Annotated in this window: 88 protein-coding genes, 2 tRNA genes and 28 pseudogenes (1 of these 118 cut by a window edge); 48 read left to right on the forward strand and 70 right to left on the reverse strand. The window is 65.8% G+C overall.

What is annotated here, in order from left to right:
* From AC0IX7_RS09290 to AC0IX7_RS09310, 5 genes and pseudogenes are all read right to left on the reverse strand, one after another.
* Positions 1-892: pseudogene (locus AC0IX7_RS09290) on the reverse strand (GH92 family glycosyl hydrolase) (it extends 1,369 nt beyond the left edge of the window).
* 125 nt (positions 893-1,017) lie between these two features.
* A complete protein-coding gene (locus AC0IX7_RS09295; RefSeq protein ID WP_471811530.1) occupies positions 1,018-2,112 on the reverse strand; it encodes a glycoside hydrolase family 43 protein in 1,095 nt (364 codons plus the stop codon).
* Between the two features lie 82 nt (positions 2,113-2,194).
* Positions 2,195-3,997: a TonB-dependent receptor gene (locus tag AC0IX7_RS09300; RefSeq protein WP_471811532.1), complete on the reverse strand. Its 1,803-nt coding sequence runs from the start codon at positions 3,995-3,997 to the stop codon at positions 2,195-2,197.
* A 391-nt stretch (positions 3,998-4,388) separates the two neighbouring features.
* Positions 4,389-5,246 carry a TonB-dependent receptor plug domain-containing protein gene (locus AC0IX7_RS09305; protein WP_471811533.1) on the reverse strand — a complete coding sequence of 286 codons (858 nt, stop codon included), beginning with the start codon at positions 5,244-5,246 and terminating at the stop codon, positions 4,389-4,391.
* Between the two features lie 303 nt (positions 5,247-5,549).
* The gene (locus AC0IX7_RS09310) at positions 5,550-6,881 is read right to left on the reverse strand and encodes an ROK family transcriptional regulator (protein WP_471811534.1); all 1,332 of its coding nucleotides are present in this window, start codon (positions 6,879-6,881) and stop codon (positions 5,550-5,552) included.
* A 482-nt stretch (positions 6,882-7,363) separates the two neighbouring features.
* Here AC0IX7_RS09310 and AC0IX7_RS09315 point away from each other — a divergent pair.
* The 3 genes and pseudogenes from AC0IX7_RS09315 to AC0IX7_RS09325 all read left to right on the forward strand — a co-directional run bounded on the left by AC0IX7_RS09315 (position 7,364) and on the right by AC0IX7_RS09325 (position 10,769).
* Positions 7,364-9,767 (forward strand): annotated as a pseudogene (locus tag AC0IX7_RS09315) (GH92 family glycosyl hydrolase).
* Positions 9,768-9,879: 112 nt separating this feature from the next.
* Entirely contained in the window at positions 9,880-10,113 is a 234-nt protein-coding gene (locus AC0IX7_RS09320; protein WP_128454528.1) for a hypothetical protein, read from the forward strand.
* A 200-nt stretch (positions 10,114-10,313) separates the two neighbouring features.
* Positions 10,314-10,769 carry an HIRAN domain-containing protein gene (locus AC0IX7_RS09325; protein WP_471811536.1) on the forward strand — a complete coding sequence of 152 codons (456 nt, stop codon included), beginning with the start codon at positions 10,314-10,316 and terminating at the stop codon, positions 10,767-10,769.
* A gap of 100 nt (positions 10,770-10,869) precedes the next feature.
* Here the strand turns inward: AC0IX7_RS09325 and AC0IX7_RS09330 are convergent, their stop codons facing one another.
* The gene (locus AC0IX7_RS09330) at positions 10,870-11,628 is read right to left on the reverse strand and encodes a competence/damage-inducible protein A (RefSeq protein WP_471811537.1); all 759 of its coding nucleotides are present in this window, start codon (positions 11,626-11,628) and stop codon (positions 10,870-10,872) included.
* A gap of 51 nt (positions 11,629-11,679) precedes the next feature.
* On the opposite strand from AC0IX7_RS09330, the gene map reads away from it, so the two are divergent.
* Complete coding sequence (gene map, locus AC0IX7_RS09335; RefSeq protein ID WP_471811538.1) at positions 11,680-12,507, forward strand: type I methionyl aminopeptidase; 828 nt, start codon at positions 11,680-11,682, stop codon at positions 12,505-12,507.
* 236 nt (positions 12,508-12,743) lie between these two features.
* Here map and AC0IX7_RS09340 read toward each other — a convergent pair whose 3' ends face one another.
* Positions 12,744-13,100, reverse strand: coding sequence for a hypothetical protein (locus tag AC0IX7_RS09340; protein WP_471811540.1), 357 nt, complete (start codon positions 13,098-13,100; stop codon positions 12,744-12,746).
* A gap of 168 nt (positions 13,101-13,268) precedes the next feature.
* On the opposite strand from AC0IX7_RS09340, the pseudogene purL reads away from it, so the two are divergent.
* The 4 genes and pseudogenes from purL to bfr form a co-directional block, all read left to right on the forward strand.
* Positions 13,269-15,496 (forward strand): annotated as a pseudogene (purL, locus tag AC0IX7_RS09345) (phosphoribosylformylglycinamidine synthase subunit PurL).
* 938 nt (positions 15,497-16,434) lie between these two features.
* Positions 16,435-17,754, forward strand: coding sequence for a DUF418 domain-containing protein (locus AC0IX7_RS09350; RefSeq protein WP_471811541.1), 1,320 nt, complete (start codon positions 16,435-16,437; stop codon positions 17,752-17,754).
* Positions 17,755-17,767: 13 nt separating this feature from the next.
* Positions 17,768-17,938 (forward strand): (2Fe-2S)-binding protein, encoded by a 171-nt coding sequence (locus tag AC0IX7_RS09355; RefSeq protein ID WP_248523161.1) that lies wholly within the window; start codon positions 17,768-17,770, stop codon positions 17,936-17,938.
* A gap of 102 nt (positions 17,939-18,040) precedes the next feature.
* Positions 18,041-18,502 (forward strand): annotated as a pseudogene (gene bfr / locus AC0IX7_RS09360) (bacterioferritin); the annotation flags it as partial.
* A gap of 189 nt (positions 18,503-18,691) precedes the next feature.
* On the opposite strand, the gene AC0IX7_RS09365 reads toward bfr, so the two are convergent.
* The 10 genes and pseudogenes from AC0IX7_RS09365 to secG all read right to left on the reverse strand — a co-directional run bounded on the left by AC0IX7_RS09365 (position 18,692) and on the right by secG (position 29,699).
* Complete coding sequence (locus AC0IX7_RS09365; RefSeq protein WP_471811543.1) at positions 18,692-19,129, reverse strand: Hpt domain-containing protein; 438 nt, start codon at positions 19,127-19,129, stop codon at positions 18,692-18,694.
* 82 nt (positions 19,130-19,211) lie between these two features.
* Complete coding sequence (locus AC0IX7_RS09370; RefSeq protein WP_471811545.1) at positions 19,212-19,421, reverse strand: sulfurtransferase TusA family protein; 210 nt, start codon at positions 19,419-19,421, stop codon at positions 19,212-19,214.
* Positions 19,422-19,436: 15 nt separating this feature from the next.
* Positions 19,437-20,824, reverse strand: a pseudogene (gene der, locus AC0IX7_RS09375) (ribosome biogenesis GTPase Der).
* 205 nt (positions 20,825-21,029) lie between these two features.
* The gene (locus AC0IX7_RS09380; RefSeq protein ID WP_248523153.1) at positions 21,030-22,352 is read right to left on the reverse strand and encodes an outer membrane protein assembly factor BamB family protein; all 1,323 of its coding nucleotides are present in this window, start codon (positions 22,350-22,352) and stop codon (positions 21,030-21,032) included.
* Entirely contained in the window at positions 22,349-23,089 is a 741-nt protein-coding gene (locus tag AC0IX7_RS09385) for a tetratricopeptide repeat protein (RefSeq protein ID WP_471811546.1), read from the reverse strand. The genes AC0IX7_RS09380 and AC0IX7_RS09385 overlap by 4 nt, the downstream gene beginning before the upstream one ends.
* Before the next feature lie 70 nt (positions 23,090-23,159).
* Positions 23,160-24,020: a 3-methyl-2-oxobutanoate hydroxymethyltransferase gene (panB, locus tag AC0IX7_RS09390; protein WP_471811548.1), complete on the reverse strand. Its 861-nt coding sequence runs from the start codon at positions 24,018-24,020 to the stop codon at positions 23,160-23,162.
* 63 nt (positions 24,021-24,083) lie between these two features.
* A complete protein-coding gene (locus AC0IX7_RS09395; protein ID WP_471811550.1) occupies positions 24,084-24,518 on the reverse strand; it encodes a hypothetical protein in 435 nt (144 codons plus the stop codon).
* Positions 24,519-24,760: 242 nt separating this feature from the next.
* Positions 24,761-27,186: pseudogene (locus AC0IX7_RS09400) on the reverse strand (TonB-dependent receptor).
* A 398-nt stretch (positions 27,187-27,584) separates the two neighbouring features.
* Positions 27,585-29,219 (reverse strand): CTP synthase, encoded by a 1,635-nt coding sequence (locus tag AC0IX7_RS09405; protein WP_471811552.1) that lies wholly within the window; start codon positions 29,217-29,219, stop codon positions 27,585-27,587.
* A gap of 84 nt (positions 29,220-29,303) precedes the next feature.
* Positions 29,304-29,699: a preprotein translocase subunit SecG gene (gene secG, locus AC0IX7_RS09410; protein WP_332746268.1), complete on the reverse strand. Its 396-nt coding sequence runs from the start codon at positions 29,697-29,699 to the stop codon at positions 29,304-29,306.
* A 246-nt stretch (positions 29,700-29,945) separates the two neighbouring features.
* On the opposite strand from secG, the pseudogene AC0IX7_RS09415 reads away from it, so the two are divergent.
* From AC0IX7_RS09415 to eda, 7 genes and pseudogenes are all read left to right on the forward strand, one after another.
* A pseudogene (locus AC0IX7_RS09415) lies at positions 29,946-30,233 on the forward strand (MarR family transcriptional regulator); the annotation flags it as partial.
* Positions 30,234-30,643: 410 nt separating this feature from the next.
* Positions 30,644-31,567 carry an N-acetyl-gamma-glutamyl-phosphate reductase gene (gene argC, locus AC0IX7_RS09420; protein WP_471811554.1) on the forward strand — a complete coding sequence of 308 codons (924 nt, stop codon included), beginning with the start codon at positions 30,644-30,646 and terminating at the stop codon, positions 31,565-31,567.
* Positions 31,568-31,590: 23 nt separating this feature from the next.
* Positions 31,591-33,054, forward strand: coding sequence for a glucose-6-phosphate dehydrogenase (gene zwf / locus AC0IX7_RS09425; RefSeq protein ID WP_132739127.1), 1,464 nt, complete (start codon positions 31,591-31,593; stop codon positions 33,052-33,054).
* A 171-nt stretch (positions 33,055-33,225) separates the two neighbouring features.
* On the forward strand, positions 33,226-33,930 hold the full coding sequence (gene pgl / locus AC0IX7_RS09430) for a 6-phosphogluconolactonase (RefSeq protein ID WP_132739130.1): 705 nt from the start codon (positions 33,226-33,228) through the stop codon (positions 33,928-33,930).
* A gap of 2 nt (positions 33,931-33,932) precedes the next feature.
* A pseudogene (gene edd, locus AC0IX7_RS09435) lies at positions 33,933-35,742 on the forward strand (phosphogluconate dehydratase); the annotation flags it as partial.
* A gap of 117 nt (positions 35,743-35,859) precedes the next feature.
* Positions 35,860-36,827 (forward strand): annotated as a pseudogene (glk, locus tag AC0IX7_RS09440) (glucokinase).
* A pseudogene (gene eda / locus AC0IX7_RS09445) lies at positions 36,824-37,433 on the forward strand (bifunctional 4-hydroxy-2-oxoglutarate aldolase/2-dehydro-3-deoxy-phosphogluconate aldolase). The pseudogenes glk and eda overlap by 4 nt, the downstream one beginning before the upstream one ends.
* Positions 37,434-37,553: 120 nt before the next feature.
* Here eda and mltG read toward each other — a convergent pair.
* From mltG to fabD, 6 genes and pseudogenes are all read right to left on the reverse strand, one after another.
* On the reverse strand, positions 37,554-38,522 hold the full coding sequence (gene mltG / locus AC0IX7_RS09450; protein WP_471811556.1) for an endolytic transglycosylase MltG: 969 nt from the start codon (positions 38,520-38,522) through the stop codon (positions 37,554-37,556).
* Between the two features lie 95 nt (positions 38,523-38,617).
* Positions 38,618-39,879: pseudogene (gene fabF, locus AC0IX7_RS09455) on the reverse strand (beta-ketoacyl-ACP synthase II).
* A gap of 120 nt (positions 39,880-39,999) precedes the next feature.
* A complete protein-coding gene (locus AC0IX7_RS09460; protein WP_031393971.1) occupies positions 40,000-40,236 on the reverse strand; it encodes an acyl carrier protein in 237 nt (78 codons plus the stop codon).
* Between the two features lie 77 nt (positions 40,237-40,313).
* A complete protein-coding gene (gene fabG / locus AC0IX7_RS09465; protein ID WP_471811559.1) occupies positions 40,314-41,051 on the reverse strand; it encodes a 3-oxoacyl-[acyl-carrier-protein] reductase in 738 nt (245 codons plus the stop codon).
* An 11-nt stretch (positions 41,052-41,062) separates the two neighbouring features.
* Positions 41,063-41,482 (reverse strand): GxxExxY protein, encoded by a 420-nt coding sequence (locus AC0IX7_RS09470; protein ID WP_471811561.1) that lies wholly within the window; start codon positions 41,480-41,482, stop codon positions 41,063-41,065.
* Positions 41,483-41,515: 33 nt separating this feature from the next.
* Positions 41,516-42,473, reverse strand: a pseudogene (fabD, locus tag AC0IX7_RS09475) (ACP S-malonyltransferase).
* 209 nt (positions 42,474-42,682) lie between these two features.
* Here fabD and AC0IX7_RS09480 point away from each other — a divergent pair.
* The 4 genes from AC0IX7_RS09480 (at position 42,683) to rplI (ending at position 44,485) form a co-directional block, all read left to right on the forward strand.
* Positions 42,683-43,039 carry an RcnB family protein gene (locus AC0IX7_RS09480; protein ID WP_471811563.1) on the forward strand — a complete coding sequence of 119 codons (357 nt, stop codon included), beginning with the start codon at positions 42,683-42,685 and terminating at the stop codon, positions 43,037-43,039.
* A gap of 175 nt (positions 43,040-43,214) precedes the next feature.
* On the forward strand, positions 43,215-43,649 hold the full coding sequence (gene rpsF / locus AC0IX7_RS09485) for a 30S ribosomal protein S6 (protein WP_056050884.1): 435 nt from the start codon (positions 43,215-43,217) through the stop codon (positions 43,647-43,649).
* A gap of 2 nt (positions 43,650-43,651) precedes the next feature.
* Positions 43,652-43,876, forward strand: a complete 225-nt coding sequence (rpsR, locus tag AC0IX7_RS09490; RefSeq protein ID WP_031393978.1) for a 30S ribosomal protein S18 — start codon at positions 43,652-43,654, stop codon at positions 43,874-43,876.
* A gap of 12 nt (positions 43,877-43,888) precedes the next feature.
* Entirely contained in the window at positions 43,889-44,485 is a 597-nt protein-coding gene (gene rplI, locus AC0IX7_RS09495) for a 50S ribosomal protein L9 (protein ID WP_471811565.1), read from the forward strand.
* 501 nt (positions 44,486-44,986) lie between these two features.
* Here rplI and AC0IX7_RS09500 read toward each other — a convergent pair.
* From AC0IX7_RS09500 to recR, 3 genes and pseudogenes are all read right to left on the reverse strand, one after another.
* Positions 44,987-46,420 (reverse strand): annotated as a pseudogene (locus AC0IX7_RS09500) (DNA recombination protein RmuC); the annotation flags it as partial.
* 547 nt (positions 46,421-46,967) lie between these two features.
* Positions 46,968-47,492: a peptide deformylase gene (gene def / locus AC0IX7_RS09505; protein ID WP_471811567.1), complete on the reverse strand. Its 525-nt coding sequence runs from the start codon at positions 47,490-47,492 to the stop codon at positions 46,968-46,970.
* Positions 47,493-47,535: 43 nt separating this feature from the next.
* Positions 47,536-48,132 (reverse strand): recombination mediator RecR, encoded by a 597-nt coding sequence (gene recR / locus AC0IX7_RS09510; RefSeq protein ID WP_471813819.1) that lies wholly within the window; start codon positions 48,130-48,132, stop codon positions 47,536-47,538.
* Positions 48,133-48,184: 52 nt separating this feature from the next.
* Between recR and fmt the strand changes: the two are divergent.
* A pseudogene (gene fmt, locus AC0IX7_RS09515) lies at positions 48,185-49,109 on the forward strand (methionyl-tRNA formyltransferase).
* Positions 49,106-49,845, forward strand: a pseudogene (truA, locus tag AC0IX7_RS09520) (tRNA pseudouridine(38-40) synthase TruA). The pseudogenes fmt and truA overlap by 4 nt, the downstream one beginning before the upstream one ends.
* Before the next feature lie 153 nt (positions 49,846-49,998).
* On the opposite strand, the gene AC0IX7_RS09525 reads toward truA, so the two are convergent.
* The 11 genes and pseudogenes from AC0IX7_RS09525 to dapA all read right to left on the reverse strand — a co-directional run bounded on the left by AC0IX7_RS09525 (position 49,999) and on the right by dapA (position 64,936).
* Complete coding sequence (locus tag AC0IX7_RS09525; protein WP_471811569.1) at positions 49,999-51,195, reverse strand: class I SAM-dependent RNA methyltransferase; 1,197 nt, start codon at positions 51,193-51,195, stop codon at positions 49,999-50,001.
* A pseudogene (locus tag AC0IX7_RS09530) lies at positions 51,192-52,612 on the reverse strand (NAD(P)H-hydrate dehydratase). Before AC0IX7_RS09530 ends, AC0IX7_RS09525 begins: the two are co-directional and overlap by 4 nt.
* On the reverse strand, positions 52,609-52,839 hold the full coding sequence (locus AC0IX7_RS09535; RefSeq protein ID WP_471811571.1) for a hypothetical protein: 231 nt from the start codon (positions 52,837-52,839) through the stop codon (positions 52,609-52,611). Before AC0IX7_RS09535 ends, AC0IX7_RS09530 begins: the two are co-directional and overlap by 4 nt.
* A gap of 156 nt (positions 52,840-52,995) precedes the next feature.
* A pseudogene (gene ilvD / locus AC0IX7_RS09540) lies at positions 52,996-54,714 on the reverse strand (dihydroxy-acid dehydratase).
* Positions 54,715-54,853: 139 nt separating this feature from the next.
* Positions 54,854-55,399 (reverse strand): response regulator, encoded by a 546-nt coding sequence (locus AC0IX7_RS09545; RefSeq protein ID WP_471811573.1) that lies wholly within the window; start codon positions 55,397-55,399, stop codon positions 54,854-54,856.
* 65 nt (positions 55,400-55,464) lie between these two features.
* Positions 55,465-57,836: pseudogene (locus AC0IX7_RS09550) on the reverse strand (hybrid sensor histidine kinase/response regulator).
* Positions 57,837-58,385: 549 nt separating this feature from the next.
* Positions 58,386-60,434, reverse strand: a complete 2,049-nt coding sequence (locus AC0IX7_RS09555; protein WP_471811575.1) for a M13 family metallopeptidase — start codon at positions 60,432-60,434, stop codon at positions 58,386-58,388.
* 171 nt (positions 60,435-60,605) lie between these two features.
* Positions 60,606-62,671: pseudogene (locus tag AC0IX7_RS09560) on the reverse strand (M13 family metallopeptidase).
* Between the two features lie 92 nt (positions 62,672-62,763).
* Complete coding sequence (locus AC0IX7_RS09565) at positions 62,764-63,249, reverse strand: DUF2062 domain-containing protein (protein WP_187503981.1); 486 nt, start codon at positions 63,247-63,249, stop codon at positions 62,764-62,766.
* A 78-nt stretch (positions 63,250-63,327) separates the two neighbouring features.
* Entirely contained in the window at positions 63,328-63,810 is a 483-nt protein-coding gene (gene smpB / locus AC0IX7_RS09570) for an SsrA-binding protein SmpB (RefSeq protein ID WP_447791478.1), read from the reverse strand.
* 242 nt (positions 63,811-64,052) lie between these two features.
* Positions 64,053-64,936, reverse strand: a pseudogene (gene dapA, locus AC0IX7_RS09575) (4-hydroxy-tetrahydrodipicolinate synthase).
* A gap of 111 nt (positions 64,937-65,047) precedes the next feature.
* Between dapA and AC0IX7_RS09580 the strand changes: the two are divergent.
* From AC0IX7_RS09580 to AC0IX7_RS09600, 5 genes and pseudogenes are all read left to right on the forward strand, one after another.
* Positions 65,048-67,044, forward strand: a pseudogene (locus AC0IX7_RS09580) (lytic transglycosylase domain-containing protein).
* Positions 67,045-67,134: 90 nt separating this feature from the next.
* Complete coding sequence (gene greB / locus AC0IX7_RS09585; protein ID WP_471811577.1) at positions 67,135-67,611, forward strand: transcription elongation factor GreB; 477 nt, start codon at positions 67,135-67,137, stop codon at positions 67,609-67,611.
* 226 nt (positions 67,612-67,837) lie between these two features.
* On the forward strand, positions 67,838-67,960 hold the full coding sequence (locus AC0IX7_RS09590) for a hypothetical protein (protein WP_471811579.1): 123 nt from the start codon (positions 67,838-67,840) through the stop codon (positions 67,958-67,960).
* A complete protein-coding gene (locus tag AC0IX7_RS09595) occupies positions 67,957-68,217 on the forward strand; it encodes a DoxX family protein (RefSeq protein WP_471811581.1) in 261 nt (86 codons plus the stop codon). Before AC0IX7_RS09590 ends, AC0IX7_RS09595 begins: the two co-directional genes overlap by 4 nt.
* A gap of 10 nt (positions 68,218-68,227) precedes the next feature.
* Entirely contained in the window at positions 68,228-68,992 is a 765-nt protein-coding gene (locus AC0IX7_RS09600; RefSeq protein WP_332746293.1) for an NYN domain-containing protein, read from the forward strand.
* 125 nt (positions 68,993-69,117) lie between these two features.
* Here AC0IX7_RS09600 and AC0IX7_RS09605 read toward each other — a convergent pair whose 3' ends face one another.
* The 8 genes from AC0IX7_RS09605 to AC0IX7_RS09640 all read right to left on the reverse strand — a co-directional run bounded on the left by AC0IX7_RS09605 (position 69,118) and on the right by AC0IX7_RS09640 (position 79,642).
* A complete protein-coding gene (locus tag AC0IX7_RS09605) occupies positions 69,118-70,515 on the reverse strand; it encodes an MATE family efflux transporter (protein ID WP_471813821.1) in 1,398 nt (465 codons plus the stop codon).
* A gap of 484 nt (positions 70,516-70,999) precedes the next feature.
* A complete protein-coding gene (locus AC0IX7_RS09610; RefSeq protein ID WP_471811583.1) occupies positions 71,000-73,684 on the reverse strand; it encodes a valine--tRNA ligase in 2,685 nt (894 codons plus the stop codon).
* A 115-nt stretch (positions 73,685-73,799) separates the two neighbouring features.
* Positions 73,800-75,413, reverse strand: a complete 1,614-nt coding sequence (locus AC0IX7_RS09615) for a histidine kinase famiy protein (RefSeq protein ID WP_471811585.1) — start codon at positions 75,411-75,413, stop codon at positions 73,800-73,802.
* A 54-nt stretch (positions 75,414-75,467) separates the two neighbouring features.
* Positions 75,468-76,058: a DUF2497 domain-containing protein gene (locus AC0IX7_RS09620; protein WP_471811587.1), complete on the reverse strand. Its 591-nt coding sequence runs from the start codon at positions 76,056-76,058 to the stop codon at positions 75,468-75,470.
* 26 nt (positions 76,059-76,084) lie between these two features.
* A complete protein-coding gene (locus AC0IX7_RS09625) occupies positions 76,085-77,620 on the reverse strand; it encodes a TolC family outer membrane protein (RefSeq protein ID WP_187503965.1) in 1,536 nt (511 codons plus the stop codon).
* 8 nt (positions 77,621-77,628) lie between these two features.
* On the reverse strand, positions 77,629-78,288 hold the full coding sequence (locus tag AC0IX7_RS09630) for a protein-L-isoaspartate O-methyltransferase family protein (protein WP_471813822.1): 660 nt from the start codon (positions 78,286-78,288) through the stop codon (positions 77,629-77,631).
* A 380-nt stretch (positions 78,289-78,668) separates the two neighbouring features.
* The gene (locus tag AC0IX7_RS09635; protein ID WP_471811589.1) at positions 78,669-79,331 is read right to left on the reverse strand and encodes a hypothetical protein; all 663 of its coding nucleotides are present in this window, start codon (positions 79,329-79,331) and stop codon (positions 78,669-78,671) included.
* Positions 79,331-79,642 (reverse strand): hypothetical protein, encoded by a 312-nt coding sequence (locus AC0IX7_RS09640; protein WP_471811591.1) that lies wholly within the window; start codon positions 79,640-79,642, stop codon positions 79,331-79,333. Before AC0IX7_RS09640 ends, AC0IX7_RS09635 begins: the two co-directional genes overlap by 1 nt.
* Positions 79,643-79,912: 270 nt before the next feature.
* On the opposite strand from AC0IX7_RS09640, the gene AC0IX7_RS09645 reads away from it, so the two are divergent.
* Positions 79,913-79,986: transfer RNA gene (locus AC0IX7_RS09645), tRNA-Cys, on the forward strand.
* A 45-nt stretch (positions 79,987-80,031) separates the two neighbouring features.
* Here the strand turns inward: AC0IX7_RS09645 and AC0IX7_RS09650 are convergent.
* Positions 80,032-81,285, reverse strand: a complete 1,254-nt coding sequence (locus tag AC0IX7_RS09650) for an arsenic transporter (protein ID WP_471811593.1) — start codon at positions 81,283-81,285, stop codon at positions 80,032-80,034.
* A gap of 334 nt (positions 81,286-81,619) precedes the next feature.
* On the opposite strand from AC0IX7_RS09650, the gene AC0IX7_RS09655 reads away from it, so the two are divergent.
* From AC0IX7_RS09655 to AC0IX7_RS09685, 7 genes are all read left to right on the forward strand, one after another.
* Entirely contained in the window at positions 81,620-81,781 is a 162-nt protein-coding gene (locus AC0IX7_RS09655; protein WP_471811595.1) for a hypothetical protein, read from the forward strand.
* 17 nt (positions 81,782-81,798) lie between these two features.
* Complete coding sequence (locus AC0IX7_RS09660) at positions 81,799-81,945, forward strand: hypothetical protein (RefSeq protein WP_471811597.1); 147 nt, start codon at positions 81,799-81,801, stop codon at positions 81,943-81,945.
* A gap of 32 nt (positions 81,946-81,977) precedes the next feature.
* Positions 81,978-82,970 (forward strand): MFS transporter, encoded by a 993-nt coding sequence (locus AC0IX7_RS09665; protein WP_471811599.1) that lies wholly within the window; start codon positions 81,978-81,980, stop codon positions 82,968-82,970.
* 215 nt (positions 82,971-83,185) lie between these two features.
* Positions 83,186-83,551: a CsbD family protein gene (locus AC0IX7_RS09670; protein ID WP_254686965.1), complete on the forward strand. Its 366-nt coding sequence runs from the start codon at positions 83,186-83,188 to the stop codon at positions 83,549-83,551.
* A gap of 25 nt (positions 83,552-83,576) precedes the next feature.
* Complete coding sequence (locus AC0IX7_RS09675; RefSeq protein ID WP_471811601.1) at positions 83,577-85,106, forward strand: PAS domain S-box protein; 1,530 nt, start codon at positions 83,577-83,579, stop codon at positions 85,104-85,106.
* Positions 85,107-85,127: 21 nt separating this feature from the next.
* Positions 85,128-85,409, forward strand: coding sequence for a hypothetical protein (locus tag AC0IX7_RS09680; protein WP_471811603.1), 282 nt, complete (start codon positions 85,128-85,130; stop codon positions 85,407-85,409).
* Between the two features lie 37 nt (positions 85,410-85,446).
* Entirely contained in the window at positions 85,447-86,325 is an 879-nt protein-coding gene (locus AC0IX7_RS09685) for a hypothetical protein (RefSeq protein ID WP_471811605.1), read from the forward strand.
* 617 nt (positions 86,326-86,942) lie between these two features.
* Here AC0IX7_RS09685 and AC0IX7_RS09690 read toward each other — a convergent pair.
* On the reverse strand, positions 86,943-87,371 hold the full coding sequence (locus tag AC0IX7_RS09690; protein ID WP_187503957.1) for a (deoxy)nucleoside triphosphate pyrophosphohydrolase: 429 nt from the start codon (positions 87,369-87,371) through the stop codon (positions 86,943-86,945).
* Positions 87,372-87,402: 31 nt separating this feature from the next.
* Here AC0IX7_RS09690 and AC0IX7_RS09695 point away from each other — a divergent pair, with 31 nt between their 5' ends.
* On the forward strand, positions 87,403-87,606 hold the full coding sequence (locus AC0IX7_RS09695) for a Flp family type IVb pilin (protein WP_471811607.1): 204 nt from the start codon (positions 87,403-87,405) through the stop codon (positions 87,604-87,606).
* Positions 87,607-87,778: 172 nt separating this feature from the next.
* Positions 87,779-87,922, forward strand: a complete 144-nt coding sequence (locus tag AC0IX7_RS09700) for a Flp family type IVb pilin (RefSeq protein ID WP_471813823.1) — start codon at positions 87,779-87,781, stop codon at positions 87,920-87,922.
* Positions 87,923-87,973: 51 nt separating this feature from the next.
* Here AC0IX7_RS09700 and AC0IX7_RS09705 read toward each other — a convergent pair whose 3' ends face one another.
* From AC0IX7_RS09705 to AC0IX7_RS09720, 4 genes are all read right to left on the reverse strand, one after another.
* Entirely contained in the window at positions 87,974-88,927 is a 954-nt protein-coding gene (locus AC0IX7_RS09705) for an acetyl-CoA carboxylase carboxyltransferase subunit alpha (protein WP_471811608.1), read from the reverse strand.
* A gap of 31 nt (positions 88,928-88,958) precedes the next feature.
* Positions 88,959-89,891: a tyrosine-type recombinase/integrase gene (locus tag AC0IX7_RS09710; RefSeq protein ID WP_471811610.1), complete on the reverse strand. Its 933-nt coding sequence runs from the start codon at positions 89,889-89,891 to the stop codon at positions 88,959-88,961.
* 10 nt (positions 89,892-89,901) lie between these two features.
* On the reverse strand, positions 89,902-91,554 hold the full coding sequence (locus AC0IX7_RS09715; protein ID WP_471811612.1) for a hypothetical protein: 1,653 nt from the start codon (positions 91,552-91,554) through the stop codon (positions 89,902-89,904).
* 182 nt (positions 91,555-91,736) lie between these two features.
* Positions 91,737-91,871 (reverse strand): hypothetical protein, encoded by a 135-nt coding sequence (locus AC0IX7_RS09720; RefSeq protein WP_267904487.1) that lies wholly within the window; start codon positions 91,869-91,871, stop codon positions 91,737-91,739.
* Between the two features lie 98 nt (positions 91,872-91,969).
* Here AC0IX7_RS09720 and AC0IX7_RS09725 point away from each other — a divergent pair, with 98 nt between their 5' ends.
* From AC0IX7_RS09725 to AC0IX7_RS09735, 3 genes are read left to right on the forward strand one after another with little or no spacing between them, the layout of a single operon-like run.
* Complete coding sequence (locus AC0IX7_RS09725) at positions 91,970-92,533, forward strand: shikimate kinase (protein WP_471811614.1); 564 nt, start codon at positions 91,970-91,972, stop codon at positions 92,531-92,533.
* On the forward strand, positions 92,530-93,630 hold the full coding sequence (aroB, locus tag AC0IX7_RS09730; RefSeq protein ID WP_471811616.1) for a 3-dehydroquinate synthase: 1,101 nt from the start codon (positions 92,530-92,532) through the stop codon (positions 93,628-93,630). The genes AC0IX7_RS09725 and aroB overlap by 4 nt, the downstream gene beginning before the upstream one ends.
* Entirely contained in the window at positions 93,630-93,770 is a 141-nt protein-coding gene (locus AC0IX7_RS09735; protein WP_082444318.1) for a DUF2256 domain-containing protein, read from the forward strand. Before aroB ends, AC0IX7_RS09735 begins: the two co-directional genes overlap by 1 nt.
* Before the next feature lie 87 nt (positions 93,771-93,857).
* On the opposite strand, the gene AC0IX7_RS09740 is transcribed toward AC0IX7_RS09735, so the two are convergent.
* The 7 genes and pseudogenes from AC0IX7_RS09740 to radA all read right to left on the reverse strand — a co-directional run bounded on the left by AC0IX7_RS09740 (position 93,858) and on the right by radA (position 99,743).
* Positions 93,858-94,184: a DUF423 domain-containing protein gene (locus AC0IX7_RS09740; protein WP_471811618.1), complete on the reverse strand. Its 327-nt coding sequence runs from the start codon at positions 94,182-94,184 to the stop codon at positions 93,858-93,860.
* A pseudogene (locus tag AC0IX7_RS09745) lies at positions 94,181-95,939 on the reverse strand (cation:proton antiporter domain-containing protein). Before AC0IX7_RS09745 ends, AC0IX7_RS09740 begins: the two are co-directional and overlap by 4 nt.
* Positions 95,939-96,342 (reverse strand): annotated as a pseudogene (locus tag AC0IX7_RS09750) (iron-sulfur cluster assembly scaffold protein). The pseudogenes AC0IX7_RS09745 and AC0IX7_RS09750 overlap by 1 nt, the downstream one beginning before the upstream one ends.
* A 22-nt stretch (positions 96,343-96,364) precedes the next feature.
* Positions 96,365-96,946 carry a CvpA family protein gene (locus AC0IX7_RS09755; protein ID WP_254686951.1) on the reverse strand — a complete coding sequence of 194 codons (582 nt, stop codon included), beginning with the start codon at positions 96,944-96,946 and terminating at the stop codon, positions 96,365-96,367.
* Positions 96,947-97,006: 60 nt separating this feature from the next.
* A pseudogene (locus tag AC0IX7_RS09760) lies at positions 97,007-97,566 on the reverse strand (YkgJ family cysteine cluster protein).
* Positions 97,567-97,619: 53 nt separating this feature from the next.
* A pseudogene (locus tag AC0IX7_RS09765) lies at positions 97,620-97,949 on the reverse strand (hypothetical protein); the annotation flags it as partial.
* 424 nt (positions 97,950-98,373) lie between these two features.
* Positions 98,374-99,743 (reverse strand): annotated as a pseudogene (radA, locus tag AC0IX7_RS09770) (DNA repair protein RadA).
* Between the two features lie 103 nt (positions 99,744-99,846).
* Here radA and AC0IX7_RS09775 point away from each other — a divergent pair.
* Positions 99,847-100,987, forward strand: a pseudogene (locus AC0IX7_RS09775) (glycosyltransferase family 4 protein); the annotation flags it as partial.
* 158 nt (positions 100,988-101,145) lie between these two features.
* On the opposite strand, the gene AC0IX7_RS09780 reads toward AC0IX7_RS09775, so the two are convergent.
* Genes AC0IX7_RS09780 through AC0IX7_RS09790 form a run of 3 tightly spaced genes read right to left on the reverse strand, consistent with a single transcriptional unit; the run spans position 101,146 to position 102,022 of the window.
* Positions 101,146-101,436 carry a DUF2218 domain-containing protein gene (locus AC0IX7_RS09780; RefSeq protein WP_471813824.1) on the reverse strand — a complete coding sequence of 97 codons (291 nt, stop codon included), beginning with the start codon at positions 101,434-101,436 and terminating at the stop codon, positions 101,146-101,148.
* Positions 101,433-101,741 carry a hypothetical protein gene (locus AC0IX7_RS09785; RefSeq protein ID WP_471811620.1) on the reverse strand — a complete coding sequence of 103 codons (309 nt, stop codon included), beginning with the start codon at positions 101,739-101,741 and terminating at the stop codon, positions 101,433-101,435. The genes AC0IX7_RS09780 and AC0IX7_RS09785 overlap by 4 nt, the downstream gene beginning before the upstream one ends.
* Positions 101,720-102,022, reverse strand: coding sequence for a hypothetical protein (locus AC0IX7_RS09790; protein WP_471811621.1), 303 nt, complete (start codon positions 102,020-102,022; stop codon positions 101,720-101,722). Before AC0IX7_RS09790 ends, AC0IX7_RS09785 begins: the two co-directional genes overlap by 22 nt.
* A gap of 227 nt (positions 102,023-102,249) precedes the next feature.
* Between AC0IX7_RS09790 and AC0IX7_RS09795 the strand changes: the two are divergent.
* From AC0IX7_RS09795 to AC0IX7_RS09825, 7 genes and pseudogenes are all read left to right on the forward strand, one after another.
* A pseudogene (locus AC0IX7_RS09795) lies at positions 102,250-103,568 on the forward strand (replication-associated recombination protein A).
* Positions 103,561-104,433 carry a hypothetical protein gene (locus AC0IX7_RS09800; RefSeq protein WP_471811623.1) on the forward strand — a complete coding sequence of 291 codons (873 nt, stop codon included), beginning with the start codon at positions 103,561-103,563 and terminating at the stop codon, positions 104,431-104,433. Before AC0IX7_RS09795 ends, AC0IX7_RS09800 begins: the two are co-directional and overlap by 8 nt.
* Positions 104,434-104,474: 41 nt before the next feature.
* Positions 104,475-104,550 (forward strand) — tRNA-Thr (locus AC0IX7_RS09805).
* Positions 104,551-104,857: 307 nt separating this feature from the next.
* Positions 104,858-105,409 (forward strand): helix-turn-helix domain-containing protein, encoded by a 552-nt coding sequence (locus AC0IX7_RS09810; protein ID WP_471811625.1) that lies wholly within the window; start codon positions 104,858-104,860, stop codon positions 105,407-105,409.
* Positions 105,410-106,007: 598 nt separating this feature from the next.
* On the forward strand, positions 106,008-106,337 hold the full coding sequence (locus AC0IX7_RS09815) for a hypothetical protein (RefSeq protein ID WP_471811627.1): 330 nt from the start codon (positions 106,008-106,010) through the stop codon (positions 106,335-106,337).
* A 10-nt stretch (positions 106,338-106,347) separates the two neighbouring features.
* Positions 106,348-106,536: a DUF3037 domain-containing protein gene (locus AC0IX7_RS09820; RefSeq protein ID WP_471811629.1), complete on the forward strand. Its 189-nt coding sequence runs from the start codon at positions 106,348-106,350 to the stop codon at positions 106,534-106,536.
* On the forward strand, positions 106,533-107,159 hold the full coding sequence (locus AC0IX7_RS09825; RefSeq protein ID WP_471811631.1) for a DUF3037 domain-containing protein: 627 nt from the start codon (positions 106,533-106,535) through the stop codon (positions 107,157-107,159). The genes AC0IX7_RS09820 and AC0IX7_RS09825 overlap by 4 nt, the downstream gene beginning before the upstream one ends.
* 16 nt (positions 107,160-107,175) lie before the next feature.
* On the opposite strand, the gene AC0IX7_RS09830 is transcribed toward AC0IX7_RS09825, so the two are convergent.
* The 9 genes from AC0IX7_RS09830 to AC0IX7_RS09870 all read right to left on the reverse strand — a co-directional run bounded on the left by AC0IX7_RS09830 (position 107,176) and on the right by AC0IX7_RS09870 (position 110,874).
* Complete coding sequence (locus tag AC0IX7_RS09830) at positions 107,176-107,676, reverse strand: hypothetical protein (protein WP_471811633.1); 501 nt, start codon at positions 107,674-107,676, stop codon at positions 107,176-107,178.
* Between the two features lie 79 nt (positions 107,677-107,755).
* A complete protein-coding gene (locus AC0IX7_RS09835; RefSeq protein WP_471811635.1) occupies positions 107,756-107,917 on the reverse strand; it encodes a hypothetical protein in 162 nt (53 codons plus the stop codon).
* A gap of 113 nt (positions 107,918-108,030) precedes the next feature.
* Positions 108,031-108,267 (reverse strand): hypothetical protein, encoded by a 237-nt coding sequence (locus tag AC0IX7_RS09840; RefSeq protein WP_471811636.1) that lies wholly within the window; start codon positions 108,265-108,267, stop codon positions 108,031-108,033.
* Between the two features lies 1 nt (position 108,268).
* Positions 108,269-108,718, reverse strand: a complete 450-nt coding sequence (locus AC0IX7_RS09845) for a hypothetical protein (protein ID WP_471811637.1) — start codon at positions 108,716-108,718, stop codon at positions 108,269-108,271.
* A gap of 2 nt (positions 108,719-108,720) precedes the next feature.
* A complete protein-coding gene (locus AC0IX7_RS09850) occupies positions 108,721-109,413 on the reverse strand; it encodes a hypothetical protein (protein ID WP_471811638.1) in 693 nt (230 codons plus the stop codon).
* A 1-nt stretch (position 109,414) separates the two neighbouring features.
* Positions 109,415-109,609, reverse strand: coding sequence for a hypothetical protein (locus tag AC0IX7_RS09855; protein WP_471811639.1), 195 nt, complete (start codon positions 109,607-109,609; stop codon positions 109,415-109,417).
* Between the two features lie 2 nt (positions 109,610-109,611).
* The gene (locus AC0IX7_RS09860; protein ID WP_471811640.1) at positions 109,612-109,893 is read right to left on the reverse strand and encodes a hypothetical protein; all 282 of its coding nucleotides are present in this window, start codon (positions 109,891-109,893) and stop codon (positions 109,612-109,614) included.
* Positions 109,894-109,926: 33 nt separating this feature from the next.
* Positions 109,927-110,202, reverse strand: coding sequence for a hypothetical protein (locus AC0IX7_RS09865; protein ID WP_471811641.1), 276 nt, complete (start codon positions 110,200-110,202; stop codon positions 109,927-109,929).
* A gap of 405 nt (positions 110,203-110,607) precedes the next feature.
* Positions 110,608-110,874, reverse strand: coding sequence for an HNH endonuclease (locus tag AC0IX7_RS09870; RefSeq protein WP_471811642.1), 267 nt, complete (start codon positions 110,872-110,874; stop codon positions 110,608-110,610).
* Between the two features lie 1,706 nt (positions 110,875-112,580).
* Here AC0IX7_RS09870 and AC0IX7_RS09875 point away from each other — a divergent pair.
* Complete coding sequence (locus AC0IX7_RS09875) at positions 112,581-114,395, forward strand: tyrosine-type recombinase/integrase (protein WP_471813825.1); 1,815 nt, start codon at positions 112,581-112,583, stop codon at positions 114,393-114,395.
* Positions 114,396-115,343: the final 948 nt, after the last annotated feature.

Raw genomic sequence — 115,343 nt, forward strand, 5'->3', positions numbered from 1 at the left:
TGCAGCATGCGGTACAGCGCCGAATAGAAGATACGGCGGTTGTCGAGATTGGGATCGGTGACCTGGACGCGGTCGAACTCGCGCTGCCAGATCGCCTTGGCCTTCGTCTTGGTCTGCTCGAACCCGTCGCCACCGATCTCGCCGCGCAAGTTTCGCTCGGCCTGTTCGAGGCTGATGAACGAAGACGCCACCTTGACGCCGACCTGCTCGCCCTTGCGAGTCTTGAAGCTGACGACCGCGCCGACATGATCGCCCTGGCGCGTCGGCGTCGCGGTGACCTGCCCCTTGCCGTCCCAGGTCTGGCTGACGGTGAAGTCGTGGTCGAATTCGGCGACGAAGTAATTGTGGAAATTATCGGGCACGCCGCCGTGATTGTTGCGGACATAGCCGGTGATGCGGCGCTTGGCCTTGTCGATCGAGACCATCGAGCCGCCGGCATAGCCGTCGAGGATGATGTGCGCGTCGTTGCTCTGCGGGAAGGTGAAGCGGAACTGCGCGGCGCGGTTGGTCGGCGCGACCTCCGCCGTCACGTCGTAATCGGCGAGATAGACCTTGTAGCTGTACGGCCGGCTGTCCTCCGCCTTGTGGCTGTACCAGGACGCGCGTTCGTCCTCCTTCACCTTCAGCGCACCGGTCGTCGCCATCAGCGAGAACGCGGCATAATCGTTCATCCACGGACTGGGCTGGTGGGTCTGCTTGATGCCGTTGATCTTGTTCGCGTCGTAGTGTAGCCCCAGCCGCTGTTGGTCTTGCCGGTGACCGGCGTCCAGAAGTTCATGCCCCACGGCACCGCCACCGCGGGATAGGTGTTGCCATAGGATAAGGTGTAGTCGGAATCGGTCCCCATCAGCGGGTTGACCAGATCGACCGAAGGCTGGTCCTGCGGCTGCATCGCTCCGGTGGCTGAAGCGGCCGCCGCGCTGGCCTTGGTCTGGGCCAGTATCGGCGCGGGCGCGACGAGGGCGAGCGACGCGATCGTCGCTACCGTGCCGCGCAAATTGGCGATCACCCTGTTTCTCACATCGCTCTCCCTGAAGATTGTGTCGGCTTCTGCACGCCGATCGGTCGCGGCTTGACGCCCGCATTGGTCATCACCACCGGCTCGATCCGACCATCGGCGGCAAAGACCATCCTGTCGATCGCGATCTGCCGGTGTTCGCCGCGATCGGTGTCGAGCGGGCGGCGGTGATAGGCGATGTACCAGTCGTCGGTGCCGGGCACGTTGACGACCGAATGATGCCCGGCGCCGCGCGCGATGCGAAGGTCCTGCGACAGGATCTTGCCGCGCGGCGTGAACGGCCCGGTCGGTCCCGGCCCGGTCGCATAGGCGACGCTATAGTCCGGGCCGGTCCAGCCGCCCTCCGACCACATCAGATAATAGACGCCCTTGCGCTCGATCATGAACGAGCCCTCGACATAGCCGGGCGGCGTCACTTCCTTGTATTTCGATCCGTCCGCGAACGGCAGGATGCGTTTCAGGTCCGCGCTGAGGCGGACGACGTTGCAATGCTTCCAACCGCCGTAGAAGAGATAGACCTGGCCGTCCCGGTCGCGAAACGCGAACGGGTCGATCGGTTGCGCACCGTTGTGGAAGGCGCCGACCAGCGGCTTGCCGATCGCATCCTTGAACGGACCGCCGGGCCGATCGCTGACCGCGAGGCCGATCCCGCCAAGCTCCGCATCGCTCTGGATGTCGTTAGCGCTGAAGAACATATAATAGCGGCCATTCGCCTGGATCACCGACGGCGCCCAGATCGCATAGGCCGCCCAGGCCGCGTTCCGCACGTCGAACACGTGGTCGTGCTTGGTCCAGTGCACCAGATCGGGTGACGAGAACGCATTGAAGAAGGTCTGCATCCCGTAGGACGGACGCACCGTCTTGCGCTGGCGGGCGAGCTTTTGCGCGGCCGAGAAGCGGCTGGTGACGTCGGGCTTGCCGTAATGGTCCGAATAGGTCGGATAGATCCAGTAGCGCCCGGCGAACACGCGGATCTCGGGATCGGCATACCAGCCGGGAACGATCGGGTTCGACGCGCTGGCCAGACCGCACATCAGCAGCGCGGACGCGGTCAGCGCGATCCGAACCCCACGCCGCCCGCGTGTTTCACCCACGCCCTTCGACGTGGCGCCGCGAGAAAGGGAGGGCAGCGCCGCGAAGGCGCCACCCGAGAGAAAAGCCGGTTGTGCCAAGTCATCAGAAGTTGAACGAGACGCCCACATAGGCCCGGCGACCGAAGTAATTCCGGTAGGTGAAACGGTCCTTCGTGTCGTTGCCGAGATGGCGGCTTTCCTCGGCCTTGGTGAGGTTGATCACCGAGGCGGTGAGGTTCAGCCGGTCGGTCAGCGCATACGCCGCGTTGAGATCGACCTGCGCGTAGGGATCGGTGTATTCGTTCAGGCCCGACTGCAACCCGCCGACGACCTCGCCGCGCCGGTTGTACGATGCACGCAGCAACACCTTGCCATGTTCGTAGAAGACCGAGGCGTTGACCTGGGTCTTGGCGCTGCCGACCAACGCGGACGAGCCGACCTTCTGGCCGTCGAGCGTGACGTCCGCCACCGACGTGTCGTTATAGGTGAAGTTGACCTGCGCGCCGAGACCGAAGGGCAGCGTGTGCTGCGCGTACAGCTCGACGCCCTGCGACCGCGCGTTCGAACCGTTCGCGACCGTCGAGTAAGGCTGGATCAGCTGTTGCGTTCCATTGACGTCGCGGGTGACGTTCAACACCAGCGGGACGACGAAATCGGAGACGTCCTTACGGAAGAAGGTCGCGCCGAGCACCGAACCGCGACGGAAATACCATTCGATGCCGAGATCATATTGCCACGCCGAGAACGGATTCAGATCCGAATTGCCGCCGCTGCCCGACCAGCCGGCGAACTCGCCGAACTGGCCGCGATCGAACGCATAGGCGTCCGAGCGGAAGGTGAGCGAGCGCTGTGAGCCGAGATCCGCGAAGGACGGCCGGGCGATGACCTTGGCGACCGCACCGCGGACAAGGAGGTCGGGCGTGACCTCGTACGATACGTTGAAGCTCGGCAGCCAGTCCGTGTAGGTCTTCGACTGGTCGGCGCGCGTGTTGACGATCGTCTCGCGCACGCTGAGCGGCAGGACCTGGCAATTGCCGTCGGGGCCGAGCGGACGGTTGGGATCGGTCGGGCCGCCGGGTCCGTTGACGCAGTAATCGTTGAGATACTGCAGGCGATCGGAGGTATTGCCCGACTGTTTCGTGTTGGCCATGCGGAGACCAATGTTGCCGCGAAGACCGCCCGTGCCGAAATTCGCCTGGGCATAGCCGGCCCACACCCGCTCCCCCAACGAATAGACGAAGTCGGGTTCGTACACCCGCACCGCCTGGCCATAGGTCGAGTTCAGATAGCTCAGATATTGTTCGAAGTTGATGCCCGGGACGGTGTTCGCATTGAAGCCGCCGTTGATGTTGCCGATCGGCTCCGCATAGAAGAATTCGGGCCGCGCGACGGCGCCGGCGGCAGTATCCTGATAGCGGAGCAAGGTCGCGGGATCGGCATACCAGTCGTTGCGACCGGTCTCGCGGCCGATCTTCAGGTCACGCCATTTGGCGCCGATCTGCACCGATTTCAGGAACCCGTCGAAGCGTCGCGTCAGATCGAGCTGCGCATAACGCTGGCCGAGGTCGCTGTTGACGAAGCTCGACCCGGTCGAGCCGACGTCGATCTGCGCGATGCCGTTGCGGATGTTGTTCTGGATTTCGGGCGAGAACTCGAAATTGGCGATGCCGTCCGAGATGTCCCAGTTGCTGACCAGATTGCCGTTCTGCTCCTGCCCGGGGTGGTCAGGCGCGGCTTGGCGGCGACGTTGAAGCGGACCGAGGGACCGCCACTCGACTTGGTCTTGCCGAGTTTCAGGACAGCATCGAAACGATCCTGGCTGTATTTGACCTCGGTCTCGAACGTGTTCGAAACCTGTTTCTCGCGGCTGTACGTGCCGGCGATCTGCGGCGTTTCCATCGTGCACGGGGTCGCGCGGGCGAGGCAGCCCGTCCCCGGCGCCGGCACCGCGAAGTTCGCCGACTGGAAGATCGTCCCGCTCTTGTCGAGCGTCGCGCCGGTGAAGAAATCATTATAGCCCCATTCGGGGATCTTCAGCACGTTCGAGGTGAAGTCGCTGGAATAGCCGAACCGGAAATAGTTGGACGTGACGGTGACGTTGTCGAACGGGCGGAACTGCGCGGTAGCCTGTACGCCGTACCGCTCGCGCTCCTGGTCGAAGACTTCGGCATTGACCGACTGCGGCGCCCAATAGCCCGAATAATGCGTGCCATCGCGCGCGGTCGTGCCCTGCCCCGGCCAGTAGGAAATCGCGTCGTCGTTCTCGAAGGCCTTGCCGTTGACGTCGGTCGCGGGTGTCAGGACATTGCCCTGCGCGTCGCGGTCGCTCCACCACAGCCAGCTTTCCGACGAACTGCGCAGTTCGCGGTTGGTGCGCTTTGCCAGACGCCGCCGACCAGCAGGCCGAACGTCTCGTCCTTGTTCTTCCACGAAACCTGGCCGCCGAGCTGCGGCTCGTATTTCTCGGTAGTGTCCGAATAGGTGCCTTCGGCAGACACGAAGCCCGACCAGGCGGGCACGTCGAACGGCCGCCGCGTGTTGAGGATGATGGTGCCGCCGACGCCGCCTTCTTCGAGGCGCGCTTCGGGCGATTTATAGACTTCGGTGGAGGCGATGAAGGTCGACGGAAGCAGGACGTAGTTGAACGACCGCTGCGGCTCGCCACTGTCGGCACCGGCGAGGAAATTGCCGTTGAGCAAGGTGAGCGTCAGGCCCGACTGAAGGCCGCGGATGCTGACGCGGCTGCCTTCGCCGCCGTCGCGGGTGATGACGACGCCCGGAACGCGCTGCAAGGCGTCGGCGACGTTCTTGTCGGGGAACTTGCCGACGTCCTCGGCGGTGATGACGTCGACGAACGCGTTGGCCTCGCGCTTCTGGTTGAGGCTCTTCTCGATCGAACGACGATAGCCGGTGACGACGATGTCCTGCCCGGCTTCTTCCGGCTGGACGGTACCGTCGGCCTGCGGCGCGCCGTCGGGCTGGATGGTGCCGGCAGCCTGGCCGGATTCCGCGGTTGCGGTCGAGGCGGGCCCAGTTGTGGCGGGCGCAGTCGTGGCGGGCGCAGTCGTGGCGGGCGCAGTCGTGGCGGGCGCAGGCGTGGTCGGCTGGGGCGGAGTTGCGGGGTCGGCCTGGGGCGCGACGACCGTCGGCGGCACCGGCGGCGCGGCCTGTTGCGCGTGGGCGGTACTGGCCAGGGCCGCAGTAAGACTGACCGTCGCCAGCAGACATGGCCGACGGAAACGATCACGCACTATGCTTGAACGCGAGACTTTGCTTACGGTCATCAGACTTTCCTCTTCCTCGCGAGGACGCCTGCGCCCCCTCGCTTACCCCTGCGAATAGCGCGCCTGCCCACCGTTTTCGGTTGGGCCGTCCGGTTGAATCGGATCCTGTCGGCGTGCAGTCTCGACGCCGCTATTTGCCAATTGTAAAAGCAAATTGTCAAATAGATTGTTCGGCTAGTTTTGGACCGGCGTGGCCGTAACTCCACCATCGGCGGGTCGGCGCCGGGAAAGTCTGTGGGAAATCATCGCCGGGACTGGAACTGGCTGACGTATACGTCGGCGGGCTGGGTCAGTCCGCGGGCGCGGAATCCTTCCAGAGCGCGCCGGCCTTGGGCAGCAGGAAATGGCTGAACGGCAGGATCGCCGCGCCGACCGCGGGCGCGTCCTCCGACAAGGCGGCGCGGCGGACGGGGCGATCTGCGGCGCGTCGGTCGCGTCGCGGATCATCGCATTCACCCGGTCCGCGACCTTTTCGACGAGTCGGCTGGGAAGGCGTCCGCCGATCAGGATGACCGCCGGATTGATCAGGCAGTTGATCGCGTCGAGCGGCGTGCACAGCGTCCGGGCCGCGCGTTCCACCCACTCGTCGAGGCAGCGCTCGACCGCGGGGCTCCACTCGGCCTGGTGGAGCACGTCGCCGATAGCGAACGCTGAACCCGACAAATGCGCCGCCAACCCCGACAGCGACACCAGCGTCTGCACGGTCTCGCGACCGCCCGCCGCCGCCGTCCCTGCTCCGGCTCCCGCCCCCGTCGTCATGAAGCCGAGTTCGCCGCTGCGCCCGTGCGCGCCGCGGACATAGGCGCCGTCCGCGACGAAACCGCCGCCGAGCCCGGACGAGACGAGGATGTAGAAGAAACTGCTGTAGTTCTGCCCCAGACCAAGCTGCATCTCGCCGGTGGCGGCGGCGGCGGCGTCGTTCTCGACGAACACCGGCAAGGACAGCGGCTTTTCGAACAACGTCGCCATGTCGATCCCGTCCCACGCGGCATAGGCCGCCGGACGACCCGGCAGCGCGACCCGCCCCAGGTCGTCCGGCCGCGCGACGCCGATGCCGACGAGCTTGGCGGGATCGACCTTCGCGCTTTTCAGCAGCGCGCGGACCGAGCCGCGAAACAGATCGCGGACGTCGTCGGGCAAGGCGAAGTCGATCTCGATCGATTTGCGCGCCAGGATCTCCGCGGAGAAATCGACCAGCACGATGGTGATGTGATCGCGGTCGATGTTGACGCCAATCGAATAGCAGGCGTCGCGCCGGACCACGAGCTTGGTCGGCGGCTGTCCGCGCCCGCCACGGCGTTGCCCGGCCTCCTCGATCATGCCCTCCTGCAACAGGCGGCGCGTGATATTCGCGATAGCGGGCCCGGTCAGCCCGGTGATCCGCGCCAGATCGACGCGCGTCAGCGATTTGCCGAGCCGGATGGCGTGGAGCGTCACGCGTTGATTGTGATCCGCGGCACGTTCGAGATTGGTGCCCGACAGGCGCGGCGGCGTCTGCTCGGTCACGCGCGGCGATCCGGATGGAGGGTGTGCGGCACGCGGTGTGAGAGGTTAGCTGCCGATAGTCGACGGCGTGGTGCGCGTTGCAGGGTCATACGAGCAAATCCTTGTCGGGTGCGGCCAGCACGCGCAGTATGTGGTCCTGGACGTCGCGCACGGCCCGTCGACCCGTCATCAAGACCATCACTTGCGCCCCCACCCCAAACTGCTCGTTTGAATTATCCAATTTGATGTTCTAATCCTCTTCGGCGGTTGCGCAAGAGCTGACATCTAGTCCGGCCGACGACCCGACCGCGGAGGAAGCAGGAGCGTGCAGATTATGGTTCGTCCCGCAACCAGCGCGCGCCCGCGACCTTTGCAAGCGCGCTGAGCGATCATGCCAGGCGCAGCTATACTGATTTCGTTCGACGAGACGGTCAACGGGATCGAGCCCGCGCACTTCGATTACGCTTTTCAACTTCTTTTCTTCCTCCTTACGGGTGACCTCGATGTCGGCTTTCAAACGATCATGCCTCGCGGTTGCCTTGATCGGCACGTTCCTGTCGGGCCTGGCCGGCCTGTCGGGGGCCGCTTTTGCCCAGGACGCGGCCAAGCCGAGCGATGCGGTCGATCCGTTCATCGGGACGGGGGCGAAGGGCACACGTTCCCGGGAGCGGTCGCGCCGGTCGGCATGGTCCAGTTGTCGCCGGATACCGATACGTCCTGCGTGATCCGCACCTGCTACGGCCACGCCGCGGGATATCGCTACGACGATCCGACGATCGAGGGATTCAGCCACACGCATTTCTCGGCGCAGGGCATTCGGATCTCGGCGATATCCTCGTCATGCCGGTGTCGGGTGACACCGTGCCGATGGACCCCGGCACGCCTGCCGCACCCGGCTATCGCTCGCGCTTTTCGCACGCCACCGAGGTAGCCAAGCCGGGCTATTACGCGGTCACGCTGGACGGTCCCGGCGTGCGTGCGGAAATGACCGCGGGCACGCGGATCGGCGTGCATCGCTACAGCTTTCCTGAGGGCAAGGCCGCGCATATCGTGGTCGATCTGCGGTCTTCGCTCTATAATTACCCCGGCAAGATCCTGTGGTCGGGGCTGCACATGCGGGACGACGGCGTGCTCACCGGCTTCCGGGAGACGCGCGGCTGGGCGCCCGGGCGCAAGCTCTACTTCGCGATGCGGTTCTCCGCGCCGCTGGTCGGCCACGCGCTGGTCGATCGCGAGAAGGACGTCGCGTACAAGGGATTCCAGGGTCCGGGCCGTGGCAGCGATGCGCTGGCGGAGAAACTCGGTCAGGCACTCGAAGCGCGGCTTGATTTCGGTCACCTCGATGCTCCGCTCGAAGTGAAGGTCGGGATATCGGGGGTCGACGAGGCCGGAGCGCTCGCCAATCTGGACAGCGAGCTCGGCGGCTTCGACGCGGTCCGCACCAAGACGCAGGGCGACTGGGATACTGCGCTGGGCGCGGTCAAGTTCGAGGCCGCGGCCCTGATGCGCCAGATCTTCGCGACCGCGCTGTATCACAGCCTGCTCGCACCGAGCGTCTGGAGCGACAGCGACGGGCGGTATCGCGGGCCCGACGATCAGGTGCATCAGGCCGACGGCTTCACGGTCCGCTCGACCTTCTCGCTATGGGACACGTTCCGCGCCGAACATCCGCTGCTGACGCTCATCCAGCCGGAGAAGACCAATTCCGATATCGTCCGCTCGCTGATCGCCAGCCAGCAGCATAGCCCCGACGGTATCCTGCCGGTGTGGCAATTCGCCGGGCGCGAGACGTGGACGATGATCGGTTATCACGCGGTCCCTGTCATTGCCGACGCGTATATGAAGGGCATCGGCGGCTTCGACGCGGACGCCGCATTGCAGGCGATGGTCGCGAGCGCCGACCACGCCTCCTATGGCGGACTCGGCGAGTATATCCAGCGCGGCTACGTGCCGATCGACAAGGAGCCGGAGGCGGCATCGAAGACGGTCGAATATGCCTATGACGACTGGACGATCGCGCGAATGGCGCGCCGCATGGGCAAGACCGACATCGCCGAGCGGTTCGAAAAGCGCGCGGGCAATTGGCGCAACAGCTTCGACGCGAAAACCGGTTGGCTGCGCGCACGGCTTGCGAACGGCGCGTTCCGCACGCCGTTCGATCCGACCGCGATCAACTACGGCTCGGATTATACCGAGGGCAATGCGTGGCAATATAGCTGGTTCGTGCCGCAGGATCAGGCGGGGCTGTTCCGGCTGCTCGGCGGCGATGCGAAGACCGTGAAGAAGCTCGATGCGATGTTCGAGTTCGACAATTCGAAGGTCGATTACAGCCATGCGGAGGATATCGCCGGGCTGATCGGCCAATATATCCACGGCAACGAGCCGAGCCACCACGTCGCCTATCTCTACAGTTACGCCGGCGCGCCGTGGCGGACGCAGGAGCGGCTCGGGCAGATCGTCGCGAGCCAATATGGCGCCAAGCCCGAGGGGCTGAGCGGCAACGACGACCTTGGCCAGATGTCCGCCTGGCTGGTGTTCACTGCGCTCGGTTTCTACCCGGTTGCCCCTGGATCGAACGAATATGTCATCGGCCGCCCGTTCCTGTCGCAGGCGACGTTGGCGCTGCCCAGCGGCAAGCAGTTCGCGATCCGGACGGACAATCTGTCGGATGCGAACCCGTACATCCGGTCGGTCACGCTGAACGGCACGCCCCTCACCCGCAGCTATCTGCGCGACGACGAGATCCGGCAGGGTGGCGAATTGCGGTTCGTGATGGGTGCGCAGCCGAACAAGGCCTGGGGCAAGGGTGCGAAGGCCCGGCCGTTCTCGTCCTCGACTGCTGGCTCAAACGGGCCGGCTCGAACGGACATGCGGCGGCGGGGCGATGACCCAACGACCCGGCGATAGCGCGACCAAAATACAACGCCGGCCAGCAATACCCGTGGCAATATTAATTAGTTCTTCACTGTTTTGCCCAAAGCTTATAGTCTAGTGTTTCGTGTAAAAGGGAGTTTTCTAAATGCGTAAATTCATTCTCGCCGTATCCGCAATCGCCGCCGCAGCGATGCCAGTTGCCGCCAACGCAGCTGCTACCGTTTCGGCCGCAAAGTCGGTCCGCGCCGGCACGTCGACGACCGAAGACAGCAAGGTCTCGGGCGCCGGTCTGCTGATCGTCGCACTCGCAGCCGTCGCCGTCGGTGGCGGTCTGTACATGGCGATCGACGGTGGCGACGACAACTCCGACAGCAACTAAGTCGGTGGGGCGACATTTCGATGTCGCCCCTTTTTCAATGCCTTAGCGGCAACAACTTCTACGCCTATCCTGATCCGATACACCCCGTGCTGCCGTCGCATAGCGACGATGAAGCGCCCTGGGGAACGCAGCGACGATGAGATTTCGCGCTGGTGCGCTCCGATACTTTCGATCTTCGCGTGACGCGCCTAGCGTGCGGCATGGACGAATTGACGCTCAGCGTGGTCGGCATCGACTTTTCCAACACGGACCGCAGCAAAAGCAACCGCCGTATGGAGCTGCTGGTCTGCGCCCTCGGCGAGCCGGTCGAGCTGCGCCGCGAACCGAAAAATCCGCATGATGCCAACGCCGTCGCCGTGTTCAGCGCGCGGGGTGTGCAGGTGGGATATCTCTCCGCCGAGCGCGCGCCGCTGATCGGACGGCGGATGCAGCAGGAGGAGCATGCCGTGGTGTTCCAGGCGCTGGTCGGCAGCATGGGCTATGTCCGCATCCGTTTCGGCGGCGGTGTACCGACATTGCCGGATCTGGTGGAGGGAGAATTGGCAGCCCGGTCGCGCAGCCGCGCGGCGCCCTTGGATCCGGACGCGTTCTATCCCGATCCCGAAGGCCCGGAATGGGGGCGTGAACTTCTGATCCTTTCCCCGGGGGGTAGCTGACACTTGCCGGACGGAGGGGGCGGACACGCAACAGAGGTCGTCGCCCCTCCCCCTCCGTCGCTACGCGCCACCTCTCCTGGCGGGGAGGATTTCAACGTGCTTAAATACCCTGCGCAGTCACTGCTCGCCCGGTCGCTTCGAGATCGCGCGTCATGTCCGCGAGGCAGCGATCGACCAGCGCCTCGTCCGAACTCCGCACCACGAAGTTCGCGCCCGTCCTGCCGTCGCGGAAGAACGGATAGCTGCCGATCGCGACGCCCTCGTGCGCCTTCTCGGCGTCGCGCAACAGGTCCGCGACCTCGCTCTCCGCGACCCAGCAGCCGATCGTCTTCGAGACCACCGGACGCCCGCCCTCCAGCGTCCCCGTCAGCGCGTCGAGCATCCCAGCCGTAATGTGCGGCACGCCCGCCATGATGAAGATGTTGCCGATCCGGATCCCGGGCGCGCCCGACACCTTGTTGTCGATCAGGTCCGCGCCGACCGGTACCCGCGCCATCCGCGCCCGTGCCTCGGTCAGTCCGCCGCGCGTCGCGTAATACGCCTCCAGCACCGCCATCGCCCGAGGGTGATGCTCGACCGCGACGCCCAGCGCCTCGGCGATCGCATCGACGGTGATGTCGTCGTGAGTCGGCCCGATCCCGCCGGTCGTGAACAGATAATCGTTGCGGGCGCGCAAGGTGTTGACCGCCTCGACGATCGCCTCGGTCTTGTCGGCGACCACGCGCACTTCGGCGAGGCGAATGCCCTGCACGTTGAGCCAGGCCGCGATCTGCGCGACGTTCTTGTCCTGCGTGCGGCCCGACAGGATCTCGTCGCCGATGATCGTCAGCGCGGCCGTCCAGATGCGTTCCTCTACCATGACCCTCGCATAGCCTCGCAAAACCGCCGCCGCCACGCTATATCGAGCGACATGACCGAATATGTAACCGTCACATCGGACCAGCCCGACGCGCGCACCGGCGCCATCAAGCTCCACGGCCCCGCCGCCTTCGAAGGCATGATGAAAGCGGGTCGCCTCGCCGCCGAGACGCTCGACATGATCGTGCCGCACATGGTGCCGGGCGTGACCACCGCCGAGATCGACCGGCTGATCTACGACTTCATCATCGCCGGTGGCGGCGTCCCCGCGACGCTCGGTTATCGCGGTTACACGCACAGCGTCTGCATCTCGATCAACCATGTCGTCTGCCACGGCATCCCGAGCGAGAAGACGCTGAAATCGGGCGACATCGTCAACGTCGACGTGACGCCCCTGCTCGACGGCTGGCACGGCGACACGAGCCGGATGTATCTGATCGGCGACGTGCCCATCAAGGCGCGCCGCCTCGTCGAAGTCACCTACGAATGCCTGATGATCGGCATCGAGCAGGCCAAGCTCGGCAACCGCATGGGCGACGTCGCCAATGCGATCCAGCGGCACGCCGAGAAGCACCGCTACGGCGTGGTCCGGGATTTCTGCGGCCACGGTGTCGGCCGCCTGTTCCACGACGCGCCCGAAGTCGTCCATGTCGGCAAGCCCGGCACCGGCCCCGAACTGCGCCCCGGCATGATCTTCACGATCGAGCCGATGATCAACATCGGCCGCCCCGACGTAAAGCTGCTCGACGATGGCTGGACTGCGGTCACGCGGGACCGCTCGCTGTCCGCGCAGTTCGAGCATTCGATCGGGATTACGGAGACGGGGTGCGACATCTTCACGCTCAGCCCCAAGGGCTACACGCAGCCGCCTTACGTTTGACGTGACTCGGGGCGTGCTTGCGAAATCGGCACCCGCTGCCGAGAGCCATCTCCACGCCCCCACCCCGTCATACTGACGAAAGTCAGGATCCAGAGCCACAAGACGGCGCGCACCGTTACCCTGGATCCTGACTTTCGTCAGTATGACGACGTGTGTGGGAACGACGTAACTACACGTCGCGGCAGAAGATCGAAGCCTTGCGCAACTCCACCTCGGCGCTTTCACCGGCGGCGGCATCACCCTTCGCCTCGCCACCCTTGGTCTGGACCGTCAGTTCGGCCGGCCCCTCGATCCGGCACAAGATACCCTTCGCCGACTGGCTGCACGCCTTGCTCAGCTCTGTCGTACGCGGCCTGAGTCTGCTCGCCCGCCGGTCGAACCATGAACGAGACCATCGACGATCCACCGAACAGCTGCGATCCCAGGCCCATCGTATTGACCCGCCATTCGGTCGCCCGGGTAGGCTTCGAGCCAGCCTGCTTCATGTTGAGCTTGGGCGCCAGCCGCTCGCAGAAACTCGTCGATCCCTGCGCGGGCAATTGCGTCGCCGAGCCGCCAAGCATCATCACGGCCAACATAGTTACGGTCTTCATTCGACTCTCCACTTAAACCGCCCGCTCGCGCACGCTTCACACGCGGTCTGACGCCGATATGTGACACAGCGGCGGCAACGCGCCAATCCTGCCCACACCGCTGGGCATCGAGACGCTGGGGATCGAGACGCTGGCCAGCCGCCCCCCACCCCGCTAAAGCCCCGCTCCATGACCGAGATCACACCGCAGATCGTCGCCGACCACGGCCTGTCCCCCGAAGAATATGAGCGCGTTCTGCGCGCGATCGGCCGCGAGCCGAACATGGTCGAGCTCGGCATCTTCTCGGTCATGTGGTCCGAGCATTGCAGCTACAAATCCAGCAAGATCCACCTGATGAAGCTCCCCACCAAGGGGCCCCGCGTCATCTGCGGCCCCGGTGAGAACGCCGGCGTCGTCGACATCGGCGACAACCAGGCGGCGATCTTCAAGATGGAGAGCCACAACCACCCCTCGTACATCGAGCCGTATCAGGGCGCGGCGACCGGCGTCGGCGGCATCCTGCGCGACGTCTTCACAATGGGGGCGCGGCCGATCGCCAACCTCAACGCGCTGCGCTTCGGTCGCCCTGATCACCCCAAGATGCGCCACCTGATCTCGGGCGTGGTCCACGGCATCGGCGGCTACGGCAATTGCGTCGGCGTGCCGACCGTTGGCGGCGAAGTAAACTTCCACAGCGCGTATGACGGCAACATCCTGGTCAACGCGATGACCGTCGGGATCGCCGATCAGGACAAGATCTTCTATTCGGCCGCGAGCGGCATCGGCAATCCGATCGTCTATGTCGGCAGCAAGACCGGCCGCGACGGCATCCACGGCGCGACGATGGCCTCGGCCGATTTCGGCGAGGATTCGGACGCCAAGCGCCCGGACCGTCCAGGTCGGCGATCCGTTCACCGAGAAGTTGCTGATCGAAGCCTGCCTCGAACTGATGGCAACCGACGTCATCGTCGCGATCCAAGACATGGGTGCCGCGGGTCTCACCTCGTCGTCGGTCGAGATGGCGTCGAAGGGCGGCGTCGGCATCGAACTCGTCATGGACGACGTACCGCAGCGCGAAACGGGCATGACCCCGTACGAGATGATGCTCTCGGAATCGCAGGAGCGCATGCTCATGGTCCTGAAGCCTGGCCGCGAGGCCGAGGCCGAGGCGATCTTCAAGAAATGGGAGCTCGATTTCGCGGTGATCGGCCGCGTTACCGACACCGGCCGCATGGTGCTGACGTTCAAGGGCGAGACGGTCTGCGACATCCCGCTCGGGCCGCTCGCCGACGAGGCCCCGCTGTACGATCGGCCGCACGTGCCGACGCCAAAGCCCGCGCCGCTCGAAAACGCGCCGCACAGCAACGATATTGCCGCCGATCTGCTCACGCTGATGGGCTCGCCGGACGTCGCCTCGCGCCGCTGGATCTGGGAGCAGTACGACCACATGGTCGGCGCCGACACCGTCCAGCGCCCCGGTGGCGACGCCGCGGTCGTCCGCGTCCACGGCACGCAAAAGGCGCTGGCGATGACCACCGACTGCACGCCGCGTTACTGTTTCGCCGACCCGGTCGAGGGCGGCAAGCAGGCGGTCGCCGAAGCCTGGCGCAACCTGACCGCGGTCGGCGCGCTGCCGCTCGCCGTCACCAATTGCCTCAACTTCGCCAACCCGCAGCGCCCCGAGATCATGGGGCAAATCGTCGGCTGCCTCGAAGGCATGAGCGACGCCTGCATCGCGCTCGACTTCCCGATCGTGTCGGGCAACGTCTCGCTCTACAATGAATCCAAGGCGACCGGCGGTGGTTCGGCGATCCTGCCGACGCCTGCGATCGGTGCAATTGGCTTGCTGGCCGACTGGCAGAAGAATGCGACGATCGCGTTCAAGGGTTCGGGCGACATCATCCTCGCGGTCGGCACGCGCGGCGGGCATCTCGGCCAGTCCTTGTGGCTGCGCGAATGCCACGGCCGCGAACAGCTCGACGCGGGCCCGCCGCCGCCGGTCGATCTCGCCGCAGAACGCCGCGTCGGCGACCTGATCCGCGAAGCTATCGCGCTGGGGCAGCTGACCGCGGTCCACGACGTCTCCGACGGCGGCATAGCGGTGACGCTCGCGGAAATGGCGCTGGCTGGCGGGATCGGCGCGATGATCGACCGCAAGCAGCCGTTCGACTGCGCCCGCGCGTTCTTCGCCGAAGATCAGGAGTCTACATCGTCACCGTCGAGGACCACGCGCTGCTCGACTTCCTCGGCGCGGCGCACGCTGCGGACGTCGAGGCCGAACCCCTGGGTCGCACCGGCGGCAAGCGCCTGATCTTCGAACGCCCCGACCGCGACGACGTCATCGCGCTCGACACGCTGCGGACGGCGCACGAGGGGTTCTTCCCGAAGCTGATGGGGTCGACGCGGCGTTGGCATGATAGGGTCGGCGGGCGGCATACCAGCAGTGCTCGTGCGCGCGCCCTTCTCACCACCCCGGCGCAGGCCGGGGCCGAGCTGGGAAGGCAGCAGTAACGAAGCGCCGTCGCTAGCAACATCCGTGTCGCAACTGGGCCCCGGCCTACGCCGGGGTGGTCGCTATTTGGGATCGAGCAAACAGCCTTAAACTACCGATGTGTCCCCGCGAAAGCGGGACCCAGCCTGGGCTCCCGCCTTCGCGGGAGAACAAGGTAGTGCGTGCCGCCATTTCTTCGAAGCCCGACCTGCTGTCAGATCGCGCACCCGTCGCTAATCCCAACGCGCCACCCACCGAGCGCCGTCACCCATTCCAGCCCCTGTTCCGTCATCGCAGCGAAAGCTGGGATCTCCCCGATCGGGTCGCGACACTCGCCAACAGGAATACCCCAGCTTCCGCTGGGGCGACGAGTGGCGTGAGCTCGGCGCCGGGTCGAAGTGCCGATGACGGGCAAGGATACGGATACGGATACGGATACGGATACTAGTTCGGACTCGGATACTAGTTCGGACACGGATACTGGTTCGGACACGGATACCGGTTCGGATACGCACGCGCAGGCGACGAACAATTACCGACGTGAAGGTATCGCCAAGACAATCGTGTCACGGCAAGCCCCGGCACATCGCCCAGTCGCTTCAGCCCATCGCGCAGGCTGTCCTACAGCAACCCGATATGCCAGCGTCGGATCATGATCGAAGCATTCCTCCATCACCGCAGCGCTGAAAGGCGTCGACCAGAGCTCAGCGCCGGTCGAGCAAGGCCCGAGGCTGCCCCGGCCAACCAAAATAACCGCACTTCCGAACGCAACGACGCCGCATCCCAGCCGCCGAGACGACCCCGCGAAACACCCCAGAAGATGCTGCACCAGCGTCTACACTGCCTGCACATCGCCCTCCCCGCATGACCCCCTCCTCCACCAGAATCGCCACGCTCGACGTCATCCGCGGCGTTGCGGTCATGGGTATTCTCGCCGCCAACATCGCCGCGTTCGGCTTTCCGTACTTCGCCTATATGTCGCCGGCGTCGATGGGCGCGCCGAGCCTTGCCGACACGATCGCATGGACCGCCAACTTCATCGTCATCGACGGCAAGATGCGCGGGCTGTTATCGGTGTTGTTCGGGGCGTCGATGCTGCTGGTCATCGACAGCGCGCGCGCGCAGGGCGACGAAGCCGCAGCGGTGCATTTTCCGCGGATGGCGTGGCTCGCCGTGTTCGGTGCGATCCATCTCTACCTGATCTGGTGGGGCGATATCCTGCTGCACTATGCGATCGTCGGCTGCGTGGCGTTCATGTTCCACCGCCTGCCGACGCGTCTGCTGGTGCTGATGGGGCTGATGTTCGTCGTCTTGCAGATGATCCAGTCCGTCCTGCTCGCCAGCTATGCGTTCGACCTGCACGCCACGGCCCTGGTCCCCCACGCGACCGCACGCGCGGTGGCGAACTGGCAGAGTTTCGCGGCAAACTTTGGCGGCCCGACGCGGCACGAAATCACCCGCCAGCTCGCGATCGGGCGAGGCAGCTACGCCGATCTCGTCGCGCACCGCTGGTCCGATCAGGTCGATCCGGCGAGCGTGATCGTGGCGGTCGGCGCCGAGACGCTGGGCTATATGCTGCTTGGCATGGCGGGATTGCGGTCGGGGTTCCTGACCGGCGCATGGTCGCGCCGCGCGTATCGGACGATCGCGATCGTCTGCGTCGGCTTGGGCTGGGTCGCCTATGCGGCGATCGCGACGGTCGAGATCGGGCATGGTTTCGAGCCGCGCTATGTCCTGCTGTCGTGGATCACGCTGGCGACGCCGGTGCGGCCGGTCCTGATCCTCGGCTATGCCGCGTCGATCATCGTGCTGGCCCGGCCCGGCGGGTGGCTGACCACGCGGATCGCGGCCGCGGGGCGCGCGGCGTTCTCCAATTATATCGGCACGTCGCTGGTCTGCACGACGCTGTTCTACGGCTATGGCGTCGGCCTGTTCGGTCATCTGACGCGCGCGCAACTCTATATCGTCGTGGCGCTGGTATGGATCGCGATGCTCGGATGGTCGAAGCCTTGGCTCGATCGCTTCCGCTATGGCCCGCTCGAATGGCTGTGGCGCAGCCCTGGCGCGATACGCATGGCAGCCGATGCGCGGTTCGGCGTTTACGACCAGCCGATGATGCTATTTGCGAATAAGACGCAAAAGAGCTTGCGAGTGGTTCGCATTATCCGTATTCCCGGCTCATAGCTAGGGAGTTCCCATGGTCGTCTGCGTTTGCAATGCCATACGAGAATCCGACGTCCGCAACTGCGCACGCGGCGGTTGCACCACACCGTGCCAAGCCTTTCGTTCGATGGGCCGCCAGCCCAAATGCGGCCAGTGCACATCGGTAGCGCGAGCGATTATCAATGAGGAACGCGCTGCTGCATAAGCGTCGCAACAGCTAAGAAACCGCAGAAATCCGCCATTTTTCGGGTTGCGGTTGCGATATTGCCGGCGCTACATGTTCGTCAGAGGTGACGGAGATATGGCCATGCGCGGCGACCCCCAAGTAATCGACTATCTGAACGAGGCGCTCAAGAACGAGCTGACCGCGGTCAATCAATATTGGCTCCATTACCGGATGCTCGAGCATTGGGGCGTCTACAAGCTCGCCCAGTACGAGCGGATGGAATCGATCGACGAGATGAAGCATGCCGACTGGCTGTCGGAGCGCATCCTGTTCCTCGACGGCCTGCCGAACTTCCAGCTGCTCGGCCGCCTCCGCATCGGCGAGACCGTCGAGGAAGTCCTGAAGTCGGATCTGGCGCTCGAAGTCGAAGCCACCGTCCAGCTCAAGGGCGCAATCTCGTACTGCGAAGAGGTCAAGGATTACATCAGCCGCGACCTGTTCGCGCGTATCCTCGCCAGCGAGGAAGAGCATGTCGACACGCTCGAACGCCAGTTCGAGATGATCGCGCGGATGGGTATCCACAACTACATCCAGCTGAACTCGATCTCGGAGCATGATTCGCCCGAGCGCCGGCGCGGCGCCTTATCTGAAGGGGTAGTCTTCCCCGTCATCCTGACGAAAGTCAGGACCCAGGGCTTCTTGAGACGATGTTGGTGGCTCTGGATCCCAGCTTTCGCTGGGATGACGGACATGATCAATAGTAGGCGCCGACCAGTAGCACTCGGCGGCGTGTTACTCTTCGCCGAACCCGGTCGGGATCGCACGACGACCGAAGCCGCCGGCGGCAGGCTTGCGGGCCACGATCGGATTGGCTTCGCGCTCCAGCAACGTCAGCGTCTCGACGAACAGCGGCCGCAATTGGACGATGTGCTCAAGCGCTTCCTCGGGCGTATCCTGCATCTCGACGCAATCGCGCGCGATGACCTCGATCGCCTCGGCAAGGTCCGCGAGCGGTTCCGCCCCGAACTGCCGCGCCTCGCCCTTTAGCGTATGCGCCGGGATCACCATCGCCGCCGCATTGAGCGAGCGCATCGCCGCCTCGATCGCGGCGACCGACTTCACGCCGTCCTCACGGAAATAGCCCAGGATACGGACGAATCCCGCACCCAGTTCACTCCGCGCCTGCGAATATGCCGGCCAGTTGATCAAGGTGCTTCCTTCGAACGACAAGTCGCCTTCTCCTGTTGAGCAATAGCGCCATGAAGATTTGAACCGTATCTTACCCGTTTCAGGTAAACACACTGTTGTCATACTACCGACAAGTTACGACAAAGGTCCGGTAAAATTCATCCAAAATGATATCTACCGTCGCGTCGGCCACCTCGGCGACCGCGGCGATTTCGGTCGGCGCCTGCGGATCGTCCGCTAAAACCTCGACCCGCCGCGCGCCGTCACGCAGCGCGCGGGCGAGCCGCACCGCCGGCCAAGGGCAACGCATACCCCGGGCGTCGATGCGAACCATCCCGGACGCCGCCGCTTAATTGCCGCCGCCGCCCCTGCCATTGTCGTCGTACGGGTTCTTCGGCGCACGGAACATCAGGCGGACCGGTACCGCGCCGAAGCCGAGGTCCTTGCGCATCGAATTGACCAGATAGCGTTCGTAGCTCGCCGGCAGCTGATCGACGCGCGTGCCGAAGATGACGAAGCTGGGGGACGCGTCTTGACCTGCGTGACGTAGCGCATCTTGATCCGCTTGCCGCCTGGGGCCGGTGGTGGCGTCGCCTCGATCGCGCGCTCGAACCAGCGGTTGAGCTCGCCGGTGCCGACCCGCTTAGACCAGGCGTCGCGGGTGTCGAAACAGGCTTGCAGTAACTGGTCGATGCCCTTGCCGGTCGCGCCGGACACGGTCATCACGGTGACGCCCTTGACCTGGCTCAGGCCATCTTCGAGCGCGCGCTTAACGCCGTTGAACAGCGACGAGGCGCTCTCGGCGATGTCCCATTTGTTGAGCGCGATGACGAGTGCCCGGCCCTCCTGCAGCACCTTGTCGGCGATACGGAGATCCTGCGCCTCCAGACCTAGCGTGGCGTCGAGCAGCAGCACGACGACCTCGGCGAAGTCGACCGCGTGGAGCGCGTCCTCGACCGACATCTTCTCGAGCTTGTCCTGCACCTTGGCGCGCTTGCGCATGCCGGCGGTGTCGATCAGGCGGACTTTCCGCGGCTCGCCACCGGTCGGGTGCCAGTCATAGTCGACGCTGATCGAATCGCGCGTGATGCCGGCTTCGGGGCCGGTGATCATGCGATCTTCGCCGAGGATGCGGTTGACGAGCGTCGACTTGCTCGCGTTCGGACGGCCGACGATCGCGAGCTTCAACAGGCCTTCATATTCGTTGTCGGGCTCTTCCTCGGGCAGCTCCTCCTTGCCTTCGAGCAGCGGGAGCAGGCCTTCGAAGAGGTCGCCCATGCCTTCGCCGTGCTCGGCGGATAGCTGGACCGGGTCGCCGAAGCCGAGCGCGAGCGATTCGAGGATGCCGTCTTCGCCCGCGCGGCCCTCGGCCTTGTTGGCGACGAGGATGACGGGGACGTCGGCGGTGCGGAGCCAGCGGGCGATCTCTTCGTCGAGCGGCACGATGCCGGCACGCGCGTCAAACAGGAACAGCGCGACGTCGGCCTGCGCGACGGCCGCCTCGGTCTGCTGGCGCATCCGGCCTGGGAGCGTCTGCGCGTCGTGATCCTCGTAGCCGGCGGTATCGATGATGCGGAATTCGAGGCCGATCAGCGACGCATCACCTTCGCGGCGGTCACGCGTGACGCCGGGCCGGTCGTCGACCAGCGCGAGCTTCTTGCCGACGAGGCGGTTGAACAGGGTCGACTTGCCGACATTTGGGCGGCCGACGATCGCGACCACGGGGAGTTTGGACATGGCAGGCCCTTAGCGCGGGAACGCGCTGGCGTCACCTACGCTGGATCGACATTAGGATCTTACGATCCTCCCCCGCAAGGGGGAGGTGTCGCCGAAGGTGACGGAGGGGAGGTTACGGAACACCGGTTACCCCTTTCCTCCCCTCCGTCTGGCAAGGCCAGCCACCTCCCCTAGCGAGGGAGGATTTCGTGCACCCTCGTTCATATCACCGGTAGGCGGTGACCTTGCCCTTCTGGTCGAGCGTGTAGAGCGTCGAGTTCGCCACGATCGGCGGCAGCGAGAACGGCGTCTTCGTCTCGATCGTCGAACTTACCGTGCCATCCGTCGGCGAGACGAAATTGATCTCGCCGCGCGAGTTGGTGAGGACCAGGCGGTTGCCGGCGAGGATCGGACCGAACCAGGTGATCGCGTTGCTGCGCTTCTTCTCGTTCTGGAATCGCGGCAGCTGGGCGATCCAGCGGGCCTTGCCGTTCGACCGCGACAGGCAGACGAGACGCGCATCGTCGGTGACCACGAACAGCCATTCGCCCGCGATCCACGGCGTCGAGATACCCGCGAAGTTCTGCTCCCAAAGGCGCTGACCGGTCGACAGCTCGAGCGCGACCATGCGGCCACCCTGCCCGACCGCATAAACGCGGCCGCCGTCGATCACCGGTGCGGCGTCGATGTCCGACAGGCTCGACACCGAGGTGGTGACCGAGGTGCGCGACAGCGCGTCCTGCCAGAGGATACGGCCATTCTCGTAGCGATAGGCGCTGAGTTCGCCGCTCGAGAAGCCGGCGACCACGGTGCCCTGGCTGACCGCGGGCGCCGCGACGCCGAACACGCCCTGCGTTTCCAGCGTGCCCGACTGGACCCACTGGACCTTGCCGTCGGCCTGGTTGAGCGAGAACACCTGGTTGTCCTGCGTCAGGACGTACACCGCGCCGTTCGCGACGGTCGGCGAGCCACGCAGCGGTGCACCGGGCTTGGCGCGCCACAGGATCGCACCGTCGGCCGCATTCATCGCGACGACGTCCCCGACGCCGTCGGTGGCATACAGCTTGCCGTCGTCATAGCTGACCCCGCCGCCGAAGCGGGCCGCGCTGTTCAGCTTGCCCTCGGTAATGCCCGCGCTCCAGAGCGCAGCACCGGTATCGGCGGCAAACGCATGGACTGTCGCGGTGACATCGGTCACGAACAGCTTGTTGTCCGCGATAACCGGTGCCGCGCCGAGCCGCTGGCGGTTCGAGCCGCCGTCGATCGAGGCCTGCCACGCCCGCTGCGGCTGATCGCCGAGCGCGAGCTGACCCATCGACTTCGCCGGATTGCCGCCGGGCTGAGTCCAAGCGTCGTTGACGGCGGGCGCGGGCAGCAGGACCTGGACGTCGGCGATCGTCTTGTCGGTCTCGACCTCGTTCTCCGAGACCAGAATGGAGACGCGGTCGCCGACAGTCGGCGTCTTCTTCACGCCACCCTTGAAGATTCCGCAACCGCTGAGCGCCACGAGCGCGGCGACGGCGACCGTCACCCGATATGTCTTCATCATTGCGCCTTGGTATCCTCGTTTGATGCAGCCGGAGTGATCACCCTGGCAGTAGCTCCCGTGCTGGCAACAGCGTCCACACCCAGTACGCCGGCCATCTGAACCGCGCGTTGACGGATCGTCTCCGGCACGCCGGTATCGCGCGCGATCTGGCCGAACAACGTCCCCGCCTGCTGACGCTGGTTCATGCGGAGATAGGAGATCGCGACCATCTCGCCCGCGCTGCCGAGCCACGGCCCACCGGGGACAGCGAGCGGACGAAGCCGCTCGACGATGACCTGTGGCTTCAGCGTGTCGAACTCGGCCGAGGTCTGGCGAACGAGTGCGAGATCGCGGAACGGCTTAGCCAGCGACGTATCCGCGGCGATCGCACCGAGCTTGGCGGCGGCGCCCTTCAGGTCGTCCTTCTGGAGCAGGACGTCGGCCTGCGTGAACAGCGCGAGCGCGCGGTAGCCGTCGCGGTTCGACTTGGCGAGTTCGGCGAGCGGCTTGGCCGCAGCCGCGGCGTTGTTGGCACCGAGCGAGTCGTAGGAGGCCTGAAGCTGCTCACCCTCGACGCCGGCGGCCTCGCCATTGTGATGCTGCCAGTAAAGGAAGCCGGCCAGTGCGGCGAGCGCGGCGACGACGCCGATCGCGACCCAGATACCCCAGTTCGTCCAGAATCCGGCGAGTTTGTCGCGACGGAGTTCTTCGTCGACCTCGCGCAGGAATGCTTCATCGGTTTTCGGCGGGAGGGCCAAGGACAACTCCGGAATATTGGGGGATGGACGGCGCGGACCTTAGCCGCGCCGGGACCGAAACGGAAGCGGATCAATCCTTGGGCACGTAGACCTGCTCGGACCCCGGGAATGTGCGCGATCGGACATCGTCCGCATAGGTCTGCGTCGCGGACGAAATGGTGTCGGCGATGTCGGCGAACCGCTTCACGAACTTCGCGGTACGCTCGAACATGCCGAGCATGTCCTCGGTTACCAGCACCTGGCCGTCGCACTGCGCCGACGCACCGATGCCGATCGTCGGGCACGCGATGGTGTTGGTGATCTCGATCGCGATCGGCTCGACCACGCCCTCGATCACCAGTGCGAAGGCGCCTGCCTCGGCGATGTGCTGCGCGTCGGCGACGATCTTGGCGGCTTCCTCGGGCGTGCGACCGCGGGCGCCATAGCCCCCGAGCACGTTCACCGCCTGCGGCGTGAGGCCGACATGACCCATCACCGGAATGCCGCGCTCGGTCAGGAACTTGACGGTCGGCGCCATCGCAGTGCCGCCCTCGAGCTTTACCGCCGCCGCGCCGGTCTGCTTGAGCAAGAACGCCGCGCTCTCGAACGCCTTTTCGGGCGACGCCTCATAGCTGCCGAACGGCATGTCGATGACGACGACTGCGTGATAGCTGCCCCGCACCACCGCCGCGCCGTGCGCCGCCATCATGTCGAGCGTGACGGGCACGGTCGACGGCAGGCCGTAGATCACCTGCCCCAGGCTGTCGCCGACGAGCAGCATGTCGCAATGCGGATCGAGCAACTGCGCCGTGCGCACGGTGTAGGCGGTGAGCATGACGAGCGGCGTCTTGCCCTTCTGGCGGCGGATCGCGGGGATCGTCAGCCGCTTCAGCGGGGCCGGCGTGGGGTTTGCGCGACTCGTCGCGGTGTCGAGGGTGTAGGTCGTGGACATGGCGATGCTAGTAGCGCGCGCGTCGGGGCTCGCCCAGCCTTCGGATCATCAGCCCGGGAGCGGTCATACCGCCCATCCCTTCTGCCGGGCATGGCCGACGAGCCAGAGCGTGAACGCGGCGATTCCGACGACGACCAGGGGCAATACGAGAGTCTCGCCGGCGCCCTTGCGCGCGACGATATCGGTCGATGCGAACAGCCAGCCGAACTGCACGATCGTGGCGCCCAGCGATGCGATCAGGAACGGGCGGGCACTGGCACGGCGCATGAACAACAGCACGGCGCCGATCAGCCCGGACAGGACCGCGACGGCGAACAGCGGAACGTACCAGTTGGGCAGGGTCGCATAGAGCGCCCGGTCATAGGCACTCGCCCTCCCCACGGCATCGGCGCCGAGCCGCACCTGCTGCAGGAACATGAAGCAGCCGATGAGCGCCCAGGCGACGAGAGCGCCCGTGGTCAGCCGAAACCACAATGGCCCCTGTCGTACGAAGAACATGCCGCCACCCTTGTTAATCCGGCCCGATGAGCCTGAGCCTATTGCTTTAGATCAACAGACTGCGCTTCGAAGGGGCTGCGTGCAAGGGGATGGCATCGGACGCGCGTCGCGACAGCGTAAGCGCGTCGATTGCGCCGAACCGGAGAGACATCGGGAGCTTCCGACTGCGATGCCTCTCCGGGCCGTATTCCCCTCTATAAAACGTCAAACCTGAACGCGCAGTGACGATCGGGGCGCGACGATCAGAACGACCGCGAGACGGTCAGACCATAGGTGCGCGGATCACCGGGCTGGCCGACGATCAGGCCGGTGCTGCCCGACTGGAGCGCGAGCACTTCGTAATAGTTCTCGTCGAACGCGTTGCGGAGCCAGCCGAAGACGTTCCAGCTGTCCTTTGCCTTGAACCCGAGGCGGAAGTTGCTGAGCGCATAGCCGTTGATGTCGGTATAGGCCGAGCGTGACGGGTTGGACGAGAAGGTCGACCGGTAGCTGCCGTCATAACCAAGATAGACTTGGCCATCGAGACCGGCAAGCGTTGCCGGCAGGTCGTATTCCGCCCCGTAGGAAAACGCCCATTTCGACACGCCGGGCAGGCGCTGACCGGAGATGTCGCAGTTTTGCGGGCTGATCCCCCGGCCGTACCGGGTGCGCTCGGCGTCTGGCCGGCGGTCGCGGTGGTGCCGCCGGACAGTTCGGGCGGGCATGGTGCATCGACGAACTTCACGTATTTCGCGTCGGTATAGGCGCCGTTCGCGTAGAAACTGAACCGGTCGGTGGGGCGGAACGCCGAGTCGAATTCGAGACCGCGGGTGCGGACCTTGCCGGCATTGGCGAGATAGCCGCGCAGCACGCCGAGCTGGCCGTTGGTGACGGTCGCCTGGTAATCGCTGATCTCGGTCCAGAAGCCGGCGAGGTTCAGGGTAACGCGACGGTCCAGGAACTGCGTTTTCAGGCCAAGCTCGAAATGATTCACCTTTTCGGGCTTCACCGTGGCGGCCGAGAGGATCGGGTTGTTGCTGGCGTCGAGCGGCAGGCCGGACAGGTTGATCCCGCCCGATTTGTAGCTGCGTGCGTAGGTCGCATAGGCGTGGATGTCGGACGTCACGGTGTAGGCCGCCGTGATATCCCCCGACAGATTCCAGTTGTCGAAATCGGGCTGATAGCTCTGCGGCGCGAGCACGCCGCGCTGGTCCGCGGTCAGCGCCGTGCCGGTGCCGTTGGTGACGACCGAGACATAATCGCCCTTTTTCTTGTCGTAGTTCAAACGTAGGCCCGGCGCGATCTGGAACCGGTCGCTGACGTTCCAGGTCAGCTTGCCGAACAGCGCCGCGCTGGTGTTTTTGAAGCCGATCGTGTTGCGTGCGGTCAGGCCGTTCAACGTCGCCGGATTGCGCCCGCCCGCGCTGGTCGGATTGAGCAGGAACGCACTCGCCGCCGGACCCTGCACCTGAAGCCCTTGGGTATCGATCGTCTGGTAGAAGTAGAACGCGCCGAGCACGTAATCGAGCGTGTGCTTGCCGTTGGAGGCGATCCGCAACTCCTGGCTATACTGGGTCTGCTGCGACGGGTTGGCCGACACCGTCGTGATCGGCAGGCCGATGAAATCGCGGTCGTTCGACGGGTCCCAGTTCCAGAACCGCCACGCGCTGACCGACGTGATCGTCGACGCGCCGAGATCCAGATTGCCGAGCAGCGACACGCCGCCCAATTCCTGCCTCGCGCGGAGCGGCGTATCGACGTCGGTCACCCGGTCGAACGCGTTGGTGGACGGCACGACATAACCCTGCGCGGCGGCGAGTGCAGCATATTGCCGGTTGAGCGGCCGCTGGGTCGCGCCGGTGCGCGCGTAATATTGCACGCAGCAATTCGGGTTCTGCTGGCCATAATCGCCCGACAGAGCGAGATCGAGATTGTCGGTCGGCTTCCAGTAGAGCTGCCCGCGGACGCTCTTATTGTCCTGCGCATTCAGATCCTTGCCGGTCACGACGTTGTGGATCGTGCCGTCACGTTCGGTCACAGATGCCGACAGCCGGATCGCGAGCGTGTCGGGGATCAGCGGCCCCGACACCGAGGCCTTGGCCTGGACGAACTGATAGTTGCCGGTGGTGAGTTCGATCCGCGCCTCGGGCGTGAAGCTGGGCTTGCGCGTCGTGATGTTGATCGCGCCGGCGGTGGTATTCTTGCCGTAGAGCGTGCCCTGGGGCCCGCGGAGGACCTCGATCCGCTCGGTATCGGTGAAGTCGAACGTTGCCGAGGCGATCCGGCTATAATAGACTTGGTCGACATAGATGCCGACGCCCTGCTCGATCCCGTCGTTGGTCAGGCCGAACGGCGCGCCGAGGCCGCGGATATTGGCGGCCGAGTTGCGCGGGTTGGTGGAGTAGAATTGCAGCGTCGGCTGGAGCTGCGTGAGGCGGCTGACATTGTAGGCGCCGGTCTCCGCCAGCGCGGTGCCGCCGATGACGGACATCGCGATCGGCACGGTCTGGATGGTCTCGGCACGGCGGCGTGCGGTCACGACGATATCGCCGCCACCCTGTTGCTGGTTGCCGAGCCGACCATTGGCCGGCTCGGGCGCCTGATCCGCGGCGGGCACCTGCGGGGCGACTGGTGGCGGCGTGACGGTAGCGGCCTGACCGGCGAGCAACAGCGCGAGCGTAAGCAACATGAATTTTTCCCCTAAACCTCGGCGCGCAAAGTCTACCGATTTGGGGGATATTCAATGCGAGCTTGTCTTTGGGGGTGGAAAGCGCGGCTTCGCGGCGCCCGTGCCAGGCTTCAAAAGAGTCGAAGCTGCGTGAAGTCTGTCAACCCGAACTGGTTCCGGGGTCCACGGTTCCGCGAACTCACGACTCTCGACTGTGCGGAACCGTGGATGCCGGAACGAGCCCGGCAAGACGGAGAGAAACAGGGCGGGGCTTGCTAAACACTGGCTGCGATCCTCCCCCGCCAGGGGAGGTGTCTGGCCCTTGCCAGACGGAGGGGGAGGTAAGGGTAACGGCTGTTCCGTATCCGCCCCCTTCGTCACCTTCGGTGCAACCTCCCCTGGCGGGGGAGGATCGAAGGTCAGACCAGGCGGCTCTGCTTGACCGCGGCTTCGATGAAGCTCGCGAACAGCGGATGCGGGTCGAAGGGTTTGGACTTCAGTTCGGGGTGGAACTGGACGCCGACGAACCAAGGGTGGTCGGGGCGTTCGACGATCTCGGGGAGCGTGCCGTCGGGGGACATGCCGGAGAAGACCAGGCCGCCCTGCTCCAGCGCTTCCTTGTAGCCGGTGTTGACCTCATAGCGGTGACGATGACGCTCCGAGATTTCGGTGCCGCCATAGATCGACGCCACGACGCTGTTGCCGGTGAGCTTCGCGTCGTACGCGCCGAGCCGCATCGTGCCGCCCATGTCGCCTTCGGCCGCACGCGTTTCGAGACCTTCGCGGCCCATCCACTCGGTGATCATGCCGACCACCGGTTCGTCGGTCGGGCCGAACTCGGTCGACGACGCATTGGGGATGCCGCCGAGATCGCGCGCGCCCTCGACGCAGGCCATCTGCATGCCGAAGCAGATCCCGAAATACGGGATCTTCCGCTCGCGCGCGAACTTGACCGAGGCGATCTTGCCCTCCGCGCCGCGCTCGCCGAACGCACCGGGGACGAGGATCGCGTCGCATGGCTCGAGCTGACCGGCGATGTCGCTCTCTGCATTCTCGAACAGTTCGGCGTCGATCCAGCGGACGTTGACCTTCACGCGATTCGCGATGCCGCCGTGGACCAAAGCTTCATTGAGCGACTTGTACGCATCCTGGAGCCCGACATATTTGCCGACCACGCCGATCGTCACCTCGCCTTGCGGGTTGGTCAGGCGATCCATGATCTCGGTCCAGCGCGACAGGTCGGGCGCGTCGGCAGGCTCGATCCCGAACGCGCGGAGCACTTCGATGTCGAGGCCTTCGCCGTGATACTGGAGCGGCACCGCGTAGATGCTCTTCGCGTCGAGCGCGGGAATGACGGCGCTCGCGGGGACGTTGCAGAACAGCGCGATCTTGGCGCGCTCCGATGGCGGCAGCGGGTGTTCGCAACGGCAGACCAGAACGTCCGGCTGCACGCCCAGCGCGGCGAGTTCGCGGACCGAATGCTGGGTCGGCTTGGTCTTCAGTTCGCCGGCGGCGGCGATGTACGGCACCAGCGTCACGTGGATGCTGATCGCGTTGCCGCGGCCCTCTTCGTTCTTGAGCTGGCGAATCGCCTCGATGAACGGCAGCGATTCGATATCGCCGACGGTCCCGCCGATCTCGCAGAGAATGAAGTCGATGCCGTCGGTTTCGGCGCGGGCGAACGCCTTGATCGCGTCGGTGACGTGCGGGATGACCTGCACGGTGGCGCCGAGATAATCGCCGCGACGCTCGCGGGTGATGATCTGCTGATAGATGCGGCCCGAGGTGACGTTGTCCGACTGGCGCGAGGGAACGCCGGTGAAGCGCTCGTAATGGCCGAGATCGAGATCGGTCTCGGCACCGTCGTCGGTGACGTAGACCTCGCCGTGCTGATACGGCGACATCGTGCCGGGATCGACGTTCAGATACGGATCGAACTTCCGAATCCTGACGGTATATCCGCGTGCCTGGAGGAGAGCGGCAAGCGATGCCGCCATGAGACCTTTACCGAGCGACGAAACCACGCCCCCGGTGATGAAAATGTACCGAGCCATGGGAAGAGTCTCGTAGCGTGTGTTGGGGACGAACGACAAGCGCCCGCGGATCACGCGGGGCGCATTTATCGGCGAATGGAGTGTTTAGTTGGCTAGCGGGACCGCGCCGTTATCGGCCGGCGTGGTCGTGCCGGCGGGGACCCCGGCATTCTCGGCGCCACCGGCGAACGGTGCAGCGTCACCCTTGGGCTGGGCGGTCGGGACGGCCGTTGCCGCCGCCGGGGTGCGGGCGAGCGACGTGTCGATCGTCGTGGTGCGGTGATTCGCCGCGAGAACCGCGAGCAGGATCGAGAACAGCACGAACATCGTCGCCAGGACGCCGGTCGCGCGGGTCAGGAAATCGGCCGCGCCGCGTGCCGACATGAGGCCCGATGGGCTACCGCCCATGCCCAGACCGCCGCCTTCCGACCGCTGCATGAGGATCACCGTGACGAGGGCGGCCGCGATGATCGCGTGGATGACGAGCAGAAAGGCGAACATTGCGCGGAAAACCCCGGAACTTTTGCGAAGGCGCGCACATAGGCGACACCGCGGCTTCGATCAACCGGGCGATCAACCGGATCGGGGCACGGCATATCGCATGCCGCGTGCGAAACTACGGAAACAAGCCGTGCGGGCGGGCGTTGTGAACCCGTAATGACGCTCATGACTGGGTATCGTGCATATAAATTCAGATGGCGGATCAACGCTGTGGCATCAATGGCAGCCAATACCTTATCGACCTGGATGACCGCTCTGGTGGATTATGTCCGCTCGGGCGAACCTGATCTGACCAATCGTCAGATGGCATTGCTCCTGCTCGTTTACCTTAAACCCGGGCCGCATACGGTGCGCGGCCTCGCCCGTGCACTGAACGTATCGAAGCCGGTCGTCACGCGCGCCTTGAACAGGTTGGGTGCCCTCGGCTATCTGCGCCGGCAACGCGACGACAGCGACAAGCGCAACATCTTCGTCGCGCGCACGACCGAAGGGGCAGATTTTCTTGAAGAGTTCGGGCAATTCATCGGCGACGGCCCCGCCCCCAACGATGCTGGCGCCGGCTCAAACGGCCGTACCCCGCTCACGCTTGAGCCATTCGACGACAAGGCCCGCACGAGTTTCTCGCTGACGGGCCGTTCGGTGAATCTGGACCCGCGCACGCATGCGGTTAGGCGCGATATCGCCGACATTCGGTTGGCCGAATACGTATTCGCTCCACACTATGCCGTGCCGATGATACGGGCCGTCGCGCGCACAGCTTTGTTGCGCAGTGGACGAGACGAAGCGAGCGATACGATGGTCGACCTCAACCCCGGCGACAGTTTCGAAGTGTTGGAGATCGCTGGCGTTTCCGCATGGGGCGTCGCGCGGCCAAGCGGTCTGGTCGGCTATGTCGAGACTGCCGCGCTCGATTTGCCGGCCGATCTGCCAGCGGACGCCGCGGCATGACCAGCGTCTTCATCGATGGCGCCGTCGGCACCACCGGCCTCGAAATCCGCGAGCGGCTTGCCGGACGCCGCGATATCTCGATCGCGTTGCTGGCCGAGGATCGCCGCAAGGATCCGGCGGCACGGCGCGAGGCCTTGAACGATGCCGATTTCGTCATCCTCTGCCTGCCCGACGACGCGGCGCGCGAGGCGGTGGCGCTGATCGACAATTCGCGTACCCGCGTGATCGACGCGTCGAGTGCGCACCGCGTCGCTGCAGGCTGGACCTATGGCTTCCCCGAATTGCCGGGTCAGGCCGAGAAGATTGCGAGCGCCGCTCGGGTCGCGAACCCGGGCTGCTATCCCACCGGCTTCCTCGCGCTCGTCGCACCGCTGGTTTCCGCCGGGCTGATCCCCGCCGACCTGCCGCTGAGCATCAACGCGACCTCGGGCTATTCGGGCGGCGGCAAGGCGATGATCGCCGAGTTCGAGGCCGGTGGCTCGACGACCGCCTTCCGCGCCTACGCGCTCGGCCTCGCGCATAAGCATATTGCCGAGATGACGCAGCATGCGGGCCTGACCCACGCACCGATCTTCGCGCCCGCGGTGGCCAACGCCTATCGCGGCATGGTCGTGGAAGTGCCTCTGCATCTGCACGCCCTGGCCGGCCGCCCGTCGCTCGCTGCGATCGAGGACATCTTGCGCGCGGCGTTTGATGGCTCGACGCTCGTGACGGTGGCACCCGGCGACATCGGCGCGGTCGATATCGAGGAGAATGCGGGGACCGATCGGCTCACGCTGCGAGTCTGCGGCAACGACGCGGTCGGCCATGCACGGCTGGTCGCGACGCTCGACAATCTGGGCAAGGGTGCCGGCGGCGCCGCGGTCCAGAACCTCAACATCATGGCCGGGGTCGACCCGGTCGCCGGCCTGGTTTTCTGAACCGGCCAGTTCCAGGAGCTTTCATGCACCGTAATCCCGTAGCCAAGCTGCTCCTGTTCGGCGCGACCGGCGATCTCGCGCAGCGAATGCTGCTGCCGTCGCTCTATGGCCTGCACGCCGATGGGTTGCTGCCCGAAGAGCTGACGATCACCGGTGCCGCGCGGCACGAGCATGACGACAAGGATTACCGCAAGTTCGCCAAAAAGGCGCTCGACGAGTTTCTCCCCGAGGATCGCAAGGACGAGAGCGCGATCGGGACGTTCCTCGACCGGCTGTTCTATCAGGCGACCGATCTGTCGGACCCGGCCGCGTTCCAGCCGCTGGCGGACAAGATCGGCGATATCTCCGGTGGCCTCGCAATCTACCTCTCGACCGCGCCGTCGCTGTTCGAATCGGCGATCGAAGGCCTGCACAAGGTCGGGCTCGCCGGCGAGACGGTCCGCGTCGGGCTCGAGAAGCCGCTCGGCTACGACCTCGACACCAGCCGCGAGATCAACGACGCGGTGGCGAAGGCCTTCCCCGAGGACCGGACCTATCGGATCGATCATTATCTCGGCAAGGAAACCGTCCAGAACATCCTGGCGCTGCGCTTCGGCAACTCGTTCTTCGAGCCGGTCTGGAACGCGCAGGGGATCGACAACGTCCAGATCACGATCTCGGAGACGGTCGGGCTGGAGGAGCGCGCCGGCTATTACGAGAGCGCCGGCGCGCTGCGCGACATGGTCCAGAACCATATGCTGCAACTGCTCGCGCTGATCGCGATGGAGCCACCCGCACGCTTCGAGGGTACCGACGTGCGCGACGAAAAGTCGAAGGTGTTCCGCTCGCTGCGCCTGATCAAGCCCGAGGAAGTGCCCAACGTCACCGTCACCGGCCAGTACGGCGAAGGCGCGGTGAAGGGGAAGTTCGTCAAGAGCTACTCCGACGAGCTCGGCGAGGCCTCGAACACCGAGACGTTCGTCGCGATCAAGGCGCATGTCGACAATTGGCGCTGGCGCGGCGTGCCCTTCTATCTGCGCACCGGCAAGCGGATGGCCGCGCGCCGCAGCGAGATCGCGATCCAGTTCAAGTCGGTACCGCATTCGATGTTCGCCGGGCGCGGCGGGTTGCTACAGCCCAACATGCTGATCATCCGCCTCCAGCCGGAGGAATATGTCCAGCTGCTGGTGATGGCGAAGGAGCCCGGCCTCGACCGTGACGGCGTCCGCCTGCGCGAGGTGCCGCTGAACCTCAGCATGGATGCGGAATTTGCCGGCACGCGGCGACGGATCGCCTATGAACGCCTGCTGCTCGACCTAATCGAGGGCGACCAGACGCTGTTCGTGCGACGCGACGAAGTCGAGGCGCAATGGACCTGGATCGACGCGATCCGCGAGGGCTGGAAGGCCAACGCGATGAAGCCCAAGAGCTATGCGTCGGGCAGCTGGGGTCCGTCGGCCGCCATCGCGCTGACCGAGCGCGATGGCGTGACCTGGCAGGACGACTGAGTTTGTTTTCTTCCGTTCGTCCCGAGTAGTCTTCGAGCGAAGTCGAGAAGGCGTATCGAGGGATCGGCCCGTTTGTGGCATTGTACCTCGATACGGGATCTCGACTTCGCTCGATCCCTACTCGTCACGAACGGCATTTTTGACAGCAATTTTCTGAGTGAGTTCAAGTTTATGACCGAAATCGAATGGTGGGATTACGAGGATTCCGACGAGCTCGCCAATGCAGTCGCGGGCGATATCCAGTTCGTCATCGAGAGTGCGCTCGACGCGCGCGGCTCCGCGGTGATCGCGCTGGCGGGCGGCAAGACGCCGTTCGCGGCGTATGAGAAACTCGCCCAGGCGAAGCTCGACTGGAAGAAGGTCACGATCATCCCCGGCGACGAGCGTATCGTGAAGCTCGGCGATCCGTTGTCGAACGTGACGGCGCTGGCGAAGATCTTCCTCCCCAAGGGCGCGCGCGTGAAGCCGATCGTTCCCGAGGCGATGTCGGACTACAAGGCGGCGGGTCGCTCGGCGGATGCGCTGATGCAGGACCTGCACTGGCCGCTCGACTTCTGCCTGCTCGGCATGGGTGGCGACGGGCATACCGCGTCGATCTTCCCCGGCCCCGATTATGACGAGGCGCTGAGCGGCCCCAAGGAACGCCGTGCGCTCGGCGTGATGCCCGATCCGCTGCCGCCCGAGGCACCGCTGGCGCGCGTGACGCTGTCGGCTGCCGCCATCGCGTCTTCGAAGGCGCTGATGATCATGATCACCGGCGACGCGAAGAAGAAGGTGCTGGAGCAGGCGATCGAACAGGGGCCGTCGTCGTCCTACCCGATCGGCCGTGTGCTCGCCGAAGTCGAGCTGCCGGTCGACGTGCACTGGGCGCCGTGACGATGCTCAACGCCGTCGTCTCCGCGGTCACCGACCGGATCATCGAGCGCTCGCGTGACAGCCGCGCCGCCTATCTCGCGCTGATCGAGCGCGAGGCGGCGGCGCAGGTCCGGCGTCCGGGTCTGGGCTGTGCGAACCTCGCGCACGCCTATGCCGGGACCGAGGAAGACCGCGACGCGATGAAGGCCGATGCCGGCATGAATATCGGCATCGTCACCGCGTATAACGACATGCTGTCCGCACACGCCGTCTACTATCGCTACCCGGAACTGATGAAGGTCTGGGCACGCGAAGCCGGCGCGACCGCACAGGTCGCGGGCGGCGTGCCGGCGATGTGCGACGGCGTGACGCAAGGCTATCCGGGCATGGAACTGTCGCTGTTCAGCCGCGACACGATCGCGCTGAGCACGGCGATTGCCTTGTCGCACGGCACGTTCGAGGGTGCCGCGTTGCTCGGGATCTGCGACAAGATCGTGCCGGGGCTGCTGATGGGCGCGTTGCGCTTCGGGCACCTGCCGATGGTGCTGATCCCCGGCGGACCGATGCCGACCGGCTTGCCGAACAAGACGAAGGCCGCGGTTCGCGAGGAGTTCGCGGAAGGGCTGGTCGGGCGCGAGGAGCTGCTCGAGGCCGAGATCGGCGCGTATCATTCGAAGGGGACGTGCACCTTCTACGGCACGGCGAACACCAACCAGATGATGATGGAGGTCATGGGCCTCCACATGCCGAGCGCGGCGTTCGTCAATCCGGGTACCAAGCTGCGCCAGGAACTGACGCGGGCGGCGGTGCACCGCTTGGCGAAGATCGGCGCGCGCGGCGATCGTACCGGCCGCTCGGGCGTTGCGTCGACGAGAAGGCGATCGTCAACGCCGCGGTCGGCCTGCTCGCGACGGGCGGCTCGACCAACCATCTGCTCCACGTTCCGGCGATCGCTCGCGCGGCGGGATCATCATCGACTGGGAAGATTTCGATCGCCTCTCCTGCGCGGTCCCGCTGATCGCGCGCGTGTATCCCAACGGCTCGGCGGACGTGAACGCGTTCGAGGCGGCGGGCGGCATGCCCTATGTGATCCGCGAGCTGCTCGGCGAAGGCCTGCTGCACGGCGACATCATGACGATCGGCGGCGACGACCTGTCGGCCTATGCGAAGACCGCGGTCGTCGAAGGCGACACACTCGCCTGGCGCGATACGCCCGACAGCGGCGACGAGACGATCCTGCGCCCTGCCACCGCGCCGTTCTCTCCCGATGGCGGGATGCGGATTCTCGCGGGCAATATCGGCCGTGCGTGCATCAAGGTGTCGGCTGTCGAGCGCGAGCGCTGGATCGTCGAGGCGCCCGCGATGGTGTTCGACGACCAGCTCGATGTGATCGAGGCATTCAAGCGCGGCGAGTTGGAGAAGGACGTCGTCGTCGTCGTCCGCTTCCAGGGACCGCGGGCGAACGGGATGCCGGAACTGCACAAGCTGACGCCGCCGCTCGGGGTGTTGCAGAACCGTGGGTTCAAGGTGGCGCTGGTCACCGATGGGCGGATGTCGGGCGCGAGCGGCAAGGTGCCGTGCGCGATCCATTGCTCGCCGGAAGCGCTGCTCGACGGCGCGATCGGGTTGATCCGGGATGGCGACATGATCCGGGTGGATGCGGTCAACGGCACGCTGGAGGCGCTGGTCGATGCGGACGTATGGGCCACGCGCCAGATGGAGGCGACGCCGCCGCCGGTGAGCGGGATGGGTCGCGAGCTGTTCGGCATGTTCCGCGGGCTGGCGGACGAAGCCGAGAAGGGTGCGTCGGCAATGCTGGCGGGCGCAGGGCTTCAGCATTCCTGCCTACCGTTCGTCCTGAGCGAAGTCGAAGGACATGCCCTCACGAGCGGTCCTTCGACTTCGCTCAGGACGAACGGATATAAAGATATCGAGGATCGGGAGAGACGAATGGAAATCGTAGCGGCAGATATCGGCGGGACACACGCGCGCTTCGCGATCGCCGAGGTCGAGAACGGCCGCGTCGTGTCGCTCGGCGAGCCGGCGACGCTGAAGACTGCGGACCACGCGTCGCTCCAGACCGCGTACCAGGCGTTCGAGGCCGGGCTCGGTCGCCCCCTCCCCGCGCGCTGGGGATCGCGGTCGCGTCGCCGGTCGCGAACGACGTCATCCGGCTGACCAACAACCCGTGGATCATCCGCAAGTCGCTGATCACCGAGCGGCTGAAGGCGGACCAATGGGTGGTCGTCAACGATTTCGGCGCGGTCGGCCATGCCGTCGCGCAGGTGCCTAGCAGCGACTTCATCCATCTCTGCGGTCCCGATACGCCGCTGCCGTCCGAGGGCATCACGACGATCTGCGGCCCCGGCACCGGCCTAGGCGTCGCGCAGTTGCTGCGACGCAAAAACGGCTATCAGGTGCTCGAAACCGAGGGCGGGCACATGGACTTCGCGCCGCTCGACGGCATCGAGGACGCGCTGCTGAAGCGGCTGCGCAAGACGTTTACGCGCGTCTCGGCGGAGCGCGTCGTCGCCGGGCCCGGCATCGTCGCGATCTACGAGACGCTCGCCGCGCTGGAGGGCCGCGCGGTCCCCAGCCATGACGACAAGACGATCTGGACCGAGGCGATCGACGGCACCGACTCGATCGCGCTGGCCGCGCTCGACCGGTTCTGCCTAGCCCTCGGCGCGGTCGCGGGTGATCTTGCGCTGGCGCAAGGCGCCAAGGCGGTCGTGATCGCAGGCGGGCTCGGCTTCCGGATCAAGGATCGGCTTATCCGCTCGGGCTTCGACCAGCGCTTTGTCGCCAAGGGTCGCTTCCAGACGATGATGGCGGCGATGCCCGTCAAGCTCATCACCCATCCCCAGCCCGGCCTGTTCGGCGCCGCGGCCGCCTTCGCACAGGAACACACCCAATGACCGCAACTATAGCAGACATCATGCAGACCAGCGCCGTCATCCCGGTGCTGGTGATCGAGGACGCGGCGCTCGCCCGGCCGCTCGCCGAAGCGCTGGTTGCCGGCGGCCTGCGCGTGCTCGAGGTGACGTTGCGCACCGGTGCCGCGCTGGAAGCGATCGCCGAGATGAAGAAGGTGCCGGGCGCGATCGTCGGTGCCGGGACCGTCGTCAATACGCAGCAGTTTGCACAGGTCCGCGACGCGCGGGGCGGAGTTCATCGTGTCGCCGGGGCTGACCGAACGGCTCGCCACGCCGATCATCGAGAGCGGCATTCCGTTCTTGCCGGGGATCGCCAATGCGGCGGACATCATGACCGGGCTCGACCTGGGTCTGACGCACTTCAAGTTCTTCCCGGCGGAAGCGAATGGCGGGTTGAAGGCGCTCAAGGCTCTGGCCGCGCCATTCTACCAGTGCAGCTTCTGCCCGACCGGTGGGATCACCGAGGCGAGCGCGCCCGAGTGGCTGGCGTTCAAGCCGGTGCTCTGTGTTGGCGGGAGCTGGGTGACCGGCGGGACGATGGCCGAGATCGAGATCAAGGCGCGCGCGGCCAACGCGTTGCGGGGCTGATCTTCTTCCCCCTCCCCGGAAAGGAGGGGCCGGGGGTGGGTCGGCCGCTTGGCGCGCGTGCCGGCAACTGCAAACCGACCCACTTACCCTTCCCTTTCAGGGAGGGGAGCCGGAAGGTGGCTACATCTCGCCGCGGGCTTTGCGGATCTCGTACCATTTCTTCACGTTGGCGTTGTGTTCGGCCAGCGTGTTCGCGAAGACGTGGCCACCGGTGCCGTCCGCGACGAAATACAGCGCTTGGGTCTGCGCTGGGTCCAGCACCGCCTCGATCGAGGCACGGCCGGGGTTGGCGATCGGACCGACCGGCAGGCCGGCCTCGGCGTAGGTGTTATAGCCGTTCTTGGCGTGCAGTTCTGACCGCAGGATGCGGCGGCCTAGCGGGCGGCCCTTGGTGATCGGGTAGATCACGGTCGGGTCCGCCTGGAGCGGCATGCCGTTGCGCAGGCGATTGCCATAGACCGCGGCGACGGTGCGGCGTTCGGAAGGCTTGCCGGTTTCCTTCTCGATGATCGAGGCGAGGATGATCGCCTGTTCGGGGGTGCTCACGGCGATACCGGGCTTGCGCGCCGCCCATGCCTTGGCGAGGTACGTCTTCATCGCCGCCTGCATCCGCACGACAACCGCCGCGCGCGTGTCGCCGCGCTCGAACGCGTAGCTGTCGGGCAGGATCGAACCTTCTGCGGGGATCGGTACGGTGCCGGTGAGGCCGTCCGCCTTCATCAGCGCGTCGTGGACGAGGACCGAGGGATAGCCTTCGGGTACCACCACCAGCCGCTGGACGACCTTGCCGCCCTGCATGAGTTTCAGGATGTCGGACTGGCTAGCGTGCGCGGGGATCTTGTATTCGCCAGCCTTGATCGGATCGCCCGAGCCGAAGACCCGCGCGTATAGGCGGAACCGGGTAGCGGACCGGATCGCGCCGGCCTTTTCCAGTTCGACCGCTGCGGCGGCCAAGCTCGAACCTTGAGGAACCTGAACCGACGACGCGCGCGGCGCTGGCCCCGCGCCGCCCCAGTCTTGAACGACCAGGAACAGCGCGACGACTGCCGCGAGGCCGACGATAAATCCGAAACAGCCGACCTTGCGCACTATAGTTCCCCGGCGGAGGCCGGGCCAGTTGGGCAGGCCCTCCGATAAATCGCACCAATCACCCAACTGGACCCGGCCTTCGCCGGGGAACAGGATTAATGGACCTTCGTCATCACCAGCGACGCATTCGTGCCGCCGAAGCCGAACGAGTTGTTCAGCACCGCTCGGACTTCACGCTTTTTGGCCACGTGCGGGACGAGATCGACACCCACGCAACTGTCGCTCGGATTGTCGAGGTTCAGCGTCGGCAGGACGATCTGGTCGCGCAGCGCGAGGATGCAGAAGATGCTCTCGACCGCGCCGGCACCGCCGAGCAGATGGCCGATCGCGGACTTGGTCGACGACATCGACAGGCCTGAAATCGCATCGCCGAACAGGCGGCGGACCGCACCGAGTTCGAGCTCGTCACCGAGTGGCGTCGAGGTGCCGTGCGCGTTGATGTAATCGATGTCCTCGAGCGCGAGGCCCGACTTCTTGATCGCCATCTGCATCGAGCGGAACGCGCCGTCGCCTTCGGGATGCGGTGCCGTCACGTGGTACGCGTCGCCCGACAGGCCGTAGCCGATCACCTCGGCATACATCTTCGCGCCGCGTGCCTCGGCGTGTTCGTATTCCTCGAGCACCAGCACGCCGGCGCCCTCGCCCATCACGAAGCCGTCGCGGTCCTTGTCGTAGGGGCGCGAGGCCTTTTCGGGCGAATCGTTGAAGTTGGTCGACAGCGCGCGCGCCTGAGCGAACCCGGCGATGCCGAGCGGGCAGACGGTGCCCTCCGCGCCGCCCGCGAGCATCACGTCGGCGTCGTCCATCGCGATCATCCGCGCGGCGTCGCCGATCGCGTGCGCGCCGGTCGAGCAGGCGGTGACGACCGCATGATTCGGGCCGCGCAGACCGTATTTGATCGAGACCTGGCCCGAGATCAGATTGATCAGTCGACCGTGGACGAAGTGCGGCGAGACGCGACGCGGGCCTTTGGTATGAAGCACGATCGATTCGCTCTCGATGCCCGGCAGACCGCCGATGCCCGAGCCGATCGACACGCCGGCACGCCAGCTCTCCTCGATCGTCATTTCGGTCAGCCCGGCATCTTCCAGAGCCTGACCAGCGGCGTCGATGCCATAGATGATGAACGGATCGACCTGGCGCTGGACCTTGTGGTCGACGCGCTTGCCCGGATCGAAGCCATATTCGTGGTCGGCCGGCTTCACCTCGCAGGCGATGCGGCACACCTGATCCGACGCGTCGAAGCGCGTGATCAGGCCCGCGCCCGACTTGCCGGCGAGAATATTCGCCCAGGCCGTTTCAACATCCGCCCCCAGGGGGTGACCAGGCCTAGCCCGGTTACGACGACACGCCGCATGGCTTCAAACTCCGTCTGCTCTCAAAACGAAACGGCTCCCCGCCCTCTTTGCCCAAGGACGGGGAGCCGCTCAAATCACACCCTTCAGGGCAGGTCCAAGGTTTGAACCCTAGACCCTGATCAGGCCTTGTGCTCGTCGATATAGGTGATCGCATCCTTGACGGTCGCGATCTTCTCGGCGGCATCATCGGGGATCTCGACGCCGAATTCTTCCTCGAACGCCATGACGAGTTCGACGATGTCGAGGCTGTCTGCGCCCAGGTCGTCGATGAAGCTCGCGTCCTCGGTCACCTTGTCGGCTTCGACGCCGAGATGCTCGACGACGATCTTCTTCACGCGGTCAGCGGTCTCGCTCATGGTAGTTCCCTCTTCAAATCTGGGGGTTTTCGGTATTTCCTGAACGCACCTAGAACGGGGCAGTTCAGCGCGCAAGTTCAGATCATCGCCATCCCGCCGTTCACGTGCACGGTTTGTCCCGTGACGTAGCCGGCTTCACGGCTCGCCAGATACACGATCGCGGCGCCGATGTCTGCGCCTTCGCCAAGGCGACCGGCGGGAATCTTCGTGGTGAGCGCGGCCTTCTGCGCCTCGGGCAGCGCGTCGGTCATCGGCGAGGTGATGAAGCCGGGCGCGACGCAGTTGACGGTGATGCCGCGGCTGGCGAGTTCCTGCGCCATCGATTTCGACATGCCGATCAGGCCGGCCTTCGACGCAGCGTAGTTGGCCTGGCCGGGATTGCCGGTGACGCCGACGATCGAGGTGACCGAGATCATCCGGCCGAAGCGCGCCTTCATCATCGGCTTGGCGGCGGCGCGCATGAGGCGGAACGCGGCTTCGAGATTGACGCGGATGACGCTGTCCCACTCGTCGTCCTTCATCCGCATCGCGAGATTGTCGCGGGTGACGCCGGCGTTGTTGACGAGGATATCGAGCCGGCCGAGCTTTTCCACGGCCTGCGGGACGAGCGCGTCGACTGCGGCTGGGTCGGAGAGGTTGCAGGGGAGCGCGACGTGGTCGCCTTTCAGGGTGGCGCGGAAGGCTTCGAGCTTGTCGGCGTTGGAGCCGGATACGGCGAGGCGCGCGCCTTGGGCGGCTAGGGCCTTGGCGATCTCGGACCCGATCCCGCCGGATGCCCCGGTGACGAGGGCGGTCATGCCTGTGAGGTCGAACATTTTGGTCTCCATTAGATTTTGTTCACGCGGAGACGCGGAGCCGCGGAGGGGCGGTGGTCGTTTACGATCCGTCGCACTCCTTCTTTCAGCGTTGCGCCACCGAAGTTAATCAACAGTCCTACGGGCTGATGAGTTAGGCGTAGGTAGGTCAGGAGTTGCTTGCCGTGCGCGGCATTCAGTTGCTCTACCGATTTGATTTCAACGAGAAGGCGTTCATCAACGAGGAGATCGATTCTGAATGCCGCTTTGAAGCGCATCCCCTCAAACTCGATGTCTACCGATCGCTGCCGTGCCACGTGGCAGCCCAGACCGGCCAGCTTACCCGCCAGCACCATTTCGTAGACGTTTTCGAGAAGACCGGGACCTAAGTCGCGATGAATGCGGAGCGAGAGATCGAGCACATCGCCGCTGATCTGATCGATCTCTCTCAAATCTTCTCTCCGCGGCTCCGCGTCTCCGCGTGATCACATCTTCTTCACGAATTCCTCGATGTCGTCCATCGTGATGACACTCGTCGTCTCGACGTCGGGGGTGATGCGTTTGACCATCGGGCTGAGCACCTTGCCGCCGAATTCGACGAAGTGGCCGACGCCCGCCGCATGCATGGCCAGCACCGATTCGCGCCAGCGGACCATGCCGGTGACCTGTTGCACCAGCAGGTGACGGATCGCGCCGGGGTCGGCGACCGCGGTCGCGTCGACGTTGGCGAAGACCGGGACCAGAGGCGCGCGGAGGTCGGCGTCCAGAAGGGCAGCTTCCATCGCTTCGGCGGCGGGCTGCATGAGGGGCAGTGGAAGGGGCGGAGACGGGCAAGAGCACCGCCCGCTTGGCGCCGAGGTCCTTGGCCAGCGCGATCGCCTTTTCGATGGCGAGGCGGTGGCCGGAGATGACGACCTGCGACGGGTCGTTGTCGTTGGCGACGGTGCAGATCAGTTCGGGGCCGCCTTCCGCGAGGATCGCGTCGACCGCTGCGCCGGCGATGACCTGCGCCTTTTCGAGGTCGGTGCCGAGCAGCGCGGCCATGGCGCCCTCGCCTACCGGAACGGCGGCCTGCATCGCGCGGCCGCGGAGTTTCAGGAGGCGCGCGGTGGTCGACAGGTCGAGCGCACCGGCGGCGCACAAGGCAGTGTATTCGCCGAGGCTGTGGCCAGCGACATAATCAGCCTTGTCGGCGAGGCGGATGCCGCCTTCCTTTTCGGCGACACGCAAGGTGGCGATCGCGTTCGCCATGATCGCGGGCTGCGCGTTCTCGGTGAGGAGGAGGTCGTCCGCCGGCCCCTCGCTCATCAGGCGGAACAGATGCTGGCCGAGCGCCTCGTCGACTTCGGCGAAGACCTCGCGGGCGGTGGCACTGGCGTCGGCGAGCGCCTTGCCCATGCCGACAGACTGGCTCCCCTGGCCGGGGAAGATGAACGCGCGCATGACCTCTCCTCTGTGTTCGGTCTTCGTTTGAGCGCGGGGCCTATAAAGGTGCGCGGCGAGTTGCAACCGCGCGAACCTGAACGAAGCCCGCGCGTTTGCGACAAATGGCGACCATTTCGCGCAGGCTGCGACATGCACCTGCGACAATCCGGTCCCAGATTAGTGATGACGCCGCACAACGGCGCCGTGTTTCAAACGGGAGATTACCCATGAAGAAGTTCATCCTCAGTGCACTGGCCGCTACCCTCGTCGCCAGCCCGCTGCTCGCCGCAGCACCCGCCGAGGCACAGCAGCGCCGCGAAGTGACCACCGTGCGCCAGAACAACAATGGCCGCACCGTCGTCACCAAGAAGACCGTCGTCCGCCCGAACCAGTATCGCAACTGGCGCGCCGGCCAGCGCTTCGATCGCCGCTATGCGCAGAACTATCGGGTGATCACGACGTATCGCAACTATCGCCTCGCCGCTCCGCCGCGTGGCAGCCAGTGGGTCCGTTCGGGCAACGACGCGATCCTGATCAACGGCCGTGGCAACGTGGTCCAGGTTCGTGGCGGTGCGTTTCGGTAAACCCAACGCCAACCTTGCCTTTGCCGGATAATCGGCTAAGGCCCATTGCAACCGGGGTGAGAGATTCGCGTCTCTCGCCCCTGTTTGCATTATAGACGCCGTTTTCTAAGACGACAGCCGGAGGGGTGCACGCATGGGGCGTGTATCAGCGATCGGCCAAGACGAAGGACAAGACATGGCTCTTTACGAGCATGTGTTCCTTGCGCGCCAGGATCTGGCACAAGCGCAGGTGGACGCACTGGCGGAAATCGCCACCAAGATCGTGAACGACAACGAAGGTCGGGTCGTAAAGACCGAGAACTGGGGCCTGCGTTCGCTGGCGTACAAGATCGCCAAGAACCGCAAGGCGCACTATGTCATGCTCGAGATCGATGCCCCGGGCAGCGTGATCGCAGAGCTGGAGCGCCAGACCCAGATCAACGAAGACATCATTCGTTACATGACGGTCAAGGTCGACACCCTCGAAGAGGGCCCGACCGTGATGATGCGCAAGCAGGACCGTGACCGCGAGCGTCGTGGCGATCGTGAAGGTGGCCGCGAGGGCCGTCCCGATCGTGGCGATCGTCCGGACCGTGGTCCCCGTCGTGACCGCGAAGAGGGAGCTGAATAATCATGGCACGTCCATTTTTCCGCCGCCGCAAGAGCTGCCCGTTCTCCGCCAAAGACGCTCCCCGGATCGACTATAAGGACGTCCGGTTGCTGCAGGGCTTCGTGTCCGAGCGTGGCAAGATCGTCCCGTCGCGTATCACTTCGGTGGCCGCAAAGAAGCAGCGCGAACTGGCCCAGGCCATCAAGCGTGCGCGTCATCTGGGCTTGCTGCCCTACATCGTTAAGTAAGGACACGCCCACATGGACGTCATTCTGCTTGAGCGCGTCGAAAAGCTTGGTGCTATCGGCGACGTGGTGAAGGTCAAGGACGGTTACGCGCGTAACTTCCTGCTTCCCAACAAGAAGGCGCTTCGTTCGAACGAAGCCAACCGCAAGGTGTTCGAGTCGAACCGTGCGAAGATCGAGTCGGACAACGCATCGCGTCGCAGCGATGCCGAAGCCGAAGCGAAGACCTTCAACGACGCGACCGTGACCCTGATCCGTCAGGCGTCGAACACCGGTCAGCTCTACGGTTCGGTCGCGGTTCGCGACTTGGTCGATGCGCTGGTGGCCGACGGTCACAAGGTCGGCAAGTCGGCGATCGTGCTCGACAAGCCGATCAAGGCGATCGGCGTGTACACCGTCAAGGTCGCGTTGCATCCTGAAGTGTCGGTGGCCGTCAAGGTCAACGTCGCCCGCTCGCCTGAAGAGGCCGAGATGCAGGCTTCGGGCGTCGACGTGATGTCGTCGATGTTCGAGCGCGACGAGGCTGGCTTCGTCGAGGATTACGATCCGAACGCAGAGCCCGGCGCTACCGCCGAAGCACCGCGCGACCAGGAGGAAGAAGCGCAGGGTTGATCCCTTCGCTTCCTTCTTGGCTGCATAGAAAGGCCCGCCCGGAGTGATCCGGGCGGGCCTTTTCTTTGTGCTTGTGCGGTGCGTGTCAGGGGCAGGTTACGCAAGCGCCGATCATGGCGGCGAAGGGGATCAGGGCGCAGAGGACGGGGACTAGGGTTTTCATGACCTGGCGACTCTTTGGGGGTGTTGCCGGGTTAATGCGCGGGGTCGGGAAAGGTTTCCGAGAGGTGAACGAATTTTGTACCGATCGGTTTTCGGTGCGGCCCCTTCGTTTTCCCCAACCTCCCTCCGTCACCCCAGACCTGTTCCGGGGTCCACGGTTCCGCAATCTCTCCGGCCGTTGAGTTCGCGGAACGGTGGATGCCGGAACGAGCCCGGCATGACGGAATGGCGCACGATCCCCGCCCCTATCTGTTCCCCCGCGAAGGCGAGGGTCCAGGATAATGGAACGCAGCACTGCTTGATCCTGGGCTCCCGCCTTCGCGGGAGAACATTAGTGGTGGCGTCTTCCGGCTTCTCGATCAGCGCAGGCCCCTCGCCTAGCGCTAGCGCGTCCACCGAGGACACGTCCTCCAAGTCCCGCGCGCCGGTCTCGATGTTCAGGTCGCGGAATTTCCGGCCGGTCACCATCAGGCGGCCGTTGAACGAGTTGGTAAAGCCGTTGAAGTTCTTCACCGCACTGTTGAGGCCGACGCCGACCTTGCGCAGGTCGTCTGCGACCTTGGCGAGGCGATCGTGCATCTCCTTGCCGAGTTCGCCGATCTTCCGTGCTTCGTTGGCGAGTTTCTCCTGCCGCCAGACCGCCGCCACCGTGCGGGCAATCGCGATCAGGTTGGTCGGGGTCGCGAGCAGGACGCGCTTTTCGAACGCGAAATCCAAAGCGTCGGGTCGTGTTCGAGCGCGGCGGAGAGGAAGTGCTCGCCGGGGACGAACATGATGACGTAGTCAGGCGTGTCGGCGAACTGGCTCCAATACGCCTTGTTGCCGAGACCGTTGACGTGCGCGCGCATCGACGCCGCGTGACCGGCGAGGCCGATCAGGCGCTCGGCGTCGTCGACCGCGCCGAATGCGTCCTGGTACGCGTTAAGCCGAGACCTTCGCGTCGATCACCAGCGCCCGGCCGCCGGGGACGCGGATGATCGCGTCGGGGCGGAGGCGGGCGCCGTCGTCGCCTACCGCGACCGAGACCTCGGTCTGGAAGTCGGTGTGTTCGCTGAGGCCGCAGGTTTCGAGCACGTTCTTCAGCTGCTGCTCGCCCCAGCGGCCGCGCGACTTAGGGGCGTTGCGGAGCGAATTGACGAGCTTGGCGGCTTCGGTGGAAACCTTTTCCTGGCCCAAGCGCATCTGTTCGATCTGGCCCTTGAGGTCGCCGAATGCGTCGCGGCGCTCGGCCTCAACCTTGGCGACGCCTTCTTCGTAGCGTTGCAGACGGTCGCTGACGGGTTGCAGCATCGATTTGAGGTTCAGGCCGGCGGACTCTTCGGACTGGCGGAAGCGGGCGTCGGCGCGTTCGAGGAAGGTCTTCTGCGCGTCGCTCAGCAGCTTGTTGGCAACGTCGCCGAACTGCGCGGCCATCACGTCCTTCGCCTCGCGGAGACGTACTTCGAACGCTTCGCCTTGAGCCTTGAGAGTAGCATTCTCGGTGCGCGCCGCGTCACGATCTTTGCGAATAGCTTCCAAATCTAAGCGGAGACGATCGGTGTCGGTGGCGCGCTCGGCGTTCTGTGCGCGGAGGGTGGCGAGGTCCTGCATCGCGGCGTTGCGTTCGCGTTCGACGGCGTCGCGGGCGGTGCGGATGAGATCGGCGTCGGCGACCTTGGTCTGCGCTACGGCGAGTTCACTGGCTAGGGTGGCAGCTCGGCGGGAGGCCAGGGCCCAGCCTAGAAGGATGCCGGCGGCTAGCGCGAGGACGGCGATGATGGCGAACTCAGCCATTTTGCGCTGCCGACATTGGAGTGAAGTGCAGACGCTGGCGCAGCATTTTCTGGGGTGAGACTGCGCGCGGGGGCGCTTGGGTTCGGGGGAGATTGGGGACGTCATGGGTGGAACATACGTCGAACGATTGATGCAGGACAATCGGAATATTCTGTTCTTCCCGCGGAGGCGGGGTCTAGGGTTATCAGCGGGAGCGCTTGTGGTCCTGGGCCCCCGCCTTCGCGGGGAACTATAAGAGGGCGGCGGTCTCAAAAACGGCACTACCCCGGCGAAGGCCGAGGCCCAGTTGGCGGACGTTGCCAACTTAGTGCAGCACGTCGTTACTGCGACCTTTCCAACTGGGCCCCGGCCTCCGCCGGGGTGGTTGCGTGTTGGGGGAGCGGCGCTCTTACTCTCCTGGTAGCCCTGCCCTTTGGCAAAACACGTCCGTCATCCCCGCGCAGGCGGGGATCCATATACTCGGATGTCAGCGATTAAAGCGTGAGGTTTGCCAATATGGGTCCCCGCCTCCGCGGGGATCACGGGTAGAAGTGGCGGACCGCTCCCCTCATCCCAGCTTGCGCTGCTTGGCCAGCTTCTTCAGCACCATGTCGCGCTTGAGGCGACTGATGTGGTCGATGAACAGCACGCCGTCGAGATGGTCGATCTCGTGCTGCATGCAGGTCGACAGCAGTCCGTCGAAATCTTCCTCATACGCCGCGCCGGTCTCGTCGAGCCACTTCACGCGGCAGCGCGCCGGGCGTGCGACCTCGGCATATTGCTCGGGGATCGAGAGGCAGCCCTCGTTGTAGGTGGAGACCTCGTCGCTGACCGAGAGGATCTCGGCGTTGATATACGCCTTGGGATTCTTGATCGGCTTGTCTTCCTCGTCCTTCTCCTCCTGGAGATCGATGACGAGGACGCGCTTCTGGACGCCGACCTGGGTCGCGGCGAGGCCGATGCCGTTGAAGTCGTACATCGTCTCGATCATGTCGGCGACGAGCGTGCGGATGGAGTCGTCAACCGTCTCCACCGGCTCGGCGACGAGGCGCAGGCGGGGATCGGGGACTTCGAGAACGGTCATGACGGTCATCCTGCGCAGCTAGGTTCCGCGCGGGGTGCGTCAAGCACTTGGCTCAAGCCATTGGACGTCGTGCGCGCAACGCCTGCGCCAGCGTGCCCTCGTCGAGATAGTCGAGTTCGCCGCCGACCGGGAGGCCATGCGCGAGTTGCGTGACGCGGACGGAGAAGCGTTCGATGCGCTCGGCGATGTAGTGCGCGGTGGTCTGGCCTTCGAGCGTGGCGTTCATCGCGAGGACGACTTCGTCGATGCCGCCGGCTTCGATGCGGCGGACGAGGCTGTCGATGCTGAGATCCTCCGGACGGATGCCTTCGAGCGCGGACAGGCGGCCGCCGAGGACGTGGAAGCGGCCGGGGAACAGGCGGGACCTATCCAACGCCCACAGATCGGCGACTTCCTCGACCACGCACAGCGAGCGCTGGTCGCGACGCGGGTCGGCGCAGATCGCGCAGGGGTTGGTCGTGTCGACATTGCCGCACGTCGAGCAGTTCTCCAGCCGCTCGTCGACCGCGGTCAGCGCCTCGCGCAACGGGCCCAGCGCCGCGTCCCGCTTCTTGAGCAGATGCAGCACAGCGCGACGCGCGGACCGGGGGCCGAGGCCGGGGAGCCGGGCCAGCGCCTGCGTCAGCGCCTCGATCTCGGGGGATGCCATGGGGGAACAGATAGGGGTTGCGTCGCTCCCCGCCAGCGTGTTCGAGAGGGGCATGCGGATCATCTTCATGGGAACGCCGGACTTCGCGGTGCCGGTGCTGGAAGCCCTCGTCGCGGCGGGGCATGACGTGATGGCGGCGTATTGCCAGCCGGCGCGACCGGGCGGGCGGCAGGGGCGCGAACTGGTGCCGTCGCCGGTGCAGATGCGGGCGGAGGCGCTGGGGATCGAGGTGCGGACGCCGGTGTCGTTCAAGGCGTCCTTGCCTGAGGGGTTGGAGGCTCGCGAGGCGTTTGGGGCTTTGAACGCGGATGTGGCGGTGGTTGCGGCGTATGGTCTTATTCTGCCGCGCGCGGTGCTGGAGGCGCCTCGGTTCGGGTGCCTGAACGTGCATGGGTCGCTGTTGCCGCGATGGCGCGGGGCGGCGCCGGTGCAGCGGGCTATCCTCGCGGGGGATGCCGAGACGGGCGTCGGGATCATGCAGATGGAGGCGGGGCTGGATACCGGGCCGGTGCGGCTTGAGGACGGACGCCGATCGTCGGCAAGACCGCGGGCGACCTGACCGCCGAGCTGTCGGCGATGGGGGCGCGGTTGATGGGCGAGGTGCTGGGCGATCTCGACGCCTACCCCGCCCGGCCGCAGCCCGAGGAGGGCGTCACCTATGCGGCCAAGATCGAGAAGGCGGAGGCGCGGATCGATTTCGAGCGGTCGGCAGTCGAGGTCGAGCGGCTGGTACGGGCGATGAACCCGGCGCCGGGGGCGTGGTTCGAGCATGCGGGTGAGCGGGTGAAGGTGCTGGCCGCGGACGTGCTGCCATTCTCGTTTCTCGGTTGCGAGGGGTTGACGGTGAATGCCGAGCTGACGATCGGGTGCGGCGAGGGGCGATCCGGCCGACCTTGGTGCAGCGGGCGGGACGCGGCGTCACCTCGGCCACGGAATTGCTGCGTGGGTTTGCGATCCCGTCGGGGACTCAGCTTTGACGCGGTTCGCGTTGACGGTGGAGTTCGACGGCCGGCCGTTCATGGGCTGGCAGCGGCAGAAGCACGGGCCGAGCGTGCAGGCGGCGCTGGAAGCCGCAGTGATGAAGATGACCGGCGAGACCGCCTCTGTGCAGGCGGCGGGGCGGACCGATGCGGGCGTGCACGGGATGGCGATGCGCGCGCATGTCGATATCGAAAAGCCGGTCGCGGCGTTTCGGTTGATGGAGGGCTGAATGCGCTGGTTAAGCCGGCGCCGGTGTCGGTGCTGGCGTGCGAGGTGGTCGACGACGAGTGGCATGCGCGGTTTTCGTGTGTCGGGCGGTCGTACGAGTATCGGATCGTCAACCGGCGCGCGCCGTTGACGTTCGAGGCGGGGCTGGCTTGGCAGGTGCCTCAGCCGTTGGATGCGGGGGCGATGGCGGAGGCTGCGGGGGCGCTGGTCGGGCGGCATGACTTCACGACGTTTCGCTCGGCGCATTGCCAGGCGGATAGTCCGGTGCGGACTTTGGACCGGCTGGAGGTTGTGCGGGAGGGGGAGCGGATCTTTGTGTACGCGGCGGCGCGGTCGTTCCTGCATCATCAGGTGCGGTCGATGGTCGGGTGCCTGGCGCTGGTCGGAATGGGGCGCTGGGCGGTTGGCGATGTCGCCAAAGCACTCGCGGCGAAGGACCGGGCGATGCTCGGGCTGAATGCGCCGCCCGATGGGCTGTTCTTCGTTAGCGCGGTGTATCCCTGAGCGTCAGCGGAATTATCCATCAACTTTGATCGCGACGCTATTCCTCCCCTGGAAGGAGGTGGCAGCGCCTTGCGCTGACGGAGGGGTTACCCGCTCTCGATAGCGCGACATCCCTCCGTCGCTGCGCGACACCTCCCCTACAGGGGAGGATAGTTAGCGGACGAACTTGGCGGCCAGCTCGACATGCGTCGACCAGCGGAACTGGCCGACCGGCTGGACCCAGTCGATCCGCCAGCCGGCGTCGCACAGCTCCTTGGCATCGCGCGCGAAGCTCGCCGGGTTGCAGGACACGTAGACGATCACCGGCGTCTTGCACTCCGCCAGCGCGGTCGCCTGCTCGCGCGCGCCGGAGCGGGGCGGATCGATCACCACCGCGTCGAACCGGTCGAGCTCGGCGACCGTCAACGGGCGACGGTAGAGATCGCGGTGCTCGGGGTAGACCGGGCGCTGGGTGCGGTGCGCGGCGGCTTTCAGCGAGCCTAGCGCGTCGCGCGCGCCCTCGGCCGCGTAGACCTTGGCGGGGATCGCAAGCGTGAAGGTGCCGAGGCCGGCGAACAGGTCAGCTACCGTTGCGGGCTTGCCGATCGCTTCGAGGACGGCCGCCGTAAGCGCAGCTTCACCATCAGGCGTGGCTTGCAGGAATGACGCGGGCGGGAGCGGTACGGGGACACCGCCCAAGGTGATCGTGACCGAATCAGGCTCCCACCGCGTCTCTGGTCCGAGACCATCGTCGAACGCTACGCGAGCAATCTTGTGGTCTTCGCAGAATTTGGTGAGCGCTTCGGCGGCAGGAAGACCTTCGGGAGCGAACCCGGTAATCAGGATGTCCGCGCCTTGGTCGGCGAGCGTCAGGTGGATGTCCGCGCGGCGGCGGAAGTTGAGGTGCTTGAGCAGTTGGCGCAAGGGCTGGACGAGCGCGAACAGGCGCGGGTCGAGGATCCAGCATTCCTTAATGTCGACGATCGTGTGCGCCTTTTCGGCGGTGAAGCCGAGCGTAATCTTGCCGCCCTTCCCCTCGGCGTGGAGCGTCGCACGACGACGGCTCCGTTCGGGCGAGATGTGCGGCGTGCGGATCGGGGCGGACAGGTCCTGGCCGTCGAGCGCGGAGGCGATGCGGTCGGTGACGAACTCGGCATAGGCCTGGTCGTCGAGATGCTGCAGCTGGCAGCCGCCGCAGGTCGGGAAATGCACGCAAGGCGGCGTCTGGTGATGCGGGCCTGGCGTGACGGTGCCGTCGGCGGCGAGCGTGTCGCCCGGTGCCGCGAAGGCGGCGTGGCGTCCGTCGGCGGTCATGCCGTCGCCGCGTGCCGCGACGCGAATGATCGTGTCGATATTCGTTTCAGAGGTCATAGCGCCGCTCTGGCCGACCTTAACGCATCCGCCAAGTCGTCGGCGATGAACGCCGGCCCCAATCGGCGGGCAGCGTCACCGTGGAGCCACACTCCGGCGCATGCTGCGTCGAGCGGATCGAGCCTGGCGGCGAGCATCGCGCCGATCGCGCCGGCGAGGACGTCGCCAGTGCCGGCGGTGGAGAGCCAGTCGCTGGCGCACTGTGCGATGCGGACGCGACCGTCGGGCGCCGCGATGACGGTGTCGGCGCCTTTGAAAACGACGATGGCGTTGGCGAGGTTGGCGGCGTCTCGGGCGCGGGTGATCTTGTCGGCATCAGATTTGCCGAAGAGCGCATCGAACTCGCCGGCGTGGGGCGTTAGGATGACGGGGACCTTCAGCACCTTGATCCGGTCCGGGTCGAGGAGGCGGAGCGCGTCGCCGTCGATAATCAAGGGGTGGCCCGAGTCCAGCGCCGCCTCCAGACGGGCCTTGGCGACATCGTCACGGCCAAGGCCGGGGCCGATCACGAGTGCGCGGATACGGTCGTTGGCGAGGGCTTGGTCGGTGAACGGTGCGCGGACGAGTGCGTGCGGCGGACCTTCGCTATCGCCGAGCAGGGTTACGTAGCCGGCGCCGGCACGCATCGCGGCGAGCGCGGCGAGGTCGGCGGCACCTGACATGCTGCCTGCGATGATCGCGACCATGCCGCGGGTGTATTTGTGCGAATCCGGGCCGGGAGTCGGGAGGCTTGGGGTTTGGAAGACTTCGGCTTGGCTGGTGGTGGGAACGCCGATGTCGAGGAGGCGGGTGTTGCCGCAATAGCGCGCGGCGGGTTGGAGGACGTGCGCAGGTTTTACCGCGCCTAGGGCGAGCGTAAGATCGAAGACGGGGGCGTGCTGAGCGCTTGGCCGGTGTCGGTGGCGAGGCCGCTGGGGAGGTCGATCGCGATGGTGAGGTTTGCGGCGGTGGCGAGGGTGCGCAACTTCCCACAATCACCCCTCCCGGCCTCCGCCGGGGAGGTGCTCTGGGTTTGGGTTCCGATCACATCGAGGGGACGCGTCAGGCCGGTGCCGAATAATGCGTCCAGCAGGATGGGTGCGGGCTTGGCCCCGGCCAGCGTTTCGATGGGACCGGACCACCCTGCCCTCGCCGACTTTGCCGCGTTCGTCTTCGGTTCCGACAGCGCCGCGACGCGAACCGTCACGCCCATCTCCGCCAACACCCGCGCCGCCACGTAGCCGTCGCCGCCGTTGTTGCCGGGGCCGCAGAGGATCAGCACCTCGTTCACGCCCGCCACCCGGCGAACCGCGTGCGCGATCGCGGTGCCGGCGCGGTCCATCAACGTCTCGACCGTCGCGCCGCCGGCGATCACCGCATCTTCCGCCGCGCGCATTTCGGCGGCGGTCAGGATGGGCTGGCCTTCGATTCGGATCATGACGTCTTGGCCGCGTCCTTGACGGTCGCCGGCAGGCGGTAGCGGTCGCCGCCGAGCGCCACCTCGATGCCGTCCGCGCCGGTGATCGTGACCTTGGCGACTTCGGCGCCGTCCGCCGCGATCACCCCGCGGCCGTCCTGCGTCACCAGCAACCGACGGAACGCACCGTCGGGATGGCGAATCGTCAGGACCAGGCCGTCGCTCCTTGCGCCCGCTCGACCGTGCACGTCGAAGCGAACGCGGCGTCACCGCGTGCGCAAGCGATCCGGGTGTCGCCCGCGGTCTCGCTGCGCTGCTGCGCCTCGACCTGTTCGCTGCTCGGCTGCCCGCGCCCACATGCTGCGAGCGGGAGCGAGAAAAGCACCGTAACAGCCGGTATTCGCTTAAATATCCGCGTAGACATGGGTTTCGGCTGCGGCTCCGGGGTGCGTGACGGCACCCTTGTAGGCCGGGCCGACGGTCTTCGCATAGCGCCACAATGCGCCTGAGCCATAATCGTTGGCGCGCGGCACCCACGCAGCACGGCGCGCCGCCATCACGTCCTCGGGAACGTCGAGGTTGATCGTGCCGGCCTCGGCGTCGATGTGGATGATGTCGCCATTCTCGACCAAGGCGATCGGGCCGCCGTCTGCCGCTTCGGGGCCGACATGGCCGATGCAGAAGCCGCGCGTGCCGCCGGAGAAGCGCCCGTCGGTGATCAGCGCGACGCTCGCCCATCCCGAGGCCGTAGAGCGCGGCGGTGGTCGACAGCATCTCGCGCATGCCGGGGCCGCCCTTGGGCCCCTCGTAGCGGATGACGATGACTTCGCCTTCGTTGATCTCGCGGTTTTCGACCGCGGCGAAGGTATCCTCCTCGCAATCGAACACGCGCGCCGGCCCTGAAAACTGGAGGCGGTGCATGCCCGCGACCTTCACGATCGCGCCTTCGGGGCGAGGCTGCCGCGCAAGCCTACCACTCCGCCCGTAGGCGTCAGCGGCGTCTTGATGTCGTAGATGACCTTCTGGTCGGGGTTCCACGTCACCTGGTCGATGTTCTCGCCCAGCGACTTGCCTGTCACCGTCAGGCAATCGCCGTTGAGGAACCCGCCCGCGAGCATCGTCTTCATCAGCATGTAGACGCCGCCAGCCTCGTACATGTCCTTGGCGACATACTTACCACCGGGCTTCAGGTCCGCGATGTACGGCGTGGTCTTGAAGATCTCGGCGACGTCGAACAGGTCGAATTCGATACCCGCCTCGCTCGCCATCGCGGGCAGATGCAGCGCGGCGTTGGTCGAGCCACCGGTCGCGGCGACGACGCGCGCGGCGTTGATGAACGCCTCGCGCGTGCAGATGTCGCGCGGGCGGATATTGTCGGCCAGGCACTCCATGACCTGCGCGCCGGCCGCCACCGCGATCTGCTCACGCGTCGTGTAAGGAGCCGGCACCATGTTGCTGTTCGGGATCGACAAACCGATCGCCTCGGCGACGCAGGCCATCGTGTTGGCGGTGTACTGCCCGCCGCATGCGCCGTGGCCGGGGCAGGCGACCTTCTCGATCGCGTGGACCTCCGAGAGCGGGCACGCGCCGGCCGCGTATTTGCCGACGATCTCGAACACGTCGACGACGGTGACGTCGCGGTCCTGATAGCGGCCGGGCAGGATCGAGCCGCCATAGACGAACACCGACGGGATGTTGAGGCGGAGCATCGCCATCATCATGCCGGGGAGCGACTTGTCGCAGCCGGCGAACCCGACCAGCGCGTCGTAGCAATGGCCGCGAACGCTGAGTTCGACCGAATCGGCGATGACTTCGCGGCTCACCAGCGAGGCCTTCATGCCCTGATGGCCCATCGCGATGCCGTCGGTGACGGTGATCGTGTTGAACCGGCGCGGCATGCCGCCGCCCTGGATGACGCCCGCCTGCGCGGCATCGGCCTGCGCGTCGAGCGTGGTGTTGCAGGGTGCGGAGTTGTTGCCGGCGGAGGCGAGCGCCACGAACGGGCGGGCGATCTGCTCCTTGTCGAGGCCCATCGCATAGTAATAGCTGCGGTGCGGGGCGCGTTCGGGACCGACGGAGACGTGGCGGCTCGGCAGGCGCGATTTATCGAATGTGCGGGTCATGGCGAACGCCTATGTCGCGGGAGGGGGCATTTGCGCAAGAGAGTTGCGTTGATTTTTAAGAGTGGAGGGCCGTGATCTCGTCGTCCGCGCGCTGGCGGGTATCCAGAACGGCGATGGTCAGCGGCCTCGTCAGGTCCGCCTATATGGGTTCCTGCCGCCTCGGGAATGGCGGGAGCCGCTCCCCTCCCTGAAAGGGAGGGGTTGGGGGTGGGTCGGCCTGTTGGCTGACGCTCCAATAACCAAGCGGCCTACCCACTCTCGGCCCCTCCCTTTCAGGGAGGGGGGCAGAAGGGGCGCGTTCGGCGTTCCGGCGACGACGATCAGAGGCCTTCGAGGGCCTTTGCCACGCCGTCCATCGTGAAGGGCTTTTGAAGGCGCGGACGGTCACGAAATTCTGGAGCCACACCGTCATCGCCGCCGCCGGTGGCGAACACGAAGGGGACGCCCTTGGCCGCGAGGGCCTCGGCGACCGCAGTGCTCTTTCACCGCCGCGCAGGTTCACGTCGAGGATCGCGCCGTCGACGCCGCCTTCCTCGATCCGCTTCAAGGCGTCGGCGACGGTGTCGAAGGATCCTGCGACGCCCTTGTCCAGCACCTCGAGGAAATCCTCGAGCATCATGGCGATCAACGGTTCGTCCTCGACGATCAGAATCTGCTGCGGGAGGATCTGCTGGGTAGCGGTCATACCATGCGCATAGTCGGGATTGTTACGACTTGCCAACATCTTGTTCAATTCTTCCCGGGTTCGCTTCAGCGCGTGGCCAGCACGTCCCGCGCCGCTTCGGCGAGTTCCTGCACCGAGAAGGGTTTCGGCAGGAACGAGACGTTGTCGAGATCGATCGATTTGCGCAGTTGTTCCTCCGCATATCCCGACATGAACAGGATCGGCAGGTCGGGATATTGTTCACGCACGTGCCGCACCATCGTCGGGCCGTCCATTTGCGGCATGACGACGTCGCTGATCAGCAGGTCGGGGCGACCGTGCTTTGCGAGCACCTCCAGCGCGACTTCGCCGTTCTCCGCGGTGAGCACGGTATAGCCCTGTCGCGACAGCGCACGTTCGGCGACCGCGCGGACCATGTCCTCGTCCTCGACCAGCAGGATCGTGCCGGTGCCCCACAGGTCGACCGGCTTGGGTGTGGGCTTCACCACCGCGGGGCGGGTCGTTGCGGGGGCCGAGTGGACCGGCAGATACATCGAGAAGGTAGCGCCCTGCCCAGGCTTGCTGTCGGCGAAGATGTAGCCGCCGGACTGTTTGACGATGCCGTAGACGGTGGAAAGGCCGAGGCCGGTGCCCTTGCCGAATTCCTTGGTCGTGAAGAAAGGCTCGAAGATCTTGGGCAGCACGTCGGGGGATGCCGGTGCCGGTATCCTGGACGATCAGCGCGGTGTAATCGGCGACAGGCAGGATATCGGACGCCATCTCGCGCACTTCGGACGCCGGCACCGCACGCGTGGTGATGGTGAGTACGCCGCCGCCACGCGCGTTCGCCGAGACGATCGCGTCGCGCGCGTTGACCGCGAGATTGACGACGACCTGCTCGAGCTGACCGGGATCGGCGCGCACCGGGCCGAGATTGCGGCCGTGCGTCATGTCGAGGCGGACGTTCTCGCCCATCAGGCGCTTGAGGAGGTTCGAGACCTCCGAGACGACATCCGGAAGCTGGAGGATCTGCGGGCGGAGCGTCTGCTGGCGCGAGAAGGCGAGCAATTGCCGCGTCAGGCTGGCGGCGCGGTTCGAGTTGGTGCGGACCTGCTGGATGTCGTCGTAATCGCTGTCGCCGGGCGAATGGCGCATCAGCATCAGGTCGCAGTGACCGATGATCGCAGTCAGGATGTTGTTGAAATCATGCGCGACGCCGCCGGCGAGTTGGCCGACCGCCTGCATCTTGGTAGCCTGCGCGACCTCCCGCTTGAGGCGGCTCTCCTCGCTATTGTCCTTTAGGCTGAGCAGGACGGCCGCGTCGCCTAGCCCGCGCGCGCCGGCGATGGTGAGCGCGACCGGCTCGTCGGGGTGGTCCTTGAGGCGGACCGCCATGTCCGCGGAGTGCGTCGCGCCGTTCGCGAACTTGCGGATCGCGTCGGCAACCGCGGCCTTGTCCTCGCGGACGACGAGGTCGCCCGGATAGAGCGGCGGGGCGACCGCATTGACGCCGGCCGCGCGCAGGAACGAGTCGTTCATCTGCAGGAAACGGCCGTCGCGGTCGACCAGCGCCATCCCGAACGGCATCATGCTGACCAGGCTGCGGACATGCGCGGAGGCGCTGGCGCCGAGCGCGGGCGCATCCTCCTCGTCATCGAGCAGGGCCACCAATACAGGCGCGTCGTCGCCTTCGAGGAACGGGATCTGGAGGACTCGGAGCGGCGTGCCTTCGAGGCCTTCGCGCTCGAACCGGACGAGGCCGCGGCTGTCGGTGATCAGGAAACGGGCGAAATCGCGGCCCTGGATCGAGTCGTATTCGTCGCCGCACGCCCGCGCTCTCAGCACGCGGTTGGCGGAGCGGACTCGGCCGTCGGGCGAGAGCAACGCCGCCATGATACCGCTGCCGCCGAGCCGGTCTCCGGTCGGGCCGGTCAGCAGCGCGGCGAGCGTCTCGGCGAGGTCGTGCTCCTGGGCGGTGACGAAACGCCAGACGAGCATGTCGGCATCGTCGCCGGCGCGGGCGATCTGCGCGGACAGCTGGATGCCCTGCGTGTTGAGGCGTTCGACCTGCGCGGTGCCGTCGCGCCACGCGGAGCGGCCGGCGTCGGCGAGCGCGGCGATGCCGGCTTCGTCGAGCGGGAGGCCGGGGGTGTGGGGAAGCCTGCGAACAACGCTTCGTACGCGTCGTTGGCGCAGACCAGGCGGCCGGCGCGGTCGGTGATGGCAATGGCGTCGGCGCCGGCTTCGGCGACGGTACGGGTCAGGTCCCAGTCGACGGGACGGGGGCATCCTTGACGACCGGATTGAGCAGGCGCCAGGCGACCAGCGCGCCGATGACGATGATGGCGGCGGCGAAGAAACCGGCGGCGGCGATCCAGCTACCGACGAGCACAAGCACGATCGCCGCGGCGGCGGCCCCCGAGGCGACCGCGACGAGCGCGGCCTTACGAGCGGAGGTGGGTAATGCGAACGATGCCATCGCGAGGGTCATCCGCTGTTGCGGGGTTAGGCGTCAAGCGGGTTGCGTGGATTGGGGGTGATGGCATCGTTCCGTACGATGCTTTGGTAAAGAACCATTCCCCCCGGCAACCACCCCGGCGGAGGCCGGGGCCCAGTTGGAGCGTCGGTCGTAACGACGCGCTGTGCATCGTCAATGCCGTCCCCCAACTGGGCCCCGGCCTTCGCCGGGGTGGTGGTTGGTAGGTCGGTCACAATCACGTCCCCCGTCCCGTTGCCCCCGAAGGCGCGGGCCAAGGTGGCGGAGGGTAGCGTTCGTGATTTCTGCGCCCCTGCCTTCGCGGGGGAACCGGGTTCACAGTCAAGGGGATGACGGCGATCGTCTGCTCCCCTCCTTGAAAGGGAGGGGTTGGGGGTGGGTCGGGTTCCGCATGTTCGAACCGTTGTGGCCCAAACTGGCCTACTCACTCCCTGCCCCTCCCTTTTCAGGGAGGGGGACCGTTGGGGGTTGGGTGGGTTTGGGCGCCTTCTTCTCTGCGGGCTGTTCCCCCGCCCTAGCAGGGGAACCAGATCACCAGATCCGAACGCGCTGCTCCGGCGTCAAATACAGCTTCTGCCCGGGAGTCGGCTTGTACGCCGCGTACCAGGGATCGAGATTCCGCACGACCCACGCCCGCTGCTGCGACGGCGAGTGAGGATCGGTCAGCAAACGGTTGCGAAGGTTGGCCTCGCGGTAGTTGCGACGCCACACCTGCGCCCAGCCGAGATAGAAGCGCTGGTCGCCGGTAAAGCCGTCGATCACCGGAGCCGCCTTGCCGCCGAGTGCGGTGTGGTAGGCGTCGTAGGCTACCGTCAGACCCGCGAGATCGGCGATGTTCTCACCCATCGTGAGCTGGCCCTTCACGTGCATGCCGGGGAGCGGTTCGTAGGCATCATATTGCGCGCCGAGCTTGCCGGTAAGCGCGTTGAAGCCGGCGATGTCCTTGGCCGTCCACCAGTCGGTGAGCTGGCCCTTGGCGTCGTATTTCGAGCCCTGGTCGTCGAAATGATGGCTCAGTTCGTGACCGATCACCGCGCCGATACCACCGTAATTGACCGCGTCGTCGGCCTTCGGATCGAAGAACGGCGGTTGCAGGATCGCGGCCGGGAAGACGATCTCGACCATGCCGAAATTGGCATAGGCGTTCACCGTCATCGGCGTCATGCCCCATTCCCAGCGCTGCAACGGCTTGCCGAGCTTGGAGATATTGTCCTGATGCTGCCATTCGTTCGCGCGCCATTCGTTGCCGAACGCATCGCCCGACGTGATCGTCAGACCGGAGAAATCCTTCCACTGGCTCGGATAGCCGATCTTCGGCGTGAACGCGGCAAGCTTGGCGTGCGCCTTCACCTTCGTCTCGGGCGCCATCCATTCGAGCTTGTCGATCCGGCGGCCCATCGCGGCGAGCACGTTCTTGACGAGCTTGTCCGCCGCGGCCTTGGTCTCGGGCGGGAAATACTGCGCGACGTAGAGCTTGCTGACCTCGTCATCGAGCGCGCCCGAGGTGAACTGCACGCCGCGCTTCCAGCGCGCCTCCTGCTCGGGCGTGCCGCCGAGGACGGTGCCGTAGAACGCGAACTGCTCTGCGTCGAACGCCTTGGGCAACACGTCGGCGTAACCGTCGAGCGAGCGCAGGATCAGCTGGTCCTTGAGCACGCCGATCGGCGCGGTCGAGACGAGCTTGGCGATGCCGGTGATCGCCGAGGGCTGCGCGACGATGACGGTCGGGACAGGTGTGCCGATGCCCTTGAAATAGGCGACGAAATCGAAGCCGGGCGCGCGCTTGGCGAGATCGGCAACGGTCATCTTGTTGTAGGTCTTGGTGGCGTCGCGGCTGTCGACGCGGGTCCAGCTTACCTTGGCGATCTCGGTCTCGAATGCGAGCAACGCGGTGGCGCGGGCCTCTGCACTGGGTTCGCCGGCGAGCGTCAGCATCTTGACGATGTGGGCGCGGTAGGCGTTGCGTGCCTCGACCAGTTTCGCGTCGGTGCTGAGATAGTAATCGCGGTCGGGGAGGCCCAGGCCGGACTGGCCGAGCGAGAGCGCGTATTGCTCAGGGGACTTGTCGTCCTGGCCGACGCCGCCGCCGAACGGGCCGCGAATGCCGGCGCGGTCGGCCTCGGCGAGAAGCGCCGGATAGCCGGCGCGGTCCTTGAGCGCGGCGATCTTGCCGAGCCATGGGCGGATCGGCGCAAGACCCTTGGCCTCGATCGTGCCGGTGTCCAGATAGGTCGCATAGGCGCGGCCGATCTTCGAATTCGGATCCTTCGCGGCGGTGTCGAGGATGCCGCGGGTGCGCGTCTCGGACAGGTCGGAGAGGAGATTGAACGAGCCGTAGTTCGACTTGTCGGCAGGGATCGGGGTGTTCTTCGACCAGTTGCCGTTGGCGTAGTTGTAGAAATCGTCGCCGGGCTGGACAGTCTTGTCCATGCCCTTCTCGTCGAAGCCGAACGTGCCGTATTGCGCGCCGGTCGAGGTGGCGGGTGCTGGCGGGGTCGGCTCAGCCGTTTGCGAGATGGCGGCGGTGACGCCGGTGATGGCGGTTGCGGCGAGTAGGCCGGCGACGATGAACGACTTCATGGGGTTCTCCTAGAATTTCGTTGGCACAAACCACCAACACCACCTCCCCGGCGAAGGCCGGGGTCCAGTTGGAAAGGTCTCGGTAACGAGGGACAGTCCGCCGTTATGTCTGCCCCCAACTGGGCCCCGGCCTTTGCCGGGGTGGTGCGAGGTCGGGGTATGCGGAGGGACTTACCAGATGCGAACGCGGTTGGCGGGGGCGAGGTAGGTGGCTTCACCCGGCTTGGCGCCGAACGCGGCGTACCACGGGTCGAGGTTGCGGACGGTCAACACGCGCTGGTGGCCCGGCGAATGCGGGTCCGACAGCAACGTCTGCTGGAGCGCCGCGTCGCGGAACTTGGTGCGCCAGACGCCGGCCCAGCCATAATAGAAGCGCTGGTCCCCGGTGGTACCGTCGATGATCGGCGCCTGCTTGCCGCCGAGCGACTTGTGGTACGCGTCGTACGCGACCGTGAGACCGGCGAGATCGGCGATGTTCTCGCCGAGCGTCAGGCCGCCCTGGATGTGCTGGCCGGGGAGCGGCTCATACGCGTCATACTGCTTCACGAGCGCATCGGTGAACACCTTGAAGCGCGCGACGTCCTGCGGCGTCCACCAGTCGGTGAGCTTGCCGTTGAGATCGTATTTGCGGCCCTGGTCGTCGAAGTGGTGGCTGATCTCGTGACCGATCACCGCGCCGATGCCGCCGTAGTTGACCGCCGGGTCCGCCTTCGGATCGAAGAACGGCGGCTGGAGGATCGCGGCCGGGAAGACGACCTCGTTCATCGTCGGGTTGGCGTAGGCATTGATCGTCATCGGCGTCATGAACCACTCGCCACGGTCGATCGGTGCCCCAAGCTTCTTCAGGTCGCGGTCGTATTCGAACGCGTTGGCGCGCGCGACGTTACCGACGAGATCGCCGCGCTGGATCTGGAGCGCGGAATAATCGCGCCACTTGTCGGGATAGCCGATCTTCGGGGTGAACGCGGCGAGCTTGGCGAGCGCCTTGGTCTTGGTCTCGGGCGCCATCCATTCGAGGTTGCGGAGCCGCTCGCCCATCGCGGCGATGACGTTCTTGACGAGATCGTCGGCGGCGGCCTTCGACGCGGGCGGGAAATACTTGGCGACGTATTGCTGGCCGATCGCCTCGCCCATCGCGGCCGACACGGTCGACACGCCGCGCTTCCAGCGGACCTGCTGCTCGGGCGTGCCGGACAGCGTGGTGCCGTAGAAGGCGAAGTTGGTCTTGTCGAAATCACTCGACAGATACGGTGCGTACGAGCGCAGCACCTTGAGCATCGCATAGTCCTGGAGGACGTTGACCGGCGTGTCGGCGAACACCTTCGCCTCGCCGGTCAGCGCGCTCGGCTGTGCGACGAGGTAGAACGGACGGCCGGTGACGCCCATCGCGGTCATGTACTGCGCCCAGGGAAGCCCGGCGCCTTCGCGGCGAAATCGGCGGCGGTCCATTTGTTGTAGGTCTTGTCGGCGTCGCGGCTCTCGATCCGGGTCCAGTGCGCGGTGGCCAGGCCCTTCTCCATGTTGAAGACGGCGGCGGCGCGGGCGGCGGCGTTGGGCTCGCCGGCGAGCGTCAGCATCCGCGTGAGATACGCCTGGTACGCGGTGCGGATGGTCGCGAGCTTCGCGTCGTCCTTCAGGTAATAATCGCGGTCGGGAAGCCCGATACCGCTCTGGCCGAGGCCGACGACATAGGTGGTCGGGTCCTTGTCGTCCTGCTGCACGCCGACGCCGACGAGGCCGCCGACACCTTGGCGCTGGAGTTTTGCGATCTCGGTGACGAGCGCAGTCTTGTCCCTGGTCGCCTTGATTGCGGCTAGCATCGGCTTGACCGGGGTCGCGCCCTTCGCGTTGACCGCCGCCTCGTCCATGAAGCTCGAGTAGAAATCGCCGACCTTGTCGCCAGGCTTGGTCGCTGCGGCATCGAGGATCGTGCGGGTACGAGCGAGCGACAGGTCCTGGAGGACGTGGAACATGCCGTAGGACGAGCGATCCGCGGGGATCGGCGTGGTCTTCACCCAGCCGCCATTGGCGTAATCGAAGAAGTCGGTGCCCGGCGTGACGCTGGTATCGCGGCCCGCCATGTCGAAGCCGAAATCGCCGATCTGCGGCTTGTTGGCATCCTTGGGTGCGACAGGACCCTTCGCGGCCTTGGCCAGCGTCGGCGAAGGCGCACTAGTTTGGGCGAAAGCCGAAGCGGCGGACGCGAGCAGGATCACGGTAACAATCGACTTACGCATCAAGGGACCTCGGGAGAGACTTCAGGATGCAGTGTGTTCTACGCCGATAAGACGGTCCGTCAATTCCAGGCGGTGTCAAATGTTACGAAATACTACGCCGCGCGATTATCGTGCCGATGCCGCCACTTGCGTGCGATCCACAACCGCCAGCCGAGCGCGCTGAGCGCATAGCCGCCGACCGAACAGACGACCGTGATGACCAGCAGGCCCAGCGCGGTGGCGGGCCCCGCCTGCATCAGCCACGGGATCCATTCGGTGCGCGCGGCGGCGTTGGCGACGGGCTGGCCGGGAACATGTTCGTCGAGCCGAAGCATCGACGACCCGATCCAATAGGCGGCAATCCAGAGCGGCGGTGTGGTCAGCGGGTTGGTGATGAAGGTGGTCAGCGCCGCGGTCGGCACGTTGGCACGGAATGGCAGCGCGAAGATCGCCGCGACCGGGGTTTGCGCGACCGGGATCAGGATGCCCGCGACCATCCCGAGCGCGACGCCGCGGGGGACCGAGCGACGGGTGAAGCGCCAGAGTTCGGGCGCGAGGACGCGGTGCGCGACGGGACGCAGCAGCCGGTTCCGCTCCATCGATCTGCGGGTCGGCAAATTGCGACGCGACCACGCCGCGAGGCGTCCGAAGATACTGCCCGGCGCCTTCGACACAGGCTATCCGCGATCCCGCATGATCCGGCCCTGCTCGCGCTTCCAGTCCTGTTCCTTCACCGAATCGCGCTTGTCATGGTTCTGCTTGCCCTTGGCGAGCGCCAGTTCGATCTTCGCGCGGCCCTTAGAATTGAAGTAGATCATCAGCGGCACGAGCGTCATGCCCTGACGCGCGACCGCACCGAACATCTTGTTGATCTCGCGCTCGTGGAGCAGCAATTTGCGCGGCCGCTTGGGCTCGTGGTTGAAGCGGTTGCCGTGACTGAATTCGGGGATGTTCGAATTCACCAGGATGACGTTCTTGCCCTTCACCTCGGCATAGGCCTCGGCGATAGAACCCTCGCCGCCGCGCAGCGCCTTCACCTCGGTGCCGGTGAGCGCGATGCCCGCCTCGAACACCTGCTCGATATAATAGTCGTACCGCGCGCGCCGGTTCTCGGCGACGATCTTGGTCTTCTCGAAGGTCGGGGGTTTGGGACGTGCCATTGGACGCGCGATGTAGGAGCTCGGAGGGCTTAGGGGAAGCGGGGGTGATCGTTATTAGGTCACGCCATTCTTCCCCCTCCCTGGAAGGGAGGGGTTGGGGGTGGGTGGGGTTCCGCATATCCGAACCGTCGTGACTTCGAGCCGGCCGACCCACCCCCTGCCCCTCCCTTCCAGGGAGGGGAGACCGTTGCGGTCTGTTCGGACACCTGCCCCCTCCTTCCAGGGGGACCGTAGTGGCTTGGTCAGACGAGGCGTGCGTGCTCCAGCGCTGCATCGACGGCAGCGCGCGAGGCCTCACCGGCGGGGTCATCGGCAGGCGGAGCGTTTCCGGGAAGCCACCGAGCACCTTCGTCATCGCGTATTTAACCGGCCCCGGCGAGGCGTCGGTGAACAGCGCTTCGTGCAGCGGATAGAGTTGATCCTGATACGCCAGCGCCTTGACGAAATCGCCAGCCTGGCACGCCGCCTGGAACTCGGCACAGAGCTTCGGCGCGACGTTCGCCGTTACCGAGATACAGCCGGTGCCACCCATCACGTTGAACGCCAGCGCCATGTCGTCATTCCCCGACAGCTGGCAGAAGTCCGGCCCGCACGACGCACGGTGCTGGGAAACGCGGGCGAGGACGCCGCTCGCATCCTTGACGCCGACGAACACGTCCGGGAACGCCGCGACGATCCGGGCGAGCGTCGCCGGCTGGATGTCCGTCACCGTCCGTGCAGGGACGTTGTAGAGGATGATCGGCAGCGGGGTCGATGTCGCGAGTGCCTCGAAATGGCGGAAGATACCCTCCTGCCCCGGCCGGTTGTAATAGGGCGGCACCATCAGCGCGGCGTCGGCGCCGGCGTCCTTCGCGGCGCGCAGGTTCGCGGACGCGACGCGCGTGTCGTTCGAGCCTGCGCCGGCGATCACCGGCACGCGGCCCTTCGCCTGGTCGACGCAGACGCGGACGACGTGGAAATGCTCGTCATACGACAAGGTCGCCGCCTCGCCGGTGGTGCCGCACGCGACCAGGCCCGACGAGCCCTCCGCGATCTGCCACTCGATGAAGTCGCGATAGGCCGTTTCGTCGAAGCTGCCATCGGCGGCGAACGGCGTGACGAGCGCGGGGATCGATCCTGAAAACATGCGGTAGCCTGCGTCCATACTAGAAGAGAAGTCTGGCCTGTTGCGCCAAATACCGGGCGAAATCCGGATTTCGTTCAGGACAGATACGGGTTGGAGGCGTATGCTGTCCACATGGTAGCATCGATGTTGAAAACGAGCCTTCTTCTTGCAGTCGTCGCACAGACCGCTGTTTCCTCGGGCGCGGGCCAACAGACGCTCGATCGCTACAGCACGCAGCTCGCCAATATGGGGCCCAATGCGCAGCCGATGGCGACGGACGGCGCGATCGCCTCGACCATCGCGCAATGGCGGGCGTTGCAGCAGACCGACGCGCTGCCATTCGACAGTTACGCAGGCTTCCTGATGGCGCATCCGGGCTGGCCGAACGAGGCGGCGAACCGGCGTGCGGCCGAGCGCAAGGCGGCGACCGGTTCGCCGACCAGCGTGGTCGCGTTCTTCCGCCGGTATCCGCCGCAATCGGCTTCGGGCGGGGTCGCCTATGCGCGCGCTTTGCAGGCAACCGGTGCGCGGGATCAGGCCTATGCTGCGGTCCGGACGGCATGGCGCAGCGCCGGGCTGACGCCGACCGACGAGGCGATGGTAACGTCGGGCTTTCCCGGTGCGCTGACGCCGGACGACCAGGATGCGCGGATGGATGCGCTGTTGTGGGCGGGTCAGACCGGCGCGGCGCAGCGGCAGATCGTTTGGACCAGCGCCGCGCGACGGCCGATATTCCAAGCCCGGCTAGCGTTCCGGACGAATGCACCGAACGCGTCGGATATCTCGGCCTCGACGCAAGGCCTGTATGCGAACGACGCGGGCTATGTCGCGGACCGGGCACAGTGGTTGCGCAATTCGGGGGCGAGCCCTTCGGCGCGGGCGTGGCTGGCGCGGCCACGGTCGCTTGTGACGCGGCCGGGCAATGCTGCGGAATGGTACGAGGTGCTCGTCACCAACGCGAACGGCGCGGCGAACGACGGGCAGTATCAGGTCGCCTACGACATCGCGCGGCAGATCGACGACGCGTATCCGGCTGGTACCGACGTCTCGACGAAATCCTATGCCGAGCGCGACGAATATACCAATCTCGCCTGGCTCGGCGGACGCGTCGCGATGAAGCAGCTCGGGCGACCGGCGGATGCGATGACGCTGTTCGACCGGTACGCGCGCGGCTCGCGCTCGCCTCAGGTGCGATCGAAGGGCTATTATTGGGCGGGCCGTGCGGCGGAGGCGGCCGGGTTGGCGCCTCAGGCGGCGGCATTCTACGGCCAGGCGGCGGGCTACCGCGATCAATATTATGGGCAGCTGGCGAACGAGCGGACCGGGCGCCCGCTTGTCGCACCGCCTTCGGTGGCTTCGGTCGCAGTCGATCCGGCAGCGCGAGCTGCGTTCGACCGGCGCGAGACGGTGCGCGCGGTGAAGTTCCTCGGGCAGATCGCCGACTGGCAGGACCAGACCGCGTTTGTCCGCCAGATCGCCGCGGACGCGACGACCGACACCGATCACCTGCTCGCGGCCGAGCTGTCGAAGAGCATCAACCGGCCCGATCTCGGCGTGATGGTCGGGCGGAGCGCGCTGGCGAACGGTCTCAGCGATTACTCCGCGGTGGGCTTCCCGATGGTGTCGGTGCCGGCGGGGTATGAGGACAACTGGACGATCATCCACGCGATCTCGCGGCAGGAGAGCCAGTTCGATCGGGCCGCCGTGTCGCATGCGGGTGCGCGCGGGTTGATGCAGCTGATGCCGGCGACCGCGCGCGAGCAGTCTGGGAAGATCGGCCTCGCCTATAACCAGGCGGCGCTGACGACCGATCCGAACATGTCGATCATGCTGGGGTCGAGCTATTTCCAGCGGGTGTATGCCAATTACGGCAGCTACCCGCTGGCGGTGGCGGCGTATAATGCGGGCGGCGGCAACGTGAACAAATGGCTCCGCGCGAACGGCGACCCGCGGACCGGTTCGGTCGATATCATCGATTGGGTCGAGGCGATCCCGTACCAGGAGACGCGCAACTACGTACAGCGCGTGCTGGAAAATGCGGTGGTGTACGACCTGATGAACCCTGCGCGGGCGAAGAGCCGGGGGCGGCGCGGTTGTCGTGGTATCTGGGGAAGAACCGGCCGGGTTGATGTCTGGCTTTTGAAGAAAATTGTTCTCCCGCGAAGGCGGGAGTCCAGTCTGGGCTCCCGCCTTCGCGGGAGAACACGGTAGGGAAGCGCATGGATCGCCCGAACTACATCACCCCTACCGGTTACGCCGTACTTCGCACCGAATACGAACAACTCCTGTCGACCGAACGGCCCGCCTTGGTCGAGGTCATCTCCTGGGCCGCAGGCAACGGCGACCGCTCGGAAAATGGCGACTATATCTACGGTCGCAAACGGTTGCGCGAGATCGACCGGCGGCTGGGGTGGCTGTCGAAGCGGATGAAGGCGGCGAAGGTCGTCGACCCGGCCGCACAGGAAGACCGCTCGCGCGTCTGGTTCGGTGCGTGCGTGACGGTCGCCGACGAGGACGACGTCGAACGGATTCTGACGCTGGTAGGCGACGACGAGACCGACGCGAGCAACGGGCGGATCGGCTGGAACTCACCGTTCGCGCGCGCCCTGCGCGGTGCGGCGATCGGCGACGTGCGGCGGGTCGACCTGCCGGCGGGCGAGCGCGAATACGAGGTCGTCGCGATCCGCTACCCCTGACCGCGTGATCCTCCCCCGCAAGGGGAGGTGGCTGGCTCTTGCCAGACGGAGGGGAGGTAAGGAAACACCTGTTGCGCCTGCCTCCCCTCCGTCACCTTCGGTGCCACCTCCCCTGGCGGGGGAGGATTGGGAGTCCCCGTGAACGATCCGTTTCGATTTACATAAATTGACCCCGCCCCGCCTCCGTGGGACATTTCGCCCTCGCAACGACACCGAGGACTCCGCCATGCCGATACCCGCCACCTGGTCCGCCCGCTTGCTCAGCGTCATGCGCATCGTCGTCGCGCTCGTGTTCTTCAGCCACGGCATCTCGAAGTTCTTCGGCCTGCCCCCTTCCCGATGCCGATGAACCCGCTGCTCTACGTCGCGGGGATCCTCGAAGTCGTCGGAGGCGGCATGCTGATCATCGGCCTGTTCACGCGACCGGTGGCGTTCGTGCTGTCGGGCATGTCCGCGGTGGCGTATTTCATGGCGCATTTCCCGCAAGGCCTCTTCCCGATCGCCAATGGCGGCGAGCCAGCAGTGCTCTACTGCTTCGTCTTCCTGTACCTCGCTGCGGCCGGTGGCGGCGCGTGGAGCGTGGACGCGGGGCGCGCGCGCGGCTAATCCAACGCGCATGATCGATACCACAACGCGCAACGTCGCCCTCCTGATCGACGCGGACAATGCGTCCGCGGCGACCCTCGACCCGGTGCTGACCGTCCTTGCCGAGCTCGGCACGGTCAACGTCCGGCGGGTGTACGGCAACTGGTCCAAGCCCGCGCTGAAGGCGTGGAGCGACATGTCGATCAAGCACGGCATCGAGCCGCAGCAGCAGTTCGACCTGACCAAGGGCAAGAACGCGACCGACATGAAGATGACGATCGACGCGATGGACCTGCTGTTCCGCGGGCGCATCGACGGCTTCGGCATCATGTCGTCGGACAGCGACTTCATGCCGCTCGCGACGCGCATCCGCCAGGACGGCATCCCGGTGTACGGCTTCGGCACCAGCCGCACGCCGGAGGGATTCCGCCAGGCGTGCACCCGGTTCATCGACGTCGGCGCGCTAAACGAGACGTCGCAGGCGATGCCCGCGCCGGCCCCCGCCCCCGTCGCTGGCGAGAAGGCAGCGGCGCCAGCGCCGGTCGCTCGGCCAAAGACCGCGCAGCCGATCGACGAGCAGGTCATCAAGCTGCTGATCGACGCGTACAACGCCGTGAAGCGCGACGAGAAGGGCTATGCCAGCGTCGCCGAACTCGGCCAGCTGGCGGGCAACCGATCGAGCTTCGATGCGCGGAATTACGGGTTCAACCGCCTGTCGGACCTGATCGAGACGATCCCGAACTTCCAACATGAGCGCCGCGAAGGTGGCCGGTCGTTCGTCAAGCGCCTGCGGTAAACCTTCCCCCTCCCTGAAAGGGAGGGGTCGAAGTGGGTCGGCTTCCGTATATCCGAACCGTGGGGACACAAGCTGGCCTGCCCACTCCCAGCCCCTCCCTTTCAGGGAGGGGAGCGCGTTTCGCCTCAACCCGTCGGCTGCAACCGCCCACCCGGCTCGCTCATACCGTGCGCTTGTTCCTCGCTATCGTCGGGCACGACCAGCGCGCCCTTTCGCCAGTTCCCGTACCGATAATACCACGCGGCGATCGCCAGCGTCGCGAGCGAGCCGAGCGGAAAGCTCCACCACAACGCATCCGCCCCGAGCCACGGTTTCGCCAGCAACGCAAAGCCGATCCGCACCGGATACAGCGCAACGATCAGCGCGATCAGCGGCGCGATCACCGCGCCGTTCGCGCGGACCGTCGAGAACAGCACCATCGTCATGCCGAACAGGATGAAGTTCCAGCTCGCAATCAGCTGGATATGCCGCGCGATCGGCAGCGCGGGGCTGTCGCTGCCGATGAACAACGTCATCACCGGGCGGTCGAACAGGATCACCACGCCGACCATCGCGCCGGTCAGCGCGACGTTGAACAACAGGCCGTACTTCGTGATGTCGCCAACCCGGTCCCAGCGACCCGCGCCGATATTCTGCGCCGCCATCGAACTGACCGCCGCGCCGATCGCCAGCGCGGGCATCTGGATATAGGTCCACAACTGCTGCGACACCGCATAGGCCGCCGCGGTATCGACGCCGAGTCGGTTGACCAGCCCGACCATCGCCAGCCCTGCGGTCGACATGACGAGCATCTGCGCGCCCATCGGCAGGCCCTTCCGGACGATCGTCCCGGCCAGCGCGCGCTCCGGGATCAGGTAGCGGAGTTCGTTGCCGCGCAGCCGCAGCGGCAGGTCGCGCTTGTAGATGTAGACGATCAACCCGAGCAGCGAGACGTGGCTTGCGATCAGCGTCGCCATCGCCGAGCCGGCAATGCCCATCTGCGGGAACGGGCCAATGCCGGCGATCAGCAACGGGTTCAGGCCGCTGTCGAGCAATGCGCTGAGCAGCATGAACCATAGCGGCGTCATCGAATCACCGGTGCCGCGCAGGCCCATCATCAGCAGCACCATCATCATCGACGCGGGCAACCCGAGGAAGATCACGCGCAGATACGCGAGCGCGAGCGGCATCGCGTCACCGGGGGTAGCGAGCAGGTGCAGGATCTCGGGCGCGAACACCCAGCCGAGCGCGGCGATCACGATCGCTCCGCCGAGCACCAGCCCGACCGCCGAACCGAACGCCCGGCGTGCGCCTTCCAGATCGTGGCGTCCGAAGCTCTGGCCGACCAGGATCGTCGCCGCCATGCCGAACCCGAACACTGCGCCGAAGGTAAGGAACATGATGATGTTGGCGTTCGAGGTCGCGGCGAGCGCGCCCTCGCCGAGATAGCGCCCGACCCAGATCGCGTTGATCGAGCCGTTCAGCGACTGCAGGATGTTCGAGCCGAGCGTCGGCAGCGCGAACGCGAGGAGCGTGCGGCCGATGTGACCCGTGGTGAGGTCGCGTTGGCCCGGCTTGCCTCGGGGCTGGTTTCGGTCTTGCCGCCGGAAAGCTCGTGATCGTCGGCGCGCGTTTCGACGTCGGGTGGAAGGTCGCTCACACAGTCTCTCCGTCAGGCCGGTTTTCCGGTGTCCACCGGGGACGGTCGGGCGCCCTTCAAGCTTCGTCCTAGCGGCGAAGTGAACGCCGGAACAAGCGGGTAGGTCCGCTGCTCCAAACAACTATGCCGCCCCGGCGAAGGCCGGGGTCCAATTGGAAGGTCATAGTAACAGAGCGCCGCCGCAGTTTGCGACGTCATCCAATTGGGCCCCGGCCTTCGCCGGGGGGATATCGTTAGGGCGCAGCAGTCTTCAACCACGCATCCCCCTCCCGCTTGCGGGAGGGGTTAGAGGGCGCGACGTACGTACTGGCGTCCGGCTTTTGACGCACGCCCCTCCCCAACCCCTCCCGCAGGCGGGAGGGAGCAGGTCAGCCCAGGCGTCCCAATGCTGCGTGCAACCGCGCGGCTTCGGCAGCCTTATCAGCGTGGTCGGCCTTGGCCTTCTCGACCGCTTCGGGCTTGGCGCGTTCGACGAAGCTCGCATTTCCCAAGCGCCCCGACAGCGCATCGCGCTCCTTCTCCGCCGCCGCGATCGCCTTGGTCAGGCGGGCGCGTTCGGAGTCGAGGTCGATCACGCCTTCGAGCGGCAGGACGAACGTCGCTTCATCGACCACGACCTGCGCCGCGCCGCCGGTGGCTTCACCGTCCGCATGCGTAACGCGGGCGAGACGCGCGAGCGCTGGCGCCTGGCGTTCGAGCCGCGCCAACGTCGCCGCATTCGCATCGCGCACGTGAAGCGGCAGGCGCGCGCCCGGCGGCACATTCAGCTCATTCCGCGCGGTGCGGATTTCCTGAACCAGGCGGATCAGCCAGTCGACCTCCTTGCTCGCTTCCGGATCGAGCGACCGCGCGTCCGCCATCGGCCACTGCGCGACGATCAGGTCGTGCTCGCGGGGGCCCATCGCGTGCCACAATTCCTCGGTGATGAACGGCATGAACGGGTGGAGCAGGACCAGGATCTGGTCGAGCACCCAGCCCGCGACCGCCTTCGATTCGTTATCGATGACGCCGCGCTCTTCGCCGACCATCTGCGGCTTGATCAGTTCGAGATACCAGTCGCAGAACCGGCTCCACGCGAACTGGTAGATTGCGTTGGCAGCGCCGTCGAAGCGGTAGTCGGCAAGCGCGAGGTCGACCGTCTGGACGGTCGCGATCGTCTCGGCGATGATCCATTTGTTGACCGCGAGGTCCGCCCGCGGCGCCTCCAGCGTGGTGCTGGCGACGATGCCGTTGGCCTGTGCGAACCGGGCCGCGTTCCACAGCTTGGTGGCGAAGTTGCGATAGCCCTCGACGCGCTTCTCATCCATCTTGATGTCGCGACCCTGGCTCTCCATCGCCGCCATGAAGAAGCGCAGCGCGTCGGCGCCGTATTTGTCGATCAGGCCGAGCGGGTTGACGACGTTGCCCTTCGACTTCGACATCTTCGCGCCGTCCGCCGCACGGACCAAGCCGTGGAGGTACAGCGTGCGGAACGGCACGTCCTTCATGAAGTGCAGCCCCTGCATCATCATCCGCGCGTTCCAGAAGAACAGGATGTCGAAGCCGGAAATGAGCACGTCGTTCGGGTAGCGCCCGCCAAGCGTCGGATCGGATTCCTCCGGCCAACCCATCGTCGCAAACGGCCAGAGGGCGGACGAGAACCACGTGTCGAGCACGTCGGGGTCGCGCGTTAGGGTCACGCCCTCGCCTGCCAGAGCCTGCGCTTCGGCCTCGGTCTCAGCCACATACGGCGTACCGTCGGCCCCGAACCACGCCGGGATCTGGTGCCCCCACCAAAGCTGGCGAGACACGCACCAGGGCTGGATGTTCTCCATCCAGTTGAAGAACGTCTTCTCCCAGGTTTTCGGGACGATATCGATCGCGCCGGTCCGCACCGCCTCGATCGCGGGCTGCGCGAGCGTCTTCGCGTCGACATACCATTGGTCGGTCAGCCACGGCTCGATCACCACGCCCGACCGGTCGCCGTACGGCGTCTGGATCGTGCGCGGCTCGGCGTCGTGCTCTTCGCCGTCTTTGTCGACGTGCGGGATCAGGAAGCCTTCGGCCTTCAACCGCGCAACGACGGCTTTCCGCGCCTCAGCGGTCGTCAGGCCGAGTAGCTCGGCGGGGATCAGCCCATCCGAAACCTGAACCACCCGCGCCTTCGCATCGAGCATGTTGAGCATCGACCCCGCAGCCATCCCTGCCCGCTTGCCGACTTCGAAATCGTTGAAGTCGTGCCCCGGCGTGATTTTGACAGCACCGGATCCCAGCTCAGGATCGGCATGGTCGTCCGCAATGATCGGGATCAGTCGCCCGGTGATCGGGAGCCGGACCATCTTGCCGATCAGTGCGGTATAGCGTGCGTCTGCACCGTTCACCGCGACCGCCATGTCGGCGAGCATCGTCTCGGGCCGCGTGGTCGCGACCTCGATAAAGCCCGCCCCGTCGGCGAGCGGATAGCGCAGATGCCAGAAGCTGCCCTTGATCTCGCGCGTCTCGACTTCGAGGTCGCTGATCGCGGTGCCGAGGCCCGGGTCCCAGTTCACCAGGCGCTTGTCGCGGTACAGGAGCCCCTCCTTGTGCAGGTCGACGAACACCTTCAGGACGGCCTTCGAGAAGCCTTCGTCCATCGTGAAGCGCTCGTTCGCCCAGTCCATCGAGCAGCCGAGCCGGCGAAGCTGCTGCGTGATCTCGCCGCCGCTCTCCTGCTTCCAGTCCCAGACCTTGGCGACGAACTCCTCGCGCGAGAAATCGGTGCGCTTCTGCGGCGGGGTCAGCGCGCCCATCTGGCGCTCGACCACCATCTGCGTCGCGATGCCGGCGTGATCGGTGCCGACCACCCACAACGCATCCTTGCCCTTCAGGCGGGCATGGCGCGTCAGGATATCCTGCAGCGTGTTGTCGAGCGCGTGGCCGATGTGCAGCGAGCCCGTGACGTTGGGCGGCGGGTTGACGATCGTCCACGGCTCGGCGTTCGGACGATCGGGCCGGAACTGGCCGCTCGCCTCCCAATGCGCATACCAGCGCGATTCGATGGAGGCCGGGTCGAAGGTTTTGGGAAGCTCGCTCATGCACGGAGCCTTAGCGAGCGTGTCCGGGCTAGGCCAGCCTCAGCTACGCCCGCTCAAGTCCGCGCGCGCCTCAGATACGCGCGCTCAAGTCCGCGCGTGCCTCAGATACGCGCGGTCAAGTCCGCGCGCCGGGCTTGTCGAGCACCTGCCGGATCCGCTCGTTCAATTCGTTGCGCCGATACGGCTTGCGGATCAGTTCGAACGACCGGCTGCCCTCGTCGATCGCCTCGTCCGCAAAGCCGGTCGTCAACAGCACGGCGGTGCGGGGATAATCGCGCCGTACCGACTGCGCCAAGGTGACGCCGTTCATCCCGCCGGGCATCAGGATGTCGGTGAACAGCAACGCGAAGTCCGAATCGCGCGCCAGCGTGTCGAGGGCTCCGCGCGCACTGTTGACCAGCACGACTTCGTAACCGAGATCCTCCAGTATCGTGCGACCGAGTTCGCCGACTTCCGCCTGATCCTCCACCATCAATACCCGCTCGGCCCCACCGGACCGCGGCGCGACGCGCGCCGAAGGCTTGCGTTCGACCGCGCCACTCGCGCGCGGGAAATACAGCGAAAACTCCGCCCCGCCATTGTCGCCATTGCGCACGGTGGCGAGGCCGCCCGACTGGCGCATAAAGCCGTAGACCATGGCCAGCCCGAGCCCCGCGCCCTTGCCCATTTCCTTGGTCGTGAAGAACGGCTCGAACAGCTTGTCGGCGGTGGCGAGGTCGATGCCGGGGCCGTCGTCGCAGATGCTGACGACGACATATTCGCCGGGTTCGAGCTTCGCGACGCTGGCGTCCTCGGGCAGCACTGCGTTGCGCGTCGCGATCGTGACCTTGCCCGTGCCGCCCGTCGCGTCGCGCGCGTTCGAAACGATGTTCAGCAGCGCCATCTCGGCCTGGACCGGATCGACGCGGCAGTTCCACAGGTTGGCGGCCAAGTCGCGCTTGAGCGTGATGCCGGTGCCGATGCTGCGCTCCAGGATCGTACGGAAATCGCCGATCAGCTGGTTGAGGTTCATCAGCCGATCGCGCAATTCCTGCTTTCGCGCGAACGCGAGCAGTTGCTGCGTCAACGTGGCCGCGCGCGAGGCAGAGGTCGAGATCGCGTCGACCGCGCGTCGGGCGGAGCGATCGTTCGCATCGATCCGCGCGTCGAGGATATCGGCATAGCCCTGGATGACCTGCAACAGATTGTTGAAATCATGCGCGATACCGCCAGTCAGCTTGCCGACCGCCTCCATTTTCTGCGCCTCGTGGAGCGCTTCCTCGGCCTCGCGACGGCGCGAAATATCGAGCTGGCTGGCGAAGAAATAGCGCAGTTCGCCATTCTCGGCGAAGACCGGCGACACGAACAGCGCGTTCCAGAACGTCGACCCGTTCTTGCGGTAGTTGAGCAGTTCGACCGCGACTTCCTCGCGCTTTTCGATCGCCGCCCGGACCTCGGCGACCGCAGCTCGGTCCGTCTCAGGCCCCTGGAGGAAGCGGCAATTCTTGCCGAGGATCTCGTCCTGCGAATAGCCGCTCATGAACGAGAACGCCTCGTTGCAGAAGATGATCGGGTTGTCGTCGCGGTGCGGGTCGGTCACGACCATCGGCATCCGCGTGGTCTGTACGGCAGCAAAGAAGATGTCGCTACCCGCGTCGGCAGGCGCGATACGGTTGCTCGGCCTTCCCTCGACCGGAGCAAGGGTCGGGGCCTGCTGGGCTACCGGATTTTGCGTGCTCGGATCGGACATGGAAAGCGTAACCCCGGCGGAACCACGCAGGTTCCCGCCGGGGCGACGCGAAGATTAAGGCTGCTGGTTCATGATCTTGGCGATTTCTCGCGCGACCATGTCCTCGACCATATGAGGCAGGTTCGCATCGATCCACTCGCGCAGCATCGGCCGCAGCATCTCGCGGACCAGCCCCTCGAGCGTACCGTCGCTATTGGTGTCGGGTTTAATCATCATCCGCGTCAACGCTTCGAGCGGCGCGCGCGTTGCGGCGGCGGTTTCGCGCGACACGATCGACTCGGAGGTCGCCTCCGCGGGCGGCGCCTGGACCTGTGCCTGCGGCTTGGCTGTGGCCTGACGCGGTTCCGGCGCGGCATCGACCGACGTCAGTACCGGGGATTTCGGCGTGCGGGGTGTACGGTCGACCATCGGCATCGGATCGCTCAATTCGAGAATCTCATCGTCGTCGTTCTCGTCGTCGAGATACGCGGCGTCCCGATAGGCGGGCTCCTGATAACCCTGGGCAGGCTCGACAGGTGCCGACATCGTCCGCGACGGACGGCGCGACCGGCCGGGCGTGTCGCCCTCTTCGGCGATGATGCGTTTGATCGACGAGAGGATTTCCTCCATCGACGGCTCGCCGTTCACGTCCCCCATCCGGACCATCCCAAACCCCGTAGCCGCGCGCACCCCTATTGGCGGCTCGGCGCCGCCATACCTGTGGTTAAGGCGGGGTTCCTGTCAACCGGCGTATCGAGCAACGGGTCGCGTTGCGGTGCAACGCGGGCATCCTGGGCGGGCGATTGCGCGGTACTGGTGGCGACCGGGACCGGCTCGCCATCGCCGCCGAAATCCCAGATCTTGTGGCGGACGCGCTGATAATTGGCGACCGGATCGTACAGCACGCCGCCGTCGAGTCCCAGATCGCGCGCCTCGGCCTGCCCCATCGCCGCCAGCAACGCGAAGCCCGCGACATAGGCGTCGCGTCGCGCGGTCACGAGAGTGACCTGGCTGTTGAGCAATTCCTGCTCGGCGTTGAGAATGTCGAGGATGGTGCGCGTGCCGACGCTGTTCTCGGCGCGGACGCCCTCGAGGCTCAGCTTGTTCGCATTGACCGCGGTCTCGGACGACTGGATCACCTGCTCGGACGACCGCCACGTGGCATAGGAAGACCGCGCCTGCGAGATGACGTTGCGTTCGGTGGCGGTCACGTTCTCGATCGCACGCGACTGCAACGCTTCGGCCTGGCGGACCTGCGCGGCGGGGCGGCCGCCCTGGAACAGCGGCAAGGTCAGCGACAGCCCGGCCTGCACCGCCTTGTTCGCGTTGGGCGTGCTGCCCGCGCCGATGCCGCCGCCGCTCGGTGGAATCGAGTTCAGATAATTGGTGTAGCTGGCGCCACCGACCGCGCTGATCTGCGGCAGGCGGCTCGCACGCGCGACGCCGACGTCGTAGCGGGTCGCGTCGCGCTCCTTGGCGGCGGCGATCAGCACGGGATTATTCTCAATCGCGACGGTCACCGCCGAGGCGGGGCTGTCGGGCAAATGCGGCAGGGTCGGCGGTGCTTCGAGAACACCCGGAGGGCTGCCGACCAGCTGGATGTAGTTCTCGCGGCTAGTGATCAGCTGCGCCTGTGCCGACTGGAGCTGCGCGCGGGCCAGCGCCAGACGCGCATCGGACTGCGCGACGTCGGTCCGCGTCAGGTCGCCGACCTGGAACCGGTCGCGGCTCGCCTGAAGATTGACGTCGAGCACGCGGACATTCTGCGTGTTCAGGCCGACGATCGCCTCGTCGCGGATCACGTCCATGTATGCGGCGACGACGTTGGTGAACAGATCGGCCTCGGTGCTGCGCAGCGTCGCACGCCCGCCCTCGACACGGGTCTTGGCGGCGGCGACCGAATTGCGCACCTGCCCGCCCAGATACAGCGGCACGGAGACGTTCGCCCGCGCTACGCCCTGCCGCTGCGGCGCCAGGAAGTTGTTCGCCGCGTTGACGACGAACTCGGTGTAATCGCCCGTCGCGTTGGCCGACGGCAGCCCGGCCGCACGGGCGATCGGTACGTTCTCGTCGGTCGCCCGCTGCGTCGCACGCTGGCCGGTCAATGTCGGGTTGGTATTATAGGCCTTGGCCAGCGCCTCGCGCAGCGTCTCGGCCTGAGCCGGTGCAGCGCTATAGATCAGCGCAACACTCACAAGCAGACGGCGGATATGAGCGGTGCGCGGCATGCTGGGCCTCAGAACTGAAAGGGTTTGGGCGTTGCGAAGCCCGGCAGCACTACGCATTCGACATCGACGAACGCGACGAGTGCGAAGCCGCCATCGGTCTTGCGGCCCGACGCTAGCCGGGTCAGCCCGCGCTCGGCGATGCCGGCGGTCACGCGACCATCCGGGCGGACCTGCGCGATCAGGGCGTCGGGCACCGACTCGATCGCGCCGTCGACGATCAGCACGTCATACGGTGCGCCGGCAGCGTGACCGTCCTGCATCGGCCCTTCGACCAGTTCGACGTTGCCGACACCTTTTAGCGCAGTGCGCGCGATCGCCAGCAGAGCCGGGTCGCTTTCGACGGCGACGACCGACCCGACGATCTCGCTCAGCACCGCAGCGGTATAGCCCGTAGCGGCGCCGATCAGCAGCACGCGGTCGGTCGCCGTCAGATACGCTTCGGTCAGCAGCCGGCCGGTCGCCATCGGCAGATTGGCGTAACGACCGCCACCGAGCGGGATCGCCGTGTCGCGGTAGGCGATCGAGCGCACGCCGTCGGGCATGAACTGCTCACGCGGCACACGGGCCATCGCCGCGACGACGCGCTGATCGTTGACCGCGTTGGTGCGCAACTGGCTCGCGACCATCGCGTGACGCATCGTGTCGAACGTAGCGGGTGCAGAGGACATGGCGGTCCCGCCGATGTCATGCGTCTCGGCTGCGAGCGAGGAAGTATCGAGAGTTGTCGTCGTCATGGGCCATCCTGTCGCACAGCTGTTTTAGTTGTGCAATACACTTGTTGCGTACCGACCTGATATCGCGCGACCGCGCCGCCGCCAAGCGCCGGTTGATCGGATTCCACGCAGGCTGTGCTTCGGGTCGGGTGATTCGAGGAGCGGTGCGGTCCATCGCGACGCTGCAGGTCCGGCCGCTGTAGGTATCGCGCGCTGGTAGGTATCACGACGCGGGGAAGTGAAGGCGCCCCGCCCGCCCGTGTGACACCGAGATGCCGCGGGCGGAGCGCCGAGGGTGCACGCGGAAGACCTGAGCACTACCTCTGTCGACTGCTCTAGCAGCGAATATCGGCAGCGTCGCCGGAAATGACCCGATGCGCCCCTAACAAATGTTTAGACGCGTGTGCGGACTCATGACCGACCTTGCGGGCGGGCGCGGTGTCGATGTCATGCAGCACCTGGGTCGGCGATCCCAATACGGCATCGCGCGCACGCAAGCTGGCTTCGAGAAACGGTTTGGTGAGCGCCATGAAACGACGCGGCGTCATGCCGAGGAACGTGCCCGAATCACGCAGGAAATGCGACGCATCGAAATAGCTGTCGTCGATCAGCGCATAGTTCGCCGCTTCGCCCGTGGACATCAGCCGTACGAGCGATCGCAGGAAACGCGCGCGCATCAGCAGCATCTTGGGCGGGAATCCGAAATGCCGGACCGAGAGACGGCGAAGCGCATGCGTGGGGATATCAAGCCGCGCCGCCGCCGACGTCATGTCGGCGGGACCATCGCTGGCGAGGATTTCCATGAGCTGCCGGATCAGCGGGGCATCGCGGTGCGGAGGCCCAAGCCGCTCGATCAACAGCGCATCGAGAATGGGCGCGACCGCCGCATCGTCCGTCGCGGCCTGAAGTGCTGCGACGAGGCGGTTGGTGAACCCGCGGCCGAGCACGTCTTCCAACGGCACGATCCGATTGCGGAAATCGTCCGCCGGTCGGCGCATCAGCCTCCCCAGCCGAGCGCGCTGATGCCGAAGCCGATCATCACGCCGCCGTGAGTCGTCGCCTTCAGCGCCTGACTGGTCGGCCCGAACAGGCTGGCGGCGGGCAAGGGATCATAGATCCGTCGACCGATCGACACCGCGATCGGCCCGGCATCGATAGCGATCCGGACGTTGGCGGTCGCCGGCAGGAACCAGTCGACCTGCCCTTCCCCGCCTGGAGGATCGCTCGAGCGATAGACGTGATAGCCGGTGATGTAGTCGGCGAGCGCGGCGGCCGGCCGATCGTACCGGATCGCCATCCCGGCCGGCATCGCGAAAACCGCCTCCTCCACGTCCGCAGTGTTCGTTCCGCCCGCAACCGCATCTTTTCTCAAGCGACCTGCCCCCAAGTCGGTTTATCGTTACCGTCGCCTTAGGGAAAGAACCACTCCGGCGCGAGTCTTGATCCGGTTTGGTGCCGTCCGATCGCCCGTCCCGTCGTCGGCGCGCACCAGCCACCGCGGAATAATCGCCTGCCCGCCCCTAACTGACGGTTGACCGCGACGACAAAACGAAGCATTTGCGCCGCCTTCACGCATCGGGGCCCGATGGCGGAGTGGTGACGTAGAGGACTGCAAATCCTCGCACCCGGGTTCGATTCCCGGTCGGGCCTCCAATTTCCGGTTATGCGTGACTGCGATCCACGCGTTCGAACGATCCCCTACCCAAGCAGCAACCGCGCGCCGAGTGCCGCGAACAGCGCGGGCGGCATCACCAGCGCCCCGACCTTCAGGAAGCGCCAGAAACCGACGTCCTCGCCTTCGCGGCGGATCGCGGTCAGCCACAGGATGGTCGCGAGCGAACCGGTGATCGACAGGTTGGGCCCCAGGTCCACGCCGATCAGCAAGCCGTCGGTGACGATCTGCGGGACGTGCGCCTGCTCTATCGTGGTGCTGGCGATCAGCCCGGCCGGCAAATTGTTCATCACGTTCGATCCGAACGCCAGGATCGTGCCCGCCACGCCGGCGGTGACCGATGGCGATCGTGCCGCGCTCGCCGCCAGCCAGCGCGCCAGCATCGCGATCACGCCGGTGCTCGCCAGCGCCTCGACCAGCACGAACAGCCCGGCGACCAGCGGCAACACCGCCCAGGATACCGAACGGAGCGTCGAAAACGGCGACTTGCGGCCACCGATGCAGATCGCCGCCATCGTCGCGATCCCGGCGAGACAGGTCGGCAGGCCGAGATCATGCCCCTGCGCCGACGCCGCGATCAGCAGCACCGCGGTCGCGACGATCCCGCCGAGCGCGATCTTCCCGCCCCGGGGCAGCGTACCGGTCTCAACGACGGTCTCGCACTGGCCCGTGAGGCGCTCGCGCTCGACCCAGCGCAGCACCAGGAACGTCACACCGATCGACAGCAGCGACGGCAGCGCGAACGACGCCATCCACGCGCCGAGCGACGGCATGGCGCCGCCGTACAGCACGAGGTTCGCGGGGTTCGAGATCGGCAGCACGAAGCTCGCGGCGTTGGCGATCAGTGCACACGCGAACAGCATCGGCAGCGGATCCGCCTTCGCCCTCTTCGCCGCGGCATAGACGGCGGGGGTCAGCACCACCGCGGTCGCGTCGTTCGACAGGAAGGTGGTGACGACGATACCGACGCCGAAGACCAGCGCGAACAGCCGGCTGGTCGATCCCCTGGCCAGCCGGACGGCGTGCTCGGCGACCCAGTCGAACAGCCCCTCGTCGCGGGCGACTTCGGACAACAGCATCATCCCGATCAGGAAAAGATAGACGTCGCCACCCTTCAGCACCGCACTCCACGCGGCACCGGGCGACATCAGCCCGAACACCAGCAGCAGCGCAGCACCGGCGACCGCCCAGACCGCCTCGGGCAATTTGAACGGGCGCGTGATCACGCCGAACGTGGCGACGAAACAGATCGCCCAGATCGCATAGACCGGCAATGTCACGCGGCCAGCCTCCGCGCGCCGAGCCGCCGGGTCGTCTTCGTCATCGCCATGTTCACCTATCGAGTCCGTTCTTGTTGGGGCCGCTTTTGTTGGGGCCGCGGCGCGCGCCGTCTCTTGCCATTAAACCAGCCCCAAAGTCCTCACGCGCTTCCCGGTCGAGCGCCGCCCCATAGCGTGGCTGGATGATCATCGTTCCGTGACATTTTATTCACGATCCGACGCTGAACCGCGCCGTTCAGTTTCGGTTTAGCTCCTGACTTCACTGGGGAATATCTGATCCAACTATATTTATAGTCCGCGGAAACTTTCCCCGGGCGATAGCTTTAGCGATCCGATGGCCGACGGGTTTCCCGACCGCGCCGGGTTCCGCGACACCGACTTTCAGGGAATTGCCATGGCCAGCACGACGGGTGACGGTTTCACCGAAGACGCCGGCAAAAAGGGTGGTTCCGAGGGGGCGGAAAGTCCGCGCCGAACAGGACGCTCGACGCGCTGAACTTCTTCCTTGCCGACGTGCGCGACGGCCTCGGACCGTATCTTGCGATCTATCTTGTCGCGGTGCGCGGTCCGGCGCACGGCTGGAACGAGGCGACGGTCGGCATGATCCTGACCATCGCCGGGATCGTCGGGCTGATCTCGCAGACCCCGCCGGCGGCCTGATCGATCGCGGCAGGAACAAGCCGCGGATCGTCATGATCGCGGCATTGCTCGTCACGCTCAGCAGCATCTCGTTGCCGATCGTCACGGGCTTCACCGCGGTCGCCGTCACCCAGTCGATCGCTGCCATCGCCGGTGCGGTGTTCGCCCCGGCGATCTCGGCGATCACGCTCGGCCTGGTCGGACCCAAGCTGTTCGCCAAGCGGGTCGGCCGCAACGAGGCGTTCAATCATGCCGGCAACGCGGTGTCGGCGGCGCTGGCGGGCGTGCTCGCATGGAAGTTCGGGCCGGTCGTCGTGTTCTGGCTGATGGGCGCGCTGACCGTCGCCAGCATCGTGACGGCGTCGCGGATCGACAATGACGACATCGACAACGCGGTCGCGCGCGGCCTCGATTGCGAGCCCGAGGACGATTGCGAGGAACCGAGCGGCTGGAAGATGCTGATCGAGAATAAGCCGCTGATGATCTTCGCGGTCACCGCCTTCCTGTTCCACCTCGCCAATGCGGCGATGCTGACATCGGTCAGCCAGCTGCTCTCACGCACCGTCGGCAAGGATCAGGCGACCTCGCTCACCGCCGCCTGCATCGTCGCCGCGCAGCTGGTGATGGTGCCGGTCGCGATCGTGGTCGGCCGCAATACCGAGAAATGGGGCACCAAGCCGCTGTTCCTGGTCGCGTTCGGGTTCCTCGCAGCGCGCGGCGCGCTGTACACCGTGTCGGACAATCCGTGGTGGCTCGTCGGCGTGCAGGCGCTCGATGGCGTCGGCGCTGGCATCTTCGGTGCGCTGTTCCCGGTGGTGATCGCCGATCTGACCAAGGGCACCGGTCGGTTCAACGTGAGCCAGGGTGCGGTGGCGAGCGTACAGGGTCTCGGCGCCGCGCTGTCCGCGACCCTCGCAGGGGCGATCATTGTCTGGTCGGGCTACACCGCAAGTTTCCTGACGCTCGCGACCATCGCCGGCCTAGGGCTGGCGCTGTACCTCATCGCGATGCCGGAGACGAAGGACCGGGCGAAAACGGCTGCGTGAAAGCGGGTCGTGGATGACGCCCGCCACTGGCCCGGCCCACTGTCCCGACGTGGTACATACCGACTAGACGGTGGCACAAAACTACCAGGAACCAAGCGCTTAGACGGCAGTTTATGCGTCCAGTCCGGTTGCAACGGTGGCGTAACGAGCACGCCTTCGATGCCGCCGATCGCGGTCACGCGATGCGAGACGTGATTTCTGAAAGGAATACGATCATGAACAAGGACGAGTTTCAGGGCGGCGCCCGCTATGTCGGCGGCAAGGTCGAAAAGGCTATCGGCGACACCGTGAACAGCCGCGACTGGCAGGTCGACGGCGTCGTCGACCAGGTCGCCGGTGGCGCGCAGAATCTGTACGGTCGCGCCAAGTCGGCGATCAACGATGCGGTCGATGGCGCCCCCGAGCTGGCCGAGAAGATCGGCAGCGAAGCCCGCGACGCCGGCGAGCGCGCCGCCGAGGTCGCCCGTCGCGGTGCCGCATCGGCCCAGGCTTCGGCGCAGGACGCCCCTATCTTGTGGGCGCTCGGTGCGGCCGCGGTCGGCTACGGCATCGCCTGGCTCGTGCACGGCCGGCGCGACTGATCCCGTGGCTACGGACCCCGCCCCCTTGGCGCCCGCCCTCAAGTCGCTCCGCGACTCCGCCGATCTGCGCCACCTGCGCCAGATCATCGCGGGGCTGAACGAGGGCGTGATTCTCATCGATCCCGACCAGGCGATCCTGTGGGCCAACCATGCGGCGCTCGGGATGCACGGGGTCGAATCGGTCGAGGATCTCGGCAGCACGGTCGACGATTACCGCCAGCGGTTCCAGCTGCGGTATCGCAACAACCACAAGCTGAACGACGCGGACTATCCGATCGAGCGGGTGGTGTCGGGCGAGGCGTTCTCGCAGGTGGTCGTCGAGGTCGCGGTCGCGGGTGAGCGGGAGCCGCGCTGGGTCCACCAGGTCAGAAGCCTCGTCCTCACCAACGAGGCGGAAGAGCCGGAATGCCTCGTCCTGATCATCCAGGACGTGTCGGCGCGGTTTGAGGCGGAGGACCGGTTCGAACAGTCGTTCAACGCCAATCCGGCGCCGGCAATCATCGCCCGCCTGTGCGACCTTCGTTTCGTGAAGGTCAACCAGGGCTTCATCGACATGACCGGGCATGACCGCGACGCCATCCTGTCGCGCAGTGTCTACGATATCGACGTGCTGGCGCGCGCCGACAAGCGCGACCTCGCCAAGGAGCGCCTGAAGGAGGGCCGCACCATCCCGCAGATGGAGGCCGAGCTGGACCTTCCCGGTGGCGCGACCAAGCTGGTCATCGTCGCCGGCCAGCCGATCGACATGAGCGGGCAGCCGTGCATGCTGTTCACCTTCGCCGATCTCGAACCGCGGCGGAAGGCGGAGCAGGCGCTTCGCCAGAGCGAGGAGCGGTTCACGCGGACGTTCTCGCTCGCACCCGTGGCGCTGGCGATCGGTGCGCTCGACGGCCACCGGCTGTGCGACGTGAACGAGGCCTTCACCGGCCTGACGGGCTACACCGCGGACGAGATCGTCGGGCGACCGCTCGACGAGGTCGACCTGTGGGAGACCCCGGCGCTGCGCGAGGCGATGGAAAGCGAGATCGAGGCCGGCACGCCGATCCGCGACCGCGAGGTCCGTCTCCGTCTCAAGGACGGCGAGGTCATCGACTGCATCGTGTCGACCGAACCGATCATGCTCGGCGAAGAAGCCTGCGTGCTGTGGGCGATGCGCGACATCAGTACGCGCAAGGCATCCGAGCGCGAACTGGTCCACGCGATCGAGGCGGTGATGAAGGACACGAGCTGGCTCAGCCGCTCGATCATGGAGAAGCTCGCGCGGATCCGTACGCCGCAGGTCGAGCCGATGGGCGTCGGGCTGGACGAACTGACTCAGCGCGAGCGCGAGGTGCTGGCGCTGATCTGTCGCGGGCTCGACGACAAGTCGATCGCGCGCACGCTCAACGTATCCGGCAACACCGTGCGCAACCACGTCGCACGGATCTATTCGAAAATCGGCGTCAACCGTCGCAACGCCGCCGCCGCATGGGCGCGCGCACGCGGCTTCGACGGGGACTCCATGCCGGCACCTACGCCGCGCGCCGATGCACAATCCTTGGAGGCGACGGCATGACCCGCGCAAAAGATCTCAAGCATGACGATCTCGGTCAAGGACGCGTCGTCCCAAGATGCGTCGTCGCAGAACGGGGACGTCACTCCCGCTGAGGAGCGTGCACGCGTTCGCCAGGCCCGGGAATCGGTGCAGGATGCGATCGGCAAGATCATCGGCGAGCCGCTCGGCGAACGGCCGGACGACGATGCCGCCACCGCTGAAGCCGACGCCGACGCCGACCGCGACGGCAAGGACGATGCGCGAAAGCCCGTCTCGCCGCCGGTGAAGCGCGGAAACCGCATCGACGAGAACGGCGCAGACTGACGCCGTCGTTCGACAGTTTTTTATAACAGGAGTATTTATGGCTACCCATCTGACGCCCGGCGGTCTGCCGGTCGATGACATTCGCTATGCGAAGACCCCGACGCGCATATCCTGGGGTGCGATCTTCGCGGGCGTCGTGATCGCGATCGCGGTCCAGCTCGTGCTCGGCATCCTCGGGACCGGCATCGGTCTCAGCCTCGTCGATCCGGTCGAGGGCACCACGCCGGGGGCGGCCGGGTTCGGCATCGGCGCAGGCATCTATTGGGTGATCACGACGGTCATCGCACTCGGCGCAGGCGGTTATGCCGCAGCACGCGTCGCCGGCGTCCAGGATCGTTTCGACGGCCTGGTCCACGGCCTGGTCGTGTGGGGCGTCACGCTGATCCTCACCCTGTACCTGCTCACCTCGGCGGTCGGCGGCATCATCGGTGGTGCATTCCGCACCGTCGGCTCGGTCGCGTCCGCAGCGGGCACGGGCATCGGCGCCGCAGCACCCAAGGTCGCAGACGTCGCGAATGTCGACGTGACCGACGTCCGCGAGGAAGCTGCCGAGTATCTGTCGGACGCGCCGTCGGATCCCGCGCAGATGACGCCTGAGCAGGCGCAGAAGGAAATCGCCAAGCAGCTACCGGCGCTTGCCCGTGGTGGCCAGGACGGTGCGCAGGCCGAAAGCCGGATCGTCGACATCGTCGCCGCCCAGCGCAAGATCAGCCGCCCCGAGGCCCAGGCCCAGGTGACGCGCGCCAAGGCACAGTTCGTGAAGACCAAGAACGACACGATCGAGACCGCCAAGTCGGCCACCGACGCAGCCGCCGGTGCCGCTGCCGGGACGTCCTTCATGGTCGTCATCGCGTTGCTGATCGGTGCCGCCGCCGCAGGCTTCGGCGCAACCGCAGCAGCACGTCGTCGCGTGTAACTGCTGATATCGGCATCTGATACCGATCGGCGCGATGCCGGGTAGAACCGGCATCGCGCCACTCTCAACGGTCAGCGTGTCTAGGGCGGCGCTCCAACAGCGATGTTGGGGCGCCGCCTTTCGATATGCGGGACCGCCTGCTGCAAATCCGTTCGGACGGACCGTGATCGCCGGACGTGGAGAATGACGATTATGAACGTTTCCCGTGACGACGCACTGTCGCTTCGCTCGGCAATCGCGTGGGCATTGCATCTTGCCGATGCGCAGGACGACACGCTGGTCGCTGCGATCCTCGCCAACGCGCTGGAAACGGCGGAACGGTCTGGCGCCGGATCGCTTGGCACCGATGCGTGTCGGGCCGATCTTGCGGGAAACGGCTCGCGCGAGAAAAGGAATAACGCGTGCGAGCCGCAGTCCGGATGGCCGGCTGCGGTCTTGGGGACGCTTGCCGACGACGCGATCATGCTCCGGCGCGTCGCCCGGATCAAGCGGATATTTGAACACGGAGTATGCCGATCCGCCATGGTGACGAGCCATTGGTGGAGCGACGGACCGACATACCCTCGCTTAAATCGATAAACCCTTGAATTGGGTGCATATCGTCGGTGATTTTGCGGTCAGATCAGCGCATCGAGCAGGCCGATCAACGGACGATCCGCGGGCGGCATGGCGAGGCCGTGCATGTCCGCCGGCCGGACCCAGCGCAGCGCGGACGCCTCGAGCGCGCGCGGCACGCCACTCCATTTGCGTGTGATATACAGTAATAATAACAGGTGACGCTCCCCCAACCCCGCACTCGCAAACGCCGCGGGGGCCAAGCAGGCATGCGGCACGGCAATGCCCAGTTCCTCCTCCAGTTCGCGGATCAGTGCGGCTTCCGGCGTCTCGCCCGCTTCGACCTTGCCGCCCGGAAACTCCCACAGACCGGCGAGCGATTTTCCTTCCGGACGCTGCTGCAGCAGGACGCGCCCGTCCAGATCGACCAGTGCGGCGGCGACGACGGGTAGCAGCAACGATCCCGCCGTACCGGATTGTATGTTGGTCATTCCTTAAGCTCCTCACGACTAGACCAGCCCGATGAGGCCGAGAGATTTCGCAACGTCCCCGATCATCCGAACGATCGCGCGTGCGTTGCGCCAGCAGCGCGGTGCGACGGCGATCGAATATGGCCTGATCCTCGCCGTTATGGTGATCGCGATGATCGTCGGCCTGACCGCATTGGCCGACTCGACCACGGGTATGTGGAACACCGTCGACACCAAGGTCCGTGCCGCCCGCTGACCCGGAAAGAAACCGGGTCACCTTAAACCTTTCTCAACTCACCGCTTGTAGTTCTCGAACTGCTGATCCGGCCCGTCCGGTCCAGCCGGGTGACACTGAAGCAATCCAACGATGGAGACCGGAATGAAGACGATTCTGCAAGTTTTTCAAGAACAGCAAGGGCGCGACCGCAATCGAGTACGGCCTGATCGCCGCGCTGATCGCCGTTGCCGCCATCGCTGCGATGCAGGGCCTGGGCAACAGCCTCAGCGGCACGTTCAACAACGTCGGCACGAAGCTTAATGCGTCGACGACGAGCAGCACGACTGGCAAGTAACGCCATCTAGGTGGCCGGCGGAGGGTATTTCAGCCCTCCGCCGACCGTCTATCAGACCTGAAGGCGTCCCATCTTCAGGAATTTCGCTTGGCGATCCTTGCGCAGGTCGGCAGGCGCAAGCATCACCAGATCGTCGAGCGCCGACGACAACGCGTCGCCCAGGGCATCGATCGCCGCGACCCGGTCGCGGTGCGCGCCGCCCAGCGGTTCGGCGACGATATCGTCGATGACGCCGAACGCCTTCAGGTCCTGCGCAGTGATCCGCATCGCTTCGGCAGCTTCGGGTGCCTTGTCGGCGGTGCGCCACAGGATCGAGGCGCAACCCTCGGGGCTGATCACCGAATAGACCGCATGTTCGAACATCAGCACGCGGTTGCCCGCCGCGAGCGCGACCGCGCCGCCCGAACCGCCCTCGCCGACGATTGCCGCGACGATCGGCACGCCGGCGTTGAGGCAGGCCTCGGTCGATCGGGCGATCGCCTCGGCCTGGCCGCGCTCTTCGGCCTGGATGCCGGGGAACGCGCCGGAGGTGTCCACCAACGTTACGATCGGCAGGCCGAATCGGTTGGCGAGTTCGACCAGGCGGATTGCCTTGCGATACCCCTCGGGCTTGCCCATGCCGAAATTGTGACGGAGGCGGCTGGCGGTGTCGTCGCCCTTCTCATGGCCGAGCACCATGATTTTCCGCCCGCGGAACGTCGCGAAGCCGCCGAGGATCGCCTGGTCGTCGCCGAACGCGCGGTCGCCGGCGAGCGGCACGAACTCGTCGAACAGCGCGGCGACGTAATCCTTGAAGTGCGGACGCTCGGGATGGCGCGCGACCTGCGTCTTCTGCCACGGGGTCAGCCGCGCGAAGGTGTCCTTCAGCAGCTTGTCGGACTTCGCCTGCAGACGGGCGATGTCGGCGGCGAGGTCGACGCTGCCTTCGGCGGCGGTGTCGCGGAGTTCGTCGATCCGGCCCTGGAGTTCGGCGATCGGTTTCTCGAAGTCGAGGAAGCTTGGCATGTGCGGCGGTTACGGCGCGGGCGCGTCCGCGTCAACGAGGTGGCAGGTCTGCCAGCGGGTGACGCGTGTTGACGAGTTCAACGAGGCGGCTCGAATCGACGTGCGTGTAGATCTCGGTGGTGGCGATATCGGCGTGGCCGAGCATCGATTGCAGCGCGCGCAGATCGGCGCCGCCGGCGAGTAAATGCGTCGCGAAGGCGTGGCGCAGGACGTGCGGGCTGACACGGTCGGGCGGGATGCCGGCCTCGGCGGCGAGCGCCTTGACCAGCTGGTACAGGCGGATGCGCGAGAGGTGGCCCTTGCCCGAGGGGAACAGCCATAGACGGTCCGCCGCGACATGGGTCCGCCATACCGCAACTGCCGCTCGCGCGCGGTCGGAGATGGGAACGAGCCGCTCACGCCCGCCCTTGCCGCGCAGGATCAGGAACGGGCGATCGGGATGGACCGCATTGCGCGGCAGGCTGACGAGTTCGGTCGCGCGCAGGCCGGAGCCGTAGAGCAGTTCGAACAACGCCGAGAGCCGCAAGTCGTTGGGATCGAGCGGATCGCGCGCCGCGCGTTCAGCGATCGCCGCGAACAGCCGGTCGATATCGGCGTGGCTCAACACCTTGGGCAAGGTGCGTGCGGTACCGGGACGGGGCAGCGCCTTGCCGGGATCGTCGGCGCGGTGGCCTTCGTCGGCGAGGAACGCGAAGAAGCGGCGCAGCGACGCCGACTTTCGCCCGACGGTCGAGCGGGACAGCGCCGACCAGCCGCCCGCCAGTTTCGCCAGCGTATCCACATCGGCATCGACCAACCCGCCGTCGAGCGCCTGCGAGGCGAGCGTCAGGTCGCTGCGATAGGCGGCGACGGTGTTGGCCGCCGCCCCCGCCTCCGCGGTCATCATCTCCAGGAACCGATCGATCAGCGCACGGTCGACGGCGTGGGTCACGTTCTGGCAGCCGGCGTGATCACGGTCGGGCACCCGGCGTGGGTCACGCCCTGGCAATCGCCTCGGCGGCGATCATCCGCGCTTCGCCGTCGAGCCCCACGGCACGCAGCGCGCCGACGATCCGGTACAGCGCCTCGGGCGGGATATCCTTCCAGCCGGACGCCTGCATGCCGATCGCGGCGAGCACGACGACCGTCCCCGGCTGACCGGCGCGCGCGGCGCGGTCGAGCGCGCGGGTCCAGGCATTGTCCGCCCCGATGCGGACACCGAGCGACTGCGCAGCGCGCTCGATATCGCCGGAGGCGAGCCGGCCCAGGCCCGCGAGCCCCGCGAACAACATGCGCTGCTTCAACGCCGAATCGCCTTCGCCGCCCGAATAGGAGGCAAGATCGGAATAGCTGAGCCGGCGATACGCGTCGGGATCGCTGAGCATGATCATCGCCCAGGCGTCGCCACCTGCCGGCACCGTCCCGAGCCACCGCGCGGCGGTGCGATCGAGCCCGGCGGACAGCATCGACGCGACCAGATGGTCCGCCTCGGCCTTCGCCAGCGCCGGGTTCATCCGCGCCGCAGCCCGCGCGGTCAGCACGAGCCTTGCGTAGGACGGCCGCGTGGCCGCCCCGCCCCACAATTGGCGCAACGCATTCAGCCGCGCATCGGGACTGCGATCGGCATAGGCGGTCTGGAGATCGTTGGCGGTCGCGGTCGCCGAGCTTTGCGTATCGTCGTCGGTCGAGGCGGCGGCGTAGAGATCGACCAGCGCGGCGCTGGAGAGCACTCCCTGCCCTGCCGCGGACTCCGCCGGTGCCAGCCGGGCCCCGAGTGGAACCGACGGCGACAGCGCCTGCCAATAGCGAACCTGAGGCCCGGCACTCGCATACAACTCGTCCGGCACCGCGACGCCGGTCGCCATCGCTAGGCCGAACCGCCATGCGGTAAGCTGGTCGACGCCGTCCCATTCGATCGTCACCGCCTGGCGACCCTGCGCGCCGGCGCCGACGACCTTCTGCGCGAGCAGCATGTCGATGCCGCTGGCGACGTTGCGACGCTTGGCGGTCGCGATCAGCGGGGTCGCCTGCGCAGGGTTGCCCGACAGCCCGGCGCAGATCGCCTGTGCCATCGTCCAGCCGCGCGCCGGCGCATAGCGCATCGCGCCGGGCACGAGCGGGCAGAAGCCGGCCGGATCGCCCGTCGCCAGCGAGGCGTTCATCGCGACCTGGTACAGTTTCGGCGTGTAGTTATCGGTGTCGACGCTCTGCGTGACCGCCCGCGCAGCGACCGATTCGCCCATTCGCAGCAGCAACCAAGCGCGCTCGGCCGCGAAGTCCGCGCCGTTGGTGCGGCTCGGCGTATCGACGCGCGACACCAGCGCCCGCCGCAGCAGGATCGACATCCAGCGCGACGGCAGCGGCGCGGTCAGCCGGCGCATCAGTGTCTCGACATACTGGCCATCGGCCTCGCCGAACGCATTCGTGTCGAGCCCGCCCTCGCTCGCGGTGACCGGACCGACCGTCTCGAGCGACCGCCGCGCGGATTCCGGCATCTCGTAGCGCGCGAGCACCGCCGGATCGACAGGCGTCGGCGTGGCGGCGGGCAGCGTCGCCGCGCCGTCCGCCGCGGTCGACGGCAGCGGCTGGATCATCGCGCTGGGCGGCAGCGGTTGCCCCGGCGTCGGCGTCGGCGTCGGTGACTGCATTGGCGACGGCGCGGGCGTTGCCGGCCGCGCAGGTTGCGTGCCGGCCGGGGGCCGGGCGTGGTGCAGGCGCAGGCGTCGGTTCGCCGAAGCCCGGTGGCAGGATCGATTCGGGGCGATCCTGGCCGATCGCGGGTGCCAGCGCAGAAAGAGCCCCGACGGCGACAGCCGCCGCCAGCGTGGCCTTAAGAGAGGTTCGCAAGCGTCACGGCCTTCTCGACGCGGCTCTGCGGACGCTCGGTCGCGCGGCCCGCCAGCAGGAACAGGCCGCCGACTACGACCACAAGAACGACGACGACCGAAACGATGAAACGGGACATACGACGCAACCTTGTAGTGGACGGGGTAGTGAACGGGCAAAAGATCGAGCGCCAAGAGCTTTGCCCTCGCGCGGTGCCGCTGTATAGCGCGGGCTACGATGTTGCAAAGCCACAACCCTTCAGGCGGGCCTGCCGGCCGTCGCCGCCCTGCCCCGATCGATCGCCCGATCGTGCTCGTCGGGCTGATGGGCGTCGGCAAGACCACCGTCGGCCGCCGCCTAGCGCTGCGCATGAACCTGCCGTTCGTCGATGCCGATCACGAGATCGAGGCGGCATCGGGCATGACCGTCGCCGAGATCTTCGCCAAATACGGCGAGGAGTATTTTCGTGACGGCGAACGTCGCGTGATCGCACGGCTGATCGACGGCACGCCGAAGGTCATCGCGACCGGCGGCGGCGCGTTCATCAACGACGACACGCGCACGCTGATCCTGCGCGACGCGATCTCGGTGTGGCTCAGCGCGCATCCGGACATTCTGGTCGAGCGTGTCGGCCGCCGCGACAGCCGCCCGCTGCTGCGCAACCGCGACGCGGGGAAAGTGCTCGCCGAACTGGCGCGCGTCCGCAACCCGATCTACGCGCAGGCGCACATCCATATTGTCAGCAACAAGACGCCGCACGAAGCGACCGTCGCCGCTATCCTGAGGGCGCTTGGCCGATGAAGACCGTTATTGTTGAGTTGGGCGCTCGGACCTATCCGATCCATATCGAAGCAGGGATTCTCGCGCGCGCAGGTGCGTTTCTCGCGCCGCTCGCGAAGGGCCGGCGCGTGGCGATCGTCACCGACGAGAATTTGTCGGGTCATCTCGCGACGTTGCAAACCTCGCTGACCGAGGCGGGGATCGCATCCGAGGCGATCGTCCTCGCCCCCGGCGAAGGCAGCAAGAGCTGGGCGACGCTGGAAATGCTGTGCGACCGGCTGCTCGGGCTCGGTGTCGAGCGCGGCGATCATGTCGTTGCACTGGGCGGCGGCGTGATCGGCGACCTCGTCGGGTTCGCGTGTTCGATCCTGAAGCGCGGCTGCAACTTCGTCCAGATTCCGACGAGCCTGCTCGCGCAGGTCGACAGTTCGGTCGGCGGCAAGACCGCGATCAACACGCGCGCCGGCAAGAATCTGATCGGCGCATTCCACCAGCCGGTTATGGTCCTGATCGACCCGCAGGTGCTCGACACGCTGCCGATCCGCGAGGTGCGCGCAGGCTATGCCGAGGTCGTGAAATACGGGCTGATCGACGACTTCGCGTTCTTCGAATGGTGCGAGACGAATGGTGTCGCGTTGCTCGCGGGCGACCTGGCGCTGCGCGAATACGCGATCGCGCACAGTGTCTCGGCCAAGGCGCGGATCGTCGCGGCGGACGAGCATGAAACGAACGGGACGCGTGCTCTGCTCAATCTGGGTCACACGTTCGGCCATGCGCTGGAGGCGGAGACCGGGTTCTCGCAGGCGCTGATCCACGGCGAAGGTGTCGCGGCGGGGTGTTCGCTCGCGTTCGGGTTTTCCGCCGCTCAGGGGATCTGTTCGGGTCAGGATGCGGAGCGTGTAGCGGCGCATTGGCGCGCTGTCGGACTGCCCGATGGGCTAGCAGCCGCGAAGATCGACGCCAGCGGCGCACGGCTCGTCGATCACATGCGCCACGACAAGAAGATGGCCGCGGGGACGCTGCCGTTCCTGCTCGCGCGCGGCATCGGCCAGACGTATCTCGACAAGACCGTCGACCTCGCCGAGGTCGAGGCGTTCCTCGACGCGCAGCCCCGCTGATGCCGAACGGCGTCGCCAAGCAGAACCTGCCGACCAAGGTCTGTCCGGCATGCGAGCGGCCGTTCACGTGGCGCAAGAAATGGGCGCGGGACTGGGACAGCGTGATCTACTGCTCCGACGCTTGCCGGAAGAAGCGCTGACGTTGAACTAGTAAAGTAGATTGTTCACCCGCGAAGGCGGGTGCCCGGACTGGGTCCCCGCCTTCGCGGGGAAACAAGCTTTCGCAGCTATCCCCGGGCACTCCAAGCCAGCCACAGCCACCCACCGATCAGCAGCGCCCCGCCGATCGGCGTGATCGCGCCGAACCAGCGCGGCGCCCCCAGCGCCATCGCATACAGCGTCAGCGCGAAGATCGCCGCGCCAATGACGAACAGCCACGCCGGCCCCCGCGTCTCCATCCGGACCGCCACCAGCGCCGCGACCACGTGGACCAGCTGATACTGCGCGCCGGTCCTCAGCCATTCCGCCGCCGAGCCACTCGCGCCGTGTGCGCCGAACGCCCCCGCCGCGACCGCTATCGCGCCCGACAAGGCCGCAAGAATGGCGATAATCATTGCGAATCATTCCCCCAGGGAAACCGCTTGGCAGTCTCGGCGCGCGCCGCGCGCATGTCGCCCGAGTCGATCTGCAACTGCAACCGCTCCTTGTCGCGCGACCGGTATTGCTCCTCCGCGCGGTCGATATCGGTCGGCGACACGTCGAGCCCCGCAACGCGAGCCGTGCCATCTTCACCGCCGATTCGAGCACCTCGCGCACGACTGCGGTCGCCGACGTGTTCTTCAGCTTGACCAACGCGCGGCGATCGAAGGCGCGAACGTAGATCGCGGCTTTCGGGAACGCCTCGTGCACGCCCTCGATCGTGTCGGGATCGAGCTGGTCGCCGTCCATGCAGAAGCAAATGATCTCCGCCTCCGCCGCACCCGCCTGCCGCAACAGATCGAGCCGCGTACCGTCGCCGTAATAGACCTTCGCGCCGAACTCGCCGGCGATGTCGATCATCTCGATATCGGTGTCGATCAGCGTCACCGGGATGTCCTGCGCGAGCAGCATCTGGCCGACCGTCTGACCGAACCGCCCGTACCCGACGATGATCGCATTGGCGCCGTCGACCTTCGGCCCGTCGCGCTCCTGGTCCTTGGCGATCGGCTCGGTGCGGAAACGCTTGGTGATGCCCATCAGGAACGGCGTGGTCGCCATCGATAGCGTGATGATCGCGCCGAACAGGCTGGCCGCCTGCGGTTCGATCAACAGCCCCGCCTGCGCCTGCGCGAACAGCACGAACCCGAACTCGCCGCCCTGGCTGAGCAGCAGGCCCAGCGCGAACGCCTGCCGCCATGTCATCTTGAATGCCATACCGATGAGCATGATCACGCCGGTCTTGGTCAGGATCAGCGCCGCGGCCATCGCCATCACGAACAGTGGCCGCTCGGCGATCGCGTTGAGGTCGAGCACCATGCCCACCGCGAGGAAGAACAGCCCGAGCAGGATCGAGCGGAACGGCTCGACATCGGCTTCCAGCTCGTGGCGATACGGGCTGTCCGCGAGCATTACGCCGGCGATGAACGCGCCGAGTGCGGTCGACAGCCCGAGCCATTCCATGATCGCGGCGCTGGCGATCACCGTGAAGAGACCCGCAAACACGAACATCTCGCGCTCGCCGAGATTGCCGATCAGGCGGAAGAACGGCCGCAACAGGAAGCGTCCTGCGATGATCAACCCGCCGACCGCGAGCACCGTATAAATCGCCAGCAGCCACCCCGGCGGCGCGTTGGCATCCGCCGGGTTGCGGCTCATCGCCGCGACGATCGTGATCAAGGGGACGATCGAGAGGTCTTGGAACAGCAGGATCGAGAAGGCACGCTCACCAAAGGAGTCCGCATCCGGCCCGACGAGCGCAGCATCGGCAGCACCTGCGCGGTCGACGACAAGGCGAGCGGGAGGCCGAGCGCGAGCGCGGCGGGCAGCGAGAACTTCGCGCCGATCCAGACGATAGCGGTGATCGCCAAGCCGCAGATCGCGACCTGCAGCAATCCGAGCCCGAAGATCTCGTGCTTCATCCGCCACAACCGCGCCGGATTGAGTTCGAGACCGACGATGAACAGGAGCAGCGTGATGCCGAGTTCGGCGAACCCTAGCTTCGACTCCGCATCGCCGACTAGCCCGAGCACATGCGGCCCGACGACCGCGCCCGCGACGAGATAGCCCAGCGTCGCCCCCAGCCCGAGCCGCCGGAACAGCAGCACGAACATGAGGCCGAACCCGAGCAGTACGACACCGTCCCGCAACAGCGACGGCGACGCCTCCGCCATCAGACTTTCGCCTTTGCAGCGGTATCGGCAGCCTCGGCTGCAGCTTCGAACGCGAGCCGGATCGAGGGGTGGCGCGCGGTGTAGTCGAGCGCGGGGTGAAGATATCCATTCCCGGCCAATCGGGCGCATCGCCCTCGCGCGCAAGCCATGCGGTCAACGCATCGCGCGTCGCGGCGAGTTCGGCGGGGGTGCGGCCGAGGATATTCGCCGCGAGCAATGACGACGATGCCTGGCCGAGCGCGCAGGCGCGGACCAACAGGCCGACCTCGCTGACGCGGCCGGCATCGTCTACCGCGACGTCGATCGTCACCCGGCTCCCGCAGATCGGCGAGCGTTTCTCGGCGGTCCCCATCGGCTCGGGAAGGCGTTCGTGATGCGGGATCGTTGCGGCGAGGCGCAGGATCTCGGCATTGTAGAGGGAGCGCTCATGACTTCGGCTCGCTTGCGTTTTCGGATCGGGAAGGGTCGGATCTGGAAGGCGGGGTGGTTGCGCCGAAGACGGGTTTGCCGCGACGACGGCGGTCGACGAAATCGGCGATGCTCGCGCTGGTCGCGTTGAGCAGCGGATAGGTGCGCGACGTCGTCATCCAGCCGGGCCGGCGCGAGGCTCCACCGCCCATCGTGTCGATGACCAGCGTCGCGAGCAGGAAGACGAGGCTGGCGAGAATCAGGCCCTTCAGCGCGCCGAACCCGAAGCCAAGCGCACGGTCAACCGGACCAAGGATCGAAGTCCGCGTCCGCGCGCCGATCGCGTTGGCGACCAGCCGCCCGCCGATATAGGTGACGCCGGTGATGATCGCGAACGCGAGCACCGCAGCACCGCCGACGGTACCGACCACCGGCGAAAGCGCGGCGGCGAGCGGGATGTGGAACAGCTTCAGCATCGCGACCATCGCCACCCAGGCGAACATCGATAGCACTTCGGTCACGAACCCGCGGACCAGCCCCAGCACCGCGGACCCGGCGACGGCGATCAGGACGACGATGTCTAGGGCAGTGAGGTTCATGCGCTCTGGAATAGGGACGCAGGGGCCGAACCGCTGAGTGCATGCTGCGACCGACGCGTCCTAGCGGTTCAGGCCGAACACGCCGTAGCGTTCGCGCCATGCGGCGACTTCGTCCTGCAGATGCGGGGTGCAGCCTCTCCGGAAAGGACGAAGCGGGCGACGTCGTTGTCGGGATGCATCAGCATTTTCTTCGACCCGTCACTGAACCAGACCGGGACCAGTTGGTCGCACACGCTGTCGAGTACGGTCGCCGCCATGCCATTCGTGATCGCGTCGCTGCCGGCGAGCACGCGGACGTTGATCGAGACGCCTTCCAGGCAGTTCTTCGGTTTATTGACGAAATTGAGCGAGACGAGCAGCCCGGACCGGTCGGGCCGGGCCTCGTCGAGGAGGCTCGCAACCCGTCGCCAGGCGCAGAACCAGGTTCGGCAGATGCGTGGGCGGACGGCATGGATACCGCAGCCTTGTTCGCAGAGGTGGATACACGGCGTTCCCGCGGGTTTGGCGAACTCCGGCGTATCTACCGTCAGCTCGGTGCAGCACGCGGTGCAATCCCCGCACTCCCGATCTGGCAGAATCGATCCCAGCAGCGTGGTTTCCAGATCGGCTTGGGGCTGCATCTGCGCGCGCGGGTCCGTCGGGGTCGGGGTTTCACGCCGATCCACGGTTCAATTCCTTCGGAATCCACCGTGAAGACCATCGGCTTGCCGCGCGACATCGGCTCCCACCCCGCAGCCAACGCGGCTCGCACCCCGCGAGCGATCGTCGCGTCGTCGATCTGCAGCCGCCCGCGCGGCAAGCCCTTCAACAGGCGTTTCGGCGCGGGGAACTCGAGCAGGGCTTCGCGTTTGGCATCGTCCTGCAACAGCGAGATCGTCATGCCCTTCCAGCCATCGGCATCCGTGTGTTGCGGCTCGCGCTGGAGATGCCAGTCGTATCGGGTGCCGTCGACCTCGACGGTACCGGTGTTGCTTTGGTGTTCGACATGCTGGCGCCATAGCATGGCTGGCGTGAGAGGCCATGCGTTCGGGGTTGTCGCGGGTTTGCGGGCTGGGGATGCCGTTGTGTGGGGTTCGATCGCTTGGTGATCGACGACGGCCTCACCGCCCCACCCCGGCACTGCCCTACCCCGGTACCGCACCACCCCGGCGGAGGCCGGGCCCAGTTGGAAAGGTCGCGGTGATTAAGCGCGGCGGTCGCCAGCAGCGTCCCCCACCTGGGCCCCGGCCTCCGCCGGGGTGGTGGTTCATCCCTTGGATATCAGCGCCAAACGAGTCCGTGATGACGTGGTACGCTGATGGGCACGCAACCGCCCCGATTGGACCTGTCCGCAAGGCCCAACACAATGACCACCGTTACCCTGTTCTCCCGCGAAGGCGGAAGCCCAGTCTAGGTCCCGCCTTCGCGGGAAACAAGGTATTGAGCGCCTACCCACGCCCCATCATGTGATCGACGAACGACGCCAGCGTCTTGAACCCCGAGAGTTTCATCCCGCTCTTCTCCCCCGTCATCGACGCCGGCACCAGCGCGCGTTCGAAGCCGAGCTTGCTCGCCTCCTTCAACCGTAGCGGGCCATGCGCTACCGGACGGATCTCGCCCGACAGCGCGACCTCGCCGAACGCCACCGCGTCGACCGGCACCGGCCGCTCCGACATCGCCGAGATCAACGCCACCGCCACCGCGAGATCCGCCGCAGGGTCCTGCACGCGGTAGCCGCCCGCGATGTTGAGATAGACTTCGGCATTGGAGAAGCTCAGCCCGCACCGCGCCTCCAGCACGGCCAGGATCATCGCGAGACGCCCGGAGTCCCAGCCGACCACTGCGCGCCGTGGCGTCGCGCCGGACGCCAATCGCACCGTCAGCGCCTGGATCTCGACCAGCACCGGCCGCGTGCCCTCCAGCGCCGGGAACACCGTCGCACCGGTCATCGCATCGTCGCGGTGCGTCAGAAACAGCGATGACGGATTGCCGACCTCCGCCAACCCCTCGGTCTGCATCGAGAACACGCCGATCTCATCGGTCCCGCCGAAGCGGTTCTTGATCGCGCGGAGGATGCGGTACTGGTGGCTGCGCTCGCCCTCGAACGACAGCACCGTGTCGACCATGTGCTCCAGCACGCGCGGTCCGGCGATCGAGCCGTCCTTGGTGACGTGCCCGACCAGCACCACCGCCGTGCCGCGCTCCTTGGCGAAGCGGATCAGCTCCTGCGCCGACGCCCGCACTTGGCTGACCGTCCCGGGCGCGCCCTCGATCAGGTCGGAGTGCATCGTCTGGATCGAATCGATCACCAGCATCGCCGGCGGCTTCGTCTGCAACGTCGTCAGGATGTCGCGCGTCGAGGTCGCCGCGGCCAACTGGACCGGCGCGTTGCCGAGGCCCAGCCGCCGCGCGCGCAGCCGAACTTGGTCCGCAGCTTCCTCGCCCGAGACGTACGCGACCGACTGCCCCGCCAGCGCCATCTTCGCCGCAGCCTGTAACAGCAGCGTCGACTTGCCGATCCGGGATCTCCGCCGATCAGCGTCGCCGAGCCCTCGACGAAGCCGCCGCCTAGCGCACGATCGAGTTCGGCGATGCCGGTCGCCATCCGGTCGGGCAGCTTGATCTCCGCATCGAGCCCGACCAGCTGGATCGCACGTCCCCCGGTCTGGAGATTATGCTTCGAATGGAACGGCGTAGCGGCGGTGTTCGCCTCCTCGACCAGCGTGTTCCACTCGTTGCAATCGGCGCATTGCCCCGCCCAACGGTGCGACACCGATCCGCAGGACTGACACACGTAACGCTTCTGGGGTTTCGCCATGAGCCCGATGTACGAGAACGATACGGGAACATCAATGGCGAGCAGTTGTCCTATGTTGCGGATTTAGTGGCGCTTCGGTGCGCGCGGCGTTATCCGCGCGACGATGCACGCCACCGACCTGCGCATCGCCCTGTTCAGCGGCAACTATAATTACGTTCGCGATGGCGCAAACCAGGCGTTGAATTTGCTCGTCGGCCATCTGTTGTCGAAGGGCGCGACGGTGCGTGTCTATTCGCCGACCAACGCCAAGCCGGCCTTCCCGCCGACCGGCGATCTGGTTGCGGTGCCGTCGCTGCCGCTTCCCGCGGGACGCGGCGAATACAAGATGGCGCGCGGGCTGCCCGCCGCGATCCGGCGCGATCTGGATGCGTTCGCGCCGAACACGATTCACGTCTCGGCGCCCGATTTCCTCGGCCATCGCGCGATCAGTTACGGGCGGCGCAACGGCATTGCCACGGTCGCGTCGCTGCACACGCGGTTCGAGACGTATTTCCGCTATTACCGGATGGCGTTCTTCGAGCCGATCATGGTGAAAATCCTGACGCGGTTCTACAACCGGGTCGACGCGGTGTTGGTGCCGGGGCGCGGCATGGCGGAGATCGTCCGTAGCTGGGGGTGACGACGCCGACCGCGATCTGGTCGCGCGGGGTGAACCATGATCGCTTCACGCCGACGCGCCGCGATCTCGAATGGCGGCGCGCGCGCGGATTGCGGACGGCGAGGTCGCGGTCGGGTTTCTCGGGCGGCTAGTGAAGGAGAAGGGGCTCGACGTCTTCGCCGACGTGATCCGGACGCTGGAGCAGCGCGGCGTGCCGCACAAGGTGCTGGTGATCGGCGAGGGACCCGCGCGCGACTGGTTTGCCGCCCGCGTGCCGGGCGCGGTGTTCGCGGGGTTCCAGTCGGGCGACGATCTCGGCCGCGCGGTCGCGTCGATGGACGTGTTCTTCAACCCGAGCGTGACCGAGACGTTCGGCAACGTGACGCTGGAGGCGATGGCGGCGGGTGTGCCGGTGGTCGCCGCGCGCGCGTCGGGCGCGGTCGGACTAGTCGACGACGGGGTGACCGGGTTCCTCGTGCCGCCGACGGATATCGCCGGATATGCGGATGCGATCGGGCGGATCGTTTCTGAGCCGGGGCTGCGAGAGACGATGGGCTGGGCCGGGCACGACAAGGCAACCGGGTATCTGTGGGATACGATCAACCAGACGGTGCTGGACACGTATCTAGAGGTGATGGCGCGGCGGGGGCTTAACTCGCGACTGCTCCCCTCCCTGGAAGGGAGGGGTTGGGAGTGGGTCGGGTTCCGCATGTTCAGGCGTCGGTGGCTCAAACCAGCCTACCCACCCCCAGCCCCTCCCTTCCTGGCAGGGGAGCAGTTCGGGGCATTTCCTGCCTCGCGCCCTCAGACGGTCGTCCAATCAAACGTCAGCGGCGCCTCGCGGAAGGCGAAGCGGTCGAGGTGGCTCGACACCACCCCGCGCATCCGGTCGACATCCTCGCCCTCCGGCACCGTCAGCGCGACGTCGAGCGTTTCGCTGTCGGCACGCATCTCCAGCACCGCGCCGCTCGGGAAGACGATGCGGCCTTCTTCCTCCGAGAAGGTGACCTCCATCTTGTGGCTCCAATGCTTGGCCAATTGCTGGAGATACTTGCTGGCGGAATGCGTCGGCACGCTGGCGACCGAGACGCTCACTTCAAGCGCTCGATCTTCTGCGCGGCTTCGTCGAGCAGCGCCGCGACGTCGTGCAGCGTGTCCTCGTTGACGTCTTCGCGCATCAGCCGGTGCTGGAGCACCTGCCGAAGATTGCCCATCGCCCGCCGGATCGGCGCACCATCGGTCCGCTCGGACTCCGCCCCGACCGCGGCCAGCCGCGCGAACAAGCCGTCCACCACGGCCGTGTTCTCCGCCAGATGCGCGCGGCCCTCGTCGCTCGCCGCAAAACGCTTCTTCGCGCCTTCCGACTGTTGCTCCTCGATCAGCCCCATCTCGTCGAGCATGCTGAGCGTCGGGTAGACAACGCCCGGGCTCGGCGCATAGCCACCCCGGTCAGCCCCTCGATCTCGCGGATCAGGTCGTAGCCGTGGCGCGGCGCATCCGCGATCAGCTTCAGCATGACGAGCTTGAGCTCGCCGCCGTCGAACAGCCGCCGACCACGCCCACGCGGTCCGCCACCCTGTTTCCATGCCGCATGCTCGGGCCCGTGATCGCGGCCGCCATGCCGGTGACCGTCACCACGAGGGCCGCCGGTCCAGGCTCCATATCCCATACCAAAACGCATTTGAGTGTTCTCCGATATATCTTCGCTTAGAGCAGAGATATATCGCAGACTGTTTCCGGTTCAAGATGCCCGTCAGATTCGTCACCCCGGACCTGTTCCGGGGTCCACCGTTCCGCAAACTCGCCATCGATGATCGTGCGGAAGGGTGGATGCCGGAACGAGCCCGGCATGACGGAGTGTGGGTGGCAACGGATGGGCAAACCTCTCCCCGCCCCTATCTTCCGCGCATGGCCGATCTCTTCGCGGGCTTCGAACCCGCCGCCCCTACCGAAACGCACCCTGAAAACGCGCCGCTCGCCGATCGCCTACGCCCGCGTGCTCTGGACGAGGTTGTCGGGCAGGATCACATCACCGGCCCCGAGGGTGCGATCGGACGGATGGTGTCCGCGGGGCGGCTGTCGTCGATCATACTCTGGGGCCCGCCCGGCACCGGCAAGACGACGATCGCGCGCCTGCTCGCCGACGCGGTCGACCTGCGGTTCGTCGCGATCTCGGCGGTGTTCTCCGGCGTCGCGGACCTCAAGAAGTCGTTCGCCGAAGCGCGCGAGCACGCCAAGATCGGCAAGCGCACCTTGTTGTTCGTGGACGAGATCCACCGCTTCAACCGCGCCCAGCAGGACGGTTTCCTGCCTTACGTCGAGGACGGCACCGTCACGCTGGTCGGCGCGACCACCGAGAACCCGTCGTTCGAACTCAACGCCGCACTGCTCAGCCGCGCGCAGGTGCTGATCCTCGAACGCCTCGGCCGCGGTGCCCTCGAACAATTGCTCGACCGCGCCGAGACGGAGATGGAGCGCGCCCTTCCCTCACCCCGCCTGCCAAGGACGCGTTGATCGCCAGCGCCGATGGCGACGGCCGGTTCCTGCTCAATCAGGCGGAGACGCTGTTCTCGGTCAACTTGCCGGAGCCGCTCGATCCCGCAGGCCTGTCGAACTTCCTGCAACGTCGCGTCGCGGTGTACGACAAGGATCGCGAGGGGCATTACAACCTGATCTCCGCGCTCCACAAATCGATCCGCGGGAGCGATCCGCAGGCCGCGCTCTATTACCTCGCGCGGATGCTGACGGCGGGCGAGGAACCGCTGTTCCTGCTCCGCCGGCTGACGCGTGCCGCGGTCGAGGATATCGGCCTCGCCGACCCTCAGGCGCTGGTGCAGTGCATCGCCGCCAAGGACACCTACGACTTCCTCGGTAGCCCCGAGGGCGAACTCGCGATCGCGCAGGCCTGCGTCTATCTCGCGACCGCGCCCAAATCGAACGCGGTCTACAAGGCGCAGAAGGCCGCGTGGAAATCGGCGCGCGAGACGGGGTCGCTGATGCCGCCCGCCTCGATCCGCAACGCGCCGACCAAGCTCATGCGCGATATCGGCTACGGCAAGGGTTACGCCTACGATCACGATACGGAAGAGGCGTTCTCAGGCTCGGACTATTGGCCCGACGAAATGAGCCCACAGACTTTCTATACCCCGACCGAACGCGGGTTCGAAAAGCGCCTGTCCGAACGTCTCGCCTATTGGGACGGCCTGCGCGCCGAGAAGAATGGCTGAAACGCGCTTCACGCGGTTTGCAGCGATCGACTGGTCCGGTGCGCAAGGGCACCGACACAAGGGTATCGCCGTCGCGATCTGCGATACAGGCGATACCGCGCCGGCGCTGGTCGAGCCACCGGAAGCGACAGCATGGTCGCGCGACGACGTGCTGGCGTGGTTGCTCGACCAGACCGAGCCGACGCTGGTCGGCCTGGACCTCTCCCCCGCCTTCCCGTTCGTAGACCAGGACGGGTACTTCCCCGGCACGCCCGGCAGTCCGCCCGACGCCCGCGCGCTCTGGGCGATGGTCGACCAAGCCTCCACCACCGACCCGCATCTTGCAGTGTCGACCCTGCTCACCGATCCGGAAATCCGCCGCCACTTCCGCCAGCACCGCGACTGCGGCGACCTCTTCCCCGGCGGCGCGGGCCGGATGCGCGTCTGCGAGCACGGCCAGCGCACGATGGGCCTGTCGCCGACGAGCTGCTTCAACCTCGTCGGCGCTGCGCAGGTCGGCAAGTCGAGCCTGACCGGCATGCGCGTGCTCCACCGCCTTGCCGGCCGCGTGCCGGTCTGGCCGTTCGATCCGCTACCGACGGATGGGCCGGTGATCGTCGAGATCTACACCACGATCGCCGCCCGTGCCGCCGGTATCCGCAAGGGGCTCAGCAAGATGCGCGACGCGGCCGCGCTCGACGCGGCGCTGGCCAATCTGGGGACCCGTCCGCACGCACCACTTGCACGCTACGACGATCACGCCACCGACGCGATCCTCACCGCCGCCTGGCTGCGTGCCAACGCGCACCGCCCCGACCTCTGGACACCGACGACGATGACGCCACATATTGCGCGAACCGAGGGCTGGACCTTCGGCGTGCCTTGAAGCATTGGGTCGCGACGCACCGGGCAGCGCCCGACGCAAGGGCCGGTTTAGCTCAGTTGGTAGAGCGCCAGTTTTGTAAACTGGATGTCGCGGGTTCGATTCCTGCAACCGGCACCACCCCACATGCGTCAACGCGTTGTTATTGCTTAACAATCTCGGCGCGATGGGCCAGCCGCTCCCTCGGCTACTCCCACATTCTGACGTGATAGGCGGCGAACAACCGCGAACAAGTGCGTCGTTGATAGCCGAATTTTCACACATCGACGGCACATCGGCTGGAGGCTCTATCTTCAGGGAAAATCGACGTTGGGCAATTTCAATCCGATCGCACCGCGAAAAGCAGCCGAGCTGGTCGACCTAGCGGACCTGGGCGATGCGTCCGCGGTCCTCGCTGACTTCGCCGTTGCCGGTTTGATCAAGGCCTATGCGCGAGATCATCGAGACTGTCGACGCCGTTGGCGTTCGTTCTGAGGTCCGCGATAGCCGGATTTCGCGCGATCTCTGGCGCCGCATCTGTGACGAAGGCAAGGTCGCCGACATATGGGCCACGGGCAGCGTTCGCCTACCCGGTTCGGACCTGCGTGGCGGCATGCCGTCGGTGAGCCTCATCGGTATCCGGTTCGACGACAAGTCGCTGCAGACGGTGATCGCTCAGCACGGCGGTGAACCATCCCCGGTCGTACAGCCACCTAAGGACGCGAGGTCCGATGCAAATCGTGCGGCCGAACTGCCCTCTGCGCTGGTTGCAACATCCTCGCCACTCCCGCCGACCGAGGCAGTCGTATCCACAAAGCGGACCCCGCAAGGACTGCCGGATGGTGCCGTAACAATCACGGTCGCTCAAGCTGAAGCCGCGCTCGGTCTCGGCCGCACCACGATCGACAAGCTGATGAAGAACGGAACGCTCGTCCGGGTCAAAGTCGGGTCTAGGACGTTAATTACGGTCGATAGCATCCGCGCGATGACAACCAATTGAAGCTGATCACGCGGGTGCAAGACTGGCCGCCTCGATCAAAAAACAGAACGATACATGTCGGCAGCTAGACAAGTCCGCTGAATCCCGTCCTACATGTGGGCCGTGGGGTAGTTTATCGATGCTATATTGCGGAAAGGGCTGGCAACCGACTGTTATTACGCGGGTCATCGAGCCGATTCTCAGCAGCACCTGTGTTGTAAAAGTGGCAACAGACGATGGGATCGCGTTCGTAAAGGGAATGGGTAATCCTCAGGGCAATGAAAGCCTAGCGCTCGAGCTCGTTGAAGCGAACTAGCCGCCCATCTCGGCCTGACGGTTCCGCCATTCGCGATCGTCGAGGTCGCCGGTCTGCGGATTGAGATGATCAACGGTCATGCCATCGGCTTCGGTCCGGCCTTCATTTCTAAGGCGTTGACAGGCGCACCCAGCGACGCCGGGGAACCTTCTTAAAGCGATTAGCGAACATCCAAGACGTAGCGCTGCTGGTGGCGTTCGACACGTGGGTACGAAACATCGACCGCTGCCCCCGCCCGATTACCTGGACCCTACCCCGAAATGGGATAACCTATTCTTCACCCCTCTCAAGCGAAGGTTCAAAATGGTGGTGTTTGATCACACCCACTGCTTCGTGGAGGAGGATCTGGATGCGGGGCTGGCTGGGGATCAATTCGTTTGCGATCCCCAGATATATGGGGCGTTCCCGGAATTTCTCCCTATGTTGACTGAGCGGGCCCTTCGCCAAGCCTGCCAGTTGATCACTCGCGTTGACGTGGGCACGATCATGGAGATAATCGCGGCGGTCCCGGTGTCATGGGGTCCTGGTTTAGGGACCCGCCAACGCTGGGCGGAACTGATATTCGAACGCGGCAAGCGGGTTGAGGAATACTTATTCGCTCGCCTGGTGCCCCAAATGCAGATGGGCGTGTAGGAACGTGGGAATGGAGCATCATCAGGGGAAATACGCCCTTGTTCAGTTCTGCCCGGTGCCTGAGCGCCTGGAGTTCCTGAACATTGGGCTGGTCCTTGTCGTGCCCGAACTCGACTTCGTCGGAATCAGGTTCGCCCGCGGTCACTCGCGGATCGACCGGCTTTTGGACGGCAGTCCAAGTCGTATCTCGACGCTGTGAAAGGTTCGTTCGAAAGCCGTCTACGCAGCGAACTGTCCCGCTCGCCGCACGGGGCCGGTTTCGACGAATTCGTACAGAAGCGCGCGAACGACATCCGCGTATCGCGATTATTGCCCGTTCAAGTGCAAGACGTAGACATGGATTTCGACCGATTGTTCGACGAATTAGTCGGCGACGATGATCGAATAATTCGTGAACCGCGTATGCGTCGCAAGCTCCGGGAGGCATTCATTGCCCATAAGGTCGAGCAGTTTCTCGACAGCCCGGAAGACGTTGATCTGCCAGAATACGGCCTAAAGGTAAGCGTTCCCTATGGTTATCAGAACGGCTGCTACAACCTGATCGATGGAATGCGCGTTCCATCGAATGTAAGTGACGGCCTTCGAGAAGCCGGAAAGCGGTCGATGGAAGGGGGCCTAATCTGGCGACACTTCGCACAGGGCCATTGTAAAAGACTTGTGGTGGTTGGTGATTTTTCCCAGCAACCAAATGCCTTCTACAATGCGGTGAAAGAGCAGTTCGACGCGTCGAATGTGCGGCTCCATCGACTTGACGATATGCGGCCGCTCCTGAGAGACATCATGGAAAACGCAGAGGATCACGGCAAAATCCATAAATCCTAGCCGTCCTTGGGTGGGATCACGACACAAACATTGCCTCGACGATAGCCTGCATCAACACCCCGCGCGGCACGGGCACGCTGACCGACGTATAGCCTTGGTTCGCTGCCCGCCGCGTCCCGTACAGGCCGATCCACTGCCGACCGTGCTGGCGCCAAGCACGCTGCAAGGCCGGAACGGGCAGCAGGACGCATGTAGCCGCCGGCGCATACGCATAAGCGATGAAGTCGCACGCCAGCGGTTTCTGCACCCAACCAGGCGATCGCCGCGTCTCGTCCGACCAGCGCTCAAGCAGGACGTCCGGCCAGTCCTGCGTCCGGATCTTCTCGTCGACCGTGAACGTCCGCCCGCATGCCAACGTCAGCAGCCGGTCAATGCCGCCACGCTGCGCCCAGCCGTCGTCCGACACCGCTACCGCGGACATAAGCGTCGGGAAGGCGCGACGATAGATCGGAATCCACCAGTCCGAACCGTACTCGGCAGACAGGTCGAGGCTCTCCTGGAACCGGTGCACACGCACCAGACCCGCCGACCGGGTTCTGCGGGCGACGGGCTGGTGCTGTGACGGTCGGGGCGACGCCGCCGGCCAGAGTGCGGTGCTATTCGTATGCCTGCTCCCGTTCGTGATCGTGCCCGTCCTCGTAGTCGTCCCGAAGGTGTTCGAGGTCTGGATCGCCGTCGATGTCGTCCATGCGATCAATCATCCGCATGGTGAGCTGGGCCAGCTCGGCACGCGGCAACGAGGGGATCGCAGTGAGCATGATGCTGACAGGCGCGCTAGTGTCCTGCCGTGACCATGCCTGGCGAGGCTGACGACGGCGCCAAGGACGGTTGAACGGTGTCCGCCCGGCGGCGGTGGCGATTGGCATGCGCATCATACCAGCTCCCCGTTCTGCCGCCGCTCGATCGTGAGCCGTACTGCATCCTGCCGATCCGGATACCCAACGACCTGGGCCATGACGTCGGTCAGCTCGTCGGCCGGACAGTCCGCAACCACCAGCCACAAGCGCTTGTCGGAAGCCAAGGCATAGCCGCCGCCGATCTGCACGAGGGAATGTAGCCAGCGGGAGGGGCTGAAGGTAGAAGGCACCTGTTCAATCTGCGTTGCCATGTCAGCGCGCCTCAGAACCAAGGAGGCGGCGCTGGTCGGCCATATACCAGTCCATGACGTGCGCCGCCCAAGACGGGCTGGAACCGCTCGGCGCCATATCGTCACCGAAGAGATATTCCGTCTTCCACAAAAGCGCGGCGTGGTCGGGTGCGGGTATTGCGAACAGCGCCCACGTCGCATCATAGCGAACCTCACCCAGCCGCTCGAACTCCGCATAGAAAATCTCCTGGGTTTCCTTGTCCGCAGCGTCGTGCAGCACGTCGAAGCCGGCGGCGTTGGCGTCGTCCTCGGCTGTCGCGATCGTCATCGCCTTGAACGCCTGATCCCATGCCGTGCGATCGGCGGTCGGGAGCGCTGCGCCCTTAGCTTGCGATGTGATCGCAATGCCGCCAGCGACGGCGAAGAGGCCAGCGCCACCAATGACGGCGCGGCGGGTGGTGTGCGTGATCATGTTCAACGCTCCAGATTTGCATAGTCGGTGAAGCGGCGCAGATCGGCCGCGACGTACTCGCCGAGCTTCTCGTCGTTCAACTGAGCGTCGAGGAAGATTTGCGCCTTGATCGCCGCAGCGGCGGCATTGGGTGCCGGGACCATGACGACGAGGTTGCGCAACTCGGCATGGTATCGTTCCATCGCCGCGCCGTAGCTTTCCCAAGCCACATCCCACGCCGTACTGGTCCCGGGGCTCTGCGTGCGATCGGCGCACCAGGTCGCGTCAATAGCGTGGAACGCCTTGCCCGTTTCGCGCATCGGTTCCGCTGCGGTCCGAACGGCGGCGAGTGCTTCATCCCACTCGGTGCTACTGGTGCCGGCGATCCGCTGCACGTCCTCAAGGACGGTCGGCAACCAGTCCATCCCGTCGCCCATTTCAAACTCGACCATGAAGGCGAGCTTGGCGTGCAAGTCCTGAGCGTTGCCGACTGGGTGCTGGCAGACGGCGTACATCGTCGTCACCCATGCGTCATTCAGGGTATTGTTGACGGTGACGTGCGCCTTGCGCTCGTCCGCGCTGGCGGTCTCGAATGCCCCCGTCTCCAAGACTTCACGCTGGTGGCGGTCTGCCTCCGCGTTAGCGGCATCGCAGGCGGCGAACATAGCGGCGATGACAGGCGACGTTGCGACGGTCTGAATGGTCTTGATAACCATGTTATTCACCGTCCGTGATGTTGTGGAGGTCGTTCGACAGGCCGATCGCTAGCGTCCGGAGACCATCAAGCGCTTCGCTTGCGTGCGATGTGTCGGGGTTCGCTCCCAGTGCTTCGGAGAGGAACATGCAAAGCGAGGCGAGTTGTGACGCGGTAGAGGCGCCGTCGCGGATCGCGAGTATTTGGCTGTTGGTCACGTTCAGGCGTCCTTGTTCGTGAGGCGGCGGGCATCGGCAAGAAGGCGGTCGAGGGTCGCCTCGCTTGGCAGGCTCTCGCCGTCGTCCACAGCGATGATGAACGAGCGCGCAAACTCCTCGAGCGTGCTGGCGGAGACGGCATCGATGGCGGCGGCGGAAGTCATAAACTCCGCTTCGATCGCGCTAAATTCTGCCGGTGGTGTCGCGCTGGTGCAGGCGTTGATCGCGGTCTGCATCTTGCGATAGTGCGCCTCGGCAGTTTCGAACGGCGTGGCCAGCGTCACCGCAGCGGTTGGGGTGGTCCGTGTGCTCATCACTCAGCCCTCCCGCGCCATGAGGCAGCCGTTCGACGGATGACGCATGAACAGGCGCTCGCACGCGTCGGATGCGATCACCGCCTCGATCGCGCGCTGCTGCCGGGAATTGGTCGCGCGATGCTCGCCGGCGAGTGCGCGGGCATAGGCGCCTGGGTTGCGGTCACGAAGGTGAAGGCGAGCTATGTCGACGGCGCGCGCGGTGGTCTTGCTCAGGCCGGGGGACGCAGTTGCGATCACGGGGTTGGCCGGACGCACGGGTACGGGTAAGGTGTTCATAGCCATTTATCGTTCCTCCAGAACGGTGGTGGTCAGACCGGGTTTGGAGGGCTCAATCTCCGCTCCCGGTCGTCACTGGTACTTTGAGTACCACCTCTTTCTAGCTTCCGCAAGCCTTCGCGGTTCTTCGCTACTCTTCGCGGTTCTCCGCGCGGGAATTGCTGTTATGGCTCCCGTATGGATCTCACCGTCGCCCAGTGCCGCGCCGCCCGAGCGCTTCTCGGTTGGACAGCCGCAGAGGTCGCAACCGCCGCCGGCATGGGAATAATGACGGTAAAACGGTTCGAGGGCGGGCAGACGGTAAATGCCGTCTCGATCGAGAAGATACGTACAGCGCTGGTCGACGCCGGCATCATGTTCATCGCCGCCGGCGAGCCTCGCAGGACGGCGGCGATGGTCTACGTCTTACCTCGACTTCGCCAAGCTGATCCTGACGATCACCCGCACCTGCTGGTGAGTGCGGACATGGCATGGCGCACAGAGCGCTTCCATATATTCCCACTGGTAGCGAAACGGGTGCTGTTTCGGCAGGCGGTGATGCGCCTCGACCGCCGGTCGGTTAGCGCATTGCTGGCAGATCGGATGCGCATCGAGGAACAGTCCGTTGCGCTTCTGACGTGAGTTGGGCTTGCTGGTACGCGGCTTACGGCGCCATTCGCGGGTGTTGCTCATTCTATTTTTCCTCTCTTGGGTTCATCCCACCCCTCGCCTTCACTCCCTTTCTCAAGGGCCCGCCGGGCCGATCTCATCAAGCGACTATGTCGGTCTGCCGGTGCGTGTCAGGACATCGTAAACTGTCCGGCAACTATCCCGCGCTACCTGTGCGCCTCGGTAAACGGGGGCGTAGGTGGACGGCTTGGAGATCGGTCGAGCAGTTGGGCGGCGGATCCCCACCGGCTTCCGCAACAAGCGCGTTCGCGAAATTCACGCCCTTCCGTTAGGGTGGCGGCATCTCACTCAGGTCGACATTCACCAGATCAAGACGCTGGTCCGGAAACGCGCATCGCCAGGAGCCGATCTGCGATCCCTCGAATGTTGCTTGCTCTTGTGGTCGTCGTTGATGACCGGACGGCACCCTGCGGTATTGCTCGAGCTATCCGTCCGGCTAGCGCCGAAAGGGGAGCGCATGACGGATCAAGCTCCAGGTCTCATCCGCCGACAGGGCCTATGGGGATGGTGGCTTAGCGCTGCATCACCCGCCGATCAGCGACGCGACAAGGTGAACGTTCATCCTCGGGCCCGGTGTCTGTATCTTCCGGCCACTCAGACGGTCGCTCGCCTTGTCGAGCGCTGCGTAGCCGCCCGTCGTGAACGATCGTCCGGTCGCGAACATCTGTCCGCGAGCCGCCAGCCGCTGTTCACCACCGGCCCGGCCCTGCTCGACGACATCGCGGAACTGCTTGCGTCACGTCATCCCGTCGCGCGCGATCGTGCGCGCCGCGCCACAACAACAGCAGAAGCGCTTGCGCGTTGGTTACCCGCGGAGCTGATAGGAGCGCCAGGTGGCGACGTCGTGCCGGCGTCGATCATCACCGGTACAATCCCAACGGTCGCGCGAAGCCAATCCCATTATGGCGCCGTACCGCACCGAACGCTTGTGCAGCGATACAAGGACGCCGTTCAAACTACCGACGCGATGTCGCACTACGACGTCCCCGGCGAAGCTCTATCGACCTATCTCGGCGATAGGTTCACGCCGACAGATAGCGCCGTGGGGGTCTTGGTAGAGCGGCTTGCTGACGGGCTGACGGAACCAGAAGCCGATGAAGCGGACCGCCACCTTGCGATGATGCGCTATACCGTCGCGATGCTCGCGTTCGCTCTCGCGCACCGGGGGACGCAGGGACAATGCCCGCGTACGCAAAAGTTCATGGTGAAACTCGGTTCTGCTGGATCAAGGACAAGATCATCCGCGGGACGCCATCGCGCCGGTTGGTCTGGATCTGCGACACAGCCTTCGATCAACTTCAGCGATACGAACACCACCTCGACCAGTTGGAGGCCGCGGTATCAAGGCCGGCAGCCATATCGATCAGATTGCTCCGTCAGGGCCGCGGTCTGCCACTGTTCGATCTGCGCGATGGCCGAGTAGAGAATTGGTCAGTCGCCGATGCGGTCAGGGACGCTATGCGGCAAGGAGGGCTTGCCAAAAACGCAGGGCGCCATTGGCTACGGTCGAAACTTGTCGGACGGTGCAGCACTGAATCCCTGCACGCATTCTACGGACATGGACCGGTAGATGATGGAAGCTGGGACAGCACAAGCACGCTCGATCCAGCTGCGTATCGGGCGGATTTGGGCCGAACGCTTGATCCTGTGCTGGCTGCCATTGGCTGGGTGCCGTTGAGCTCTACAAGAGCCTGTGTGGCGTGAGCTTTATGACAACCATCGTCGCAGACCAGGAGCCGATGGTCTGGATTCAGGCCGACCGCCGAATGGGGGAACTGCTCTGGTCGGCGGTTCGACACGGCGGTTTGCTTGATCCGAGTTGGTGGCGTGCCTGGTCGATCGGCGTTCAATCGTCCATCTCGATCGAGGGCCATATCCTCGCCGTCGATATGCACTTCGCCGATCCGGAGGACCCGACTGATCGCCGTGGACGCCGGTGGTTCGCCGATCCGGTGACTAAAATCCTGATCGCCCGGTGGCACCGCGAGGGTTTGTTGTACGATGGCCGCGTCCCGCTTGCCGAGTGTATAGCCCTGTTCGTTGGCCCCGACTTGGCCAAGGACATTGCGAGCGGCAAGTTCCTAAAGACCGCGCACGACGCTTGGGCGTTCCGTCTGCCCGGGCTGATGCTGGCCTACGCCAAGGGCGCGGTGCCAAGCAAATCGGTACCCCAGTCCACCTGGGAGAAGATTTTGCACGGCTGCCATCGGCCGCTGCCGGAAGCGCCCGTTCAAACCCGAGCTCGCCGGCAGCAAGGTTTCGCAGAAAGATCGTTACTGCGCTCGCTCGGGGGTGAGCTGCGTGCGCTGCAGGTCAAGGAGTCCGAATACGAGGCGGGGCGGAAAGCCAAAACCAGGCGAAAGACTACTGCCGCTCGCAAGATTGAAGGCCTACCGCCGCACAATAGCTCGCTGCAACGCTGCCTGCGGCAATGGTGCGTCTATGTTCTGAAGGACGAAAAGCGCGGGCGGCATTCAAAGGGATATTCGCCCGATACCGTAAAGAGCTACCTGAAGGCGCTTGTCCGGCTGTTCGCGGATTGGGGGCCAAGCTCTCCGCTCGATGCGGGGGCGGTGGCACTCGAAGCACAGATCGTCACGTATCTCGACAAGACCGCGGGGCGCGCTCGGACAGACGCGGTGAAGGCTGTCATATCATTCCTCCGGTTCCAGGACGTCGTGCGACCGGGGAATGCGCTTCATATCGACATGGAGGAATACAGCGCGGAGGAGAACGCATCTCCCGACCTATTGCTACCGGAGGAATACCGCCGGGTGATGCGCGCACTCGATCAGCGGAGCGATGCGGATCTCGCGATGATGATAACGCTCATGTTCCGAGCCGGGCTCAGGTTAGACGAGGTCGTCGCCTTGCAAGTCGGAGACGTGAACGTATCCGACCGGCATGTAGAGCTGGTTGTCGAAACGAACGTGGAGCGATCGCTGAAGACGAAGGGCAGTCGTAGAATATTGCCGCTCGACGCGCTGCTGGAATCGCAAGAACTGATCCAGCTTGTCGCTCGCGTTCAGGAGCGCCAGGCGGCTAGCCGCTTCGGTATCGAGGCGTGGTTGTTCGGTCGAGCTACGGCTATGTCGCCTCCAGCAGAAGACGTTGTCGCCAAGCAGGTAAGGGAGTGCCTGTTTGACGTGGCCGGACTCCGCAAATTAACCGCCGCTCACTTACGGCACAGCTTCGCCTCCTACCTGCTAGCGACGTTGATGCTCCCTGCCGATGGCAGCGACGACGCCGTTCCTGCCCAGCTCCGATCGGTGATTTCGTCGTCTCGCGCTGCACACGTTGCCGATCGGCTGCTGGGCCACGGACGCCTCGGTTCAGGTGCGTTGCATGCGATCAGCCAGTTGATGGGACATGCCGGTCCGCACACCACGCTTCGATATTACTGCCACCTGCTCGACCTGTCCTTGGGCATCTTCTGCAATCGCGCGGCAACACTCGTGCCCTTCGATCAGTCGAGTTTGTTGGCCCTGACGGGGTCAGCGCAGACGCGCGTCGCAAGGCGGTAACAAGGGCGCAAGTCTCAACACCCTCCCCTCCCGGCGGGGCTCATTCCCGCCCAAGCGGCACCGACGTTATGTTCTGGTCGCCGCATGCAGCTCGAAAGAAAGCCGACGCCAGCATGTACGCGTCGACCTTCCACCGGCTTTCCCGGCAGCTTGCACGTGAGCTCGCCGCCGATGTCCAGATTGCGCATCTCGCTGCCCAGCCCAAGGACGACGAGAAGCAGGCCGACGAGACGGACCAGAAGGACCCACCGGCTAAAAGAACAAACCTCGCAGGATCGCGAAGGAGCGGCAGTACGCAATCCACTGGCGGGCTATCGAGGCGGCCATACTCACTCCGTCGTCGGTCTCGACCGATCGTTATTCCGCCACGGCCGTCGAACGCTGGAGGTCGAGTGCGCGACAACTAATCCCGGAAACCATCACCATCGCGACCGCCGTTCCGTCATCGGCAGAACTGCGGCGGCTCATCGATCGTCGTCTATGTCTATCCCGCGAACCCCACCGGGCCGAACGGTTTGCCCTCGCCGTTGTGACGACACGCTGGCACCGTGGTTGCACAGACATCCGCCTCGCCCGACTGAAGGACGCCGAGGCTTTCGTAAGGCTGCTCGGTGTGATGGGCTTCGCTCAGGAGGAGGTCGACTTATCGCTTACCAGCGTGCGCGGCCACGGAATGATGTCCCAGGACGTTCACCGCTTCCTGACAGATCGGCGCGTTCGTCCCCGCTTAGCTGGCCGATCCGGCTGGCGCGGTTCGCTGGTCGTGCGTCTCCGTCCGAAGGATGTCGATCATCCCATCCTCGCTGCGCAGGCTTGCCGTATGGCACTGCTCATGCTGGCGATCGACCTGGACGCGAACCGGCCGCTCTCAAGCACCCATCGAACGACAAGTCGGCGAGCAGCTGTATTGGTGCATGGCGACCATCCCATTCATGGTTAACTGTCCGC

The organism is Sphingomonas sp. AC411, from assembly GCF_979253035.1.

Excerpts from the sequence above, each read along its gene's own strand:
- AC0IX7_RS09320 (WP_128454528.1), top strand. The coding sequence starts at position 9,880 with ATGCGTAAATTCATTCTCGCCGTATCCGCAATCGCCGCCGCAGCGATG.
- AC0IX7_RS09325 (WP_471811536.1), top strand. The coding sequence starts at position 10,314 with ATGGACGAATTGACGCTCAGCGTGGTCGGCATCGACTTTTCCAACACG.
- AC0IX7_RS09330 (WP_471811537.1), bottom strand. The coding sequence starts at position 11,628 with ATGGTAGAGGAACGCATCTGGACGGCCGCGCTGACGATCATCGGCGAC.
- map (WP_471811538.1), top strand. The coding sequence starts at position 11,680 with ATGACCGAATATGTAACCGTCACATCGGACCAGCCCGACGCGCGCACC.
- AC0IX7_RS09340 (WP_471811540.1), bottom strand. The coding sequence starts at position 13,100 with ATGAAGACCGTAACTATGTTGGCCGTGATGATGCTTGGCGGCTCGGCG.
- AC0IX7_RS09350 (WP_471811541.1), top strand. The coding sequence starts at position 16,435 with ATGACCCCCTCCTCCACCAGAATCGCCACGCTCGACGTCATCCGCGGC.
- AC0IX7_RS09355 (WP_248523161.1), top strand. The coding sequence starts at position 17,768 with ATGGTCGTCTGCGTTTGCAATGCCATACGAGAATCCGACGTCCGCAAC.
- AC0IX7_RS09370 (WP_471811545.1), bottom strand. The coding sequence starts at position 19,421 with ATGGTTCGCATCGACGCCCGGGGTATGCGTTGCCCTTGGCCGGCGGTG.
- AC0IX7_RS09380 (WP_248523153.1), bottom strand. The coding sequence starts at position 22,352 with ATGATGAAGACATATCGGGTGACGGTCGCCGTCGCCGCGCTCGTGGCG.
- panB (WP_471811548.1), bottom strand. The coding sequence starts at position 24,020 with ATGTCCACGACCTACACCCTCGACACCGCGACGAGTCGCGCAAACCCC.
- AC0IX7_RS09395 (WP_471811550.1), bottom strand. The coding sequence starts at position 24,518 with ATGTTCTTCGTACGACAGGGGCCATTGTGGTTTCGGCTGACCACGGGC.
- AC0IX7_RS09405 (WP_471811552.1), bottom strand. The coding sequence starts at position 29,219 with ATGGCTCGGTACATTTTCATCACCGGGGGCGTGGTTTCGTCGCTCGGT.
- secG (WP_332746268.1), bottom strand. The coding sequence starts at position 29,699 with ATGTTCGCCTTTCTGCTCGTCATCCACGCGATCATCGCGGCCGCCCTC.
- argC (WP_471811554.1), top strand. The coding sequence starts at position 30,644 with ATGACCAGCGTCTTCATCGATGGCGCCGTCGGCACCACCGGCCTCGAA.
- zwf (WP_132739127.1), top strand. The coding sequence starts at position 31,591 with ATGCACCGTAATCCCGTAGCCAAGCTGCTCCTGTTCGGCGCGACCGGC.
- pgl (WP_132739130.1), top strand. The coding sequence starts at position 33,226 with ATGACCGAAATCGAATGGTGGGATTACGAGGATTCCGACGAGCTCGCC.
- AC0IX7_RS09460 (WP_031393971.1), bottom strand. The coding sequence starts at position 40,236 with ATGAGCGAGACCGCTGACCGCGTGAAGAAGATCGTCGTCGAGCATCTC.
- fabG (WP_471811559.1), bottom strand. The coding sequence starts at position 41,051 with ATGTTCGACCTCACAGGCATGACCGCCCTCGTCACCGGGGCATCCGGC.
- AC0IX7_RS09480 (WP_471811563.1), top strand. The coding sequence starts at position 42,683 with ATGAAGAAGTTCATCCTCAGTGCACTGGCCGCTACCCTCGTCGCCAGC.
- rpsF (WP_056050884.1), top strand. The coding sequence starts at position 43,215 with ATGGCTCTTTACGAGCATGTGTTCCTTGCGCGCCAGGATCTGGCACAA.
- rpsR (WP_031393978.1), top strand. The coding sequence starts at position 43,652 with ATGGCACGTCCATTTTTCCGCCGCCGCAAGAGCTGCCCGTTCTCCGCC.
- rplI (WP_471811565.1), top strand. The coding sequence starts at position 43,889 with ATGGACGTCATTCTGCTTGAGCGCGTCGAAAAGCTTGGTGCTATCGGC.
- def (WP_471811567.1), bottom strand. The coding sequence starts at position 47,492 with ATGACCGTCATGACCGTTCTCGAAGTCCCCGATCCCCGCCTGCGCCTC.
- recR (WP_471813819.1), bottom strand. The coding sequence starts at position 48,132 with ATGGCATCCCCCGAGATCGAGGCGCTGACGCAGGCGCTGGCCCGGCTC.
- AC0IX7_RS09525 (WP_471811569.1), bottom strand. The coding sequence starts at position 51,195 with ATGACCTCTGAAACGAATATCGACACGATCATTCGCGTCGCGGCACGC.
- AC0IX7_RS09545 (WP_471811573.1), bottom strand. The coding sequence starts at position 55,399 with ATGACCGCTACCCAGCAGATCCTCCCGCAGCAGATTCTGATCGTCGAG.
- AC0IX7_RS09555 (WP_471811575.1), bottom strand. The coding sequence starts at position 60,434 with ATGAAGTCGTTCATCGTCGCCGGCCTACTCGCCGCAACCGCCATCACC.
- AC0IX7_RS09565 (WP_187503981.1), bottom strand. The coding sequence starts at position 63,249 with ATGGAGCGGAACCGGCTGCTGCGTCCCGTCGCGCACCGCGTCCTCGCG.
- smpB (WP_447791478.1), bottom strand. The coding sequence starts at position 63,810 with ATGGCACGTCCCAAACCCCCGACCTTCGAGAAGACCAAGATCGTCGCC.
- greB (WP_471811577.1), top strand. The coding sequence starts at position 67,135 with ATGGATCGCCCGAACTACATCACCCCTACCGGTTACGCCGTACTTCGC.
- AC0IX7_RS09590 (WP_471811579.1), top strand. The coding sequence starts at position 67,838 with ATGCCGATACCCGCCACCTGGTCCGCCCGCTTGCTCAGCGTCATGCGC.
- AC0IX7_RS09595 (WP_471811581.1), top strand. The coding sequence starts at position 67,957 with ATGAACCCGCTGCTCTACGTCGCGGGGATCCTCGAAGTCGTCGGAGGC.
- AC0IX7_RS09600 (WP_332746293.1), top strand. The coding sequence starts at position 68,228 with ATGATCGATACCACAACGCGCAACGTCGCCCTCCTGATCGACGCGGAC.
- AC0IX7_RS09610 (WP_471811583.1), bottom strand. The coding sequence starts at position 73,684 with ATGAGCGAGCTTCCCAAAACCTTCGACCCGGCCTCCATCGAATCGCGC.
- AC0IX7_RS09615 (WP_471811585.1), bottom strand. The coding sequence starts at position 75,413 with ATGTCCGATCCGAGCACGCAAAATCCGGTAGCCCAGCAGGCCCCGACC.
- AC0IX7_RS09620 (WP_471811587.1), bottom strand. The coding sequence starts at position 76,058 with ATGGTCCGGATGGGGGACGTGAACGGCGAGCCGTCGATGGAGGAAATC.
- AC0IX7_RS09625 (WP_187503965.1), bottom strand. The coding sequence starts at position 77,620 with ATGCCGCGCACCGCTCATATCCGCCGTCTGCTTGTGAGTGTTGCGCTG.
- AC0IX7_RS09630 (WP_471813822.1), bottom strand. The coding sequence starts at position 78,288 with ATGTCCTCTGCACCCGCTACGTTCGACACGATGCGTCACGCGATGGTC.
- AC0IX7_RS09635 (WP_471811589.1), bottom strand. The coding sequence starts at position 79,331 with ATGCGCCGACCGGCGGACGATTTCCGCAATCGGATCGTGCCGTTGGAA.
- AC0IX7_RS09640 (WP_471811591.1), bottom strand. The coding sequence starts at position 79,642 with ATGCCGGCCGGGATGGCGATCCGGTACGATCGGCCGGCCGCCGCGCTC.
- AC0IX7_RS09655 (WP_471811595.1), top strand. The coding sequence starts at position 81,620 with ATGGCCGACGGGTTTCCCGACCGCGCCGGGTTCCGCGACACCGACTTT.
- AC0IX7_RS09665 (WP_471811599.1), top strand. The coding sequence starts at position 81,978 with ATGATCGCGGCATTGCTCGTCACGCTCAGCAGCATCTCGTTGCCGATC.
- AC0IX7_RS09670 (WP_254686965.1), top strand. The coding sequence starts at position 83,186 with ATGAACAAGGACGAGTTTCAGGGCGGCGCCCGCTATGTCGGCGGCAAG.
- AC0IX7_RS09680 (WP_471811603.1), top strand. The coding sequence starts at position 85,128 with ATGACGATCTCGGTCAAGGACGCGTCGTCCCAAGATGCGTCGTCGCAG.
- AC0IX7_RS09685 (WP_471811605.1), top strand. The coding sequence starts at position 85,447 with ATGGCTACCCATCTGACGCCCGGCGGTCTGCCGGTCGATGACATTCGC.
- AC0IX7_RS09690 (WP_187503957.1), bottom strand. The coding sequence starts at position 87,371 with ATGACCAACATACAATCCGGTACGGCGGGATCGTTGCTGCTACCCGTC.
- AC0IX7_RS09695 (WP_471811607.1), top strand. The coding sequence starts at position 87,403 with ATGAGGCCGAGAGATTTCGCAACGTCCCCGATCATCCGAACGATCGCG.
- AC0IX7_RS09705 (WP_471811608.1), bottom strand. The coding sequence starts at position 88,927 with ATGCCAAGCTTCCTCGACTTCGAGAAACCGATCGCCGAACTCCAGGGC.
- AC0IX7_RS09715 (WP_471811612.1), bottom strand. The coding sequence starts at position 91,554 with ATGCAGTCACCGACGCCGACGCCGACGCCGGGGCAACCGCTGCCGCCC.
- AC0IX7_RS09720 (WP_267904487.1), bottom strand. The coding sequence starts at position 91,871 with ATGTCCCGTTTCATCGTTTCGGTCGTCGTCGTTCTTGTGGTCGTAGTC.
- AC0IX7_RS09725 (WP_471811614.1), top strand. The coding sequence starts at position 91,970 with ATGTTGCAAAGCCACAACCCTTCAGGCGGGCCTGCCGGCCGTCGCCGC.
- aroB (WP_471811616.1), top strand. The coding sequence starts at position 92,530 with ATGAAGACCGTTATTGTTGAGTTGGGCGCTCGGACCTATCCGATCCAT.
- AC0IX7_RS09735 (WP_082444318.1), top strand. The coding sequence starts at position 93,630 with ATGCCGAACGGCGTCGCCAAGCAGAACCTGCCGACCAAGGTCTGTCCG.
- AC0IX7_RS09740 (WP_471811618.1), bottom strand. The coding sequence starts at position 94,184 with ATGATTATCGCCATTCTTGCGGCCTTGTCGGGCGCGATAGCGGTCGCG.
- AC0IX7_RS09755 (WP_254686951.1), bottom strand. The coding sequence starts at position 96,946 with ATGAACCTCACTGCCCTAGACATCGTCGTCCTGATCGCCGTCGCCGGG.
- AC0IX7_RS09785 (WP_471811620.1), bottom strand. The coding sequence starts at position 101,741 with ATGCTCGACGAGATGGGGCTGATCGAGGAGCAACAGTCGGAAGGCGCG.
- AC0IX7_RS09790 (WP_471811621.1), bottom strand. The coding sequence starts at position 102,022 with ATGCGTTTTGGTATGGGATATGGAGCCTGGACCGGCGGCCCTCGTGGT.
- AC0IX7_RS09800 (WP_471811623.1), top strand. The coding sequence starts at position 103,561 with ATGGCTGAAACGCGCTTCACGCGGTTTGCAGCGATCGACTGGTCCGGT.
- AC0IX7_RS09810 (WP_471811625.1), top strand. The coding sequence starts at position 104,858 with ATGCGCGAGATCATCGAGACTGTCGACGCCGTTGGCGTTCGTTCTGAG.
- AC0IX7_RS09815 (WP_471811627.1), top strand. The coding sequence starts at position 106,008 with ATGGTGGTGTTTGATCACACCCACTGCTTCGTGGAGGAGGATCTGGAT.
- AC0IX7_RS09820 (WP_471811629.1), top strand. The coding sequence starts at position 106,348 with ATGGAGCATCATCAGGGGAAATACGCCCTTGTTCAGTTCTGCCCGGTG.
- AC0IX7_RS09835 (WP_471811635.1), bottom strand. The coding sequence starts at position 107,917 with ATGCTCACTGCGATCCCCTCGTTGCCGCGTGCCGAGCTGGCCCAGCTC.
- AC0IX7_RS09840 (WP_471811636.1), bottom strand. The coding sequence starts at position 108,267 with ATGGCAACGCAGATTGAACAGGTGCCTTCTACCTTCAGCCCCTCCCGC.
- AC0IX7_RS09845 (WP_471811637.1), bottom strand. The coding sequence starts at position 108,718 with ATGATCACGCACACCACCCGCCGCGCCGTCATTGGTGGCGCTGGCCTC.
- AC0IX7_RS09850 (WP_471811638.1), bottom strand. The coding sequence starts at position 109,413 with ATGGTTATCAAGACCATTCAGACCGTCGCAACGTCGCCTGTCATCGCC.
- AC0IX7_RS09865 (WP_471811641.1), bottom strand. The coding sequence starts at position 110,202 with ATGAACACCTTACCCGTACCCGTGCGTCCGGCCAACCCCGTGATCGCA.
- AC0IX7_RS09870 (WP_471811642.1), bottom strand. The coding sequence starts at position 110,874 with ATGAGCAACACCCGCGAATGGCGCCGTAAGCCGCGTACCAGCAAGCCC.
- AC0IX7_RS09875 (WP_471813825.1), top strand. The coding sequence starts at position 112,581 with ATGACAACCATCGTCGCAGACCAGGAGCCGATGGTCTGGATTCAGGCC.